The following is a 112,380-nucleotide window of genomic DNA, read 5'->3' as shown; positions in this document are numbered from 1 at the left end:
GCGCAGGGCCCAAGAAGAAGTGGTCCCGCTGTACGAGAGCACCCGACTGTTCCGTGTCTACTGCTCGAATGTCGTACCAGGGATGCTTCAGACCAAGGCTTATGCGGCGGCGCTGCTCTCCACCATTGCCGCATTCCAAGGGACGCCTGACGACGCGACTGATGCCGCAGCCGCCCGCGTCGAGCGGTCGAGTCTGCTGCACCGGGGCAACGGGCGGTATGCCCTGCTGATGGAAGAAACGGTACTCCGATATCGCATCGGCGACGAGGAGACCATGGCGGGACAGCTCGGCTATCTTCTCGCGGCCATGGCACTTCCCCAAGTGAGTCTTGGCATCATTCCTTTCGCAGCCCGCCGGCGTGTTTGGCCGTTGGAGGCGTTCTATCTGTTCGACGACGACAGAGTCGCCGTCGAACTTCTCACGGCCGCGGTGAACGTGTCGGCACCGAGCGATCTCGCCACATACGCGAGGGCCTTCGCGGAACTTTCCAAGATCGCAGTTCATGGTGCAGACGCCCGAGCGCTCATCACCGAAGCCATCGCGCAGCTCGATTAGTTCGCCTGCAAGTTCGTGCAACTTCATGGACTGCCGTATTGGCCACTTCCTACGCTCGGTCTCGTGCCTGGGAGCCATGAGGCCTCGCCGTCCGCCAAGGGCGGAGAGATGGGCCCGGGGCTGTCGCGAGTATCAGGAAGGGCATGGCGATGACCGACCTCTACATGCTCCCGATCGAGGGAGCCGAGTTCTCGAAGGCGTGCGGCGGCAACACCCATCCGGACGGCGAGGCATGCGTGACCCTCGCGCGGATCGACGCGGGCGTCTGGGCGCTGGGGGACAGCAAGCGGCCGGATGCCCCGCCGCTGCGGTTCACCACCGCCGAGCTGAAAGCCGCCGGCATCGATCCGGCGAGATTCGGGCTCTCCGCCCGTCCCTGAAACCGGCTGTCGGCGGTCCTGTCCTCACCCCGCGCGGACCGGACCGCCGTCCGCCCTCGGAACGGAGCAGTGCGGTGCACCATCACGGATACGCGTGGCTGGGTGAGAAGCAGGTCTTCGACCGCGAGAGCATCCGGCGGCCACCCGGGCAGGTCCCGACCGCGACCAGCCCGCCCGATGTCCAGGACCGCCACCGGCAGGCGATGTCCGAGTTCCCGGCGTCGGATGTCCCGCCGATTCAGACGGCGCACTGGCTGGGGAAACCGGCGTCGATGGTCCGGGGCACCTGGCGCGAGCCCAAGGAGGCGGGGGAGTGGCTCCGGGCTCAGCTGGAGGAGTTCGCTCCCCGGTTCGCCTCGGAGGAGGACCGGGAGCCCATCCGGCTGGTGCTGCTGGTGAACGCGGCGGTGGAGCGGCTGGCCTGGGGCGGTGATGTGTCGCTCGGACACTATCTGAAGGGCACGGTCTTCCACTCGGTGGCCGTGGTGACCTGTTCTCCGAACCGGGCGGCCCCCGATCTGCCGTGCCCGTCGGGCTCTCCGCCCGCCCCGGGGCCGGCCGGCGCGGCACCGGGCTGATCCGTCAGCGCAGGTCGAGCCGCATCAGAACGCGGGGGTGACCGGCCAGGACCGAGGTGGTGTCGGCCGCGTGGACGAACCCGGCGCGCTCGAAGTTCCGCCGGATCCCGGCGTACGCCATCGTCGGATCGACCTTGGCCTCACCATTGTCGAGCGGATACGCCTCGACGGCCGGGGCGCCGTGGGCGCGGGCGAATTCGACCGCACCGGCGATCAGGGTGTGCGAGATCCCCTTCTTGCGGTGACCGGGGCGTACGCGGATGCACCACAGCGACCAGACCGGCAGGTCGTCGATGCGCGGAATGGTCCGGCTGCGTGCGAAGGACGTGTCCGAACGGGGCGCCACGGCGGCCCAGCCGACCGGCTCGTCGCCGTCGTACGCGAGCACTCCCGGCGGGGGTTCGGCACGGCACAGCTCGGCGACGTACTCGCCTCGGGCCGGACCGCGAAGCTCATTGTTGCGCTTGGACGGGATCCGGTAGCTCAGGCACCAGCAGACATTGGCCCCGGGCGACTTCGGGCCGACCAGGGTACGGACATCCTCGAAGACCGAGGCCGGGCGGACTGCGATGGTCATGGCGTCACGATGTCACGGGGTGTCCGGTGACGCAGGGCTACTCGGGCAGGGGCACGACGGATGGTGTGGCCATGCCGTTCTCCACGAACGAGCGCGGGGTCAGCTCGATACTGCGGACTTCACCTTGAGGCCGGCGGACTCCGCCCGCTTCAGCCCGCCGCCTGGGATTGAGCCGTCTTCGCCGGGCACCGTCTGTCGAGATGGCAGGCTACTGCGTCGTACTCGACCGGGAGTAGATTCTGTAGGGCTCCGGGTGCTCAACGGCGGGCGAAAGGACTATGTCGTCGGATTCTCCGTAGTAGTAGTGGAGACCGAAGCGACCTCCATTCGCCAATCCGCACTGCCCCTTGTCGAAGTTGATGGAAATCCACTTTCCGTTTCCTAGGGGCATGGTATCCACGCCCCAGGAAAACGGGCATATTTCCTTGGTCTCGCTCTTCTCCCACAGGGTGCTCAGCTGAAGTTGCGCTCCTGGGGAGAGGAGCCCCGTGCCTCCTTCTTCGAAGGTGATGGCATCCCCTCCCGGGTTGCTCCAGGAACCAACTATCCGGTGCTCTTCGGGAGCGGGGAATTCATCGCCGCTTCCGCATCCTGACGCGGTGGCCACGAGGACTGGGACAAGGGCGGCCACATGGAGGCCCCATCGGATTCTCTGAGTGCGGCGCATGTATGTCCTCATCCGAACGATCTTTCCTGAGCTTCCTTCCCGTGGTGAAAGCGCAAGGGCGCGCCGAGTCGACTGGGCCCTACGGGTCGGCTTCGGCGTTCACATGGGTGACTCGCGCCCCCGCGATCCCCAGGGCCCCGACCATTCGCCCGGCCGAGTCCGCGGAGAAGAGAGCTCTGGTCGCGCTGAGGCCGAATCCAGGCGCGGGAGGATTCTCCACCTCCTGTTGCAGGAAGAACGCCTCCCCTTCTGATGGCGAGAAGGCGAAGCAGTACCACTCCGCGAGGCAGTCGCGGACGATCTCCGGTGCTTCCCAGCGCTCTTCCAGCGCCGCACGGTCGACATCGACCGTGGCGAGGTACCTGATGGTGCGCAGGTCGACACCTTTTTCGGGGATCCTCTTCAGCCCCGCTGGGTCCATGGCTGTCGCACTCATGCCTGCCGCTTTCCTGTGGCGATGAGGTCTTCCCCTTCACACCGCATTCCCGGGAAGCGTATCCGGGGCGCATCCGGGAGGAACCGCCGGTGCGGCCACCCGGCCACAGGGCCCTGGCCCTTGGGCGGAGTCAGCCGTCCACGGCCCTCTTCACCAGGGCCGTGATCGCTTCCTCCGCCTCGTCACTCAGCTCCGTCACCGCGAAGGACGTGGGCCACAGGCCGCCGGCCTCGTCCAGTCCCGCCTCGGGGGTGAAGCCGAAGGTGGAGTAGCGCTCCTTGTCGGTGTGGCCGCTGCGGAAGAAGCACACGACTTTTCCCTTCCTCGCGTAGGCGGGCTGTCCGTACCAGAGCTTCGGCGAGAGCACCGGGGCCGTGGCGGTGACGATGGCGTGGATGCGCTCGGCCACCGCGCGGTCCGCCGGGTCCATCCCCGCGATCTTCGTCAGCACATCGCGTGCCTCGGCGGCGGCCTTGGCGCCGGGGGCGCGGGTCGTCTCCTTCTTCAGTTCGGCGGTGCGCTCCTTCAGCGCGGCGCGTTCCTGATCGGAGAGGCCGGGTGTGCTCTTCTTGCCGGTGTTCGGGCTCATCGGGGTCGTTCTCCTGGTCCTGGTCGGCGGGATCCGTCTCGACGCTAACCGTGGGGGAGAGCCCGCGCTTCTCGAATCCTGACCGATGCGCGCGACCGCGATCCGTGTTCCGCCGAGCGGGTGACCGGGCCGGACCGGTCACCCGGTGAGCGCGCTCACTCTCCGAACGCCGCCGCCGTGGCATCGCGCGCCAGCTCCGCGCGATGGGACTCATAGGTGCCGATGCCGGAGACCCTGACCAGCAGACAGAAGCGCTCGATGGACGAGAGCTCCCTGGACACCCGCGCGTACTCGCGCCGCAGAAAGCGGGTCGCCGCCAGATTGCCCACCGAGGTCTGGCCGGAGACCAGGAACACCGGGCAGGAGGACTCCTCCGGCGTGAACTTCGCGACGAGGGCGTATTCCTCGTTGCCCCGGTCCAGGGGGAACTTCTCGCCGCCCACCTCTATGGCCATCGAGTCCGGCCGGCCGGCGTCATAGGGGTGGAGGACCACCCCGGGCAGATGGGCGGCCAGATGTCCGCCGGTGCGCATATTGGAGCCGCCGGTCGGGCCGCCCACACAGAATTCGGTGCGATCACCATTGCCGCCTCGGAAGTCACCGGTCTCCACCAGCACTTCGCAGCCCAGCTCGCCCGCTATCAGGGCGAGCTCCGTGATGGCCCGTACATCCCGGTAGTGCGCCGTACCGGGAGAGCTGTACTTGTTGCCCAGCACGATCAGGCAGGTCTGCCCCGGCCGTACGCCGAAGAACGCCGCTCTTCTGTTGACCGCGCGGGCGCGCTTGGCCCGCTCCCACAGATAGACGAACCCACCGCCGAGCAGACTGGTCACCAGCCCGATGACGATGTTCCCGAGTACTGACTGAATCTCGTCCCCCTCTCCCCGGAGCACATCGTTTCACGGCACGGGGAACGCCCACCAGATGTATCGAGCACGCTCTCGGAACGGGCCGAGTGGCGGCGGCGGGGAAATGAATTGCGGTGCGATGGCCCGGTTCATACCCTTCGCCTCGTGATTGATTACGGATATACGGACAGAGCGGGGCGCCGGGTCGTCCTGCGGGAGATCGGCGACGAGAATTGGCGCGCCGTCGCGGATGTCGTGCCCCTGGACGACCAGCGCGCCCATGTGCCGCCCTCGGCCGCTCGCTATCTGCTGCTGTCGTCGCGCGAGGATGTGTGGAACTCCCTCGCCGTCGAGGCCGGCGGCACGGTCGTGGGGCACGTCATGTGGGCGCGCGAGGAGGAGAGCGGCTCGTACTGGATCGGGGGCATGCTGATCGACGGCGCCGAACAGGGCGCCGGGGCCGGGCGGGCGGCGGTGCGGAGTCTGGTGCGGTGGCTGGCCGGGCGGGCGGACTGCGAGACGATCCGGCTCTCGTACGCGCCGGAGAACACCGCCGCCGGGCGGCTGTACACATCGCTGGGGTTCCGGGACTCGGGGGTGGTCGAGGACGGCGAGGTCGTCGCCCTGCTCGCCGCGCGGGAGGTTGCCGCGGACGGCTCCCCGGCGAGTGCCTGAGATGCGCCCGCCAGGCCCTCAGCGCGGTGCGAGGAGCTGTCCGAAGTCTCGTGTCTCCGTTCCGTGGCGCGAGTTCGAGCCCTCCACGACGGCCGCCTTCAGCACATCGAGCCTCACCTCCGCGATCTCGCGCGGAGAGGTGACTCCGGGGGCGCTCTCGTAGTTCGCGACGATGACATCCAGATGGACCGGTGCCCTGAGCCGCCACCCCCGGAGCAGAAACGTCTGCGAGATGGCCGGATAGGGGGTGTGGACCGGATTCGCGAGCCAGGAGCGCAGAGCGCCCGTCGGTACGCTGAAGTCCACTCCGGCTCTGCCCAGCGCCTGGATGATGGCCGGGGCGAGCGGCGCGGCATTCCGGTCCGGATTGCTTCTGATGGCCTCGCCGTAGTGCCGCAGGGCACTGCCGATGGCCGCCTTCGCGTCATGCCTCCGTCCCGCCCGGTCGAGCTCATGCGCGGTGGCGAAAAGCTCCTGGACACGTTCGACGGACACCGGTTTCGCGGCAGGTCTCGCGGCCGATCTCGCGGCCGGATTCGAGGGTGAACCGTTCTCCTCGCCCCCCTGGAAGAGATACGCCGCACCGATCGCCGCCGGGAGGACGACCGCCGCGACCAGGGCGCCCAGCAGGGTGCGCCGGGTGTACGGTCCCGGCGCGAACGGTAATCGCGGCCACCGGGGCTCCTCGGCGGAGGACGCGGCGGAGGCGGGCCGGCCGGTCGCGGTGGGCTCCGGAGCCGGCGGGGTGACCGGGGCCGGCGCAATGGCCGGGATCGGCGGGGTGACCGGAGCAGGCGGGGCGGCGGGAGCCGGCGGCCGGGGCGGAAGTTCGCCCTGGAGGACGGACCGGTGCAGGGCGCGCAGCTCGGGGCCGGGGTCCGTGCCCAGTCTGTCGGCCAGCCGCTGCCGGACGGCGGTGTAGCGGTCGAGGGCCTCCGCACCCCGCCCGGTCTCGTGCAGCGCCCGCATGAGGAGCGCTTCGAAGGGCTCGACCAGCGGGTACTCGGTGGTGAGATCGGGCAGTACGGCGATCACCGAGGCGGGTCGGCCGAGTCTCAGCTCGATCCTCGCCCACTGCACCACCGCGTCCAGCCGCCGCTGGTGCCAGCTCTCGCGTACCTGCGCGGCCCACTCCCCGGGCAGGCCGGCCAGGGGCGAGCCCCGCCATAATCGCAGCGCCTCGGCGAGTGCGGCGGCCCGGGCCTCGTCGGCGCGCCGCCGGTCGCACCCCTCGTCCGACAGGCGCCGGAAACGGTGCAGATCCACCAGATTCGGATCGGCGTCCAGCAGATAGCCGGCGTGCCGGCGTTCGATCCGTACCGTCGTCCCGTCGGCGAGCGGGCCCGCCTGGGCCAGCATCCGCCGGATCCGGCTCAGATGTGAGTACAGCACGGCCCGGGGATCGGCGGGCGGGGTCCGGTCCCAGACCCGGTTGATCAGTGTCTCGATGGCGACCGGCCGCCGCGCGTCGACCACCAGGGCGGCCAGCACCGTCTGCTGCCGGGGCGTGCCCACCTCGAACGACCGGCCCGCCGACCGTACTTCCATCCCGCCGAACATCCGGAACTCCATGTGTCCCCCAGCGTGATCGGCCCTCTGCGAGAAGCGGCCCGATTCCCGATGCTGGCCGATCCGCAAGGTCGCCGCAAGGTTCGCGAGCAGGGTGCGACGTCATGGTGGGGCCGCCGGCCCGACCGGCCCGGCGGGAATCACCCGAGGGAGAATGCGATGCGCATGCGCACCATCGCGGCGGTCGCCATGGCCGCCGCCGTGGCCATGGGAACAGCGTTCGCCACCACACCGGCGCAGGCGGCGCCCTCCGCCTCGCACGGCCCCTACCAGTTCAAGAATGACTACAGCCATCTCTGTATGGATGTGGCCAGTGGCGCGACGCACGACGGCGCACGGATTCAGCAGTGGGACTGCTACGGCGGGGCGCCGACGAAGTGGCGGCTGGAGTTCACCGCTCACCTCAACGGCTGGAGTTACTACAAGTTCGTCAATGTGCACAGCGGCAGGTGCCTCGATGTCCCCAACGGCAGCATGGATGCGGGTGTCGAATTGCAGCAGTGGGGCTGCTGGGGCGGTGACATGCAGCAGTGGGCGCTGGTCGAGGCCGGCACCGGTGGCTCCGTGACCGTCCGGAACCGCAGGAGCGGTCTCTGCCTGGACGTCAGGAACTGGGGTGGCGCGGGTGCGTCGCTCCAGCAGTGGCGCTGCAATCAGCTCGCGGTGCAGACCTGGCGGTTCAGCTGATCCCGGCCCTGGAGGGCTGACGGGCGGGCGCGCCGGCGGGTGGTGGGCCGGCGGCCCCGCGCGATGGAACCATTCGGGTGCCGCGCCGGTCCAAGCGGCACAACGGAGTGGTCCCGATGGCCGCCCGGCCAGGGGAGGACCACCGCCATGCCCAGTACACCCATCCGTCCGGCGGCACCCCGTGACGGTCGGCGGCGGCGAGGTCCGGTGCGGATCCTCGTTCCCCTGCTCGCCCTCGCCCTGGCCGGGTGCACGGCCCTCGGCGACGAGAGGGCCTGCACGCTGATGGGAGGGGAGTCCGGCGTCACCTTCGTCTGGTACCCCTCCGAATACCAGGGGGAGCGGAAGGGGACGATCCGGGCCTGTGTCGCCGACGAGTGTGCGGAGGCGCGCGCCGACGACCCCGAGATGGGGGTGATCACGGTCCCGCTTCCCGAGGACATCGGGCCCGCGAAGGTCACGGCACGGCTCACCGTGACCCCGGACGACGGGCGGCGGACGATTGTCGAGGACAGCGAGGACGTCCGCCTGAAGAAGGACCAGATCAATGGGCCCGGATGCGAACCCACACTCTGGGTGGCTTCCTTCCGGGCCCATCCGGTCCAGGGCCTCATCTCCGCCGAGGGATTCCGCTTCGGACCCCCGACGCCGTCACCCTCGGCCGAGCGGCCGACTCCGGCGGGCACCCCGGCGGGCACCCCGGCAGGCACCTCGGGGGACTCCGCTCCGGACTCCACGACCCGGGTCCCTGCCCCCTCCCCGACCATCCGGGGATGACGTCCCGCCGCGCGGCTCACCGGCGGCGCATGCGCACGCCCGGCCGGACCCGGCCCGTCCGAAGTGGCAGATCTGGACACGGCGGCCGGCGATCGAAGATGGGCAATTACCCCATAGAGGTCCCGGCCATGGAGGCCCGTTAGGTGTATTTCCCGCCCGCGCGCGTGCCCCGCGGCCCCGCGGCCCGTCTCACTCCGTGGCAGGGATCTACGACGGGCACCCAAGAGGCGATCACATGTGACCCGGGCCACACGGCTTAGCGGAATGGCCATTCCTGGTCTTTCCGTAAACGCTTCCGGTTTGCATGCGCCGGGCGGCGGAAGGCGCGCGGAGGCCGGTTCGGCTGTCCTGAACTGCCCAGGTTGTAAATGATGTTCATATTTGCGGTGATCGCGAAGGTTGCGCAGCGGCTTCGGCGGTGCCTCCGGCGACCGCTCGACGGAACTGGGCAAGCGCTTGCCCAGTGAAACTGAAGAGCCGTCAAATCGGCTGTCCATGCCGCCATGGGCCCCGCGACGGCGCAGGGGCGGATTCCTGCCAACGGCGCTCCGGCGCACGGGAACACGCATGGAGCGACCGAAAGCGGAACTTGTTGTGGGGGCGGCCCGAGCACAGGATCCCAATCACGCGTTTTGACAGGCCCATGACTTACGCATAGTCGGATGGGACTGCCGGACGCGTGACCCAGGGTCCGGACACCGAACGGACCCAGAGATCCCCATCGGAGGATTTGTGAAGGTCAAGAAGTTCTTGTCCCCGGGTTCCGTCGTCCGGGGCGCGCGCACCGTCGCGGTCGTCGCCGGCCTGGCCGCCGTCTCCGCGCTCGTGGCTCCCGCCGCCACGGCCGCGGAGGCACCCGTCGGGACGAAGGCCACCGCCGCCCAGCTCGCCAAGGCCGGTGACGCGGTGCTCGCCGCCGACATCGGCGGCACCGCCTGGTACACCGACAAGGCCGCGGGCAAGGTCGTCGTCACCGCCGACACCACGGTCTCGGCGGCGGAGATAGCCAAGATCAAGAAGGCCGCCGGCGCGGAGGCCGGAACGCTGGAGATCAAGCGCACGCCCGGCAAGCTCACCCGCCTGATCGCGGGAGGCGAGGCCATCACCTCGGCCGGCGTCAGGTGTTCGCTCGGCTTCAATGTCACCAACTCGGCCCGCCAGCTCTTCGCTCTCACCGCGGGTCACTGCACCTCGGGCCGGCCCAGCTGGAGCATCGGCACGGCTGTCCCGGGCCAGACCGTCTTCCCGGTCTACGACCACGGAGTCATCAGGCACTCCAACCCGGCCGCCGCGGACGGCCGCGTCTATCTCTACAACGGCTCGTACCGGGACATCATCAACTCCGGTTCACCCAGTGTCGGCACGCGCATCGAGCGCTCCGGAAGCACCACGGGCTACCGCACCGGCCAGGTCACCGCACTCAACGCGACGGTGAACTACGGCGGCGGACAGCTGGTCTACAACACGATCCAGACCAACGCCTGCGCCCAGCCCGGTGACAGCGGCGGCCCGCTCTTCACCGGCAACACCGCCCTCGGCCTGCTCTCCGGCGGCAGCGGGAACTGCAGCGTCGGCGGCACCACGTACTACGAGCCGGTCACCCGGCCGCTGAGCCTCTACGGCCTCAGCGTCTTCTAGGCCACGAAGCCGTGGCCGGTGGTTCCCGCCTCGGGCGGCGGGAACCACCGGTCCGGTCCCCGTGACCGCCCCCGAGCAGGACCTCGCGCCGGATGGTCCACGCCGACGGGCGGCGCCGGGCGCGCCGGTGCAGGGATGAAGAAACCCACGCCCCCCTTCCCCGCACCGGCCGTCTGCCGAGGAGACCCGTGACCATTCCCGTGGACCAGCTCGCCGACCCCGCCGTCCGCGCCTTCGTGACCGCGCTGAACACGGGTGACCGCGATGTCTTCCGTACGGTCCTGACGCCCGGCGCGACCATGTCCGACGACGGCACCGAACGGGACCTCGCCGAGTGGACCGAACGCGAGATCTTCGCCGCGCACGGACGGATGACCGTCGAATCCCAGTCCGACGACGGCCGGGCCCTGGTGGCCCGCTTCCGCAATGACACCTGGGGCGAGATGCGGACGAAGTGGGATTTCACGGTCGCGGACGGCCGTGTCGCGCACTTCGCCACGGGGCAGGCGTGAGCGCGGTGCCCGCCTGACGGATTCCCGGTGATCCCCGCGTGATGGGCCCGCGGGGAGGAGAGGGAGCCGGGGCGAGTGCCGGTGCGCGATCCGCCGACATCCGCTTTGTAAGAGCGGCGCTCACCGGTGGAGCCACGCACGACCGCCGCGGGCCGGGACGGCCGCACCCGCCCCCGCCCGCCGGAGCCGGGGCCGCGGTCAGTTCGCCGCGGCCGGCGCGAGGGCGCGCAGCAGTACCTCCTCCTCGGCGCGGCGGGTGCTGTTCTCGTCGGGCCGGGCGTGCGTACGGTCGACCCTGTCCCAGATCGGGTCCAGGCGGAGAGGGTCCGGGCCGGCCGGAGCCGGGCGGGCGGGGGCGTGGGGGATCGGGTCGAGGGTGGTGAGAGTCATGTGTGCCAGCGTCCCACGGGTGAACCCGCCGCGGCAGACCTCAACCGCGCCCGATGTAGGGCATTGTCGTGGCCATCACCGTCACGAACTGCACATTCGCCTCCAGGGGCAGTTCCGCCATGTGCAGTACCGTGCGTGCCACGTCGCGCACGTCCATCACCGGCTCCACCGCCATCTCCCCGCCCGCCTGCGGCACCCCGGCCGTCATCGGTCGGGTCATGTCGGTCGCCGCGTTGCCGATGTCGATCTGGCCGCAGGCGATCCCGTACGCCCGGCCGTCCAGGGAGAGGGACTTCGTCAGTCCGGTGACGGCGTGTTTGGTCGCGGTGTAGGGGGCCGAGTGGGGGCGCGGGACATGGGCCGAGACGGAGCCGTTGTTGATGATCCGGCCGCCCCGCGGGGACTGATTCCGCATCACCCGGAAGGCCGCCTGCGCACAGAGAAACGCCCCGGTCAGATTGGTGTCCACGGCCGCGTGCCACTGGTCGAGGGCGATGTCCTCGAAGCGGACGCCGCCGGGACCGGAGACACCCGCGTTGTTGAAGAGCAGGTCGACACGATCAAAATGCTCACAGACTGTGGCAAAAAGCGTGTTCACATCGACAGGTGACGTCACATCAGTGGGGACGCCGAGGACCCGGCCGCCGGACGCGAGCGACACGGTTTCCTCCAGTGCCCCGGCTCTGCGGCCCGCCACCGCCACCGACCAGCCCGCCCGCTCCAGGGTCAGCGCGACGGCGCGGCCGATGCCCGAACCCCCGCCCGTCACGACGGCGACCCCGCCCCGGCCCCGCGTACCGCTACCGCTCACAGCGCTCATGGACGGGCAGCGTAGACCCGTCGCGCCTCTCCCCGTACGCGTACGGGGCACTCGTCCGGCCGGCATGCCGATGTCGTGCTCTCGATCACTCCCGGCGGCCGGGGCGGGCTCCTCTGGGGCGTGACACCCGCTGTCGGGGGAGGGAATCCCGCCCATGAGCCAGCCCGTGAGCCACTCCGTGAGCCAGCCCGTGACCCGGTCCGTGACCCGGTCCGCGCCCCCGTCCGCGAGCCCGTCCCCGCGACAGCGCGAGACACCGGAGCGGACGCCCGAACTCCGCGCCGCCGCCCGCCGGCTGAGCGAGCGCCTCACCGCCGACGCCCCGCCCCGCGCCATCCGGCGCCGGCTGGTCATCGCCGCCGCCGGCGCGCTCGCCTTCACCGCCGATCTGCCCGGAACCGCGCACGCCGCCGGGCGGATCGGCGGCCGGGCCATCGCGACCGACCCCTTCACCCTCGGCGTCGCGTCCGGCGACCCGAAGCCCGGTTCCGTACTGCTGTGGACCCGGCTCGCCCCGCAGCCGTACGAACCCGGCGGCGGCATGCCCGCCGGCAAGGTGTCCGTGGAGTGGGAGATCGCGCACGACGCCCGGTTCAGCCGGGTCGCCCTGCGCGGCACCGCGACCGCGTATCCCGAGTTCGACCACACCGTCCATGTGGAGGCGGAAGGGCTCGACAACGACCGGCCGTACCACTACCGCTTCCGGACCGGCGGCTGGATCAGCCCGCCCGGACGGACCCGTACCGCACCCGCCGGGACCGCGAGGCTCTCCCGGCTGCGGTTCGCCGCCGTGTCGTGCCAGGCGTACCAGGACGGGTACTTCACCGCGCTCCGCCATCTCGCGAACGAGGACCTCGATCTCGTCCTCCACCTCGGCGACTACATCTACGAGCATGCCGTCGACGCGTACGGCGGGGCCCGCGCCCTGGCCGGCGGGCCGCTGCCCGGTCACTTCAACCGCGAGACCGTCACCCTGGAGGAGTACCGCCTCCGTTACGCCCTCTACCGCGGCGACCCCGATCTGCGGGCCGCGCATGCCGCGCACCCCTTCGTGCTCACCTGGGACGACCACGAGACCGACAACAACTACGCGGGCGATGTCCCCGGCGACGACGATGTCGCACCGGAGGAATTCCTGCTCCGCAGGGCCGCCGCCTACCGCGCGTACTGGGAGAACCAGCCGCTCCGCCTCCCCCAGAAGCCGAAAGGCGCGGCGATGCGGCTGTACCGCAGACTGCGGTACGGCCAACTGGCGCAGTTCGATGTGCTCGACACCCGGCAGTACCGCTCCGACCAGCTCTACGGGGACGGCTGGCAGCGCCCCGGCCCGGAGCTGGAGGCGCCCGCCCGCACCATGACGGGGGCCGCGCAGGAGCGCTGGCTGCTGGACGGCTGGAAGAACTCGGCGGCCCGCTGGAAGGTCGTTCCCCAGCAGGCGGCCTTCTCCCGCCGCCGGGACCGGCTCGGCACCGACCACCGGGTGAGCATGGACGCCTGGGACGGATACCCGGCCGCGCGGCGCCGGATCCTGGCCGGAGCGGAGGCCGCCGGGGTGGCGAATCCGCTGATCCTGACCGGCGACGTCCATGTGGCGTACGGCTTCGACCTGAAGCAGGACTGGGACGATCCGTCCTCCCGCACCCTCGGTACGGAGATCGTCACCACCTCGGTCAGCAGCGGGCGGGACGGGGTCGCGCGGCCCGCGAACTGGACCGGTCTCACCCGGGCCAATCCGCATCTGAGGTTCTACGACGGGCGCCGGGGCTATGTGGTCCTGACCCTCGACCAGGAACAGGCGCGCGCGGACTTCCGGACGGTCTCCGCCGTCACGGTGCCGGGCGCGCCCGTCGCCACGGCCGCCTCCTATGTCACGGTGGCGGATGATCCGGGGCTGAAGCCGGTGTGAGGCCGGGGCGCCCGGCTCAGGGGTGCGCGGGCTCGCCGGGGTAGCGGACGCCGATCCGCTCGCGCACCGCGTCGAGCGTCCGCATCACCGCGAGCGAGCCGTCCAGCGGGACCAGCGGGGACTCGGTCTCACCGGCTCGCAGACACCGCATGACCTCCTCGGCCTCATGGCGGTACGAGGCCCGCTCGCCGCCGGTCCGGAACTCCTCCGGTTCCCGGCCGGCCCGGTGCAGGACGAAGCGCTCCGGGTGGAAGAAGCCCCGGTCGAACTCGATCCGGCCGGCCGTGCCGGTCACCGCCGCCGTCTGCGGGGTGTCCGCCTCGATCGAGCAGGCGAGCAGGGCGGACGCGCCCGACTCCCAGCCCAGCAGGATCCCCGTGTGCAGATCGACACCCTCGGGCGAGAGCCGCGCGTGTGCCTGTACGAGGCCGGGCTCGCCCAGCAGCAGCTGCGCGAAGGACACCGGGTACACCCCGAGATCGAGCAGCGCCCCGCCGCCCAGCGCGGGATCCCGCAGCCGGTGGCCGGGGTCGAAGGGGCCCTGGAGCCCGAAATCGGCCTGTACGGTGCGGATCTCGCCGACCGCGCCGTCCCCGACCAGCTCGGTGAGCTTCCGGATGAGGGGGTGGCAGTACGTCCACATCGCCTCCATCAGGAAGACCCGGCGCTCACGGGCGAGGGCGACGAGCTCCTCGGCCTCGGCGGAGTTGAGGGTGAACGCCTTCTCGCACAGGACCGCCTTGCCGGCCTCCAGACAGAGCCCGGCGGCGGCCCGGTGCGCCGAGTGCGGAGATGCGATGTACACCACATCCACTTCGGGATCGGCGGCGAGAGCGGCCCAGTCGCCATGGGCCCGCGGGATGCCGAAACGCTCGGCGAACGCCTTCGCGGAGGCTTCCGTGCGCGAGGCCACCGCCACGACCTGCGCATTCTCCATGGACTGGAGTTCGGCCGTCACAGCGGCGGCTATTCCGCCGGTCGCCAGTACTCCCCAGCGTGTGGTCTCACCCATCGTGCGCCCGCTCTCACCGTGACCAAAAAGATCTCGACCATCCCGTATGAACTGAGAGCATAGGAAAGGATTCAACGATACGGAGATGTAATGTCGCAGCCCGAATGTGGCCGGGTCGGTGGAGAACGGGATATATCGGCGCAGGATCCGACGGTGAACCCGAACCAGAACCCGACCCCCGCGGCTGCGGTGGCGGCAGCGGCTCCGGACGCGGCGGTGACCGCGACGGCCGGCCCGGTGGCTCCGGCCCCGTCCCCCCGTACGGCCCCGTCCTCCTCCGGCACGGCTCCTTCCCCCGTCACGGCTCCTTCCCCCGTCACTGCTCCGGTACGGGCCGCGCGGCGGGCCGGACTGCTGGTCACGCTGGTCCTCGGCGGCCTCACCGCGCTTCCGCCGCTCTCCATGGACATGTATCTCCCGGCGCTGCCGGCCATCGCCGACGCGCTCTCCGCCCCGGCCGCGACCCTCCAGCTCACCCTGACCGCCTGCATCGGCGGCATGGCCCTCGGGCAGCTGATCGTCGGCCCGATGAGCGACAAGTGGGGGCGCCGCCGTCCCCTCCTCATCGGCATGGTCGTCTATATCCTCGCCACCGCGATCTGCGCCTTCGCGACCACCGCCGAACTCCTCATCGCCTTCCGGCTGCTCCAGGGTCTGGCGGGCGCGGCGGGCATCGTCATCGCCCGCGCGGTGGTCCGCGACCTCTACGACGGCGAGGAGATGGCCCGCTTCTTCTCCACGCTGATGCTGATCTCCGGGGTCGCGCCGGTCATCGCCCCGGTCATCGGCGGACAGGTGCTCCGGCTCACCGACTGGCGCGGCATCTTCGTCGTCCTGACCGCCGTCGGCGTACTCCTCACCGTGGTGGTCGTGAAGTGGCTGCCGGAGACGCTGGCCCCGGAGCGGCGGCACAGCGGCGGTGTGGGCGAAGCCCTCCGCACCATGCGCGGGCTCCTCGCCGACCGGGTCTTCACCGGCTACATGCTCACCGGCGCCCTCGCCTTCGCCGCCCTCTTCGCCTACATCGCGGCCTCGCCCTTCGTGGTGCAGGAGATCCACGGCGCCTCGCCGCAGACCTTCAGCCTGCTCTTCGGCCTCAATTCGATCGGGCTCATCGCCGTCGGACAGATCAACGGCCGGCTGCTCGTCGGCCGTGTCAGCCTGGACCGGGCGCTCGGCCTCGGCCTGGCGGTCATCGCGCTGGCGGCGGTGGCGCTGCTGCTGATGGCGGCGGGGGTCTTCGGCGAGGTCGGGCTCGTCGGCATCTCGGCCGGGCTCTTCGTCCTGATGTCCGCCATGGGCCTGGTCATGCCCAACGCCAACACCCAGGCCCTCACCCGCACCCCGCACGCGGCGGGTTCCGCCTCCGCGCTGCTCGGCACATCGGCCTTCCTGGTCGGGGCCATCGCCTCCCCGCTGGTCGGCCTCGCGGGCGAGGGCACCGCCGTGCCCATGGCCGTGGTCCAGCTCGTCGCCGCCCTGGCCGCCATCGGATGCTTCCTGCTGCTGTGCCGCCCCCGGCGCGGCGCGCGGGCCGTGGCGGGCGGCGTCTGACCCCCTCGGGCCGGGCCGGGGCGGGTGCGCCCGCCCCGCCCCGGCCCGGCCGGCGGGATGAAAGACCCTAGAATCGCCCGGTGTCTTCCTCCCTCCCCACCGCGGACGCCCTTCGCGGCGCCCTGGCCGGACTGCTCGACGGGCTGCCGCCCACCCAGGCCGCGCAGGCCGTCGAGCGGCTGATCGTCAGCTATCGCGGGACCACCCCGACCGACGCCCCGGTACTCCGGGGCCGCTCCGATGTGGTCGCCTACGCCGCCTACCGGATGCCCGCGACCTTCGAGGCCGTCCGGGCGGCGCTGGGGGCACTGCGGGAGGCCGCGCCCCAGTGGGTGCCCGGCACCCACACCGACATCGGCGGCGGCACCGGCGCCGCGAGCTGGGCGGTCGCCGAGGCATGGGAGGACGAGACGGCGACGCCGCGCACCACGGTGCTCGACTGGGCCGAGCCCGCGCTCGCCCTCGGACGGGAGCTGGCGGAGGTCTCCGGGGTGCCCGCGCTGCGCGCGGTGAGCTGGCGGCGCTCCCGTATCAGCGAGGCGATCCGCATCGAGAGCACTGATCTCGTCACGGTGTCCTATGTCCTCAAGGAGCTGACCGAGGGCGACCGGGACGCCGTCGTCGCCGAGGCGGCGCGCGCGGCACAGGCCGTCGTCATCGTGGAACCCGGCACCCCCGACGGCTACGAGCGGATCATCCGGGCCCGCGACGGGCTCGTCGCGGCCGGATTCACCGTCGCCGCGCCCTGCCCGCACAGCCTCCGCTGCCCGATCGTGCCCGGCACCGACTGGTGCCACTTCGCCGCGCGGGTCAGCCGCTCCTCGCTGCACCGGCAGGTCAAGGGCGGGTCACTGGCGTACGAGGACGAGAAGTTCGGCTACGTCGCCGCCACCCGTTTCCCGGTCCGGCCGGTGTCCGCCCGGATCGTGCGGAAGCCGCAGATCCGGAAGGGGCTCGTCCTGCTGGACCTCTGCGAGACGCGCACGGAGGCGGAAGCGGAGGCGGCGACGGAAGCGGAGGCGGTGACGGAAGCGGAGGCGGCGACGGAAACGGTTGCCGGTGAGGGAGGGGTGACGGCTCCCGGGCCGCCGCCGGCCGGTGCCCGTGGCGTGCTGAGCCGCCAGACGGTGACCAAGCGGCGCGGGCCGCTCTACAAGGCCGCCCGGGACGCGGAGTGGGGCGACCCCTGGCCGCCGGAGGACGCGGAGGACGCCGGGAGCTGACGGCCGAGAACGCCTGCGCGCCGCCCGGGGCGGGCCCCGCCCCGGCGGCGCGCCGCGCGTTTCAGCCCGTTCAGCCTGTTCGGTTCGTTCAGCCTGTTCAGTTCGTTCAGCCGGATCAGCTTGTTCGGTTCGTTCAGCTCGTCCAGCCGGCCGTACTCATCAGGGGCGCAGCTCCTGCGTACAGCACTTCACGCTCCCGCCCCCCTTCAGCAGCTCGCCCAGATCCATCCCGATCGGCTCCCAGCCGCGATCCCGCAGCGGTTCGAAGAGGCCCACCGCCGCCTGGGGGAGCAGCACATGGCGGCCGTCGCTCACCGCGTTCAGGCCGAAGGCCACCGCGTCCCGCTCCGAGGCGATCAGGGCGTTCGGGAAGAGGCGTCTCAGCACCGCCCGGCTGCCCGGCGAGAAGGCGCCGGGGTAGTACATGACCTCGTCGGCGGCGTCGTCGAGCACGGACAGTGCCGTGTCCAGGTGGTAGAAGCGCGGATCGATCAGATCGAGGCCGATCACCGGCCGCCCGAAGAACTCCTGCGCCTCGTCGTGGGAGAGGGTGCTGGACCGGAATCCGCGCCCGGCCAGGAGGTACGAGGAGGTGACGGCGAAATCCCCCTCCCCCTCGTTGATGTGGACCGGCTCGCCTATCTCGGTGAAACCGGCCGAGCGGAACCAGTCGTGATGGGCCACGGCCTCGGGCTCGCGCTCCCGGTGGGCGAAGCGGGCCAGGAACACCCGGCCGTCGATCACGGTCGCGCCATTGGCGGCGAAGACCATGTCGGGCAGTCCGGGCAGGGGGTCGAGCAGCTCGACGGTGTGGCCGAGCGAGCGGAAACGGTCCCGCAGGTCCTCCCACTGGGTCATGGCCAGCGGCAGGTCCACGGGCTTCGCCGGATCCATCCATGGGTTGATGGAGTACGTCACCATGAAGTGCGCGGGTGGGCACATCAGATAGCGGCGCGGCGATGCGTCATGGAGCGATGAGCTCAATGAGGGCTCCTCACATACGACTGCGACAGGCGCACGCGGTCCGCGTGCGTGTTGCCATGGTGAGGCCGATCGGCCGATTCCGCTGTGAACCGGTCGGGAGCCTGTCCTTCTTGACACCCGGCGCTTTCCCCGCAGGGCCCGCGGAGGGCCCGCGTCCGGGCGCCAGGACTGTCGAGACGAGACGTATCGGCTCTTCATTGCTAGATTGGCCGCATGACCGACAACAGAAAGCCCGACGCCGGCCGCCGCAGTGACCGCTCCCGCCGCGCCATCTACGCCGCCGCCCTCGCCCTCGTCGCCGAGACGGGGTTCTCCCGCACCACCATCGAGGGCATCGCCGCCCGTGCCGGGGTGGGCAAGCAGACCATCTACCGCTGGTGGCCGTCGAAATCCGCCGTACTGCTGGAGGCGTATCTCGACCTCGCCGGGCAGGCCGCGGGCGATGTCCCGGAGTTTCCCGACACCGGGGACCTCGCGGCCGATCTCCGGCTGGTGCTGCGGGCCACCGTGGACGAGATGAACGACCCGGCCCACGACGGACCGACCCGGGCCCTGGCCGCCGAGGGCGTGGTCGATCCGGTGCTCGGCGCCCAGTTCGTCGAGAAACTCCTCGAACCCTCCCTCCGGCTCTACACCGAGCGGCTGCGCACCGCCGAGGCGGCCGGCCAGGTGCGGACCGGTCTCGACGCCAGGATCGCCGTCGAACTCTTTGTCGGACCGCTGACGCACCGCTGGCTGCTGCGCACCCTCCCGCTCACCCACGACTACGCGGACACGCTGGTCGAGTACGCCCTGAACGGCCTCGCGCCCCGCGGCTGAGCCCCGAACGCGCCCCCTCCGCCCCCGTCCGCCCACCCCCGGTTGGGAAGTGTGGCCACTCGCACCGCAGGATGGTGGGACGATGGTAGAGACCACCTGGGGCGAACGTGAGGTGTGAGGGGATAGATGGCCGACAGCAGGAGTCGCCACAGCGGCACGGAGAACAGGCCTTCCTGGGAGGCGCGGCTGCCCCACTGGCTGCGCCGCCGCCCCAAGGACACCGGGGCCGAGGACTCCCGCCGCGAGGAGCTGCTGCTCGCCGTCGCGGATGCGGGTATGCCACTGGCACCTGCCGCGTACCCCGTCGCGTACCGGTGTTCCTGTGAGCGGATCGGCTGCCCGATTCCCGGCCGCCACCCGGTCTCCTTCGCCTGGCAGACGCAGTCCACCACCGACCGGGCCCAGATCCAGCGCTGGGCGCAGGGCGAGCCCGACGCCAATTTCATCACCGCCACCGGCATGATCCACGATGTGCTGGACGTCCCGCTCGAAGCGGGCCGCAGCGCCCTCGCGCGGCTGCTGGAGCTCGGTGTCGAGGTCGGCCCGGTCGCCGAGTCCGGCGGCACCGGCGACGAGGGGCGCGCGCTCTTCTTCACCGCCACCCGGGGCACCCCGGAGGACGAGGACGAATGGTGGCCGTGCGAGCTGGACTGCCGGCCCGAGACGATGGACGAGCACCCGGGGCTCCGCTGGCACTGCCGGGGCAGCTATGTCCTCGTACCGCCCGCACGGCTGCCCGGTGACCACCGGGTCGAGTGGGTACGCGGCCCCGAACACCCGCTCCCGGACCCGCTGACGCTCCTGGAGACCCTGACCGACGCCTGCGCCCGGTATGCCGACGAGGCCGACGCCGCGGCGGCGGCCGACGACTTCGAGGACGGGTACGCGGGGTACAACAAGGCCGCGGTGAGCCAGGACCACGAACCGGCCGGGCGGGCCGCCGGCCGCCGCTGAGCCACGCCCCCGGCCGTCGGCCCCGGTCCTCGCGGGCCGGTGCGGCGGCGGCGCCCTCAGCCGGGATCCCATGAGCCCACCGGGGCTCAGCCACCGCGCCGGGTACAGCCGCCGGGCGCGCGCTGCCCCCGCCGCCCGCCCGGCCCCGCCCGGCGCCCCGCCCGCCGGGGCGCACGCGAACAGACCGCACCCGCCCCGGGGCCACCACCGTGCGCGGCAAGGGGAAGGCCCGCCCCCGCCGGGCTGGGGCAGGGGCGCGGAGCGGTCCGCCGGCCCGCCCGGCGGACCGGCCGGCGTGCGCGAACCGGCCCGGCCGGTACGGGACGCGGGGTGCCGTCGAGGCGCACGGGCACCGAATCGACCCGGCCCGAGCCGTGCTCCCCGGCACCGCCGGACGATTCCGCCGGCACCGGCACGGTTCCCGGCAGGCTCCCCGGGACGGTCCCCGCCACGAGTGCGGCCGTCGCGGCCGGGCCGCCCCCGGCGTACTCCCCGGCCGTGACCGGGGCCGGAGTGCCGGAACCGGTGAAGAGTGCCGCTCCCACGGCGACGGTGATCGCGGACCTGACGAGAGTGCGCATGGTGATTGCCCTCCGGCCGCCCCGGTCGGTTACTGAAGCGGACACCAACGACGCTACCGACCGCCCGTGCCCCCGGGTCGGCCTCGCGTGCAAGGGTTCATGGCTTTCCGTGCACGCCGGGCCCGCCCGGGGCACGGAACTGTCCGTGCGGATCGGGCGGGCGGATGGCGGAGGCCGTGTTGTGGTGGCGGTGGTCGCTGGGGCTGAGGCCGTAGACGGCGCGGAAGGCCCGGCTGAAGGCGGTCGGCCGGTGGAAGCCCCAGTGCGCGCAGATGTCCGCGATGGAGTGGGAGGCGAGAGCGGGGTCGGCGAGATCCCGGTGGCAGCGTTCGAGACGGCGGTGGCGGATGGTGGCCGTCACCGTCCGCTCGCCCTGCCGGAACAGATAGTGCAGCGTGCGCAGCGATATGTGGTGGTGATCGGCTATCGCCCGCGGGGTCAGGGCCGGGTCGGCGAGATTGAGGTCGATGAAGGTGTCGATCTCCGCCAGCAGGGCCTGGCGGCGGGTCTCCCGGGGGAGCTGCCCCATGGCGTCCAGATGATGGGCGAGGAAGGCCGTGGCCAGATCCCGGGTGACGGCGCCCAGATGGACCGCGTCCTGCGGGGTGTACGCGTCGGCGTGCGCCGCGACCGTGTTGACATGGCCGGTCAGGACGGCGCCGAGCCCGCTGTCGCTGTGCAGCCGCCGGGCCAGCAGCCCATCGGTCCGGTCGGCCGGGAGCCGCAGGGAGTACCGGGGCAGCTGGATGATCACATGGCTGACATTCGCGTCGCCGACCACAAAGGATTCGAGCGGGTGGGAGGTGTCGAAGAGCACCCAGTCCCCGGCCTCGACCGTGGTCTCGTTGCGCCGCTGTGTCAGCCGCATCGAGCCGGCGGTGATCAGCGCCAGATGGTAGAACTCCGGATCGCTGCGCCTGATGAGGGAGGGGGGCCGCCAGGAGTGGATCGGGGTGTACGCGAAGCTCGACAGCCGGGTCTGCCCCAGCGCCACCGACTCCGAACGCGCCCGGAAACCCTCGGGATTCCTGGCGGCCAGCTTCATGGGCGCCACGTCATGGGTGACCACATCACAGAACCAGGCGAAACGGTCCCCGCTGTCCAGCCCGTCCGTGGACAGCAGTGACTGCATCCTCCGCCCCCTGGTTCCCTCGCTGGAGACGCACACGGCGGACACCCCGCGTCACTCCATGATCGAAACAACTCTACCGACGCACCGGGACCGTTCGGCAAGACGAAAACCGGGCACGCTCGAAAGCCTGTACGGAGCCTCGCGGTCGTCCGGATGCCGTCGGCCGAGGGCGCCCGAGGCGGTCACGACCCGCCCCGACCTGCGGACGCGCGCGGGGCGAACACCCGCCGGCCCGGTCAACGGACCGTCAACACAGCCGTCCGAACCGTTGAAGAAACGTTGACGGATGCTGTGCACACTCGATTCGCATGACCTTACGACACACCGCCTCACGTCTGAGAACCACCGCCGCCGCCGTGCTGGCCACCGCCTTCATCGGCTCGCTCGCCGCCACCGGTACGGCGCGGGCCGAAACCGCCCCCGCCGCCGTCGAACCGGCCCCCCGTACCGCCGCCTCGCTCGCCGCCGCACAGCAGTTCCAGCCCGCACCCGTCGTGCCGGCCTCCTGCTCCGGGAACGGCACCTCCGGCCCCCGGGTCCAGCTCCTCTATGTGCGCGGACAGAACCAGCCCGACCGGCTGGACGCCCTGCGCTCCGACTTCCGCACTCGCGCCGGCAAGATCAACGGCCGGATAGTCCAGAGCAGCGAGGCCATGGGCGAGCGCCGTGAGGTGCGCTACGTCCACGACGCCTCCTGCGACCCGACGGTGACCCGGGTGGTCCTGCCCTATCCCGATGTGGACAACGTCCCCGGCGGAATGGCCGCCGCGCTCTCCGCCCAGGGCTTCGGCGCGACGGACCGCAAGTACGTGATCTGGGCCGAGAACGCCGCCTGCGGCCTGGCCTGGACCCCGGGTCAGGACGGCCGGCCGGGCGCGGCCAACGGGTACAACCACCAGGGCGGCCATGCGATGGTCGGCCTCAAGGGCATCGGCTGCATCGACAACAACGACATCGAACTGCACGAGATGCTGCACCTCCTCGGCGCGGTACAGGTCCAGGCACCCCTGGGCACCGCCGGCAGCCACTGCACCTTCGACAAAGACGTCATGTGCTACAACGACGGAACCATCCCCGGCTGGACCCCCACGACACCGCTGAACCCCTGTCCCACGCCGAATGTCCCCGCCGACATCAGCTGGGTCGACTGCAGCCGTGACACCTACTTCAACCCGAAGCCCCAGCCCGGCAGCCACCTCGCCCGTTCCTGGAACGTCGCGGACAGCGCCTTCCTGATCCGGCCCGACCACCTGGTGCCCGCCATCTCGACCCTGCGCAGCGCCACCGGCCACGCCGCCGACCTCGACAACGCGTGGACCTCGGACGGCACGAGGATCAAGGCCGAGGGCGACTGGGGCCCCGCCGCCCAGCGGTGGCACATGACCAAGCTCCCCGACAACCGCTACCGCATCAGCCCGGTGCTCGCTCACACCAAGGCGATGGTCATCAACACCAACCCCGCGCAGATCGTGGACGGCACCAACCGGTTCACCCACCTCCAGCCGTGGACCGGCGCCGAGTACCAGAAGTGGAGCCTGCGCTCCGTCGGCAACCGGCAGTACGAGGTGGTCGCCAACGACAACGGCTGCCTGACCGCCGAGTCCTTCGGCCAGGCCCTGCGGACCGCCGCGTGTGACGGCTCCGCCAAGCAGCGCTGGGAATTCCGCTTCTGACGGGCTGACGGGCTGACGGGCTGACGGGCTGACGGGCTGACGCGTTGACCCGCTTGACCGGCCGGCCGCTTGACGCGTCGGCGGGCCGGCGGGCCGGCGGGCCGACCGGATGCCCGACCCGACCGGCTCCGGCACGGCGCGGCACGGCGGCCCACACCCCGCCGTGCCGGAGCCACCCGTGGTGCCGTCCGGGCACCCCGCCCCGGGCGGCACCACTCCGCTTCCACCCCGCCCGCGCACCGCCCTGTGACAATCGTTCCCGGGCGGACACCGGGACCAGCGAGGAGAGGCACCGTGAACAGCGCCGGCACTGAAACCGACAGCGACAGCGCCACCGATGCCGTCATCGTGGGATCGGGGATCAACGGACTGGTGGCGGCGGCCGAACTCGCCGAGGCGGGCTGGTCCGTCACCCTGGTGGAACGCCACCGCGAGATCGGCGGCTTCATCTCCTCCGGAGAGCGCACCCTCCCCGGCTATGTCCACGACACCTACTCCTCCTGGCACCCCCTCTTCGTCTCCGGACCCGCCCATGCCCGGCTCGGCGGCCGGCTGCGCGAGCACGGCCTGGAGTACCGCAACACCGATGAGTGGGTCACCGCCTCCGTGGCCGGCGACGGCCGGATCACCCTCGCCCACCGCGACCCCGGGATCACCGCCGGGGGCTTCGCCCACCCGGCCGACCGTGACACCTATCTCGCCGAACTCCGCCGGCTGGAGGCGGACATGCCGGTCATCGGCGGACTGCTCGGCGGCGATCTCCGCTCCCCGGACGCCGTGCGCCGGCTCGCCTCCCTCCTCGGCTCCGGCGGCCTCGAACACTGGGCGCGCGCACTCGCCGCGAGCGGCCGGGGACACGCCCGCTCCGCCTACCGGGGCACCGAGGCGGACCACCTCTGGGCCCCCTGGCTGCTGCATGCCGGCCTCGCCCCCGACCAGGCGCCGGGCGGATTCATGATGCCGCTGCTCGCCGCCACCCTGCACGGCGCCGGGCTGCCCGTCGTCGCCGGCGGCGCGGGCCGCTTCACCGCCGCCTTCCGCTCCCTCCTGCACTCCCTCGGCGTCAGGATCCTCACGGGTACGGAGGTGGAGCGCATCCGGGTGGAGTCCGGCCGGGCCACCGGTGTCGTCGCGGGCGGACGCACCATCCGCGCCCGGCGCGCGGTGCTCGCCTCCGTCACCCCCGGCGCGCTCTACGGCCGGCTGCTGCCCCGGTCCGCCGTCGCTCCCGGACCGCGCGAGGAGGCGGCGCGCTTCCGGCACGGTCGCGCCGCGATGCAGATCCATGTCGCCCTCTCGGCCCCCGTGCCCTGGCGGGACGAACGGCTGGCCGCGGTGCCGCTGATCCATCTCTCCGACGGCTCGGGGAGCACGGGCATCGCCTGCGCGGAGGCGGAGGCCGGACTGCTGCCGAGGCGGCCCACCGTCGCCGTCGGCCGGCAGGACATCCTCGACCCCGGCCGGGTGCCCGAGGGCGCCGCGGCCCTCTGGCTCCAGCTCCAGGAACTCCCCGCGCGCCCGCTCGGGGACGCCGCCGGGGAGCTCGACACCACCGGCGGATGGACCCCCGAACTGGCCCGCGGATACGCCGGCCGGGTGCTCGACCGGATCGCCCGGCACGCCCCCGGGCTGCGGGAGCTCGTACGCGCCATGGATGTGATCACTCCCGATCAGCTGACCGCCCGCAACCCCAACGCGGTCGGCGGCGATCCCTACGGCGGCGCCACCGACCTGGACCAGAGTTGGCTGTGGCGCCCGCTGCCGGGTGCCGGACGGCATGCGACACCGGTGCGCGGACTCTGGCACATCGGTGCCTCCACCCATCCCGGCCCCGGGCTCGGCGGCGGATCCGGCCATATCGTCGCCACCGCGCTCACCGGCGGCGCGTGACCTAGGAGCCCTTGGCCGAGGTCAGACCCGTCAGCCGGGCCAGTACCGCGGTCCTGCCGCCCGCGGGCGGCACCAGCGCCACCTGGCCGGAGACCCGCTCCTTGGTGAGCGAGGACATGACCTCGCCCTTCAGCAGCGCCCGGGTGTCCGGATTGATCTGGATGCGGACACCGTCCGCCGCCGTCTCGCGTTCGAAGGAGCGCGAGGAGAAGAAGACCAGCGCCCCGCCGTCCTCGGTCCGCAGCCCCAGCGGCGCGAAGTCCCCGCTGTTCAGGGGCTTGTCCAGATACTGCTTGGTCCGCCCCGGACGTACCGCCTCCGCCGCGCGGACGGCACGCCACTCGGAGGTGTGCGGCCCGGCCGCGAAGTCCGCCGGCTTCCCGGTCTCCAGATAGGAGGTGTACGCGGCACTCAGCCCGGCCGGCTTCCGCGCCAGACCGGCGGCGTCGGCGGCCACCGGCTCCGCGTGGCCGTCCGCACCCGTCCGCACCGGCGGTATCAGGGAAGGGGAGAGGATCGTCAGATAGGCGACCCGCCAGAGCTGGTCCGGACCGCTCCTCGTGAAGAGCATCAGCCAGCGGGTGTCGGCGTCGCCCTGGTCGCGGTCGAGATTGGAATCGGCGTCGACGACGAAGAACCGCGGCCAGCCGGCCTTCTCGGGAATGAGGAACTTCTCGTCCGAGAGCTTCAGCGGGATGTGCTCCGCATTGCCCCGGGGGAAGTTGACACTGCGCGAGGTGAGACCGGCCTGGTTGATCGCCCCGAGCGCGCCCGTCACCCTGGCACTGCTCAGCGCCGGGTCGTACGCCTTGTCGGCGGCGTTGTACGCGGTGGTGAACTGCTCAAGCGCCTTCGCCGCCTCGGCCCTTGTCGCCGTCGGGATGATCTCCCGCTCGCCGTGCACCGTGACACAGCCGCTCGCCGTCAGCATCAGCACCGACGCCGTCACCAGGCCCGCCCGGCCCCGGCGGCCCGGAAGGCGCCGTGTGTTCACCCGCATCGGCCCTGTCATCGGTCGCTCTCTTCTCGCCCGCCGCTGAACGGCCGAAGCCTACCGGGATGAGGAGCAGGGCGAGCGGGGGGATCAGCGCGAGCGGCCACACCGCCGCCTGGAGGGTGGTCGGGGCCGGTTCGAAGCCGGTCGCACCGGTGAGCAGCGCTCCGTACCAGGTGTCCGGAGGGAATGCGGCGGTCAGATCGAAGGCGAGCTCCGCCGATCCGTCCAGCACCCGTGCCGACTGGAGCGCCCCGAGGCCGTCGGCGAGGAATCCGGCGGCCGTGACGATGAGCAGAGAGCCGGCGAGGGTGGGGAAGACCGCCCGGTCATGGCGGCCCGTCAGCGAGCGGAGCAGCAGCAGCGCCGCGCCGGCCGCCGTCGCGAGACCGAGCAGCAGCAGGAGCGGGGGGAGCGCGGAACCGTGCTCGTCGACCGCCGACCGGATCGCCGACCAGGAGAACCGGCCCGCCTCCGTGCCGTTGCGCCCGGCGGCCAGGAATCCGGTGACCACCAGGAATCCGGTGGGAACCGGCGCCGGAATCCCCGGCTCCCGCCGCCCGCCGGCGGCGTCCCGGCGCAGCCACACCACCAGGCCGCCCAGCGCGGCGGCGGCGGGCAGCGCGAGCGCGGCGGTCAGGAGTCCCTGTGCCCGGAAGGTCAGCCCGGGCGGCGCGAATTCGAGTACGCAGGTGAGTCCCGCGAACACGGCGACCCCCGCCCCCGCGCCCAGCAGCACGGCGGGCACCGCGGCGGGCCGGCCGGTCCGCCGCAGCAGGGCGATGACGAGACCGAGGGCGACGGCGGCCCCGAGTCCCTCGCGCAGACCGAACAGATAGGTGCCGAACATGTGGTTCCCGTCCCCCCGTGGTTCCTCGTCCGGGAAGAAGGACAGCACCAGCCGGGCCGGGGTTGCGCCGCGGCGCCGGTGAACTGAGTAGCGGTACTCATGACGGACCGCGGCACCAGTGGTCATATGGACATATGGCAATGCACAGGACGAACATCATGGCGGGCGCGGGACTGGTACTGGCCGCACCGGTCGCTCTGTGGGGTCTCATGGGCCGGCAGGACGCCGAGGGCTTCAAGCCTTCCGAACTCGACTACTACATGGAGCCCTGGCGGGCCACGGAGGGCTGGGACACCGCGCTCGGCGTGGCCGCCCTCCTGGTGACGGCCGGCTGTGCCTTTCTGCTGAGCCGGGCCGGGCGGCGCGGGGCCATGGATCCGCGCCACTGGCAGGTGCTGCTGCCGCTGGTCGCCGCCGGCCTGATCGCCGCCATGGGGCTGCGGGTGCTGACCGCCGGGGTCATCGGCGCCAATATCGGGGCCGGTCTCTTCCTCATGACGGGCCCTCCGCTGATCGCCGGGCTGCTGCTCTGGGCACTGGTCCAGACGGTCCGCCACCGGCTCGCCCGCCGTACGAACCCGGCGGGTCCGGCCGCCTGCTGAGCCCGTCCGGTCCGCGTCCGGGGCTCCGGTGCGGGGTGACGTTCGCCGGAGGGGTACGGGGGCTGCCGGGCATCACGCGGGTGTCCGAGGCGTCGCCTGCGGACCCGGTGCATCGCACGCGGACGCGGACCCGGGGTCGAGCACAGTCCCGGATCCGGGGCCGGACTCGGATCCCCCGGCCGGAGCCGGAGCTTCCGTGGCCGTCCGGGACGCCCTCCCGCCCCGCGGGTCCCGTCCGGCCGGAGGGCGAGCGGCCCGCCGCGTACGACAGGCGCACCCACCGTCCGGTCCGTTCAGCCGGCGCGCCTCGGCAGCACCACGGGTGAGCCCGAGCGCGGATGCGGAAAGACCTCCACCGGCTGGCGGTAGACCCGGCTCAGCAGCTCATCGGTGAAGATGTCCGCCGGTTTCCCGTCCGCCGCGATCCGGCCCTCGTGGAGGATCGCGACCCGGTCCGCGTAGGCCGCCGCGAGACCCAGGTCGTGCAGGACGACCACGACTCCGTCGCCGGCCGCCGCGCGCTCGCGGCAGACCCGGAGGACCAGTTCCTGGTGGCGCAGATCGAGTGCCGCGGTCGGTTCGTCGAGCAGCAGCAGCGGGGTGCGCTGAGCCAGTACGCGGGCGAGGGCGACCCTCGCCCGTTCGCCGCCGGAGAGCGCGGAGAAGGGCCGGTCGGCGAATTCGGCGGTCTCCGTCGTGGCCATGGCCTCGGCGACCGCGATGTCGTCGTCGTCCTCCAGCTCCGTGCCCGACCAGGGCGCGCGCCCCATCCGTACCACTTCCTCCACCCGGAAGGGGAAGGAGAGCGCGGCGGCCTGCGGCAGCACGGAGCGGCGCAGCGCCAGTTCGGCCGGGGTCCAGTCGCCGGCCGGGCGGCCCGCGATGGTCACCGAGCCCGTACCGGCGGGCAGATCGGCGGCGAGCGCGCCGAACAGGGTCGACTTGCCGGCGCCGTTCGGACCGACCAGGGCCAGTACCTCACCGGCGCGGGCGGTGAGATCGATCCCGGTCAGCACATCCCGGCTGCCGAGCCTGACCCGTACCCCCCGGGCCTCGGCGAGCACCGTGCCCGGCGCGGGGCGCTCGGGCAGCGACCGCCGCCGGCCGCCGAAGAGAGTCCTCATGCCCAACCACCTTGCTTGCGACGGGTCCTGCGCAGCAGCCAGAAGAAGAACGGGCTGCCGAAGAGCGCGGTGAGCACCCCGAGCGGGAGCTCGGCCGGTTCGGCGACGGTGCGCGCCGCGAGATCGCCGAGGGCCAGCACCAGCGCGCCGCCGAGCGCGGACCCGGGGACGAGGAAGCGATGGCCGGGGCCGTTCGCCATCCGCAGCAGATGCGGTACGAGCAGACCGACGAAGGCGATGACACCGGCCACGGCCACGGCCGCCGCCGTGAAGAGCGCCACCACCAGGATCAGGGTGATCCGCAGCTTCTCCACATCGATGCCCAGATGGCGGGCGGGCCGCTCGCCGAGGGCGAGCAGATCGAGCTTGCGGGCGTAGAACGGCACGATCAGCAGGCCGAGGGCGGCGCACGGCAGTACGGCGAGCACCTTCGGCCAGGTCGCCTGGGAGAGCGAACCGAGCTGCCAGAAGGTGATCTGGGTGATCTGCGCGTTGTCGGCGAAGAAGATGAAGAGACCGATCAGGGCGCCCGCGAAGGCGTTCACGGCGATACCGGTGAGGATGAGGGTGACCACCTCGGTCCGGCCGCCCGAGCGGGAGAGCGCGTAGACGAGGAAGACGGTCGCCAGTCCGGCGATGAACGCGCAGACGGTGATCGTCCAGTTGCCGAAGAAGCTCAGCCCGAGCGCGATGGAGGCGACGGCGCCGACGGCCGCACCCGACGAGATGCCGATGATGCCGGGCTCCGCGAGCGGATTGCCGAAGACGCCCTGCATCAGGGCGCCGGCACAGCCGAGGGACGCGCCGACGAGCAGTGCGAGGACCACGCGCGGCAGCCGCACATTCCACAGCACGCTCTCCCCGACCCGGTCCAGCGGCCGGCCGCCGAGGCCCATGCGGTGCTGGGCGGAGGCGATGACATCGCCGAGCGGGATGTCGTACGCGCCGTATCCGGCCGAGACCAGGGAGACGGCGACGAGCGCGACGATCAGGCCGGCGGTGAGGAGATACGCGGTGGAGCGCCGCCGGGGCGTCTCGCCGGCGCCGGTCCTGTGCCCGGCGGTTCCGGGCCCGGCCGTCTCGGCCGCGCCGGTCCTGTGCCCGGCCGCCGGAGAGGGGCCGGACGGGCGGTCCGCGCCGGGCGGGCCGGCAACGCCCTCCGCACCCTCCGCGCCGGGCGGGCCGGCAACGCCCTCCGCACCCTCCCCGCCCGCCTTCCGCAGGGTCGGCGCGGCGGGGCCCGTCTCGCCCGCCGGCTCCGGCGCGCGGGATTCCGCTTCGGTCGCCATGGTCACTTACCGCCCGCGTACAACTGCTCGACCAGGGAGGTCAGCACCTCGTCGGTGCGCGGGCCGTAGTTCAGCAGCACACCGTCCGGCACCGACACCACCCGGCGGTCCATGCCCGCCGGAGTCTGCGCGACCCCCGGGATCTTCACCAGACCGTCGATGCCGCCCACCGAGTCCAGCCCCTTCGACATCACCAGAATCGCGTCCGGCGCGGCCTTCGCCAGCGCCTCGCTGGTGATGGCGGTGAAGTCCTTCGTCAGCCCGGACTCCTTGCCCGCGTCCACCGCGCCCGCCGCCTCCAGCAGCGAGGCCGCGCCCGACTCGGCGCCGCCGAGGAGATAGACGGAGGCGGTGCCCCGGAGATAGAGGAAGGCCACCCGGGGCTTCTTGCCGTCGGCGGGCTCCGGGATGTCCTTCCGGACGGCCGCCAGACGTGACTCGGTACGGGTCTTCAGCGCATCGCCCGCCGCCGGTACGCCCAGCGTCGCCGCGACCGCGTCGATCCGGGTGCCGACGTCGTCGAGGCTCTTCGCGGTCTTCACCACCACGAGCGGAATACCGGCATCGCGGATCTGCTGAAGGGATTCAGCGGGCCCGGAGACCGTCTCGGCCAGGACCAGGGTCGGCTTCAGGGACAGCACGCTCTCGGCGGAGACATCATGGCCGCGCGTCACCACCGGCAGCTTCTCGGCCTGTTCGAAGGTGGCGGTCACATCGCGGGCGACCACCTTGTCGCCGAGTCCGAGTGTGAAGACGATCTCACTCAGCGAGCCGGTCAGCGGCACGATCCGGTCGGCCGAGCCGACGGTGACCTTCTTCCCGTCCGCCGAGTCGACCGTGACCGGGAGCCGCTGCGCGGGCTGGCCGGCGAGGGGCTCGACCCGGTCCGCCCCGGCTGGGGAGCCCTTCTTGTCCGCCGCCTGTCCCGCCGGGGAAGCGGAATCCCCGCCGCACCCGGTCGCCACCACGGCGACGGTGAGCGCGGTCAGCGCCGCGCCCACCAGCCGAAACCCGCGCCCCGCCCGTCCCGCACGCGAATCGCGCACCGGACGCACCGGGCGCCCGGCCTGCGCCGAGCCCGCCGAGCCCTGGAGAAACACCGAGAACACCATCCCTGTCGTTCCGTGACGTGCCCGGTGGGGCGCGCCGTTCGGGGGCCGTTCCCCCGGGTCGGTTCCGGTGTGGCGCGAAGGCGTCGAACCGGAATCGAAGGCCAAAACCGGAACGCATGGGGCTACCGGCACAGGCTGGACATAGCTTAGGTTAGCCTTACCTCGCTCTGCTATACCGCTGTACCCCCCGGAGGGATCCCATGCTGGCGTATCGACCGGCTCGCGCATTCGCCGTGATGCTCCTCGCGGCCCTGCTCGGAGCTCTGCTCCCGGCCGGCACGGCCCAGGCCGCGGACCGCACGGTCCAGGGCGGCAGGCTGGACTGGGGGTTCAAATCGTCCTTCCAGAAGTACGTCACCGGCCCCATAGCCAACGGCAGTTACCGGCTCACCGCCGGCGCCGCCACGGTCGGCGACAGCCTCTTCCGCTTCCACTCGGCGACCGGAACCTACGACCCGGACAGCGGCGCCTTCGCGGCCCGGTTCTCCGGCGGGGTCCACTTCACCGGCCACAAGAAGCCGGACGGCAGCCATGAGATGGATCTGAGGCTCAGCAACCCCACCGTGCGGATCTCCGGCGGCAAGGGCACCCTCCACCTGGACATGGTGAGCAAGGCCAAGGGCAGCGGCAAGGTCACCACCAGCGGCCAGGTCCCCTTCGCCGCGCTCGATCTCTCCGGCGTCAACATGAAGGGCGGCGCCAGTCCCGTGGCCCTTCAGGGCATCCCCGCCACCCTGACCACCCAGGGCGCCACGGCCTTCGCCGGCTTCTACGAGGCGGGCACCCCGCTCGACCCGATCGCCCTCAGCGTGGACGTCGCCGCCGCCGGCCGGGCGCCCGGGAAGCCCGCGAAGCCGAAGACCCCGGCGAAGCAGCCGGGCGCCGAGGCCGGCCCGCTCCGGGACGCGGCCGTCGACTGGGGTGTGCGCCGCACCTTCCGGGAGTACGTCACCGGCTCCATCTCCCAGGGCAAGTGGACCCTGTCCCAGGGCGCCCAGGACGGCGGTGCTCTCTTCCGCTTCCCGCAGGGCAAGGGCGTCTACGACGCGAAGAGGCAGAGCCTGAAGGCGTCCTTCGCCGGCTCCGTCCGCTTCACCGGCGAGCACATCGACCTCACCCTCGCCAAGGTCACCACCACGGTGACGGCCGGCAAGGGTGTGCTCAGCGCCGATGTGACCAGCGAGGGCACCACCACCCCGGCCGTCCCCCTGGTCACCTTCGCCGCCCCGGACTTCGCGCCCGAGGACGGGCTCGTGCGGCTCACCGAGGCCCCGGCCACCCTCACCGAGGGCGGCGCCAGGGCATTCGGCTCGATGTACAAGGCGGGTACCGCCATGGACCCGGTCTCGCTCGCGGTGAGCGTCGACAAGGCCGCGCTGCTGCCCGCCCTGCCCGACCTGGGCAGCGGGGTCAACACCGCGCCGACGCCGTCCGCCACGCCCGCCGAGTCCGGCGGGAAGGCCGCGGCGAGGACGGCGCCCGCCGCCGCGCCCGAGGACTCCTTCCCCGTCGCGGTCACCGCGGCCGTGGGCGCCGGAGTGCTCGCCGCCGCTGCCGCCGCCTTCTGGGTCCTGCGCCGCCGCCGCGCCGCCCAGAGCTGATTCCGAACCTCCGATCCCCCAGGAGAAACCCTCATGCCGGCCTCCCGCCGCCCCGTGACCATCGCCGCAGCGATCGCCACCGCCACCGCCCTCGGAGCCACCGCTCTCGCCCTCCCCGCCGTCGCCGCCGACGCGAAGCCCCCGGCGTCCCTGTCGGCCGAGCAGGTTCCGCAGGCCGCGAACCCGGCCGTGTACAAGCTGGAACAGGGCACTCTCGAGTGGGGGTTCAAGGAGTCCTTCCGCACCTATGTGGGCGCCGAGGGCATCAAGGCGGCCGACGGCGCGGAGCAGGCGGCGGGGAACGGCGCCTTCACCTTCACCGAGGGCACCGGCGGCTACGACCCGGCCACCCATGAGCTCAGCACCTCCTTCCGGGGCACGGTCGAGTTCACCGCCAAGCGCTTCACCCTCAAGGTGTCCGATGTGCGGCTGGTCGGCGACCGCGCGAGCGGCACCATCCGGGCCGATGTCACCGTCGACGGCGAGACCCGGGAGGACATCCCGGTCGCCGCGCTCGATCTGGCGAAGAGCGCCTTCGGCGAGGGCGACGGCGGTGCGATGGTCTTCAAGGACATCCCGGCGACCCTGACCGCCGACGGTGCCGCCGCCTTCCGCTACCCGGAGGGCGAGATCCTGGACACCGCGACGCTCTCCGTGAAGCCGGTGAAGCCGGGAAGGCCGGGGAGCGGTGGTGAGCCCACCGGCCCCGGCAGGCCCGGACAGCCGGAGAAGCCCGAGAAGCCCGGCACCGGCACCGACAAGCCGGCGGCCGGCAACACCACGGGCGGCAGCACCGCGGACGGCGACTCCGGCCGCAACACCGCCGCCGGTGGCGCGCTGGTGGACGGCAACCTCCACTGGGGTGTGGTTGAGCGCTTCCGCGACTACATCGCGAAGCCCTTCGTCAAGGGCAAGGTGGAACTCACCGGCGGTGCGGTCAAGTCCGGCGAGATCTACCGCTTCACCAAGGCCAAGGGCAGCTTCGACGCCGCGAAGAAGACGCTCAACGCGTCCTTCGACGGCAAGCTGCGCTTCCTCGGCCACCCCGACAAGGACACCGGCGTACCCGCCCTCGACCTCAGCTTCAGCGGCTTCGAGGTCAAGGTGAACGGCACCAAGGGCACGCTCATCGCCGATGTCGTCACCAACAAGCGGGACAACGGCAAGCGCGTCGAGTACCCGAACGCCGAACTCGTCGCCTTCACCGTCCCGGCCGGCGGACTCAAGGCCGAGAACAATGTGGTGAAGCTGACCAACGCGCCCGCGAAGCTCACCGCCGCCGGTGCCAAGGCGATCGAGGGCTACGAGGTGAACCAGCAGATGGACCCGGTCACGGTCGCCGTCGCGCTGACCAAGGACGCCCCGCTGCCCACCACCTCCGGCGGCTCCTCCACGGGGGGTACGACCGGAGGCACCACCGGCACCACGACGGGCGGCACCACGGGCGGTACGACCGGGGGGACCACCGGCGGCACCGTCGGCGGCACCACGGGCGGTACGGTCGGCGGCCCGACGGGCGGCACCACCGGAGGCACGGTCGGTGGCGGCGGCTCGCTCGCCTCCACCGGTTCCGGCCTCCCGGCCGGTGCCCTGCTCGCCGCCGCGGGCGGCGTCGCCGCGGCCGGGGCGGCCGTGGTCTTCGCCGTCCGTCGCCGGGAGAACGCCTCCGGGTGACCCCGCTTCCGTGAGCGGCGGCCGTCCCTGCGGCGGGCCGGCTCCGGGTGACGCCCTCACCGGCGTGCATCCGGAGCCGGGCTCGCGGCCTGCCCCGCTTCCCGTACTCCCTGTGGTGTCCGGTATCCGGTGTCCGGTGTCAGGGCCGGCGGGTGTGGGGCGGGCAGAAGACGCGGGTGTAGAGGGTGACCCGGCCTCCCCTCAGCTCCGTCCGCCGGCAGGCGGTGAAGTCGCGCTCCAGGATGTCGCGCTTGACCGTTTCCCCGGGGCCGGTGTCCAGCGGCTGGCCTGCGGGATCGCTGAGCACGACGACTCGCTCGGCCCGCGCCAGCCGCCGCCCGATGTCCGGGGCGGACCACTCGGTGCCCTGAAGGGTTCCCGACGCACGGGGTGTGTCCTTGAGCGCGATATCGGCCAGACCGCTGAACTCGCCGGGGTAGGAGAGCATCCACTCGCGGCGCCGGGACGGCGTGAACAGGACCGTGTCGCCGTGCTCGGCCTGCCGGGCGACCTCCCGGGCGATGGCGGTGACATTGTCCTTCCGGCCGGCGGGAGTTCTCATCTGGAGGGCGGCCGGCAGCGTGGCGGCGGCGGACGCCAGCACCGCCAGGCCGGCCACCAGGGTCCGGGCGGTGCGCCCGCCCGGCGCCGCGGCCCGCCGGGCCCGGTCCGCCAGCCGGACGGCGGTGGTTCCGGTGAGAAGTGCGACGCCGACACTGGTGTAGAGGACATAGCGGTCGACATAGATGTCCTCGTGCACCGCGCCCATGAGGAGCAGGGCCCCGGTGGGCAGCAGCGCGAGGGGCAGCGCGAGCCGGCTGACGTCCGCCGCCCGGCCCGGCCCGTACAGATACCCGGCACAGGCCGAGGCCAGCACGGCGACACCGGCGATCTCGAACCACTCACCCGCCTTGGGGCTGCCGATCCAGGACACCTGCCCGGACTGGCCCATGCTGAGGACGACGAGCGGCAGCAGGGCGGCGCCCACACCGGCCGCGCAGGCCGTGAAGCGCATCCGGCTCCCGGCGGGCGCCGAGGGGGAGCGGTACAGGGTGATTCCGTGCGCGAGGAGCGCGAACACCGCGAACTCGTGCAGCAGGGACGCCACCAGCACGGTGAATCCGTAGCACCACCAGCGCCGTGGCGAGGGGTCCCGTGTCAGGGTGACCAGCAGCCAGGTGGCCAGCGCCACGAGCGCGCACACCAGCGCGTAGGAGCGGCCCTCCTGCGCGTACATCTGGACCTGGGGTGTGACCGCGAAGGCGAGCCCGCTCATGAGCCCCGCCGCCGGCCGGGCGGTCAGCCGCAGCGCGATGATCCCGACCACTCCGGCCGTGACGGCGGTGGCGAGCACCGAGGGCAGCCGCAGGGTGATCAGACCACCCTCCCAGACGCCGAAAAGCGCGTGCATGAGGAGGTAGTAGAGGCCGTGCACGGCATCGGCGTGCCGCAGCAGGTCCACGATCTCGGCCGAACTCCGGTGCGCGACCTGGTAAGTGACGGATTCATCGCGCCACATGGTGCCCATGCGGGTGATGCCCCAGAGCCCCAGTGAGAGCGAGCAGAGGGCGGGAACGAGGAAAACTCCCCGCCCGTGCCGAGTGGTCCGCTCTCCGGCCGCGGACGAATCCGGCGGGGCCGGCGGCGGAAGGACGGAGCGTTCCCGCGCTTGCGCTTCGATGATTCCTCCATGGGCGAGCGCGCGGTGCACGCCTTTTAGCATGGTCGAATCACAGTATGTGACCGGTAGTTGACGGAATGGCCCGAATCGCGGTTCCGGGCCGGTTTCCGACACGAACGAGGGAGCGCGCGATGCTGACGACCGAGAGCTGTCCCGATTTACCGCCGGCCCGCCGGACACGGTCGCGGCCGGAAGCCCCGGGCTCCGGCGCTCTGCTCTTATCCGTTCCGCTGCTGTGGAGCTGCGCGCTGGGGGCGTGGGGGCTGAGCCGGGGCGGCAGCCTGTGGCAGGACGAGGCGATCTCCCATGACATGGCGCGGCGCGACCTCGGCGAGATCTGGGCGACCGTGCAGGACGTGGACGCGGTCCACGGCCTCTACTACGCCCTTTTACATGTCGTCTTCGAGGTGTTCGGGCCCGGACTCGGGGCCCTGCGGTGGCCCTCGGTCATCGCGATGGGCGCCGCCGCCGGCGCGGTGGCGCTGCTGGGCAGGGAGCTGGCGGGGGCACGAGCCGGGTGGGCGGCCGGCCTGGTCTTCCCGCTGCTGCCCGCGGTGCAGCAGTACGCCCAGGAGGGCCGGTCCTACGCGCTGGTGACCTGCCTGGTGACCTGGTCGACCTGGGCTCTCGTACGCGCCGCGCGGAAGCCGCCCGGCCGGGCCTGGATTCCGTACGCCGCTCTGCTGGCGGCGGCTTGCTGGATGCATGAATTCGCCCTGCTCGTCCTGCCCGCGCATGCTCTGGCGCTCGCCGCTCTGCGCGCGGACCGGCGGGTGCTGCGGTCCTGGGCGCTGGCGGCGGCCTGCGCGGTCGCGGCCGGGCTCCCCGTCATCGTGGTGAGCATGCGGCAGGCGGCCCAGGTGTCCTGGATCGCGGGCACGTCATGGGGGGACGTCACCCCATGGGCCCTCGCGGCGGCCATCGGCGCTCTCGGCCGGCTCGTCCTGCGCCGCACCGAGGCGGCGGGCGCGTGGGAGGCGGCTCTCGCGCTGTTCCTGGGTCCCGCCGTGACGCTGCTCGTGCTCTCGCTCTTCCGCGATCTCTATGTGGATCGGTATGTGCTCTACGCACAGGCCGGCCTGGCTCTCCTCGTGGGTGTCGCCGTCGAGCGCTGTGCCGGGGCAGGGCTCTGGCGCTGGGTGGCCGGCGCGGGGGCCGCCGCCTTCACCGCGTACGCCCTCGCCGTGGCGGCTCCCGCGCTGCGCTCGCCCGACAGCCGGAGCGATGACGTACGGGCCATGGTGTCGGCGATCGGCGAGATGGACAGGAGCGCGGACGGATTCGTCTTCCTCCCGTCGAACCGCCGGGCCTGGGTTCTCCATGACAACCCCGAGGTCCCTCCGCACTTCACCGATCTGCTGCTGCGGCAGTCCCCGCGCGCGTCCGACACGCTTTACGGGACAGATGTGACGTCTTCGGCGGTGGCCGACCGCATGACGTCCGTGTGCCGGATTCTGGCCGTCCGTGATCCTGGTCTGGAGAAGATCGAGACCTCGCCGCAGGACGACGAGAAGAGGCGCGTTCTTGATCAGGAGTTCACGGCTCGGGAGTCATTCCGTGTGAGCAAGGCGCAGATAACGCTTTTCGTACGAAATGCATGTGCCGAGTAGCGGCGAAACGATCGGCGGCCGGCAGTGGGCGGCCCGACGCCACCCGGCGGCAGGCTGTTTGCCGCATGCCCGTGGCCGATGCGTAGGCGTCGGCCACGGGCCGGGGAAACCCATGTGCTCCGTTAGCATGTTTGAGCTTGCACGATCATGCTTACATATGACACATCGGGTGAAAAATTGATATCCAGGGTAAATCGAGGGTCCTCGAGAACGGACGGCAACCCCCCGACAGCTCCTCGGCGTCGACTTGGCGTCATCCTGTGGAGCGTGGTCGGTGTTGTCGGCCTTGGATTCCTCATTGCGCTGGAGATCGCCGCGCGCAACTACGGCAAGCCCGGACCGATCACCGACCAGGCGCGCGAGGTGATATTCGCCCCCAAATCAGGGACCGTGCTGTACATCAGCATGGGTCTGATGATGGTGGTGCTCACCTGGCGGCAGCGGTTCATCGCACTCGGCGCCGCGATCGGCATCGACATCGTCTTCTGGCTGGTGCGGTCGGCGGTCGGCGCCGAGATGATGTTCGGCAATGGCGCACTGTGGGTGACCCTCGCCTGTGGTGTCATCGCCGTCACCCGACGCACCGGCCATGAGCGCATCCTGCTGCTGAAGGGCGTCGGGCTGGCGCTGCTGCTGGTGGCCGGCCGCAAGACCGGCAACACCTGGCTGCTGATCACCTCCCAGACTCGCCCGATGGTGCTCGATCAGTACGTGCTCACCGCCGATCAGGCACTGGGCAATCCGTCCTGGCTGGTGGGCCGGATGGTCGAGGCCACCGGCTCGGTCGGCGCCTACGTCCTGGAGTACGTCTACATCCAGATAGCGGCGGCCGCGGTCATCATCGCGCTGTACCAGCTGCGCAATGTGGCGGCCGAGCGCCGCTTCCCGGCCCACCATCTGGTCCGCACCTTCCTGGTCATCGGCCTGATCGGGCCCGCCTTCTACATGCTGTTCCCGGTGGTCGGACCGATCTTCGCCTACGGCGCCGACGGCGGTGAGTGGGCGATCGTCAACGCCTGGCCGGGCACGCCGCCGCCGATCGGCACTCCGGCCCCGATGCCCTTCGACGAGATCACCCCGCGCAACTGCATGCCCAGCCTGCACACGGCATGGGCCACCGCGATCTTCATCCACTCCCTCAGGGGGCCGTGGATCATGCGCATCGGCGGCGCGCTCTGGCTGATCGCCACCACCGGCGCGACGCTGGGCTTCGGCTACCACTACGGCGCGGACATCATCGCCGGTGTCGTCTTCACGCTCACCATCGAGGCGGGCCTGCGCGCGCACAGCCGCGGCTGGGACCGGCGGGGCATCCAGCTCGTCGCCCTCGGAATCGCGGTCTTCACCGCCTTCCTGCTCTCGTACCGCTATCTCTCGATGGAACTGGCCGCGCACCCGTGGGTGTTCGGACCGCTGCTGATCCTGGCGACGGTCGCGGTGATCTACGGCTACGCGAGGACCGCCGCGCGCTGGGACCGGGAGGACGCGGCGTCGGTCCGGCTGCCGCGGCCCCGAAGCGAAGCACAGTCCGAAGCACAGCCGGAGATCCAGCGCGAACCCGCCTGAGGCGTGTGGCGTGCGGCTGCGGACAGCGCACCGCGCGTGACCGCGGAGAGCCGTCTTGACGGAACCGCTGCGCGCTCGCGCGGGTGAACCGCCCCCGTCCGGTGTTTCAATGCCGGGGTGAATGAACGCGATGTGCGCCATGTGCTCGATGTGCTCAACGTCTTCTGCGCCCCCGACGGGAGCCACGGCAACCCCCTCGGGGTCGTCCGCGACCCCCGCGCGTACCGCGACCCGGCCTCCCGGCAGGCCGTCGCCGATGAGCTGGGCTACAGCGAGACCCTCTTCGTGGACGACCCCGAGCGGGGTGTCGTCGACATCTACACCCCGGGGGCACGCCTGCCGTTCGCCGGTCACCCCCTTGTCGGTGCCGCCTGGCTGCTCGATCTGGAGGAGCTGAATCCGCCGGCGGGCACCGTCTGGGCCCGGGGGGACGGGGAATTCACCTGGATCACCGCCCGCGCCGAATGGGTCGCGCCCCGGCTGCTCCGGCAGTTCGCCGGCCCGGCCGAGATCGACGCGCTGCCCGCGCCGCCGCCGGGGGAGGGCTGGCTCTATGCCTGGGCCTGGGAGGACGAGGCGGCGGGCCGGGTGCGCGCCCGGGGATTTCCCCGGCGGCCCGGCGGTGTGGTGGAGGACGAGGCGACCGGCGGTGCCGCGCTGCTCCTCACCGATCTGCTCGGGCGGGCCCTGAACATCACCCAGGGCCGGGGCTCGCAGATCCTCACCGCGCCCGGCCCCGACGGCACGGTGGAGATCGGTGGCCGGGTCCGGCTGGTGACGCCCGCCAGTGCTCCCGTGCGGATCGCGGGCCCGGCCCCGGTGCCGGCCCGCAGGCTGAGCGTCGCCCAGGCCCTGGAACGGATGACCTGAGGCGGATGGCCCGACGCGGAGGTGACCCGCGGCCGTCGCCGCGGGCGAGGCTCGGACACCACGGCGCGGGCGGGGGCCCGGACACGACAGAGGGGGCGGCCGGAGATACGGCCGCCCCCTCGTCCATGACGTCTCAGGCGCTGAGCGGGAACTCGCCGTCCAGCTCGCGGAAGACCGCGCCATTGAAATCGAAGGCGCGCTTGCACTCCTCGATGATCCGCTGCTTCTCCAGGTCGTCCGCGTTCACCGCGTCCAGCAGCTCGCGGTACTCCCGCTTGAAGGCGGCCGGGTTGCCGATCTCCTCGAAGACGTAGAACCGCACCCCGTCGCCCTTGCGCTCGAAGCCCCAGGTCTTCTCCGCCCGGTCGCGGATGATCTGACCACCCGAGAGGTCGCCCAGGTAACGGGTGTAGTGGTGGGCGACATACCCGGCGGGCCAGGTCCGCGCGCACTCGGCGACCCGGGCGGCGTACGCCTCGGTCGCGGGCAGCGCCCGTGCCCGCGACTGCCAGCCGGCACCGAGCAGATGCGCCAGATCGCGCTCCAGCTCGGCGGTGCGGAAGAGGCCGGGCTGGATGAACGGTCCGGCGACCGGGTCGTCCTCGAGCGACTGCGCCGCCTCCTCCAGCGCCCGGTACACGAACCACAGCTGCTCGGTGTAGCGGGCGTACGCCTCGACACCGAGCCGTCCGCCGAGCAGGTGGCCCATGAACGGGGAGGTCTCCGCCTCGGTGTGCTGCTCGTGCGACGCGACACGGATGAGGGTGGAGAACGGTGTGCCGGTGGGCGTGGCGGTGGCGGTAGCGGTGGCGTCCAAGGCGGGGACCTCCAGGGACCAAGGGGGATGAATGGTGCGGATGGCACGCAGCCATGACTGTTGCCGCCACCGATCATCCTACTTAGGCTTGCCTAAGTCAATGGGTTCCCGACACCTTGTCGGGAAAAAGGTCCCCGCCCGTCGCGGTCAGGGCAGGGTCAGAATCTCCGCCCCGCTCTCCGTCACCACCAGCGTGTGCTCGAACTGGGCAGTCCGCTTGCGGTCCTTGGTCACCACGGTCCAGCCGTCCTCCCACAGGTCGTACTCGTACGTCCCGAGGGTCAGCATCGGCTCGATGGTGAAGGTCATGCCCGGCTGGATCACGGTGGTGGCGTGGGGGGAGTCGTAGTGCGGCACGATCAGCCCGGAGTGGAACGACGAATTGATCCCGTGCCCGGTGAAGTCGCGCACCACCCCGTAGCCGAAGCGCGCGGCGTACGACTCGATGACCCGCCCGATGATGTTGATCTGGCGGCCGGGCTTCACGGCCTTGATGGCCCGGTTCAGCGATTCCCGGGTGCGTTCCACCAGCAGCCGGGACTCCTCGTCGACCTCGCCGCAGAGATAGGTGGCGTTGTTGTCGCCGTGCACACCGTTGATGTACGCGGTGACGTCCAGGTTCACGATGTCGCCGTCGCGCAGCACGGTGGAGTCGGGGATGCCGTGACAGATGACCTCGTTGACCGAGGTGCAGAGCGACTTGGGAAAGCCCCGGTAGCCGAGGGTGGACGGATAGGCGCCGTGGTCGCACATGAAGGCATGCGCGACCCGGTCCAGTTCGTCCGTGGTCACCCCGGGGGCGATGTGCTTGGCGGCTTCCTCCATCGCCTGCGCGGCGATACGGCCCGCGATCCGCATCCGCTCAATGGTGTCGGAATCCTGGACCTCCGTACCGGTGTACGGGGCCGGAGCGGGTTTCCCGACATATTCGGGGCGCCGGATCGAGGCGGGGACGGAGCGGGTGGGGGAGAGGTGCCCGGGTACGAGCAGCGACTGGCCAGACATGTCAGCGAGTTTAACCAGGGGGTGTGGGGCAGCATGGCGAGAGAGGAAGGGAGCGGCCGATGGCCCTGTTCAAGAAGCGCACCGCCGGGAAACCGGGGGAGTGGTACTACTGCCTGGAGCACAAGAAGGTCGAGGAGGGCCCGGAGTGTCCGGCGAAGGACCGTTTCGGCCCGTATCCGAGCCGCGCGGAGGCGGAGCAGGCGATGCAGACCGCGCGGGAACGGAATCTGGAGTGGGAGAACGACCCGAAGTGGCATGACCCCGGCCCCGGCGAGGGCCGCGGCACGGGCCCCGGCGCGGGCTGATCCCGCGCGGGCCGGCGGGCCGCGGTGCCGGGAGTCCCCGCACGCGGGTCCGCCCGGCACCGCCCGGCCCTCTCCGCCCCGCCCGTACGGAGAACTCCGTGCGGGCGCCTACGCCGGAGGGGTCATCGACTCCTTCTGGGCGCGGCGGCGCAGCGCGTCCTCGTCCGTCGCGGAGTCGTACTTGAGCAGCCTCGGCAGCGCGGTCGCCAGCAGGGCCACACCCGCCACACAGACCACTCCGCCGCTCCAGATCGCCGTCCGGGTGCCGGTCCATCCCGCCATCGCGCCCGAGCGGACCTGACCCAGCTGCGGTCCCACGCTGTAGGACAGCACCTCGATACCCGCCAGCCGGCCGCGCAGCTCGTCCGGGATCGTCTGGTTCCAGATGGTCATCCTGCCGAGACCGCTCAGGGTGTCCCCGGCGCCCGCCACCGCCAGACAGAGCAGCACCAGCCACACATTGCCGACCCAGCCGGCCGCCGCGATGGCCAGGCCCCAGACGGCGGCCCCGTAGACCACGAAGAGACCGTGCCGCCGGACCCGGGTGGTCCAGCCGCTCATCACGCTCAGCACCATCGAGCCGAAGGCGATGGCCGCGTACATCAGGCCCATCGACCACTCGGCGTCGAGCTCGTCCGCCAGGAACGGGAAGATCGCCACCGGGAAGGCGAAGATCATCGCCACCAGGTCGATGGCGTACGTCCCCAGCAGCACCGGACGCGACCAGGCGTACCGCGCGCCCTCCGCGATACCGCGCAGGGACGGCTTCTCCGCGCCGTCGGCGGCGGGCGAGGGCGCGAGGCGCGCGCACATCAGGGCGGAGGCCGCGAATCCGGCGATGGTGATCCCGTACGCCGTCGCATGGCCCGCGTACGCGACCACCAGTCCCGCCGCCGCCGGACCGGCGATCCCGCCGAACTGCCAGCGCAGATTGTTCAGCGCCGCCGCCGCGGTGAGCTGGTCGTGCGGGACGATCCGGGCCATCAGCGAGTCCAGCGCCGGGCGCTGGAGCCCCACCATCGCGGAGACCCCGGCCGCGACCAGATAGAGCGGCCACAGCATCGGCTCCGGCAGCAGGGCGTTGACCAGCAGAACGGCCGCGAGGACGCCGAGGCCCACTTCGGTGCGCAGGATGAGCAGCCGTTTGTCCGCGGAGTCGGCCAGCGCTCCGCCGTACAGACCGAAGACGATCAGCGGTATCAGCTCCACCGCGCCCATCGCGCCGACCGCGAGCGGGGACCCGGTCAGATCCTTGATCTGGAGCGGCAGCGCGATCAGGGCCATGAAGCTGCCGAAGTAGGCGACAAGGCCCTGGATCCAGAGCCGCCGGAAATCGGCGGACGAGCGCCAGGGGGAGAGATCGGGGAGCACCGCGGAGAGCTTGGACGTCACAACGTGCCATCGTGCGTCGTCACGACAGGCGGGTGCAACGGGATTTCCGCTGGTGAGGGGTGTGTCAATGATCACCGGCGGCCGGGCGCCCCGGCGCCGGCCGGGCTCGCTACCAGCGCTCCGGCGGCGGTGAGATCAGCTGGTCCATCAACCGGGAGAGCCGGTCGCGGAAGCGGTGGCGCCCGCGCGCCCCCGGCAGGCAGTTCTCCCCGGCGGCCGAGCTCACCAGATGCTGGAGCGTGTCCAGATCCACCGCGCCCGGCGGACCGGAGGACTCCGCGGCGGCCGTCAGCGCCTCGTGCGCCAGTCCGTGCACCTCCGGATCGCCGCCGTCCAGCGCCAGAATCGTCGCCCCGGCCCGGCGGGCGTCCCACACCCGCTCCAGCAGCTCCGCCTCCGGCCGCTCCGGCGCCACCACCAGCAGCGTCTCACCGCGCCCGACCGCCGCCAGCCGGCCGAGCCCGATCGCCAGATGCGCCGGATCGCCCGGCCGCGCCCCGTGGCGCACCAGGGTCGGCGCCAGCTCCGGCAGTCCCGACCAGGCCGCCTCGTCCACCAGATGCGCGGCCAGGTGCCACGGCTCGTACTCCCGGGTCCCCACCAGCAGCAGTCCGCCGCCCCGCGGGACCACCGATGAACGGAGCGCCCCCGCGAACCGGCGGGCCGCGTCCGGCCACGCGGTGTCCGCCAGGGCTTCGCGCAGCAGCGCGACACGTACGGCATCCATGCCCCCGCATCCTGCAACGGATACCGGCCGGACGGGGCGCCGGTGGCGGGGGCTCACCCGTGCGAGGGTTCACTCCCCGGGGGCCGTACCTGCCAGTAAGGTCGGCCTCATGACTTCCACTGACAATGCCGCGAACGCGACTCCCGGGGCCGGCGCCAAGCCCGCCGCCAAGGACCCCTGGGACCTGCCGGATGTGTCCGGGCTCGTCGTCGGTGTCCTCGGCGGCACCGGCGAACAGGGACGCGGCCTCGCCTACCGGCTGGCCCGCGCCGGACAGAAAGTGATCATCGGCTCCCGGGCCGCCGACCGGGCGGTCGCCGCCGCCGCCGAACTCGGCCTCGGCGTCGAGGGCGCGGACAACGCGGAGTGCGCCCGGCGCAGCGATGTCGTCATCGTGGCCGTGCCGTGGGACGGCCACGCCAGGACGCTGGAGTCCCTGCGCGAGGAGCTGGCCGGCAAGCTCGTGATCGACTGCGTCAATCCGCTCGGCTTCGACAAGAAGGGCGCCTACGCCCTCAAGCCCGCCGAGGGCAGCGCGGCCGAGCAGGCCGCCGTCCTGCTGCCGGACTCCCGGGTCACCGCCGCCTTCCACCATCTCTCGGCGGTACTGCTCCAGGACGAGTCCCGCGACGCGATCGACACCGATGTGCTGGTCCTCGGCGAGGCGCGGGCCGACACGGACATCGTCCAGGCGCTGGCCGGCCTGATTCCCGGGATGCGGGGCGTGTTCGCGGGACGGCTGCGCAACGCGCACCAGGTGGAGGGGCTGGTGGCGAATCTGATCTCGGTGAACCGCCGCTACCAGTCGCACGCGGGGCTGCGGGCGACCGACGTCCAGTAGGGGTCTGTCGCGCCGCGTGGCGGGACACCGAGGAGGGCCGGCGGGTCGCATGGGGGACACTGGAGGGGACGTACACCCCCCGACAGGAGCCTCACCCCATGCCCCGCCTCGCTCTCTACGCACTCGCCGTCTGTGTGCTCGCCGTCGCCGCCGCCGTGATCTCCTTCACCCAGGGCATGTGGATCGGCGTCGTCTGGGTGCTCCTGGCCGGGCTCTCCTCCAACATGGCCTGGTACTACCTCCGCAAGGCCAAGCTCGACCGCGAGTCCGCGGCCGGCTGATCCGCCGGCCCGGCCCGCCCTCGGCCGCCGGCCGGCCGGGCCGTGTCTTCGGAGTCCCGTCGGTCCGGCGGGGTCCGGCCCGCACTTCCCTGGGCCCGGCGGCCCGGGGCACCCCACCCGGGCGGACGGCGGCACTGTGACGACACTCCCTAGCGGTCGATGTAGAGGGCGCAGAATTCGTTCTCGCCCTCCCAGAAGCGGTAGTAGTCCCGGCCGCAGGCGACCTCCGGATCGCTGACCCCGAGCCCGCTCAGCACCGAGTCGACCAGCCCGAAGAAGGCGTCGTTCAGCGCGGGGACGAAGAGCAGCGCGAAGACGAGGATCAGCCCGAACGGCGCCAGCGGCTCCACCTGGCGGCGGATCCCGCGCGGTAGCCAGGGCTCGATCACCCCATAGCCGTCGAGCCCCGGCACCGGCAGGAAGTTGAGGATCGCGGCCGACACCTGGAGCAGTGCCAGGAAGGCCAGGGCGAAGCGGAAGCCCATCGGCACGCCGTCCAGCGCGTCCAGCCAGAACGGCGCGGTGCAGACGACGGCGAAGAGCACATTGGTCAGCGGGCCCGCGGCCGAGATCAGGCTGTGCCGCCAGCGGCCCCGGATGCGGTTGTGCTCGATGAAGACCGCACCGCCGGGCAGACCGATACCGCCCATGATCACGAACACCACCGGCAGCACGATGCTGAGCAGCGCATGGGTGTAGGCGAGGGGGTTGAGGGTCAGATACCCCTTCGCGCCGATGGAGATGTCACCGCTGTGCAGCGCCGTGCGGGCATGCGCGTACTCGTGCAGACAGAGTGAGACCACCCAGGCGGAGGTGACGAAGAGAAAGACGGCGAGCCCGAGCGACGCGGCGTAATCCGTCCACACCGCCCAGCCGGTGACGCCCATCACGGCGGCGATGCCGATGAAGACCGGACTGATCCGCCGGTCGCCGCGGCGGAAGGTGGCGGTGGACATGGGGTGTCTCCTGGGGCTGCGGGGGCGGGCGGACGGACGGTGTGCCGACTGTGGACCGTACCTGCGACGGAGAGTGAACGTGCCGCGTCCCCCGCCGGTTCCGCCCGGCCGCCGTCCCGGTGCCGCCCGGCCCGGCGCGCGGCAGCGCGTCCGGAGGCGCGGCCGGGACCGCGCGCGGTCCCGGAGGCCGCGCCGCCGCTCGGCCCGGGCGATGTGCCGCCGGTGGTGGCGACCGTCCCGCCCGGCCGCCGTCCCGCCCGGCCGCCGGCCCGGTGCGTGGGGCGCCCGTCCATGGTGGCGCGCGGGAGCTGTGGCCCCGGCGCGGGGGTTCCGGGCCGGTCCGGGGGGCCGGTCCCGCCCGCGTGGCCGGTGCCGGCTTCCGGTGGCCGGGACGGGCGGGGGTGCCGGGGGCGCGGGGTACGGAGGCGGCGTGCTTCCGCCGGTCGCGGGGGTGTTTGCCCCGGGGCGGGTTCGGGCCGTCCCCGGCGGACGCGGCACGCGGCGGTTCAGGGCCGGCCTGCTGCGAGGGTGCCGCCTCGCCGCCTCGCCGCCTCGCCGCCGGCGCCGGCGCCGGCGCACGGGGTCGGCGAGGCGCGCATGTCGGCCGTACGGCGGCGGGCAGGGCGCTCCCGGCGCCGGCTCCCGGTCCGCCCCGGCCTGCCCGGGGTGTGTCCTGCCGGGGCGGGGACAATGGACGGGTGCGTTTCTTCCTGCTCGGCACCACCCGTGCCACCCACCCCGACGGCACGGCCGTCGCGCTCGGCGGCGCCCGGCTGCGGGCCCTGCTGGCCGTGCTGGCGCTGCGGCCCGGGCGCACCGTCCCCCTCGGGGTCCTCATCGACGGCATCTGGGACGGTGACCCCCCGGCGGACGCGCCCGCCGCCGTGCAGGCGCTCGTCGGACGGCTGCGCAAGGCGCTCGGGCGGTCCGCGGTGGCCTCCGCCGAGGGCGGCGGCTACCGGCTCCGCGCCGCCGCCGACGACGTGGACCTGCACCGGTTCGACCGGCTCACCGGCGAGGGCGTACGGGAGCTGGAGCGCGACGACCCCGCCAAGGCGGCCGAACTCCTGGACGAGGCCCTGGGCCTGTGGCGCGGCCCGGTGCTCGCCGACCTTCCGGGGCGCGAGGCCCACGCACCCCGCTGGGAGTCCCGCCGGCTGGACGCCCGCCGCACCCGCCTCGCCGCCGGACTCGCCCTCGGCCGCCCGGACGAGGTCCTCTCCGAACTGGCCTCGCTCTGCGAGCGCCACCCCATGGACGAACCGCTCCAAGCGCTCCGGCTGAGGGCGCTGCGCGCGACCGGACGGCCCGCCGAGGCGCTGGCGGCGTACGAGACCTTCCGCCGCCGGCTCGCCGAACTCCTGGGCACCGGACCCGGACCGGAGCTGCGCGCCCTGCATGCCGCACTCCTCGCGGCGGACGCCGCCCCCGCCCCGCGCCCCTCCCGGGAGAGCGGCGCCCCCGCCCCGGGCAACCTCCGTGCCCGGCTGACCTCCTTCGTCGGCCGGGAGGCCGATATCGAGACCGTGCTGGCCGAGCTCGGCAGGGCCCGGCTGGTCACCCTGCTCGGCCCCGGCGGCGCGGGGAAGACCCGGCTGTCGCAGGAGGCGGCCGAGCGGGCCGCGCCGGACGCGCCGGACGGGGTGTGGGTCGCCGAACTGGCCTCCGTGACGGACCCGGACGATGTCGCCGAGGCCGTGCTCGCCGCCATCGGCGCCCGCCAGACGGTGCTGCGCGGTGCCGGCGCCGAGGAGCTGAGAGCCGCCGAGGGCCATGCCGACGACGCCCTCACCCGGCTCACCGAACACTGCGCCCGCCGCCGGATGCTGCTCCTGCTCGACAACTGCGAACATGTCGTCGGCACGGCCGCCGTGCTCGCCCAGCGGCTGCTGGAGAGCTGCCCGGGGGTGACCGTCCTGGCCACCAGCCGGGAGCCGCTGGGGATCCCCGGCGAAGTGGTGCGGCCGGTCGAGCCGCTGCCCGATCCGGTGGCGCTGCGGCTGCTGGGGGAGCGGGGCGCGGCCGTGCGGCCGGGTTTCGCGGTGGCGGACGACCCCGCGGCGTGCGCGGAGATCTGCCGCCGGCTGGACGGACTGCCGCTGGCGATCGAGCTGGCCGCCGCCCGGCTGCGGATGCTGACCCCGCGCCAGATCGCGGACCGGCTGGACGACCGATTCCGGCTGCTCACCGGCGGCAGCCGTACCGCGCTGGCCCGCCAGCAGACCCTGCGCGCCGTGGTCGACTGGTCCTGGGAGCTGCTGGGCGAGGCCGAACGCGCCGTGCTGCGGCGGCTCTCGGTCTTCTCCGGCGGCTGCGATCTCGCGGCGGCCGAGGCCGTCTGCGCGACCTCCCCCGAGGACTCCGGGGAGGTCTCCGACAGCCTCGGCACCCTGATAGACAAATCCCTGGTCGTCGCCGTGCCCGACGGACCGCGCGGGATGCGCTACCGCCTGCTCGAAACCGTCGCCGAGTACGCCGCCGCCCGGCTGGACGAGGCGGCCGAGCGGCCCGGCGCGGAGCGCCGCCACCTCGTCCACTACCGGGAACTCGCCCGCCGCACCGACCCCCTGCTGCGCGGTTCCCGGCAGCTCGGCGCCATCGCGCTCTTCCGCAGCGAGCAGGAGAATCTGCGCACCGCGCTCCGCCGCGCCGTCGCGCTCCGGGACGAGCAGGAGGCGCTGCATCTGGTCCTCTGCCTCTTCTGGTACTGGCAGCTCATCGATCTGCGCACCGAGATACGCCACTGGGCGGGCGCCGCGAGCGCGCTGGGGCCCGACCCCTTCCGGGCCCCGGCGGCGCCCGCCCCGCCGGTGCTGGAACGCTTCACCGACGCGCCGCCCCCGATGGGCCCCGAACTCCTCGCGGAGGCCCGGCGCGGTGTCACGCTGATCCGCATGGTCTACACCAGCCATGACATCGGTACGTGGTTCACCGAGCCCAACATGAACCGGCTGCGTGTGGTGAACGACGTCTACCGGCCGGGACTTCCCCAGACCTGCCGCTCCCCGGGCACCCTGTGGTTCTTCGCGATGCTCACCGCCGGGGACCGCGACACGCTCCGGGCGATGCTCGACGAGTCGGTCCGCGCCTGCCGCGAGTACGGCTACGAATGGGAGCTCGCCTCCGCGCTCCAGGTGCGGGCCAGTGTCCTGGCCAATCACGGCTCCTGGACCGGGCAGGCGACCCGGGACGCCAACGAGGCCCTGGAGATGTTCCGCCGGATCGGGGACTCCTGGGGCACCGCGGAGGCGTACTCGGCGCGCGGCGAGGCCCGCGAGCGGCGCGGTGAGTACGCGCCGGCCGCCGAGGACTTCGGTGCCGCGATCGAGTACGCCGAACTCCTCGGGGCCAAGGTGCAGGTCGCGGTCCTCCGGGCCCGGCTCGGCGGCCTGCTGCTGCACCTGGGGGAGTACGAGCGCGGCGAGGCGCTGCTCCGGGAGGTGCTGGCGGAGGACGGGATGGGCCCGGCCCATGAGGCCACGGCCATCGCCCGGGTCGCCCTCTCCCTCTGGATGGGCCGGGTCGGCCGCCGCGACGAGGCACGCGTTCATGTCGGGCTGCTGCTGGAGCAGTTCCGGTCGTCCACCCTGGCGATCTTCCGGGGAATGATGGTCGGCACCCTCGCCTGGCTCGATCTGGGGGACGGGGACTTCCCGAGGGCGCTGGAGCGGGCGAAGGAGGCTCTGGTCCAGGCCGGTGATCCGCTCTGTCTGATGCTGGCCCCGCAGTTGGTGTCCGCGCATCTGGTGACGATCGCGGGGGCGCTGGCCGGGCTCCGCCCGGAGCGGGCGGCGGACGCTGCCCGCGTCCTGGCGGTGGCCGACGCCCAGGAACCGCCGGACTACTTCCCGCCCCCGCACGAGCGGGAGAACCGGTCGGCGGCGGAGGCGGCGGCCCGGTCCCTGCTCGGGGACGCGGCCTTCGGGGCCGCGTACGCGGCGGGCGCCGGCCTCACCGTGGAGGAGGCCGTCGCCCTGACCGCCGTCCCGTCCTGACCGGCCCCCGGCCCCCTTGCCCCGGCCCTCAGTCCTTCCTGGCGAACCGGGCGACCGCGATCGGCGCGGTGGCCAGGGTGATGAGCGCCGTCCAGCCGAGGGTCATCCAGACGGACGATGCCAGTTCACCGCCGTTGATCAGGGCCCGTGCGGCGTCCGCCAGATTGGAGAGCGGGTTGTACTGGGTGAACTCCTCCAGCCACTCGGGCATGGTCCACGGCGGGACGAAGATCGACGAACCGAACTGAAGAGGCATCAGCACGAGGAATCCCAGTCCCTGAACCGCCTGCGGAGTCTTGAGCGCCAGTCCGAGCAGGATGAATATCCACATCAGCGAGGCGCCGAAGAGCAGCGAGAGCGCCATGGCGGCCACCACATGGAGGAAGGAGGTCTTCACCTCCATACCGAGGGCGAAGCCCATGCCCAGGAGGATGGTCATACCGATGCCCATCCGGCCGAGCTCCACCACGATCTTCGCTATGAGGACCGAGGAGCGGGCGATGGGCATGGACCGGAAGCGGTCCATCACCCCTTTGCGGGCGTCGTCGTTGACACCGGCGCCGACCGCCATCGCGATGGAGAGTCCCATCATGGCCATCAGTCCGGGCACGACATAGTCGACATACTCGTCCTGGTTGCCCTTGCCGGAGATCGCGCCGCCGAAGACGTACACGAAGAGCAGGACGAAGACGATGGGCATCAGCACCGCGTCGAACATCGACTCGGGGTCCTGCTTGATCTGAAGGGCGTTGCGGCGCACCAGGGCGCCGATGTGGCGCAGATGGGCCCGGAGCCCGATTCTGCCGTCCCCGGCGCGCGCGCCCCTGTCCGCCGGCCGTGCCGCGGCCCCCGCGGCCGTCTCCGTCATCGTGTCCGTCCCCCTGATACCGGTCCGCGTGGTCATGCGGCGGCCCCCTCGGGAAGCGCGGCGGACGCGGCGGACTCGCCCCGCGTGCCGGTGATGGCCAGGAACACCTCGTCCAGGCTGGGCAGCCGGGTGCTGATGTCGCTGATGCCGAAGCCGCGCGCGGCCAGCACCCCGACGACCGCCGTCAGCTGTGTGTCGGTGAGGATGGGGACGAGCAGCTCCCCGTCGGGCACGGCCGTCACCCCGGCGATGCCGTCCAGACCGGCATCGCGCAGCGCCCGCGCCATCTCGGACAGCCGGGCGGGGTCGGCCGGACGGATCCGGAGCGTACGGCCGCCCACTCTGGCCTTCAGCTCCTCCACCGCGCCGCCCGCGATGACCTTGCCCCGGTCGATGACGGTGAGCGCGTCCGCCAACTGCTCGGCCTCCTCCATGTACTGAGTGGTCAGCAGCACGGTCACACCCTCCGAGACCATCGCCCGGACCTCGTCCCACACCTCATTGCGGGTACGCGGATCGAGCCCCGTCGTCGGTTCGTCGAGAAAGAGCACCGACGGCCGGCCGATCATGGAGGCGGCGAGGTCGAGCCGGCGGCGCATACCGCCCGAGTACTGCATCGCCGGCCGTTTCGCGGCCTCGGTGAGGGAGAAGCGCTCCAGCATCTCCCCGGCCCGGCGGCGGGCCTCGGCGCGCGGGAGATCGAGCAGCCGCCCGATCATGTAGAGGTTCTCCCAGCCGGAGAGCTTCTCGTCGACCGAGGCGTACTGGCCGGTCAGGCCGATGGTGCGGCGCAGCCGGCGCGGCTCGCGGACCACGTCGTACCCGGCGACGACGGCGGTTCCCGCGTCGGGGACGATCAGGGTGGAGAGGCAGCGCACGAGGGTGGTCTTGCCCGCACCATTGGGGCCGAGGACACCGAGGACGGTGCCCTCGCGGACATCCACGTCCACTCCGTCCAGAGCCCTGGTCCCGCCGTAGTGCTTGACCAGCCCCCGCACCTCGACGGCGGAGGTCCGGCCGCCGCCCGGGTTCTTGTCGGTTCGCTTCATGCCGCCCACTCTGCGCGGCCCCGCCGACAGAGCCCCGACAAGCCGCCGACAGCCCGCCGACGGGAGCCGGCGGGCTGTCGTTCGTGCGGGGAAACGATCTAGTGGAAGGTGTGCTCCTCCTGCGGGAAGGCACCGCCCGCCACATCGTCCGCGAACGCCTTCGCCGCGTCGCCCAGGGTGCGGCGCAGATCGGCGTACTGCTTGGTGAAGCGCGGCACCTTGCCGCCGGTCAGCCCGGCCATGTCGGTCCAGACCAGCACCTGCGCGTCCGTCTCCGGTCCGGCGCCGATACCGATGGTCGGGATGTGCAGCGACCGGGTCACCTCGGCGGCGAGCCCGGCCGGCACCAGCTCCAGGACGACCGCGAAGGCGCCCGCGTCCTGAGCCGCCTTGGCGTCGCGGAGGAGCCGGTGCGCGGCCTCGTCACTGCGGCCCTGCACCCGGTAGCCCATGGTGTTCACCGACTGCGGGGTCAGCCCGAGGTGCGACATGACCGGGATTCCGGCCTGCACGATCAGCTCGGTCTGGGCCAGCGAGCGCTCGCCGCCCTCCAGCTTGACCGCGCCCACGCCCGCTTCCTTCACCAGCCGGGTCGCATTGCGCAGCGCCTGGACCGGACCTTCCTGGTACGAGCCGAAGGGCAGGTCGCCGACGACCAGGGCGCGGCGGGTGCCCCGTACGACGGCGGCGGAGAGCAGGGTCATCTCGTCCATCGTCACGGGCACGGTGGTCTCGTAGCCGAGATGGGTGTTGCCCATGGAGTCGCCCACGAGCATCACCGGAATCCCGGCCTCGTCGAAGACGGACGCGGTCATCGCGTCGTAGGCGGTGAGCATCGGCCACTTCTCGCCGCGCTCCTTGGCGGCGGCGATGTCGTGGACGGTGATCCGCCGGGTGCCCTTTCCGCCGTACAGCGCTTTGCTGCTGTCGGCAGGGTTCCGGGCAGCCTTGATCGTCATGGTGAGCCCCTTACGTCATCTCGAAGCGCCCTCACGGCGTCTCCGGATCACCTCCATGGTGGCACTTCGCGCCGCTCAGGGGGAAGGGGCCCTCCGTCCCCCCTCCGGCGGGCGCGCGCCGGGGTGCGCGGAGAGCGCGTCACCCGGATCGGCCTTCACGAAACGCGTGGGGACGGCTACTGTGAGTCGCCGGATGTGTGGGGGCCGTGCGGCGCCGGCGGATCGCGGGCCCGGTGTCCCGCCGGGCGGATGCCCGGCGCGGGGACGGTCCCGTGGCGGCGGCGGAGGGAGTTCCGCGCCGGTCACGGGGGGTGCCCGGGCCGGCCGGGCGGATTCCGACACGCCGCGCCGATGGACCGCCGGTCGCCGTGACCTGGCTGTGACCCTGCCCTCACCTGGTCCGATATCAGGAACCACGGGTGCTTTCGGGTCGTCATCGGCACAGAACGGCCGCCCCGGGGCGGCGTGGCAAGTACCGTCATCGCCTAGTGTCGACGCCGAGGCTGGTGTGACGGCGGCAATGCAGTGAGGACAGCTCCATGGTGCAGGCGTATGAGACGGCGACCGGGAACGGCGACCCGGAGGCCCCCGTCACCGAATCCCGCTCGCGGCGACTGTTCGGCCGGTGGCGCGATGACCGCCGGATCTGGCGCAGAGGCATCGTCCTGGCGCTCTGCGCCGTCGTGCTCTCCCTGTTGATGGGGCTGCATGCCCAAGTCCCCAACCGCGTCGGCAGCCTGGGCAGCCTGAGCGAGACCTTTCTCCCCTGGATGGGGGTGATCGGCATCCCGCTGCTGCTGGCCGCGGCCCTGTGGCGGCGGTCGGCCACCGCGCTGATCGCCCTGCTGCTGCCGCTGATTGTCTGGTTCAACCTCTTCGGCGGTCTGCTCACCGACAAGTCCACCGGCGGCGGCGATCTGATGGTCGCCACCCACAATGTGAACGCGGGCAACCCCGATCCGACGGGCACCGCCGAGGAAGTCGCCGCGTCGGGCGCGGATGTGCTGGCCCTTCAGGAACTGCCCCAGGGGAAGGTGTCCGTCTACGCGCGGGCGCTCGCCTCGACCTACAAGTACCACGCGGTGCAGGGCACGGTCGGCCTCTGGAGCAAGTACCCGCTGACCGACACCAAGCCGGTCGACATCCGCATGGGCTGGACCCGGGCGATGCGCGCCACCGTGGAGACCCCCAAGGGTGATATCGCGGTCTATGTCGCCCATATGCCGTCGGTACGGGTGAAGATGCGGGCCGGTTTCACCGCCGGACAGCGCGACGACAGCGCGGACGCCCTCGGCGCGGCCATCTCCCGGGAGCGCGTCGGCCGGGTCGTCCTCCTCGGCGATCTGAACGGCACGATGAACGACCGCGCCCTGACCGCCGTCACCTCCCAGATGCGCTCCACCCAGGGCGCGGCCGGCGACGGCTTCGGCTTCAGCTGGCCGGCGTCCTTCCCGATGGCGCGCATCGACCAGATCATGGTCCGCGGCATCGAGCCCGTCTCTTCCTGGTCCCTGCCCCGCACGGACAGCGACCATCTGCCGATCGCCGCCCGCGTGGCCTTCTGAGAAGCGGGCGGGGCGGTGAGGGATCCCCGCCCTCACCGCCCCGTCGTCCCGTCCGCGCGGGCGTCAGCCCGTCGACTCCCGCCACCGGTTGGTGATCGGCAGCCGCCGGTCCTTCCCGAAGCCCTTCGCCGAGATCTTCGTCCCCGGCGGGTACTGCCGCCGCTTGTACTCCGCCGTGTCCACCAGCCGCAGCGTCCGCGCCACCAGCTCCTCCTCGAAGCCGGCCGCCACGATCGCGTCCTTGCCCCGGTCGCGGTCGACATACAGCGCGAGGATCCCGTCCAGTACGCCGTAGTCCGGCAGCGAGTCGGTGTCGACCTGCCCCGGCCGCAGCTCCGCGCTCGGCGGCTTGCTGATCGACGCCTCCGGGATCGGCGGCACCTGGCCGCGCTCCTCGGCCGCGCGGTTGCGCCACCTCGCCAGCCGGAAGACCGCCGTCTTGTAGACGTCCTTGATCGGACCGTACGCGCCGACGGAGTCCCCGTAGAGCGTGGAGTACCCCACCGCCAGCTCGGACTTGTTGCCCGGCGCCAGCACGATGTGCCCCTCCTGGTTGGAGATGGCCATCAGTGTCGTGCCGCGCAGCCGCGACTGGAGGTTCTCCTCGGCGAGTCCGGTCAGCCCCAGCGACGCCATGTACGCGTCGAACATCGGCTCGATCGGCACGGTGCGGTAGTTGAGCCCGGTGCGCCGGGCCAGCTCCGCCGCGTCGCCCTTCGAGTGGTCGGAGGAGTACTTCGACGGCATCGAGACGCCGTACACATTCGCCGCGCCCACCGCGTCACAGGCGATGGCGGCGACGAGTGCCGAATCGATCCCGCCGGAGAGCCCGATGAGCACCGAGCGGAAGCCGTTCTTCGCCGCGTACGCGCGCAGGCCCACGACCAGCGCCGAGTACACCTCCTCGTCGTCGTCCAGCCGCTCCGCGTAACCCCCGGCCAGCTCGGCCTCGTACGCCGGAACCGGCTCGGCGGAGAGGACGGCATGCTCGATCCGCAGCCCGTCGTCCACCATGCCCTCGGGGACCGGGCCGGCGGCCGGGAGGTCCAGATCGAGGACGACACAGCCCTCGGAGAACTGCGGGGCGCGGGCGATGACCTCGCCCGCCGCGTCCACCACGATCGAGTCGCCGTCGAAGACCAGCTCGTCCTGCCCGCCGATCATCGCCAGATACGCGGTGGTGCACCCGGCCTCCTGGGCGCGTTTGCGCACCAGCTCCAGCCGGGAGTCGTCCTTGTCCTGCTCATAGGGGGAGGCGTTGATCGAGATCAGCAGGCCGGCCCCGGCCGACCGGGTGGCGGGCACCCGGCCGCCGTCCTGCCAGAGGTCCTCGCAGATCGCCAGTGCCACATCGACACCGCGCACCCGGATCACCGGCATGGTGTCGCCGGGCATGAAGTACCGGAATTCGTCGAAGACGCCGTAGTTCGGCAGATGGTGCTTGGCGAACTTCAGCGCGATCCCGCCCCGGTGGAGCACGGCGGCGGCATTGCGCGGCGCCCCGGCGGGCTGGCCGTACTTGGCGGCACCGGTCTCCGCGCGGTCCAGATAGCCGACGATGACCGGCAGCTCGCCGAAGCCCTCGTCGGCCAGGCGGACGGCGAGGGCCGCGAGCGCGGCGCGGGACGCCTCCACGAAGGAGGAGCGCAGCGCCAGATCCTCCACGGGGTAGCCGGTCAGCACCATCTCCGGGAAGGCGACGAGATGCGCCCCCTGCTCGGCGGAGTGCCGGGTCCAGTGCACGATCGACTCCGCGTTTCCGGCGAGATCGCCGACGGTCGAGTCGATCTGATTCAGGGCGAGGCGTAGTTGAGGCACGCCGCCCAGTGTAATCGTCTTTCTGACGCGATGGGGGTGTGGGAGGTGTGTGCCGCCCCACGGGGCGCGCGTCCGCGCGGGGCGTGCGCGCGGGGCGCATGGGGTGGGGGCGCGGGTTCGGCGGGGCGGGGTGCTGTCCGCGGGGCGGGCGACACGGGGCGAGGTGCTGTCCGCGGGGCGGGCGACACGGGGCCGGGCGCCGCACCCTGGCCCCGTACGCCCTTCTCCCGCTAGCCCTTCCGGTAGCCGAGCGCCGTCATCATCCCGGCCTCGGCGTGGTAGATGTTGTGGCAGTGGATCATCCACAGCCCCGGGTTGTCCGCGTCGAAGTCGGCCGTCAGGGTGCCGTTCGGCAGCACGATCGCGGTGTCCTTGCGCGGCCCGCCCGCCCGGTTGGCCACCGTGAAGGTGTGCCCGTGCAGATGGACCGGATGCCACATCGCGGTGGGGTTGGCGAAGACCAGCCGCACGCGCTCACCCGCCCGCACCTCATGGCGCACGCCCCCGTCGTACGGCTTCCCGTCGAAGGCCCAGTCGTACTTCGCCATCCCGCCGGTCAGCTCGATCCGGATCGTCCGGTCCGGCTCCCGTGCCGGGAGGGCGACGGACGCGTCGGCGCGCAGCCGGCCGGCGGTCAGCACCCGCCGGGAGAGCTCGCGCGGACGTACGGAGGCGGCGGGCGCGGCGCCCTTGCCGGTGCGCAGCAGGGCCAGCCCGGCGGCGTTCTTGCCCTCGGCCGCGGCGGTCAGGGGGAAGACCCCGTCGCCCGCCGTCACCAGCACGTCGTACCGCTCGCCCATGCCGAGCAGCAGGGCGTCGGTGCGGGCGTGGCGCACCGGGAAGCCGTCGGAGTGGGTGACGGTCAGCTCGTGCCCGCCGAGTGCGACCCGGAAGGCGGTGTCACCCCCGGCGTTGATGATCCGCAGCCGGATGCGATCGCCGGGCCGGGCGGTGAGGACGGACGGATCGTCCGGGACGCGCCCGTTGACGAGATAGTGCGGGTAGGCCACGTCACCGGCGTCGCCGCCGAGCAGCTCGCTCCGGGCCCCCATCATCATCCGGGACGGGCCGCCGCCTTCGTCCTCCTCCGAGGCGCCGCCCGTCGTTCCGTGCCCCTCGTGCCCGCCGCCGCCGGACATTCCCCGGCGGAGCTCGGCGAGCACGGCGTCCGGGGTGGAGCCGCCGACCCCGTCGACCCAGTCGTCCAGGACGATGACCCACTCCCTGTCGTACGCCAGCGGCTCCTTCGGGTCCTCCACGATCAGCGGCGCGTACAGGCCCCGGTCCTGCTGGACACCGGAGTGCGGATGGAACCAGTACGTCCCCGGGTGGGCCAGCGCGAACCGGTAGGTGAAGTCGGCGCCGGCCTTCACCGGCCGCTGGGTGAGTCCGGGCACCCCGTCCATGTCATTGCGGAGGGCGAGTCCGTGCCAGTGGACGGAGGTCGTGGCGGGCAGATGGTTGGCGAGGGTGAGCGCCAGGGTCTCGCCCGCGGTGGCCCGGATCTCCGGCCCGGGCAGCCGGTCGCCGTAGGCCCAGGTCCGGACGGTCCGCCCGGCGCCGAGCCCGACGCCGCCCGCGGCGGCGGTGAGCCGCACCTTCCGCTCGGGCCCCCCGCCGCGCTTCGCCTCGGCGGCGGCCACTTCCGCGCCGTCCGGCGCGACGAACTTCCCCGGTGCGCCGGAACTCCCGGGGGCGGCGCTCCGGTTCCCGCCGTGCCCGGCGTGTTCACCGCCGGACCCCGGGCCGGAACCGGATCCGGAGCAGGCGGCGAGGACCCCGGCCCCGGCGGCGGCGAGCGAGGCTCCGAGCACGGAGCGGCGGTTGATGTGTGGTGTACGCGGTGTACGCATGGCTGAGCGCACCTCTCGGTGTGATGTCTGTCGGGCATGGTGCAGGGCAGGGCATACGGATCGGCGGCCACTGCGGAGCATTGGTGATTGACGACAACGCGGCGTGGGGGCACCACCCGGGCCGCCAGGCCCAGGGGGAGCGCGGTGCCAGGGCACGCGAGCCCAGCAAGATCCGTAAGAGACGGCCTAGATCCGGAGCACCGACAGACGGGTGAGAAGGGTGCGGGGCGGTGGCGCCCCCGGCCACGGCGCGCGCCGGCCGGTCCCGGCACCGGCCGGCGCGCGCCCGCCGTCCCGGCGCCGTGTCCGGAGGCCGATGACGAGCAGGAGGAGCGCCCCCGAGGCGCCGAGCACGGCGAGGCAGAGAAGCGCGGAGTTCATCCCGGGTCCGTGTCCGCCGGACCGCTCCTCCCCGGCGCGGTACGCGGCCGTGTGCGCCCCGGCGGCCTCCGGTGCGATCACGGCCCGATGCGTGCCGTGCCCGGCCGTGACCGTGCGAGCGAGCGGCACGCCCCCGGCCCGCTGTGCCGCTTCCCCGGCTCCGGGGGCACCGGGCACCGGCGCGGTGGCGCGGCGGTCCATGGTGTTCCGCGGCATCGCCGCCATGTTCCCGGCCGGGTGGGTGCGGGAGTTCGTGTGGCTTGTTCCGGTGGCGCCGACCGCGGCGGGTGAGCCCTGGCCGGGTGCCGGATCGGGGGCCGGTGCCGGCCGGTGGTGCCCCGCCATGGGCGGGACGGCCCCGGTGGCCCCGGTCCGGCCCGCGCCGGCCTCGTCGGGCAGAGGCCGGCTTGTCACCGGCCCGCCGTACCCGGCGGCGACCGCCCGGGCCGCGCCGCCAACCGCCGGTCCGGCACCGGACGCCACCGACGCCTGCGCCCCCGCCCCCGCCGACGTCGCGCCGCCGGGCGTCGCATGCGCCGGCTCCGGGTGCCCCACCGTGTGCATCGTGGCGATGCCGAACAGCAGCGCGACGAGCAGCATCAGCCGCCCCGCGCGCCCCGCCCGACCCGTCACCATGGTCGCATCATACCCCTACCGGGTATGTGGAAGGCGCCCGTCCCGGGCGGGAGATCCGATTTCCCGGGCGGTCGGAGATCATGGAGAGATGATCGCCGCCCTTCTGGCTCTCGGCGCAGTCGCCTATACGGCCTGGGTCCTCGAAGCCGTGCTCACCACCGGACTCGACCCCGCCCAGTCCTATGTCAGTGAACTCGCCGCCGAGGACCAGCCCTTCGGCGGGTTCTTCCGCGCCACCGACCTCACCGCGGGGCTGCTGGTCCTCGCCGCAGGGCTGTGGGCCCTCGTCCGCACGGTCCGGGCGGGCCGGGCGGGCCGGGCGGCCGGCCCGGACGGCGCCCGCCGGCCCTGGGCCGTCATCGGATGGGCCGGTGTCGCCTTCTTCGGCGCCGCCACCGCCGTCGACTCCCGGCTGCCGCTGAGCTGCGCCCCCACCGACGACCCCGCCTGTGCAGCCCGGGAGGCCGCCGGGCTCGTACCGGCCACCCACACCGCGCATGCGGTCAGTTCGTCCCTCGCCATGACCGGCGCGATCGCCGGCCTCGTCGCGCTCACCGTCGCCGCCCGCCGCTACCGGTGGTGGCCGCCGGTCGCCCGCTGGGGACCGGCGGTCGTCGCGCTCGAACTCGCCGCCACCGTCTGGACGCTGGCCTCCGTCGCCGCCTTCCAGTCCGGCGCGGGCACCTGGGGGCTCGGCGCCGGTCAGCGCCTTCAAGTCCTGCTCGTGGCAGTCTGGCTGGGACTACTCGCACTGTCCCTGATGCGGGAGCGCCGAAACCCAGAGGCGGCACCCTGATGTTCGTACGGATCGCGGGCGTACCCCACCATGTGGTCGCCGAGGGCAGCGGGCCCGTCTGCGTGCTGACCACCGGCCTGGCCCTGAGCTGGTTCGACTGGGACCCGGTCGTACCGCTGCTCGCCCCGCACCGCACCGTCGTCCGCTTCGACCGCCCGGGACACGGGCTCAGCGGCCCGGCCGCCGGACCGCCCTCCGCCGCCGGTGAGGCGCACCGCATCGCCGCCGTGCTCGACGCGCTCGGGCTCGGCGGACCCGCCACCGTGGTCGGCCACTCCATCGCCGGGTTCCACGCCGAGGCGTACGCCCGGCTCCACCCCGGCCGCACCGCCGCGCTCGTGCTCGCCGACTCCAGCATCGAGGAGACCGCCCGCACCCCGGCCGCGCCCGCCCTGCGCACCGCCGCCGCGCGGGCAGTCGGCGGCGCCCTGAGCGCGCTCGGGATACCCGCCGCGCTCGGGCCGCTCGCCCGCCGCGCGGCGGTCCGCCTCTCGCGCACCGGCGGCGGCGATCCCGCCCCCGCCGAGCTCGTGCGCCGCTGTTACACCACCTCGCGCGTCTGGCGCGGCGCCCTTCGGGAGAACGCCCACTACCGCGCCGTCGCCGCCGAACTCCTCGCCCTGCGGGAGACCGCGCCGCTGCCGGACATCCCGGTGACGGTGCTGGCCGGCACCGACGGCGGACGGCGCTGGACGGCCCGCCAGCGCGGCCTGGCCATGGAGCTGGGCGCCCGTTTCCGGGAGATCACCCCCGCCGGGCATCTGCTGATGCTGGACCGCCCGGACGCGGTGGCCCGGGCGGTACTCGACGGCGACGGAGGCGCGACCCGGCCGGGCCGCCCCCGGCCGTGCGCACAGCCCGGCCCGGCGCCGGACGCTCAGCCCCGCGCGTAGACCTTCTCCATCCACCCCGCGAGCTGTTCGTCGGAGAGATGCCGCGCCAGATCCGCCTCGCTGATCATCCCGACGAGCCGCTTGCCCTCGATCACCGGGAGCCGCCGGATCTGGTGCACCTCCATCTCCTGGAGGACGTCGGAGACATCCGAACCCGCCTCGATCCAGCGCGGGGTGCCCCTGGCCATTTCACCAGCGGTGATCTTCGCCGGGTCGTGGCCCATGGCCACACAGCCGACCACGATGTCGCGGTCGGTGAGAATGCCGCAGAGCCGTTCGTCGGCGTCGGCTATGGGCAGCGCGCCCACATTGAGCTCGCGCATCAGCTGCGCGGCCCGGTCGAGGGTTTCGTGCATGGGGATCCACTGCGCCCCGGCGTGCATGATGTCCTTGGCGGTGGTCATGATCGTCGTGCCTCCTCGCGCCCGTGAGCCCGCGGGCCCGCGGGCCGGTGACGGTGTCCGGGCCACCCCATCGTCATTGGGCCGTTCGGGGTACGCGACCGCTGTAGGCCAAACGGGTGACGGCGGTGGGGTCGCCACCGCGCGGAGAAGGGGAGAGGGCATGGCACGGCTGACACTGCGGATCACGGGGCGGGAGCTGCCCGGCGCCGACTGCGGCGAGTACCACCGCGTTCATGTGGGCACCCAGCGCGGCCGCGAGCCCGATCAGCTGGTCTCCGCCGGCGCGGCCGAGGCGGTCTTCGAGATCCCGGTGGAGACCTTCACCGCCGCCGACGGCACCCCCGATTTCCGGGGGCCGTACGTACAGGGGCGCCGGGGCGCCCGATTCGTCTATCTCACCTGGGGCGAGCTGCCGCCGGGCGGGGGACCGGCCGCACCGGACGGCTTCCGGATGTTCCGCCGGGCGAAGTTCCTCCTCGGCGATCTGCCCCCGGAGGCGGCGGCCGGCGGGGTGGCCGAGACCTCGCTCGGTCTCACCGACCCGCAGGGCCTGCCCCTGTGCGCGGCGCTCCGTCCGCCCCGGATCACCTGGCGGCTCTCCGGGGCGGACGCGGACGGGCAGGGGGGCGGAGGCGGCGCCGCGGCCCGGGCCGGCCGCTGACGCCTCACCCGCCCGCCGGGCGCCTCAGGTGCGGACCTGCGCCCCGCGCTTCGCCAGCATCCCGACCATCAGCTCGACCTCGGAGCGCTGGCCGGTCACCATGCCCCGGGCGAGATCGCGCTCGGTCTCCACGGTGCACAGCTCGACACAGCCCCGGGCCATCGCCACACCGCCGTTGTGGTGCACGATCATCAGCTGGAGGTACTCGATCTCCGCGGCCCTGCCGCTGAGCTTCCCCAGCCGTTCCAGCTGCGCCTTGGTCGCCATGCCCGGCATCAGCGCGCCCTCCCCGGCCTCCGCCGCGGAGTGGCCCGCATGGCCGTCGCCGGCCGCCCCGGCCATCCAGGCCATCGGCTCGGCGTCCGCCTCGACCTTGGGCAGGCCCCACAGATCCAGCCAGCCCTGCATCATGCCGCGCTGATTGGCCTGGGTGTTGGCGATGTCGTACGCCAGACTCCGGACCGCCTCGTCCTTCGTGCGGTCGCGGACGATGAAGGACATCTCCACCGCCTGCTGATGGTGGACGGACATGTCACGGGCGAATCCGGCCTCCGCCGAGGTGGTCGAGGGGGTCGCCGGCCCGGACCGCTCACCGTCACCCGCCGAAGCCACCGTCGCGGCACCCGCGAAGAGCAGCGCCAGCACGACCGCGGTGACGGACGCCCAGTGCGTACGCGTCATGCCCGTCACTCGCCCGTCAGCCCATTGGTGCATGCCGCACCCGGCTCGGGGGTCTGGTCGCCCTGCACGTACTTGGTGAAGAACTGCGCGACGCGCTTGTCGTCCGCCTTCTCCACCGTCAGCTGCTTGCCCCAGGCGCTCAGCATGATCGCCCCGGCCTGCTTCTCGACCGGGCTCATCAGCGAGTACGGAGTCTTCTTGACCCGCTTCTCCAGCGTCGACAGATCGTCCTTGGCGGCCTTGCTGTTGTACGTCACCCAGACCGCGCCGTGCTCCAGCGAGTGCACCGCGTACTCGTTGGGGATCTCCTTCTTGTAGACGTCCCCGTTGCAGTTCATCCATCGCGAGTTGTGGTCACCGCCGACCGGCGGGGTCATGGGGTAGCTCACGGCCTTGTCGACATGGGTCTGGCTGAGCTTCTTCCAGGTCTTCTCGCCGGGCACCGGCGACTTGCGGGCGGCGGTCTCCGTCTCCTCCTTCTTGTTCTGCTTGTCCAGGACGTAGACGCCGAAGCCGACGAGACCGGCGACCACCAGCCCGCTGATGCCGATGGTGATGATGCGGTTGCGACGCTCACGGGCCAGTTCCGTACGCCGCATGGCCTCTATACGGGCACGGCGGTCGTCGCTGTTCTTGCGGGAAGCCATGATGGTGTTGTCCTTCGTCGATTGAGATGATCAAGAGAAGATGATCGGTGGATCGGATCACCGGGGCCGGGCGGATGACAGAGCGGCGCCTCATCCAGACGAAAGACCCTAGATTCGCAGCACCTGAAGGACATGGAGATCGGGCGCCCGCGCCCGCTCCCGGCCGTGTTCCGGCGCCCGCGGGACGACCGCGCGGCCGGCGCGGACCGGTCCGTCCGCCGTGTCGACGGCGGCCTCCGGCGGCGGCCCGGTGAGCACCGCGGGGGCGACGACCGGCAGCAGCCCGCATGCACCGTTCTCGTACGGGCAGGAGACCGCGGGTATCACCGGCGCGGCGGGGGAGAGTGTCATCCCCGGCCGGTGGTGGCGCTCGGAGGGCGGGTTCAGACAGATCAGGAGCGCGCCGAGCAGCGTCGCCACGGCACTCAGCAGTGCCATGGGACGCGTGATCCGCGGTATCCGTCCGAGCGGCGAACCCCCCATGCCGCAGATCGTAGCGAGCGTGCCCGCCGAGCACCTCATACGGTGCGATCACCGCACCCTCGTACCGTGCGATCACCGGCCGTCGTACGGCGCGATCGCCGCCCCGCCGTACGGCGCGATCACCACATCCCGGACAGGCCGATCACCACACCTCATAACGTGCGACCGTCACACCGGACCCGTCCGGAAACCACATCTCACAAGGGGCGCGGGCACGGCCGGATCACTCGTGTCCGACCGGCACCGGACTCGTCTCCCGGTGACCCCTGACTCACAATGGGGATCGGCCCGGGTTCGCAATACGCCTGAAACCCATGGATGGGATGCTCAGGGGTACAGGCGGCTTGACCAGCAAGGATTGGGTGGAAATGGATAAGCAGCAGGAATTCGTGCTCCGTACGCTCGAGGAGCGCGACATCCGCTTCGTGCGCCTGTGGTTCACCGATGTGCTCGGCTTCCTCAAGTCGGTCGCGGTGGCCCCCGCCGAGCTTGAGCAGGCATTCGACGAGGGTATCGGCTTCGACGGCTCGGCGATCGAGGGATTCGCCAGGGTTTACGAATCCGACATGATCGCCAAACCGGACCCCGGCACCTTCCAGATCCTTCCCTGGCGCGCGGAGGCTCCCGGTACGGCGCGCATGTTCTGCGACATCCTGATGCCGGACGGTTCGCCGTCCTTCGCGGACCCCCGATATGTGCTGAAGCGGATCCTTGCCAAGACCTCGGACCTGGGCTTCACCTTCTACACCCACCCCGAGATCGAGTTCTTCCTGCTGAAGGACAAGCCGCTGGACGGTTCCCGCCCCGTCCCGGCCGACAATTCCGGATACTTCGATCACACACCGCAGAATGTCGGCATGGACTTCCGCCGCCAGGCGATCACCATGCTCGAATCGATGGGAATCTCGGTCGAGTTCAGCCACCACGAGGGCGCGCCCGGCCAGCAGGAGATCGATCTGCGGTACGCCGACGCCCTCTCCACCGCCGACAACATCATGACCTTCCGTCTGGTCATGAAGCAGGTGGCGCTGGAGCAGGGGGTTCAGGCCACATTCATGCCGAAGCCGTTCAGCGAGTACCCCGGCTCGGGCATGCACACCCATCTCTCCCTCTTCGAGGGCGACCGCAACGCCTTCTACGAATCGGGCGCCGAGTACCAGCTCTCCAAGGTCGGCCGCTCCTTCATCGCCGGCCTGCTCCGGCACGCGGCCGAGATCTCCGCCGTCACCAACCAGTGGGTCAATTCCTACAAGCGCATCTGGGGCGGCTCGGCCCGCAGCGCGGGCGCCGGCGGCGAGGCCCCCTCGTACATCTGCTGGGGCCACAACAACCGCTCCGCCCTGATCCGGGTCCCGATGTACAAGCCCGGCAAGACCGGCTCCTCCCGGGTCGAGGTCCGTTCCATCGACTCGGGCGCCAACCCCTATCTGAGCTACGCGGTGCTGCTGGCGGCGGGCCTCAAGGGCATCGAGGAGGGGTACGAACTCCCGGCGGGCGCGGACGACGACGTCTGGGCGCTCTCCGACGCGGAACGCCGCGCGATGGGCATCGAGCCCCTCCCGCAGAATCTGGGCGAGGCGATCTCCCTGATGGAGCGGAGCGAGCTGGTCGCGGAGACCCTCGGTGAGCATGTCTTCGACTTCTTCCTGCGCAACAAGAAGCAGGAGTGGGAGGAGTACCGCAGCGAGGTCACCGCCTTCGAGCTGCGGAAGAACCTGCCGGTGCTCTGAGCCGCCGCCGCTCCCCGCACCGGGGCCGCGCGGGGCCGCCGGGATGCGGACCCGGGGGTGTGCGGAGACCCTGGAAGGGCGGGGGAAAGCGGTGAAGGGATGACCTCATGTCCGTGCTGGACAAGCTGAAGAACATGCTGAAGGGCCATGAGTCCCAGGTCGACAAGGGTGTCGACAAGGCGGGCGACGCGGTCGACGCGAAGACTCAGGGCAAGTACAGCCGTCAGGTCGACACCGGCCAGGACAGGCTCAAGGATCAGTTCGGCACGGGCGGCCGGGACAAGCCGCCGCCGCCCGCCGCCTGACCGTCCCGCACACCGGAGCACCGGCCGCGCCCTGCCCCCCCGACCGGCGGGCGGGGCGGCGGTACGGGCCCCCGGCCCGCCGCCCCCGGCATTCGGCGCACGGATGCCGGGGGCTCCGTGCGCCGCATGCGCCCGGGGCTCGCGACAGCCGGGGCTCAGCGCTCCGAGAGCGGTGCCGGGGCCTCCTGGATCGTCCAGCCGTTTCCGTCCGGGTCGTCGAAGAAGACGAAGGAGTTCCAGGTGCCGCCGGGCCCGTCCGCCCAGCCCCGCTCGCCCACATGCCGGATGGGGCTCACCTCCACCGACCGCTCCACCAGCGCCGCGCGCGCCGCCGCGAGGTCGGTGACACAGAGCTGGAGCCCGCGCAGGGTGCCGGGGGCCGCGGCGGGCCTTCCCGGCTGGTCGGGGAAGCCGCTGACCAGCGAGATCGAGCAGCGGGAGCCCGGCGGAGTCAGCTGGATCACCCGGATGCCCGGGGCCACCTGCTGGTCCAGATCGACATGGAAGCCGCAGCCCTCCGCGTAGAACGCCTTCGAACGGTCGAGATCGGTGGCCGGCACGGTCACCACTTCCAGGGTCATGTCCATCGTGCGACTCCTCGTTTCTCGCTTCTCGCCGGCGGCCCGTCGCGGCCCGGGGGGCGCGCGCTTCCCGTGTTCGTGCGCGGGGCACGCGCGCCCGCCCGCGCGGCGATCACGTGCGGGTGAACCGCCAGCGGGTCTGTCCGTACGGCTGCTTGGTGAAGCCGAAGGCCGTGCGCGGCTCCACCCGGAAGACCAGCGCCCGCTGGCCGTCGCCGAAGAAGGCCCCGTCGCGGACCTCGTACTTCCAGTCCTCCCCGTACTTGGCGACATACGCGGCGGACAGGGCACCCAGCCGGTCCTCGTCCGTCAGCGGCACCGCCTCGCCCTCGACCACCAGGTCCCACCCCTCGCGCAGGGTGTTGGAACCGGTGGTCAGGACCACCTCGCGGTTCCCCCGGAGATTGAGCTCCTTGCGCTCGCCGGGCCCGGTACAGAAGTGCAGCCCGTCCTCATGCCAGACCGCCACCACCGGGGTGACGTGCGGGCGTCCGTCCGGGCGCACCGACGACAGCCAGAAGAGCTCGGCGGCCGACAGCCGCTCCACCGCCTGCTCCCAGGAGGTCGCGGCGGCCTCCTCCTCGCTGTAGCGCTTGTCCAGCTCGGTCCTCGGGGTACTGCCTGCCATCTTCTGGTCCTCTCGGGGCTCGGTACTCCGGGGCGTCGGCCCCGGAGCCGCGGCTCGGACATCCCGCCGCGCGGCCGGGCCGGCCGGCCCGCCCGTACGGTGTCCGAGGCGCGCTACACCGGTACCACACGCGTGTACTCCTTCTCCCGGTAATGACGATTCCGGAGGCCGGTACTCATCGGTCGCGCACCCCTGGCATGGGTGCGCTTCGAGCCCCTGCGGCTAGTCTCGATCTCCTAGGGCTTGATCGCAGGTCGGGCGTGTTCGACGGGACGAGGGGACGGCGGAATGACGGCGGTGCCGGGACGCAGAAGCAGCACCTTCACCAGGCTGCTGCGGCACGGCTTCACCGACCCCGGTGTCGCCGAGCGGCTGCTGGACCTGCCCGTGATGGCATCGGTGCGCGACGACTCCGTCCTGCTCGAAGCCCTCGGCGGCGGTGCCGACCCCGATCTCGCGCTCCAGAGCCTGGTCCGGCTGGCGGAGGCCCAAGAGGAGTCCGAGCGCCGGGTGCTGCTGGACACCCTGATCACCGCCAAGCCCCTGCGCGACCGGCTGCTCGGGGTGCTCGGCGCGTCCGCCGCCCTCGGCGACCATCTCGCCCGGCACCCCTCCGACTGGCAGGCACTCGTCACCTACGAGGCTGCGGACCTCCATCCCGGTGTGGCCGAATTCGAGCAGTGCCTCGCGGACGCCGACGACCCGATCTCCCTCCGGGTGGCCTACCGGCGGTGTCTGCTCTCCATCGCGGCCCGCGACGTCTGCGGCACGACCGATGTCGCCCAGACCGCCGCCGAACTCGCCGACCTGGCCACCGCGACCCTGCGCGCCGCACTCGCCATCGCCCGGACGGCCGCCCCCGAGGACGCCGCCCGCTGCCGCCTCGCCGTCATCGCCCTCGGCAAGTGCGGCGGCCACGAACTCAACTACGTCTCCGACGTCGATGTCGTCTTCGTCGCCGAACCGGCCGGCGGCCCCGGCGGGGGCGCCGCCCCGGGAGAGCCGGGCGCGGTGGACGAGAACGCCGCGATCCAGGCCGCCACCCGGCTCGCCTCCCACCTCATGCGCATCTGCTCCGAGACCACCGTCGAGGGCTCCATCTGGCCGGTGGACGCCAACCTCCGCCCCGAGGGCCGCAACGGCCCCCTCGTCCGCACCCTCTCCAGCCATCTGGCGTACTACCAGCGCTGGGCGAAGACATGGGAGTTCCAGGCGCTGCTCAAGGCGCGCGCGGTGGCCGGTGACCTGTCGCTGGGCGCCGACTACATCGACGCCGTCTCGCCCATGGTCTGGCAGGCCGCCGAGCGCGACAACTTCGTCGCCGACGTCCAGAAGATGCGCCGCCGGGTCATCGACAACATCCCGGCCGCCGAGGTCGAACGCGAACTGAAACTCGGCCCCGGCGGGCTGCGCGACGTCGAATTCGCCGTCCAGCTCCTCCAGCTCGTGCACGGCCGCACCGACCCCGCCCTGCGCAGCGGCTCCACCCTGGAGGCCCTTCAGGCGCTCGCCGCCGGGGGATACGTCGGCCGGGTCGACGCGGCCCAGCTCGACGACGCGTACCGGTTCCTGCGCGCCATGGAACACCGCATCCAGCTCCACCGCCTCCGCCGCACCCATCTCGTCCCCGAGGACGACGCCGATCTGCGCCGCCTCGGCCGCTCGCTCGGGCTGCGCACCGACCCGATCGGCGAACTCCACCGCGAGTGGCGGCGCCACGCCTCCGTGGTCCGGCGGCTGCACGAGAAGCTCTTCTACCGGCCGCTGCTGGACGCCGTCGCCCAGCTCGCCCCCGGCGAGGAACGCCTCAGCACCCTCGCCGCCGGGCAGCGCCTCGAAGCCCTCGGTTACGCCGACCCGATCGCCGCCCTGCGCCACCTCGAAGCGCTCGCCTCCGGGGTCTCGCGCAAGGCCGCCATCCAGCGCACCCTGCTGCCGGTGCTGCTCGGCTGGTTCGCCGACTCGGCCGACCCCGACGCCGGTCTGCTCGGCTTCCGCAAGGTCTCCGACGCGCTCGGCAAGACGCCCTGGTATCTGCGGCTGCTCCGCGACGAGGGCGCGGCTGCGGAGAATCTGGCCCGGGTGCTCTCGGCCGGCCGGCTCGCCCCCGACCTGCTGATGCGCGCCCCCGAGGCGGTCGCCATCCTCGGCGACCCGGGCGGTCTCGAACCGCGTCTGCGCCGTCATCTGGAGCCGGAGGTACTGGCGGCGGTCGGCCGCGCGGAGAGCGCCGAGGCCGGAGTCGCCGCGGCCAGGGGCGTACGCCGCCGGGAGCTGTTCCGCACCGCCGCCGCCGACATCATCGGCTCCTACGGCACCGAGGAAAGCCCCGCCGAGGCCGACCCGGGCGCCCTGGTCGACCGGGTCGGCAACGCCGTCACCGATCTCAACGCGGCCACCATCGCGGGCGCGCTGCGGGCCGCCGTGCGCGGCCAGTGGGGCGATGAACTCCCCACCCGTTTCGCCGTCATCGGGATGGGCCGCTTCGGCGGACACGAGCTCGGTTACGGCTCCGACGCCGATGTCCTCTTCGTCCACGAGCCGCGCGAGGGCGAGGACGACCAGGAGGCGACGAAGGCCGCGATCACCGTCGTCGCCGAGATGCGCCGGCTCCTCCAGCTCCCCACCGCCGATCCGCCGCTCCTCATCGACGCCGACCTCCGCCCGGAGGGCAAGAGCGGCCCGCTGATCCGCACCCTCGCCTCCTACCGGGCGTACTACCGCCGCTGGTCGCTGGTGTGGGAGTCACAGGCGCTGCTGCGCGCCGAGCCGATGGCGGGGGATCCCGAGCTCGGCGCCCGTTTCATCGAGCTGATCGACCCGCTGCGCTACCCCGCCGAGGGTCTCGGCGAGGACGCCGTGCGCGAGATCCGCAGGCTGAAGGCGCGGATGGAGTCGGAGCGGATGCCGCGCGGCGCGGACCCCACGCTCCACACCAAGCTGGGCCGGGGCGGGCTGAGCGATGTCGAATGGACGGTCCAGCTCCTCCAGATGCGCCACGCCTGGTCCGAACCCGGCCTGCGCACCACCCGCACCCGCACCGCCCTCGCCGCCGCCCACGGCGCCGGCCTGATCTCCACGGAGGACGCCCAGATCCTCGACGAGGCATGGGTCCTGGCGACCCGGGTCCGCAACGGAGTGATGCTGGTACGCGGCCGGGCGGGCGACACCTTCCCGTCCGACGGCCGCGAACTGGCGGCGGTGGGCCGCTACCTGGGGTACGAGGCGGGTCATGTCGGGGTCATGCTGGACGACTACCGCCGGATCACCCGCCGGGCGCGCGCGGTGGTGGAGACGCTCTTCTACGGGGCGTGAGGGGAGGGTCCGGTCACAGCGGGCGGCAGGGGCGCCGGCCCGGCCGGCGGTGGTGCTCGGCCATCGCCGACTCCCGGGAATCCGCCTCGAAGGCCGCCACCAGCCGCGCGTCCCCGGGGAGCGGCTCGCGGGCCGAGTGTCCCCGGGGGCCCTCGGCGCGGAGGGTGAGATCGCCGTCCCCGTCCCGCCGGAGCTCGTGGCGCCCCGCCCCCGTCCGCCCCGTCATGCCGCCGTTCCGCCGTCCCCCGCCATCGTCCGGAACCGGGTCAGACAGGCGTCCAGCGCCAGCTCGAACGCCGCGTCCCCCCGCCCCTCCGGCTCCACCGCCAGGGCCTGCGCCAGCAGCGGAGTGCTGGTGTGGTCGGCCGGCTCCCACATGGTGTCCGGCGCGGCCAGATCGAGCGCCGAGCCCATGACCAGGTTGTCCATCGCGATGATCACCTTCATCACGTCGTTCATCGCGAACCCGGACTCCAGCAGGGAGCGGACGGCCTGCTCGTACTGGGCCAGCACCAGGGGGGAGCGCACCGGGGAGATCATCACCAGCGGAATCACCCGGGGATGCGCGGCGAACGCGGCCCGGTAGGAACGCGCCCACGCCGCCATCGCCTCGTCCCAGGGCAGCTCGGCGAACATCTCCGTCCGAATCGCGGACGCCAGCCGGGCCCGCACCAGCTCGATGACCCCGTCCCGGCCCTGCACATGGTGGTAGAGCGAGCCGGTCTGGACCCCCAGCCTGCGGGCGACGCGCACCATGCCGAAATCGCCCGTCTCGTCGATGAGCTCCAGGGCGGCGGTGGTGATCCGCTCCCGGTCGATGAGGGGTGTGCGTGGCCGTCCCATGTCCGCGATCTCCCGATGACTCTTCCCCGATGCCTTGGCCGGAGGCTACATTGCCCGAACCGAAACACTTTAGGTTTACGCGGCCGGCCCCGGCCGCGCCCAGCAGAAGAACCGGAGCGAACCGTGTCCGAAGCCGACCTCATCCTGACCGGCGCCCGGGTCCGCACCCTGGACCCCGCCCGGCCGCTCGCCGGCGCCGTCGCCATCCGCGACGGCCTGATCGCCGCCGTCGGCGACCCGGCGGACGCACGCGAGTGGCGCGGCCCCGCCACCGAGACCGTCGACCTCGCCGGAGCCACGCTCACCCCCGGCTGGACCGACGCCCACAGCCACCCCGTCTGGGGCCTGGAACTGGCCACCGGAACCGACCTCTCCCACGTCACCACGCTCGAGGAGCTGCGCGCCGCACTCCGCGCCGCCGAGCGGACCGGCGGCTGGATCCTGGGCCACGGCCTCGACCACAACGCCTTCGGGGGCCGGCCGCTCCACCACCGCCTCATCGCGGACGCCGCCGCCGGCGCCCCCGTGTGTCTCCGCCTCTACGACGGCCACTCGGCCCTGGTGAGCGAGACCGCGCTGAAGCTCGCGGGCATCACCGGACCGCGCGAGTTCGCCCAGCGCGCCTCCGTGGTCTGCGACGCGGAGGGCCGCCCCACCGGGCATCTGATCGAGCACGCCGCCATGGACCTCCTCACCCCGGTCCTCCCCGCCCTCCCGCGGGCCGAACGCGGCGCCCGCCTCGCCGGACTCCTCACCGCGATGGCCGCCACCGGCCTGACCGGCGCCCATGTGATGGACCTCGCCGGCGACGCACCGGCCCTCCTCGCCGCCTTCGAGCGGGAACGCGACCTCCCGCTCCGCCTCCGGCTCGCCCCCTGGTGCATGCCCGGCGCGAGCCCGGCCGACCTGGACGAACTGATCGCCCTCCAGGGCGTCTCGGGCCGGGACTGGCGGATCGGCGGGGTCAAGTTCTTCATGGACGGCACGGTCGAGGGCGGCACCGCCTGGCTGGACCGCCCCGACTGCCACGGCCAGGGCCGGGAGGCGTTCTGGCCCGACCCGGACGCCTACGGCGCGGCCGTGCGCCGGCTCCACACCGCCGGCGTCCCGACCGCCACCCACGCCATCGGCGACGCCGCCGTACGCCATGTCCTGGACACCGCCGCCGCCCTCGGCCCGGCCGGCCCCCGCCACCGCGTCGAGCACATCGAGACCGTCCCCGACGACCAGCTCGGCCGCTTCGCCGCGCTCGGGGTCGCCGCCTCGATGCAGCCCCCGCACGCCGAGTACACCCGCGAGGACCACACCGACGAGTGGTCACGGCGGCTGGGCGGCGAGCGCGCCTCCAGGGCCTGGCGCTGCCGCGACCTCCGCGACGCCGGAGCGGTCCTGGCCCTCGGCTCCGACTGGCCCATCGCCCACTTCGACGCCCGCCGGATCCTCGCCACGGCCCGCACCCCGCGCGGCGCCGCGTCGGGCACCGGCCTGACGGGCCTGATGGCCCTGGAGGGCCTGACCAGCCACGCGGCCCTGGCGGCGGGCGAGGAGCCGATCGCCGGCCGCATCGCCCCCGGCTTCCGCGCCGACCTGACGGCGGTGGACCTGGACCCGGTCACCACCCCCGCGGACGAGATCGCCGAGACCCCGGTCCGGCTGACGGTGGTGGCGGGGCGGGTGGTTTTCCGGGCCTGATCGCGGGGCCGGCCCGGTCACGGCGGCGAGCCCGCCGCGCGGGCGCGGGTTTCCGCGAGCCGCCGCGTCCGGACCCCGGGTGATGCTCCGCGAGCATCCGCGGCCTTCGGACTTCCGCCGTCCCGTTCCCCGGCATGGAGGCCCGTTCCGGGGCTCCCGCGCCCTCGGGGAGTCCAAGGGGCCGCTACGGCGCCCTGCCGCCGCAGACCGTCTCGTAAGCCTCCCGCCCGTAACGGCTCCTCGGCTCATGTCCGCATTCCAGCGACCCCTTCACCTTCTTGTGCCAGGTGACGACCGAGCCGTACACCGGTGCCGCCGCACCCGCGCCCGTACCCGCGCAGTGGTACGAGAAGCTCGCCTCCACCACCGTCACACCGGTGAAGGCGACACGCTCCGCGGGGGCGGCTCCATGACCTCCGTCACAGCCGCCCCCGCCCGATCGCGGGCCGGCCGCCGGGGGCCGGGGCGGCAACGGCCCGTCCCCGCCGACCCGGTTCACCGGGCCGGGCCCGTGCCCCTGGCCCGTACCCGGGCCGGCCGCGACTCGGGTGAGCCTTCCTCGTCACACCGGGGCTCTGGTACAGCTGGAGAGATTCCGCCCCCCACCGGAGCCCTCCCCATGAACCAGAGCAGTGAGCAGAACGACCTCATACCCTTCGACGTCGACCTCACCACCCACGAGGTCCGGCGACGGGCCGAGGTGGTCGCCGCGCTCGGGGACGGATGGGATCCCGCCGCCGTGCTCCGGGGCGAGGACGAGGCGCACGCGCTCCTGTACTCCGGCCTCGACGCCGGGCAGCGGCGCACCCACGACATGCTGGTCGCCGCGGGGGTGCTGCCGGGACGCTCCGGAGAGGAGCCGGGCCGTGCGGCTGCCCATTGACCCCCAGGCGGACATCGCCCGCCGCGCCTGGGTCGCCTGCCCGGCCTGTGACGACGCCCGCTCCTGCGAGGTCTGCGCCGGCCGGCGCACCTGCCGCGAGCACTGGCGCTATCTGATCTCCAACGACGGGCCCGTGGTGCATCTCCAGTGCCCCGGCTGCACCCACACCTGGTCGCTCGACACCCGCCCCGGGGTCACCCGCCGGGACGTCGGCGAGCGCTTCGCCTGATTCGTACGGGACCGGCCTCAGGCCCGCGCCGTCCGCCCGCGCCACCGGGACGGCTTCTCCTCGCGCACCGGGATCTTCGGGAGCCGGTGCGGCAGGGCCCGGTACCAGGCGTACGAGACGAGGAAGCCGAAGCCGAGGCAGATGATCCCGCCCACCGCGTCCAGCCAGAAGTGGTTGGCCGTCGCCACGATCACGACCAGTGTCGCCGTCGGGTAGAGCAGGCCCAGGATCCTCGCCCACGGTGCCTTCGCCACGGCGAAGATGATCAGGCCGCACCAGAGCGACCAGCCGATGTGCATCGACGGCATCGCCGCGTACTGGTTCGACATGTTCTTCAGATCGCCCGAGGCCATCGAGCCCCAGGTCTCGTGGATCTTCACCGTGTCGATGAAGTCGACGCCGTTCATCAGCCGGGGCGGTGCGAGCGGATACAGGTAGTAGCCGACCAGGGCCACGGCCGTGGTCGCGAAGAGCACGGTCCGCGCCGCCGCGTAACGGCCCGGATGCCGGCGGTACAGCCACACCAGGACACCGATGGTCACGATGAAGTGCAGTGTCGCGTAGTAGTAGTTCATCGAGACGATGAGCCAGGTCACCGAATTCACGGCGTGGTTCACCGAGTGTTCGAACGCCAGGCCCATGGACCGCTCGACGTCCCAGATCCAGTCCGCGTTCCGCAGGGCCTGGGTCTTCTGCTCCGGGACCGCGTTGCGGATCAGGGAGTAGATCCAGTAACTGACCGCGATCAGCAGAATCTCGAACCAGATGCGGGGACGGCGCGGTGAGCGCAGCTCCCGGAACCCGGCCAGTCGTGACCGCTGCCTCGGAACCTCGGGAGCCCGCGACGGGTCGGCGGTGCCCTCGTCCGTCATGGGTGAGGGGGTGGCCGTTTGGCTTTCCATGGTCTTCACGGTCGTTTCACCCATGGGACGAGAGTTTGCCAGATGCACGTCCACCCACTGATCATCCCCCGGTCTTGTTCGGCCCGCACCCGGTCCATCTTAGGGAGGACCCGGCCGGGCCCCGGACCGGGCGCCCGCGGCCTCACGAACGGGGCGCCGCACCGGGGCCGGAGGCCGTGGAGCCGCGCACGACCAGCTCGGGCATGAACACGAACTCGCCGTGCGTCGGAGTCGGACCCCCGGTGCCCGCGCCGGGACCCGCGGGGGACGGGCTGTTCTGGATCTCCTCCAGCAGGGTCCGGACCGCGGCCTGGCCCATCGCGGGGACCGGCTTCCGTACGGTGGTCAGCGGCGGATCGGTGAACGCGATCAGCGGCGAGTCGTCGAAACCGACGACCGAGACATCGTCCGGCACCTCCAGACCGCGCTGCCGCGCCGCCCGTATCGCGCCCAGGGCCATCATGTCGCTGGCGCAGACCACCGCGGTGCAGCCCCGGTCCAGCAGCGCGGAGGCCGCGGCCTGGCCGCCCTCCAGGGTGTACAGGGAGTGCTGGATCAGTTCCGTCGCGATCACCTCGTCCGGCAGGCCCAGCTGATCGCGGACCACCGCCGTGAAACCCTCGATCTTCCGCAGCACCGGCACGAAGCGCCGCGGGCCCAGTGCCAGCCCGATACGGGTGTGGCCGAGCGAGACCAGATGCGTCACGGCCAGCTTCATCGCCGCCCGGTCGTCGGGGGAGATGAAGGGCGCGCGGACCTTGGGGGAGTATCCGTCGACCAGGACGAACGGAACTCCCTGTGCCCGCAGCTGTTCATAGCGCTCCATGTCCGCCGTGGTGTCGGCGTGCAGCCCGGAGACGAAGATGATGCCCGAGACGCCCCGGTCGACCAGCATCTCGGTGAGCTCGTCCTCGGTCGAGCCGCCGGGGGACTGGGTGGCCAGGACGGGGGTGTAGCCCTGGCGGGTCAGGGCCTGGCCGATCACCTGGGCCAGGGCCGGGAAGATCGGGTTCTCCAGCTCCGGGGTGATCAGCCCGACCAGTCCGGCGCTGCGGCGGCGCAGCCGGACCGGGCGTTCGTAGCCGAGGACGTCCAGGGCGGCGAGGACGGCCTGGCGGGTTGTCGCGGCGACGCCGGGCTTTCCGTTGAGGACCCGGCTCACGGTCGCTTCGCTGACACCCGCCTGGGCCGCTATGTCTGCCAGTCGTGCGGGTGCGGTCACAGCGTTGGACTGTACCTGCCCCATCTCAGACTGCCCACCAGACGCATGTCTCACCCGGGACACGGACGGTGTCGCCGTCGAGCTCCAGGGGCGCGGAGGAGAGCAGCGGGCGCCCCGGGGCGGGCAGCGCGACCGGTGCCGTGAGGGTGTTGAGCGTGCAGACCAGGCCGGTGCGCCGGAAGGCGAGCACCCCCGCCGGGGCGTCGAACCACTCCATCGTGCCGTCGCCGAGCCCCGGCAGCTCGCGGCGGAGCGCGATCGCCGAACGGTAGAGCTCCAGCGTGGAGTCCTGAATTCCGCTCTGTGCCGCCACCGACAGCTCCCCCCAGCCGGCGGGCTGCGGGAGCCAGCTGCCGGCCGGGCCGGTGCCGGGGCCGAAGCCGTACGGCGCACTCGTGCCCGACCACGGGATCGGCACCCGGCAGCCGTCCCGCATGCCGTCCTGGCCGTCGCCCCGGAAGAACGCCGGGTCCCGGCGCGCCGCGTCGGGGAGTTCCGTCACCTCCGGGAGACCCAGCTCCTCCCCCTGGTAGACATAGGCCGAGCCGGGCAGGGCGAGGGTGAGCAGGGCCGCCGCGCGGGCCCGGCGCAGACCGGCCGGGCCGCCGCCGTAGCGGGTGGTGTGGCGGACCACGTCGTGGTTGGAGAGGACCCAGGTGGTGGGCGCGCCCACGGACGCGGTCGCCGACAGCGACTCGTCGATGACCGCGCGCATCGCCGCCGCGTCCCAGTCGCAGGTCAGGAACTGGAAGTTGAACGCCTGGTGCAGCTCGTCGGGCCGGACATAGAGCGCGAGGCGCTCGGCGGACGGGGCCCACGCCTCCGCGACGCCGATGCGGTCGCCCTCGTAGGAGTCCAGCAGCTCGCGCCAGGCGCGGTGGATCTCATGGACACCGTCCTGGTCGAAGAAGGGCAGCACCTGCGCGCCGATCAGCTTCGCCTGCTCGCTCAGCCCGATGTCCGGCAGCCCCGCCGCCTTGATCATGCCGTGGGCGACATCGATCCGGAAGCCGTCGACCCCGAGGTCGAGCCAGAACCGCAGGATCGACTCGAACTCCTCGCGGACCCGGGGGTGCTCCCAGTTGAGGTCGGGCTGCTCGGGGGCGAAGAGATGCAGATACCAGTCTCCGGCGCCGGTGCGGGTCCACGCGGGGCCGCCGAAGACGGACTCCCAGTCGTTGGGCGGCAGCTCGCCGTGCCGGCCCCGGCCCGGACAGAAGTGGTACAGCTCCCGCTCCGGCCCGCCGGCCAGCGCGGCCCGGAACCAGGCGTGCTGGTCGGAGGTGTGGTTGGGGACGATGTCCACGATCACCCGCAGGCCCAGGCGGTGGGCCTCGCGCAGCAGGTCGTCGGCGTCGGCGAGGTCGCCGAAGAGCGGGTCCACGGTCCGGTAGTCGGCGACGTCGTAGCCGCCGTCGGCCTGCGGGGAGGAGTAGAACGGGGTGAGCCAGACGGCGTCCACCCCCAGCTCCGCGAGATGGGGCAGCCGGCCCCGTACGCCGCGCAGATCGCCGACGCCGTCGCCGTCGCTGTCGGCGAAGGAGCGCACATACACCTGGTAGATGACGGCGTCCCGCCACCAGCCCGCCGTCCGGGCGGCGGACTGGTCACCGAGGGTGGGAGCGAGCTTCTGGGTCATGTGCGTTCCCTTGTAAGTCATCAAATACATGGTCATACGGGTATGCGGTTTTCCTATGGGTGGGTATGTATGGGGGTTATTCCCCTGGTATGCGCATGGTCAACGCGCGGCGGGCGGTCCCGGATACGGCGATCGGTCCCGGACCCGGCGGCCGGCGCGGCGGCCCGGGGCCGGTGGCGCCGGTGGGGCGGAGCGGGGCGGGCGGTGCGGATGTGCCGGTACGGGGCCATGGCGGGGGCTGGGTGGCGCGGCCCCGTACCGGAGCCGGGAGGGTGACCGGGGCCGGAGTCGGGAGAGTGACCCCGGGCCGTGCGTGCGGCGCGGGGTCACCGGTGTGCCGCACCGCCGTCACCCCTTGGTGCCGCCCGCCGTGAGCCCCGCCACCAGATGTCTCTGGGCGAAGAGGAAGAGCAGCCCGGCGGGGATCATGATCAGTACCGCGGAGGCGGTCAGCAGACCCCACTCGGCCCGGTGCGGTCCGACGAAGGTCTGAATGCCCACGGCGAGCGTGTACTTGCTCTCGCTGTTCATGAACTGGGTCGCGAACGCCACCTCGCCCCACGCGGTCAGGAAGGTGTAGAACCCGGTGACCGCGAGCCCCGGCCGGGCCAGCGGCAGGATCAGCCGCCAGAAGGTGCCGAACGGAGTGAGCCCGTCCACCCGCCCGGACTCGTCGATCTCGACCGGGATGGTGTCGAAGTACCCCTTGAGCATCCAGGCGCAGAACGGCACCGACACCGAGCAGTAGGTGATGATCAGGCCGCCGTGGCTGTCCAGCAGCCCCAGCGCGCCGAGGATGTTGTGGAGCGGCACGATCAGCACGGCCACCGGGAACATCTGGCAGAGCAGGAAGGTCCACATCAGGGACTTGTGGCCGGGGAACCGCATTCTGGAGACCGCGTAGCCGGCGCTGGCCGAGATCAGCACCCCCACCAGCATGGTGCCGGCGGCGATGACGACCGAGTTCAGGAACCAGGTCGCGAACTCGGTGTCGCCGAGCACATGGGTGTAGTTGGAGAGGGTGAAGCCCTCCATCTCCAGTGGGTGGGTCCAGCCGTCCTTGCCCCGCAGCGAGACCAGCACGATGAAGAGGATCGGGAAGAGCGCGATCACGCTCGCCGCGATCAGGGTGGTGTGCAGGGCGGCGGAGGCACCCCTGGAGCGGGTGCCCCGGGTCCGTACCGGTTTCGCGGCGGTCCTGCGGCCGGCCGGCGGCGTGGTGACGGCCCCGGTGGTCCGCTGCTGTGCTGTGCTGCTCACTTGGCGGCCTCCCGGCGCTTGAGCATCCCTCGGTGGAAGACGGAGAAGACCAGGAGCAGGGAGAGGATGACCATGCCGTACGCGGCCGAGCCGGCGTAGTCGCGGATGCCCTGGAAGGCGAGCCGGTAGGCATAGGTCACCAGGATCTCGCTCTCGGTTCCGCCCGCCTGGCCGATCACCAGATAGATGATCGGGAACATGTTGAAGGTCCAGATGACGCCGAGCAGGATGATGGTGGAGCTGACCGGCCGCAGCCCGGGCAGGGTGACATCGCGGAAGCGCTGCCAGGGCGTGGCGCCGTCGATCTCGGCGGCCTCGTGGAGTTCCCGGGGTATGGACTGAAGGCCGCCGAGTATCGCGACCATCATGAACGGCACACCGATCCAGGTGTTCACCGCGATGACGGAGAGTTTCTGGATGAAGGGGTCGCCGAGCCAGTCGACGGGCGCGACACCGATTTTCCCCAGCAGGGTGTTCAGTACACCGTTGTTGGAGTTGTACATGAGCTTCCAGGCGAACGCGGCGATGAACGCCGGCACGGCCCAGGGCAGGATGAGCAGCACCCGGTAGAGCGAGCGCCCGCGCATGGGGCGGTTGAGCAGCATCGCGAGGCCGAGGCCGAGGGTGTAGTGGAGTACGACGCAGCTCGCGGTCCAGGCGACGGTCCAGCCGAGCCGGGGATAGAAGGACCCCTCCTTGCCGGAGAGGATGTTCCAGTAATTGTCGAAAGCGATGAATTCATAGGTCGACGGGACCGTGAAATCGCCGATCGTGCGGCCGAGGTTGACCTCATTGGCGTCGGTGAAGGAGAGATAGACGCCCCGGCCCAGCGGATAGCCGACGAGCACACCGAGGACGATCACCACGGGCAGGACCATGGCCCACGCGTACCAGTGGGTGGCGAAGGACCTTCCGGTCCTGACTATGAGGGTGCTCATCTTTCTCCGGTTCGGCGCTGAAGGCGGTGTGAGCGGGCGGTGTGAGTGCGCGGTGTGAGTGCGCGGTGCCGGCGGGCGGTGCGAGCGGATGGCGTGCGCACGGGGAGTACGGGGCCGGCCGGCCGGGCGCGCCGAATCCGGTGGGACACGGGGTGGATTCCCTGGCCGGCCGGACCGGCGGCACGGGACCGCCCCGTCCGGGGAGGGGCGTCAGCCGATGCTGTAGTTCTTGAGCAGCTTGCTGTTCCACTCCTTCGCGAGGGCGTTCAGGCCCTCCTCGGGCGAGACGTCGCCGCGCAGGATCTTCACGTAGTGCTGGTCGAAGGCGACGAAGAGATCGCCGACGCCGGGAATGACCGGCCGGGCCCGCGAAATCGCCAGGGACTCCTGGAACGCCTTCTTCGCCGGGTCGGCGGTGACGGCCGCGGTGTACGCGGACTTCCGCGTCGGCAGGGTGTTGATCTCGGTGGCGGTCAGTTCCTGGCTCTTCGCGGAGGACATGAACTTCACGAAGAGATACGCCGCGTCCTTGTTCTTCGAGCCCCGGTAGACCGAGTAGTTGTGGCCGCCGATGGGGGCCGCGGCGGCGCCCGCCGAGCCGGCCGGCACATGGGCGATACCGAGATCGGCCTTGTCCTTGAACGCCTTGCCGCCGTAGGTGTCGGTCACCGACCACGGACCATTGATGATCATGGCGATCCGGCCGTCCTTGAACGCGGTCTGCGCGGCGACATAGCCATCGGTCGTGGCGGGCTTCAGGGCCACATCGGACTGCGCCAGCTTCAGCGCGGTCTCCATGCCCCTGACCGCGGCGGGCGAGTTGACGGTGATCTTCTCCCCGCCGACGTCGAGCATGTCGCCGCCCTCGCCGTAGAGGAACGGCAGCGAGAAGTAGCCCTCCGGGTTGAGCTGGGTGCCGGTGACCCCGGTCCGCTTCTTGATGGTCTTCGCGGTGGCGATGAACTCGTCCCAGGTGGCCGGGGGTTCGGTGATCCCGGCCTCGGCGAAGATCTTCTTGTTCCAGAGGAGTCCCAGGGTGTCGGTCACCTGCGGCACGCCGAAGGTGACGCCCTTCCACTTCGCGGTGGAGAGCGGGCCGGGGAGGAAGTCCCCGGGGTTCTCCAGTGCCGGGGTGCCGTCCAGCGGCTGGAGGAAGCCGAGGTGGGCGAAGCCGGCCGACCAGCCGACATCGGTGCGCATGACATCGGGGGCACCCCGGCCGCTCGCCGCCGCGGTCTTGAACTTCTGCTCGGCCTGGTCGAAGGAGACCGAGGTGCGGGTCACCTTGATCTTGGGGTACTCGGCCCGGAACGCCTTGACGAGCTTGTCGTAGGTCGGGCCCTCGGCCTCGTTCGACGTGTCCCACCAGGTGATGGAGCCGGAGACGCTCTGCGGGTCCTCGGCCGCCTTCCGGCCGCTGCTGTCGCCCGAGCCGCCGCCGTCATCGCCGCATGCGGTGGCGGTCAGCGCCAGAACGCCCGCTATCGCGGCAACGGTCATACCCCTGCGCATCATGAACTCCTCATTGAGGTCAGGCCCTGCCTGTCCTCCGGCCGGGCTGCTGCTGCGGCGTGAAGCTAACAGTCTTGCAATCGTTTGCGAAAGACCTTGCAGAAAGATTTCGACTGGATTTCCTGGTTGTGACCTCTTCGTGTCCTGTGTATGGCCGGGGGGTTGACCATCAGTCAGGGCGCGCCCTACGGTCTGCTGCCAGGCGGGCCCGGCAGTTGCTGCAAGAAACGGCAGATTGTTGCAAGGTCCGGCACGGCGCCCCGGGCAGTGTGTCCCGGCGGTGCCGCACAGGTTCCCGGCAAGTCCTTCACGAGCCTTTCGGGCACGGCGCGTTGTCTCCCGAGGCCGCGGGGGAGGGGCGCGGGCCCCTCCCTCCCGGCGACCCCCCGGCGCCGCCGGGAGTGGTGGCCTCCCCCACTCGTGCGCGGCGCTGTGCAGCAGGAGGAGATATGCCCGGCAGAGCACTGACCGCCGCGCTCGCCCTCGTGGCGCCGCCCCCGCCGGCCGTCGCGCCCCCGGCACCCCTCGCGGTCGCCGCCCCGCCCGGCGCCGAGGACGGCACCGCCGTTCTCTTCGCATGGCGCTTCGAGTCGGTCGCGGCGCATGGCGCTTCGGCTCGGTCGCGCGGGCCCGCGCCGGACAGCCCGGCACCGCCGCCGCACAGCACACAGGTGCCCGAGGCTGCCGGCCTCCGCACCCCGCGCGCCCCCACCACCCACACCGAGGAGTTGGACCGTGTTCCGTACGAGACGGCCGACAAGAACCGCCGCCGCCCTCATCGGGTCCCTGTGCGCCGCGCTCATACCCGGCGCTCCCGTCCTCGCGGCGGACACCCAGGCACCGCCGCCCCCGCCCTCCGACGCCCGGCTCGCCGCCGAGCCCGCCCGGCACGACCTCACCGGGGAGCAGTTCTACTTCGTCCTCCCGGACCGGTTCGCCAACGGCGACCCGGGCAATGACCGGGGCGGCCTCACCGGCTCCCGTTCCCGGACCGGTTTCGACCCCGCCGACAAGGGCTTCTACCAGGGCGGCGACCTCAAGGGCCTGACCGGGAGGCTCGACTACATCAAGGGCCTGGGCACCACCGCCATCTGGATGGCGCCGATCTTCAAAAACCGCCCCGTCCAGGGCACCGGCAAGGACGAGTCCGCCGGCTACCACGGCTACTGGATCACCGACTTCACCCGGGTCGACCCCCACTTCGGCACCGACGAGGATCTGGAGACCCTGATCGACAAGGCCCATGCCAAGGGCATGAAGGTCTTCTTCGACGTCATCACCAACCACACCGCCGACACCGTCGACTACGCCGAGAAGACCTACGGCTACAAGCCCAAGGGCGCCCACCCCTATCTCGACACCGCCGGCCGCCCCTTCGACGACAGCGAGCGGATGCGGAAGGTGGACACCGACTCCTTCCCGTACACCCCCGAACCCCGCGACCGGGACAAGGTGCCCGGCTGGCTCAACGACCCGGCCATGTACCACAACCGGGGCGATTCCACCTTCGCCGGGGAGAGCTCCGAGCAGGGCGACTTCTCCGGCCTCGACGATCTGTGGACCGAACGGCCCGAGGTGGTCCGGGGCATGGCCAGGATCTACGAGAAGTGGGTCCGCGACTTCGACATCGACGGCTTCCGCGTCGACACCGTCAAACACGTGGACATGAAGTTCTGGACCGAGTGGGCCACCGCGCTCGACGCGTACGCCGCGAAGCGGGGCCGGGACGACTTCTTCATGTTCGGCGAGGTCTACTCCGCCGACCCGGCGATCACCGCCCCCTATGTGACCAGGGGACGGCTCGACTCCACCCTCGACTTCCCCTTCCAGGACGCGGCCCGCGCCTTCGCCTCCCAGGGCGCTTCCGCCGAAGCCCTGGCCCGGGTCTTCGCCCAGGACCACCGGTACACCACCGACAAGGCCAACGCCTACGGGCAGGTGTCCTTCCTCGGCAACCACGACATGGGCCGCATCGGCACCTTCGCCGGACAGGACAACCCCGGCGCCTCCGACGGGGAGCTGCTGCGGCGCGTCCGGCTCGCCCATGAGCTGATGTTCCTCTCGCGCGGCAATCCGGTCGTCCACTCCGGTGACGAGCAGGGCTTCACCGGAGCCGGCGGCGACAAGGACGCCCGGCAGCCCCTCTTCGCATCGAGGACCGCCGACTATCTCGACGACGACCAGCTCGGCACCGACCGCACCCACGCCCGGGACGCCTACGACACCGCCCACCCGCTCTACCGCTCCATCGCCGCACTGTCGGAACTGACCCGCGCCCACCCCGCCCTCCGCGACGGCGCCCAGCGCCCGCTCCACGCCGAGGGGCGGGTGTACGCCCACTCCCGTACCGACGGCGCCCAGCGGTACGAGTATGTGGTGGCCGCCAACAACGGCACCGGGCCGGAATCGGTCGAGCTGGCCACCGCCACCCCGGACGCCGCCTTCCGCACCCTCCACGGCGCCGGCGGCACGGTCACCAGCGACCGGGCCGGGAAGCTGACCGTCACCGTGCCCGCCCTCTCCACCGTCGTGCTCCGCGCCGGGAAGCGGCTGCCGCCGCCCGCCGCCGCGCCCGCGATCAGCCTGCGCGCCCCGGCCGCCGGAGCCACCGGCACCGTGGAGATCAGCGCCGGCGCCACCGACGGGCGGGTCGTCTTCGCCGCGCAGGCCGGCAACGGCCGCTGGCGCGTCCTCGGCTCCGCCGACACCGCCCCGTACAAGGTCACCCACCATCTCGACCCGGAGCTGCGGGCCGGAACACCCCTGCGGTACAAGGCCGTCGTGGTGGACGCGCGCGGCCGGACCGCGAGCGCGCTCGCCGGCACCACCTCGGGGGCGGTCCCGCCGCCCGCCGGGCCGGTCGCCGTCGAACGCGACCGGGCGATCGTCCACTACCACCGCCCGGACGGCGACTACGACGGCTGGGAGCTGCGGTACGGGGACCAGCGGGCCCCCTTCACCGGCCGCGACGCCCATGGCGCCTTCGCCTGGGTGAAGCTCCCGGAGGGCGCGTCGAGCGTCCCGTACACCGTGGAGCGGAACGGCACCGCCGACGGCCCGCCGCGCACCATCCCGCTCGGCCGCACCGGCCAGGTCTGGATCACCCAGGGCCGGCCGGACCAGCTCGACCGGGCGCCCGACGGGGTGTATCCGCCGCAGGACAGGACCAGGGCGATCCTGCGCTACCACCGGCCGGACGGGAAGTACGACGGCTGGGGGCTCCACACCTGGACCGGCGCCGCCGACCCCACCGACTGGTCCCGGCCGCTCATGCCGGTCCGCGTCGACTCCTATGGCGCGGTCTTCGAGGTCCCGCTCGCCGAAGGGGCCCGCTCGCTCGGCTACATCGTGCACAAGGGCGACGAGAAGGACCTCCCCGCCGATCAGTCGCTCGACCTCGCCACGCACGGCCACGAGGTGTGGCTGCTCGCCGGGCAGCCGGAGTACCTGCTCCCGCAGGCCGGTGCGGTGCCCTCGCTCGACCTCGGAAAGACCGAGGCGCAGTGGATCGACCGGAACACGGTCGTGTGGAAGGTCAAGCCGGCCGGATCCGGCAGCCAGCAGCTGGTGTACGCGCCCCGGGGCGGGATCTCCGTCGTGGACGGCGCGCTCAGCGACGAGGGGCACTGGCTGCGGCTCACCCCCTCACAGCTGACCGGGGCGCAGAAGGAGAAGTACCCGCATCTGAGGGAGTACCCGGCCTTCGCGGTGGACCCGCGCGACCGCGACCGGGTGCGCGACGCCCTGCGCGGACAGCTGATCGCCACCCAGCGGGCCGCCAACGGCGCACTGCTCGCGGCCACCGGGGTGCAGATCCCGGGCGTACTCGACGATCTGTACGCGGCGAGGGCGACCGAGGCCGCCCTGGGGCCCGTCTTCGACCGGACCGGCCGTCCCGCCCTCTCCCTCTGGGCACCCGCCGCCGGAAGGTCCGGCTCGACATCGGCGGCGAGTCCGTGCCGATGCGGCGCGACGGCGCCCAGGAGCTGCGCATCCGCGACTTCTCCACCGCGGACCGCACCGCGAGCCGTCCCGGGCGGTACCCCGCCTTCACCGACCGCGCCTCGGCCGGAGTGAAGCGGCCGCGCGCCCTCGCCGCGAGCGGCACCTCCCATGTCCGTCTCCTCCCCGCCTTCGGCATCGGCACGATCCCCGAACGGAAGAGGGACCGGGCCCACCCGGCCTGCGAACTGAAGGTGTACGCCCCCGGCTCCGCCGAGCGGCGGGAGCGCGTCGCGAAGGCGGCGGCGAGGGACGCGTACAACCGGGGATACGACCCGCTGCACCACACCGTCCCGGAGGCCTCCTGCGCCTCCGGCCCGGAGGGCACCCGGCGCACCGTCGAATTCCGGGAAATGGTGCGGGGGCTCCACGACAGCGGGCTGCGCACCGTCATGGACGTGGTCCACAACGACACCGTGGCCGCCGGTCAGTCGGAGAAGTCGGTACTCGACCGGCTCGTCCCCGGCTACTAGCAGCGGCTCCTCGCCGGCACGGTCGGCTGCGCGGAGATCGAGGGCGCGTCACGGGCGTACCGGGATCTGCCGCGGATCCGCGCCGCCGAGCCGGTGCCCGGCCTCGCCACGGCCGGGCAAGTGCGGTCGGCCGTCTCCTTCCCGCTCCCCGGGACCGGGGAGACCCCGGGCGTGATCACCATGCGCGCGGGCGGCCCGGTCGTGGTCTTCAACGCCACCCCGGAGCGGCGGGAACAGCGGATCGGCGCGGTGGCCGGGGAGCCGTACGCGCTCCATCCGGTGCAGTCGGGCGGTGGGGACCGCACGGTCGCGGAGTCCTCGTACGAACGCGGCTCGGGGACCTTCTCGGTGCCGGCCCGGACGGTGGCCGTCTTCGGGCGGGGGTCCGGGAGCTGACCGGCCGGGCCCGGGGACGGTGCTTCCCCGGGCCCCGGCTCGCGGTCAGGCGGGCCGGGCCAGCCGGGCCACCAGTTCCCCGATCGGGCCCTCCAGCGGCTCGTGTTCCAGGATCCGCAGCACCACGGCGGCCATCTCCTCGTTGTGCGAGGCGCTCACCGCGCAGAGCGCCGCGAAGTCGTGCACCAGCTTGAGCTCCAGCTCGGCGCGGGGGATCTCCCTGCCGTCCAGCCAGAGCAGCGCCGTCGCCTCCGCCAGCGACACCCAGGAGCGGACCACCAGGGTGAGCCGCACCGGGGGGTCCGCGATGTCGAGATGGGACATGATCTGGTCGTAGGCGGCCTGCCGGACCTCGTCGATCATCGCGTTGGTGGTGGTCGAGCCGACCGCCGGACCGCCGCGCATCAGGGCCGAGAAGCCGGGCCCATGGCCCTCCACGAAGTCGAAGAAACGTTTCATGACGCGGAGCAGCCGGGCTCCCGGCGGACCTTCGCGCGGCTCCCGGAAACTGAGCGCCAGCTGATCGGCGGCCCGGCGCAGGGCCGCCTCGTACAGGCTCTGCTTCCCGGGGAAGTAGTGGTAGACCAGCGGGCGCGAGATGCCGGCCGCCGACGCTATCTCGTCGATCGACACATCGTCGGGGGAGCGGGCGCTGAAGAGCTCCAGCGCCACGCCGATCAGCTGCTGCCTGCGCTCCTCGACGCCCATCCTGCGGCGTACCCCGGTCGTCATGCGAACAGCCTACCGACTGCCGTCCGCGCACCCGCTTCGCGGTGACGGCCGGGCCGCCCGGGAGACGGCGCCGCCCGCCCGCCCGGCCGAACACGGCCCCGCGGGCGCGACGTCGGGCCGCTCCCCGGCTGATGTCCACGGGCTCATGGGCTCATCTGCCGGGCGCGGCGGCGGGGGTTCCGCGGGAACCCCGCCGCCCGCTCAGGCGGTGGTCACCCGCCACCCGCTGAAGCGCACCGTCCCGCGCGCCTCGCTGCCGCCGTTCATCGCCGTCATGAACATCCCCACGTCCTGCACCCCGGCCGCGCCCGGCACCGACACCGTGCCCACCCGCCGCCAGCTCGTCCCCGCGTCCAGCGAGTACTCACCGGTGAAGGAGACCCCCGCGGTGCGCGTCAGCCGCAGCAGGACCGGGGCCTTCACCCCGGTCACCCGGCTGTAGGTGTCCAGCGTGCCGTCGCCGTTCGAGTCGTACGACAGGGCCACGCCCTGCCCCGGTGTGACCGCCAGATTGAGGAACCCCCCGCCGCCCTGGACCGCCAGGTCATTGCGGGCGATGATGCCGCACCGCGCCCAGGAGGCCGTGTTCTCCTGCGCGTCGACGCGGAGCGTGACGGCGGTGCCCGGGGTCAGCAGCCCGCGCCGGTACGCCGTGCCGAAGTGCACCGTGCCCCGCCACAGGTCCGAGCCCGCGCCATTGATCGCGAACCGCTCGCCCACCTGCCCGAAGACGGCCGTGTTGGTGGTGAAGGTCTGCCACTCGGCGGCCAGGGGCGCCGCGATCTGCACCGCGCCCGGCTGGGTCACCGCCACCGGGTCCACGCCCTGGGGCGCGTACCGCACGGTGAGCCGGTACGGGAGCGGGGTCAGCGGCTCGGCCGGCGCGCCGCCCGGGGAGCCGGGGGCCGTGACCCGCCAGGAGACGGCGCCGGTGCCGCCGGCCGGCACGCTCTCGACACTGGTCGCCCCCTCCGGGACGGGCGCCGGCGTGGTCCCGGCGAGTTCGAAGGCGACCCTGCCGGTGGGACGCAGACCGCTGAGGTTGCGGAAGGTCGCCGTCACCGTGGCGCTGCCGCCGGGGGCCAGCGTCGCCGGCTCCATCGAGACCGAGGCGTACCCCTGGTACGGGGCGGTCGCGAGGGCCTCGTGCACCCGCAGCGCCACCTTGTGCGCGTCTCCCGTCGGGCGCACCGGATAGGTCCGCCGGTCCCGCGTCCACGCCTCCTCGTCGGGGTACCAGTCGAAGGACTTCGGCGAGCGGCCCTCCTCCACGGCCGCCACCAGCTCGGCCAGATACGCCTCCCACTGCGGGAGATGGACATCGCTGATCAGCCCGTGCCAGTCGCGGTTGGCGTAATTGCTGAGCTTGCCCGCCGCCTCCCGGTCGCCCCAGGTGGTCAGCATCACCCGGGCCGTCCGCTCCAGCTCCACCGCCTCCGCCGGGCTGGTCGCCAGCCGTTTGGCGTCCTCCAGCCACGGGCCGAGCAGGAAGGAGCGGTGGCAGCCCGCGATGGTGTCGCTCAGCCGCATCAGCTTCAGCCAGAGGGCCGCGATCCCGCGCAGCGCGGTCGCGTCCCTGCTCCGGTAGGCGGCCCGCAGCGCGAATTGCAGGGTGCGCGAGCGCAGCGCCAGCGCCTGGCGGGTGATGTCGGTGAGATCGTGCCGGTAGGTGTCGGAGTCGCGCAGCGCCGGCGCCACCTCCAGCAGCGCGGTGAACGCCTCGTCGAAACCGGCCGGGTCGAAGGCGGTGGCGATCGCCGAGCCCAGGCTCGGGCGGCGCAGGAAGTGCGAGTCGAACGGACGCCCGTCGGTGCTGGTCAGCTTGTACGCGGTGGCCGCGAGCGCGGCGAACGCCCGCTGTGCCGCCGCGTCCCGCCCGCCGTAGCGGACGGTCGCGTACTCCGCGAACCAGGCGTCCCGGTCGATCCGCTCCTCGCGCCACGCCAGCTCGCTGAAGAGCTCCAGGGCGACCGGGTCGCGCTCGGTGGCCTCCGGCATATAGGCGGTGCCCACCAGGGCGCTGCCCGGCTTGTCGCGCCAGGCGGTGAATTTCGCCGTCCACCGGTCGGTGTTGGCGCCGATGGTGGTGCGCCCGCCGAAGTTGGGGATGGTGCCGAAGGCGTACGGCGCCCCGCCCCACTCGGTGTCCCGGTCCACGGTGGTGTCGAGATCGGAGAGCCCGTCCACGATCAGCACCCGGCTGGTGTCGATGGCGTTCAGCAGCGCCGGGCGCGGATTGGACTGCCAGCCCAGGATCACCCAGGTCGCGTCCGGGCGGGCGGTGCGGAGCGCGGTCTCCACCGCCTTCGCGGCGGCGGCGACCGGTACGTCCCCGGCGGTGCCGCCCTCGTGCAGCAGATCCATCTTGAAGTGGTCCACCGCGCCGAAGAGTTCCCGCTGGTGGCGGTAGAAGGAGGCGGCGACCTCGGGGAAGACGGCCGTGCGCGGGTCGAGCCAGTCGGGGCGGGGGAGGGTGTTCCAGCTCCCCTGCGGGATCACCCGGGCGCCGGGGTTGCGGTCGGTGAACCCCTCCGGGACCGTGCCGAAGTACCCGGGCAGCACCGGTCTGATGCCGAGCTCCCGCAGCCGGTCCAGGATCCGCGCGCCGAGCTCGGTCCGCTTCGCCAGCAGGGCCGGGGAGACCGGGCCGCCGTACTCGCTCATGTTCTGGAGCAGCCACCACGGCTGGTGGGAGGGGGCGGGCAGCCAGGTGCGCGCCTCCTGGTCCGAGTAGCCGAAGTCCATCAGCAGCCGGTGGTAGACGGCCTCCTGGCCGGTGGTGACCAGCACCTCGTTGCAGCCGTGCAGGGCCAGGATGTCGATCAGCCGCTCCCAGCGGGCCCAGTCCGCGTACGGGGCGGTGTAGCCGTCGTGGGTGTCGTTGTGGACGAAGCGGTGGGCCACCGTCGCCGACCGCTCCAGCGGTCTCGCGGGCGCGGGCAGCTTCGCCGGGAGGCCGAGCCGACTGCCGGACCAGGAGATGTGCGCCCGGCAGGTGTACTTCAGATACCAGTGCACTCCGGTGAGGACGACGGCCGGGGAGGTCCCCGCGACGGTGATCCTCCCGGTGGTCCCGGAGACCCGGAACCGCTCCTTCCCGCCGGTGAGCGCGGTCAGCTCGAACTGCGCGGCGTGGCCGGGCAGCAGCCGGCCCAGCGCGGCCCGCGCGGGGGTGATGTCCAGCGCTCGCCCCGGCCCCGGCGCCGCGGTCGCGGCCCCGGCCTCCGGTGCGGTGCCGGTGAGGGCGGCGCCCACCCCGATCGCGCCCGCGGTGCCCAGGACCGCACGTCTCGACAGTTCGAACATCAACGCCTCCGTGTTACCCACGTCACAGCCCGGTGCGTGGCGCAGGTTACCGGGCGGTCGGCCCCGCGGGAGGGCGTCCGGAGCGCGCGGCGGGGCGGTGCGGAGGGGTACGGGGGCGGGGGCGGGGCGTACTGCCCGCGCCGGGCGGGCAGTTGTGGCGGCGGCGCGGGCGGCGGGCCGTTCCTCCGGCGGGACACCGGTCGGCGTGGCGCGGCCGGCCGCCGGACACCGCCGCCGCGCGCGATCGGCAACGCGACCCGGAATCAACCGGATCGGCCGGGCGGCGCCCCGGGGCACGCGAGGACGGCCGCTCACCCGCCGCCGGCCCGCTCACCCGGCCGCCCGCTCACCCGGCCGCCCGCGCACCCGGCCGGGAGGCGCTACCGGATCCCCGTGGCCCGGTTCTCCCACAGCTCGGGGAAGAAGCGCCGGTGCATCCCGGCCCGCAGATGGGCCATCCCGGTGCTCCCGCCGGTGCCGGGCATGCCCCCGATCTGCCGTTCCACCAGCAGTACGTGCCCGGCCCGCCACTCCGCCCACAACTCGTCCCACCGGAGCAGCGCCTCGGAGAGCTCCGCCAGCTCCAGGATGTCCGACGGCCCGTCGCCCAGCGGATCGGCGGCGAACCGCGCGAAGGCCACCGACCGGCTCTCCCGGGTCTCCGTGTCGAAGCCCGCCTTGCGGATCAGCGCCACAAAGGCGTCCCACACCGTCGGTTCGGTGCTCAGCCGCTCCATCCGGATCCGCTCCCCGGCGCTCAGCCCCTCGGGCAGCGGTGTCTCCCGCGTCCACGGCGCCCCGCAGACCACCTCGATCTCGCGGAACTGCGACGACTGCGCGCCGCTGGCGCTGCCGAGTCCGGCCCGGAAGGCGTGGAACTGCGCCGGCCGGAGATGCCGCAGCGGGCGCAACCCGGTGAGCAGCACCTCGCCGATGGAGAGCGCCCGGTCCATCCCGGCCCGCGCGGACCGGGTGTCGCCCTCGAAGAGATGGTCGCGGACACCGGTCAGCTCCGCCAGGAGCTGGGCGAACCACAGCTCCTGAGCCTGGTGGACGGTGACGAACAGCAGCTCGTCACGGCTTCCGGCGGGCGAGTGCGTGCGCAGGTCCAGCAGCTGCGGCAGCCGCAGATAGCCGCTGTAGGTCGGTCCCGCGGAGCGCGTCCCGGCCGGGGCGCCGGTCTCAGTGATCGTCATGGTCCTGCCCTGCTTCCTGAAGTCCGTGAGCGGCGAAGGCGTCCCGTACACCGGGGAGATCGAAGGCACCGGCCTGGGTGCACAGTCGTACGGTGGAGCGTGCGATGGTCCGGATGCGGTCGTCGCCCGCCGGGGTGCCGTAGCACTCCGCCAGCACCGCCCGGGCGGCCTCCTCGCCGAGCCCCGCCATCCGCAGCGAACCGTGCACCGGACCCAGGTCCCAGTCCAGCGCGGCACGGATCATGGCGGGCAGCGCCCGCCCCGCGGCGATCCGGCGGGACCGGTCCAGCCGGGTCCAGAGCTGGAGGAAGAAGGCCGAGAAGAAGCGGTGGTGGCGCCCCTCGTCCTTGGCGTGGTCGCGCATCAGCTCCCGCACCGTGCTGACCACGGTGGGATCCTGCGGCACCTCGTTGAGGACGGAGGTGATCAGCGTCTCGAAGACCACCGCCTGCAACTGTCCGGCCAGCAGCGGGTCGTCCGGCAGCAGCCGCCGCCCGGCGTCCTGGAGGGCGGTGACGAAACCGCCGTAGTCGAAATCGGGCACCGGCACCCCGGAGACGGCGGCGACCTGATCGGCGAGGTCGAGGCTGTACAGGGCGTGGTACCCCTCGTCGCAGTAGACCTTGAAGGCGTCCATGCGCAGGGCGGTGGGGAAGTCGTACCCGGCCCGGCCGTTGGCCACCGGTTCGGCCGCGCCGTTCACCACCCGGGTCTCCAGATGGGTGGTGGCGTGCAGGAACTGATAGAGGTGGCGCAGGGTCAGCTCGCGCACCCGCTCCGGGGCCAGCGCCTTCACCTCGGGGTGCGAGAGATGCGGCACCAGCGCCTCGGGGAAGAAGATCCGCCCCTGTTCCTCCTCCTCGTGGAAGATCCTGCGGACTCCGCCGCGCACACCCGCCTTCTCGTACCAGCGGTCCAGCGGGCCGGGGGGCTGACCGGTCATGTCCTCACTCCGCTCTCGGGGGTCACGCCCGTGCCGCGCAGCCGGGCGGCGATCCGCCGGACGGCCTCGGTCACCAGCGGGGCGTCCAGGGTGTGGCAGAGCCGGAACCACCCCGGCTCGGGGGAGCGGAAGGCACCGCCGGGCAGAATGCTCACCCGCGCGGTGTGGAAGATCTCCCGCCAGAGCTCCTCCTCCGCGGCGAAGCCCGCCCCCGGCAGCCACCGCCGCAGATCCAGCCAGAGCGAGAAGCCGCCGTCCGCCGCCGCGTACGGGATGTCGTACGAGTCCAGCGCCTTGGCGGCGTGTTCGTACGAGGCGGTCAGCCGGCGGCGACCCTCGGCCAGGAAGTCGGCCACCCAGCCGGGATCGGCGAGCAGCCCGGCCAGCCTGGCCTGGGTGGTGGTGGAGACCGGGGCGAAGTACGCCAGGGCGCGGACGGCCGCGTACACCTCCCGGTCACGGGTGCACAGCACCCCGGTCTTGAGGCCGGGCAGTCCGAAGTCCTTGGCGAAACCCCAGATCACATGGGTGCGATCGGTCCAGTCCTGGTTCACGGCCGGGTCGAGGGCGCTGGTGAAGGAGTGCCCGCCGACGATCGAGTGGGCGTAGACCTCGTCCGAGATCAGATCCACGTCATGGGCGCGGACCACCCGCACCAGCTCGGCCAGGACCTCCGGCGAGTGCACCTCGCCGATGGGATTGGACGGTGAGCTGATGGCCACGGCACGCACCGCCGTGCCCGCCTCCCGCGCCCCGGTCAGTACGCGGTCCACCACGGCGGGATCCAGCCGGAAGCCGTCCGCCGGGGAGAGCGGGGCGGGGATCAGCAGCGCGCCGGAACGGCCCGCGAGATCGGTGTCGAAGGCGCCGTAGTAGGGCGCGGGCACCACGATCGCCTCGCCGGGATCGCAGAGCGCGGTCGCGATGGCGTCCAGCGCCGCGCTGGCCCCGCTGATCACCACCACCTCGTCGGCGCCGACCGGTGCGCGGCAGCCGGCCGCGAGCAGCCGCGCGATCCGCTCGCGCAGCAGCGGGGTGCCGTGCAGGGGCGCGTACCGGGTGTCCTCCTCGGCGAGCCCGCCGAGCGCGGCCCACCGGTCCCGGAGCAGATCCCAGAGCAGCCGGTTCTCCGCCGTGCCCAGATTGATCCAGCCGCCGGGCCTCAGCAGTTCGTCGTACGGCTCCGCCTCGGCGAGGAAGTGGGCCTCGGCGATGGCCGGGGTGTCGCCGGCCAGCAGGGCGGCCTGACGGGAGATCACCGCACACCCCCGCCCGGCACGGCGAGCACGGGCACCCCGGCGCCGGACGGCGGCCCGGTCTCGGGGAACGCCCCGGCGCCGGCGCCCGGTCCGGCCTCGGGGAAGGCGCCCGCGAAGGCGCCGCCCCGGGTGTCATGGGTGCCGGTCAGCAGTCCGGGGTGGACACCGAGCCCCATGGAGGCGTCGATCACGGCGCCGTGCAGCGCCGCCGAGTGCTCCCCGGCCAGCCACCACACCTGCTCGGCGATCTCCTCCGGCCGGATCAGCCGTCCCTGGGGCAGCCGCGCGGTGAGCGCCGCCCGCTCCTCGTCCGACAGCTTGTCCAGCGTGCTGGCCTGGAACATCGAGGTCTCCACCGCACCCGGGCAGATCGCGAAGACCCCGACGGGGCTGTGCGCGAGGGCCGCCGCCAGATGCCGGGTGAGATAGGCGAGGGCGGCTTTGCTCATCCCGTCGGCGGTGTGGAATCCGGGGAACTGATTGATGCCCCCGCCGACACTCGCGATATTGACGATCTTTCCCTGGGCGCGCCGCACCATCGAGGGGAGCACCGACTCGACCAGCCAGAGCGGCCCCACCGCGTTGATCTGGAAGAACGCGGAGGCGAAGGTGTGCGGTGGGCCGCCGGCGTACTTCTTCACCGTCTCGGAGCCCACGGCGGCGTTGTTCACCAGCACGTCCACCGGCCCGGGCAGCTCGGCCATCAGGCGTTCGTGGTCGTCCCAGTTGCCCTGGTCGAGCGCGAAGGCACGCACCCGCGCGCCGTCCCGGCGCAGCCGCTCCACCAGCTCCTCCGCCCGGTCCTTGCCGTGCCGGTAGGTGAACCAGACCTGTGTGCCGTCGTCCCGGGCGAACCGCTCGACACAGGACCGGCCGATGCCGCCCGAGCCCCCGGTGACGAGCACATTCCGTGTCGGCACTGTTCCTCCCAATGTTGGACGGGCCTCGCGGAGGGGCCGAAGGAACTCCGGAGTGCGAACTCACCGTGTCGTGTCGGGCCCCGCACTCTTCCCTGGCAAGGAATTGAGAGAACAGTGCAAGCGGCCTCTCGACAGCGCCTCGCGGGCGGCTGGAAACGGAAGGGCCGGGTGGCCGGGGTCCGGGCGCGCACACGCCGGAACCCCGGGGACGTCTCCCCGGGGTTCCGCGCCCGCTCGGGCCGGAGCCGTTCTCAGGGGCCCGCGCCCGCTCGGGCCCGAACCGTCCTCACAGACCAGCGCCCGCTGGGGCCCGAACCGTCCTCACAGACCAGCGCCCGCCCTGGACGGAGCCCTCCTCACAGACCCAGTACGCGGGCCTCCACCTCGGGCGCGAGGCCGAGCGGGGAGGGGCGGCCCGGCCGCTTCGGGCGCTCCGGCGGCTCGCCCAGCGACTCCATCCAGGCCCAGGTGTCGGCGACGGTCTCCGCCACCGGCCGGCACCGCAGGCCCGCCGCCACCGCCCGGTCCACATCGAGTTGGTACACGGAGCGGTGCAGCTCGGCCGTCTCCACCGGCGGCACCCAGATCGGCAGTTCGGTCCACGGCTCGACTCCGGCGTCCAGCACCGTGCGCGCCGGTGTCCACCGCAGCTCCGCGTCCGAGCCCGTCACCGCGGCACAGGACGCCAGCAGCTCTCCCATGGTCGCCGCCCCCGCCTCGCCCACCAGGTTGTACGCCCCGCTCAGCCCCGCCCCGGCGGCGCCGAGTATCCACTCGGCCAGATCGCGGATGTCCAGATACTGGAGGGGATTGTCCTCGGGCCCGGGAGCGAGCACCGGGCCGCCGCGCGCGATCCGCCGCAGCCACCACGGCAGCCGCCCGACGTTCTCCCACGGCCCGAGCAGCAGCCCCGCCCGCGCCAGCAGCGTCCGCTCCGCGCCGAAGGCGGCCAGGGCCGCCAGCTCGCCGCCCCGCTTGGCCTCCGGATACGGCACATCCCCGGCCTCCGCCGAGCCGTCGACGAGCGGCGCGCTCTCATCGGCCGCGGCGCCCGGCGGCCACGCGTACACCGAACAGCTGGAGACATAGGCCAGCCGGTCCACCCGGTCCGCCAGCAGCCGTGTCGATTCGCCCACCACCCGGGGCGCGAGGGCCCAGGTGTCCACGGCCAGATCCCACTCGCCCTCCCGCAGCGCGCCGAGGCCGTCCGGCGCCGTCCGGTCGCCCACGAGCGCGGTCACCCCGGCGGGCACCGGGTGCCGCCCCCGGTTGAACACCGTCACATCCCAGCCGCGTGCGAGCCCGGCCTCCACCAGCGCCCGTCCGGCGAATTCCGTACCGCCCAGAATCAGAAGTCTCATGCGGCGACTCTGCCCCCGGATGGCCGGAAAGCAAGCCTTTTTCTGCTGAGGGAAGAGCGGCCGAACCCGGTCGGGAGCCGCGCCGGCCACCGCCGGCCGGGCTCCGGAAGCGGTCCGGTCCAGGGGCCCCGGGACCACTCCGCCAATTCGAACCCACCGCCCCCTCCCGCATCACCCACCCCAGATGGCAGCATGTGCGCACGATGACAGATGCCCGGTCGCCCCTGCGCACCCTCCGGGCCGCGCTATTCGCGGCGATCTGCATCTCCTTGGCCGCGATGGGGCATTCGTTCACATCTGGCCATGACCTTCCCCTCACCGCCCTGCTCCCCGCCCTCCCCGTCACGGCCGCCGCCGCGTGGATCGCCGCCCGCCGCCGCCGTGGCGCGTTCTCGATCGGGGCGGCGCTGCTCGCCGCCCAGGGCGCCCTGCACCTCTGGTTCGCCCGGGTCGGCACCGTGCACTCCGCACCGCCGTCCCCCGCCGGACACCCCGCACCCCCTCCGCACGGCGCGAGCGGAGCCGGCGCCGCGGCCGACACCATGATCATGGCCGACGGCACCCTTCTCGGGCCCTCCCCGGCCGCGATGATCGCCGTCCATCTCCTCTCCGCCGCCGGCTGCGCGATCTGGCTCGCCCGCGGCGAGACCGCCTTCCTCCGTCTCGCCCGCGCCGTCGGCGCCCTCGCCTTCACCCCGCTGCGCCCGCCGCCCACCGCCGTACCGCTGCCGGCCGGCCCGCGCCCGGTGCCCCACCGGCACCGCACCGCGCCGCCGCGCCGGGCCGTCCCGCTCACCCACACCCTGATCCGCCGCGGCCCGCCGGTGTCCGCCGCACCCCGCGCCACGGCCCCCGGAGCAGCTGTCTGACCTGGGGCCAGTTCCCCATGCCGACATCAACTCCCGGGACCCATCATGGCCATAGACACCCAAGACACCGCCGAGCAGGACAGACCCGATCAGGGCAGCACCGAGACCGAGCAGCAGGCGGCGGCCGAGACCGCCGGCCGCAACGCCTCCACCTGGAGCACCCTGCGTCCCCTGGCGCTGCGGATCCACTTCTACGCGGGGCTGCTCGTCGGACCGCTGCTGCTGATAGCCGCCGTCAGCGGTCTGCTCTACTCCCTCTCCTTCCAGGCCGAGAAGTTCGTCTACCGCCATGAGCTGACGGTGCCGGCCGGCGACCGGGCCCTGCCGCTCTCCGCACAGGTCGAGGCCGCCCGCCAGGCCCGCCCGGACGGAACGGTCACCGCGGTCTGGCCCGGCGCGGAGAAGGACGCGTCGACCCGGGTCCTGATGAGCTCGCCCAAGGTGGAGGAGGGCAAGTCGCTGGCGGTCTTCGTCGACCCGTACACCGCCGAGATCCGCGGCGAGCTGTCCTCCTACGGCGGCTCCGGCGCGCTGCCGCTGCGCACCTGGCTCGATGAGCTGCACCGCGATCTGCACCTCGGCGACACCGGCCGCTACTACAGCGAACTCGCCGCGAGCTGGCTCTGGGTGGTCGCGCTCGGCGGTCTGCTGCTCTGGGTCGGCCGCCGGCGCACCGCCAGGCGCGCGCTGATCCTGCCCGAGCGCGGTGCCAAGGGCCGGCGGAAGACCCTCTCCTGGCACGGCGCCGTCGGCCTCTGGGCGGCGGCCGGTCTGGTGCTGCTCTCGGCGACCGGACTGACCTGGTCGCGGTACGCGGGCGAGAACATCGGCGCCGTCCAGGACCAGCTCGGCGGCGCCACCCCCAGCGTCTCGGCCGGGATCGACGGATCGGCCGGCGGCGGCGGTGACCACGAGGGCCACGGCGGCGGTCACGGCGGCGCCCACCAGGGTGCCGACATCGGCATCGACAAGGCGCTGGAGACGGCCCGCGCGGCCGGGATCGACGGACAGCTCGCGATCAGCCTCCCCGCCGAGGGCACCGGCTATGTGATCAAGGAGACCGACGCCACCTTCCCCGTCCATCTGGACTCCGTCGCGGTCAATCCGGCGGACGGCACGGTCATCGACCAGCTCCGCTTCGAGGACTACCCGGTCCTCGCCAAGCTGACCCGCTTCGGCATCGACGCGCACATGGGCGTCTTCCTCGGCCTGCCCAATCAGCTGGCACTCGCGGCCCTGATGGTGGCGATGATCATGCTGATTCTCTGGGGCTACCGGATGTGGTGGCTGCGCAGGCCGACCAAGGCGCGCGGGCTGAGCGGCGGGCGCCCGGTGCCGCGCGGCGCCTGGCGCCGGATCTCCCCGGTGGCACTGCTGCCGCTCACGGCCGCCGTGGTGGTCGTCGGCTGGTTCGTCCCGCTGCTGGGGGTCACCCTGGCCGCGTTCCTCGTCGTCGACCTGGCGCTCGGGGCGGTCGCCAGGGTGCGCGCCCGCGCATGACACCGCGCGGGCCCCGGCCTCCCCGTGTCACCGGGGGAGCCGGGGCCCGCGCGTTGGTCACACCCGTCACGGGGTGTACTTGTACCCCACCCGTCGCACCGTCTGGATGGTGTGCCGGTGCTCGGCCCCCAGCTTCCGCCTCAGCCGCGCCACATGGACGTCCACGGTCCGGCCGTCGCCCACATGGCCGTACCCCCAGACGGTGGTCACCAGCTGATCGCGCGAGTGCACCCGGTGCGGGTTGGCCACCAGATGCGCCAGCAGCTCGAATTCGAGATAGGTCAGATCGAGCGCCCGGCCGTTGACCAGGGCCAGCCGCTCGACCTTGTCGATCCGCACCGGACCCTGCTCGGCCGGTTCGGCCACCGCGGGCTGCGGCTGCGGGACGAGCGCCGGGGGCTGCTGATCGGCGGGTACGAGGACGAGATAGCCGACCATCGGCGGCCGGCCCGGCAGGCTGGGCACGCTGTGCTGCGGCGCGGGCAGCCAGGTCGCCCCGGGCGGCAGGAACTCCGCCACATTGACGAAGCCGCTCAGCGGCACGACCTCGTCGCGGTCGACGGCGCGCAATCGATGGCGCCCGGGGGTCAGTGAACCGGGCTTTCCGCCGGCCGGGCGGGAGGCGACGGAGGAGGTCGCCGCGGACGGAACAGCGGAGAAGGAACGGGAGTTCACCATGAGAGGTCAGCTCTCTTTCGCGCGAAGGAGTCGTCGAGTCATCAGGACGGACGTACGTCGTTGCGCGCTGGGCCGAAGGCCGGACGGGCGGCTTTAGAGGGCCTGCGCGTTCATCGCGCGACGACACTCCCGGTCGAAGTCGTGGTGCTGCCGGGACGGCCAGAACGGCTCAAGGTCGAAGCGACCTGTCGCGGAATCCCCAAAGCTGGCCATGGCCTCATTGAATCAGATGAACACCGTGTGAGCGATGGTCTCGCCCACGTATCGAGACGCGGATCTCATCACACCGGCGGGGCCCCGCACGGCGGCCCCGCCGCCGAACTCCCCCCGGGACAGGGCCCATCAGGGGCTCGGGGCGCGGGGAGACGCGAGAGGGCGCCCGCCGTGACCGGCGAGCGCCCCTGTGACATGTCCGGGATCCGACCCGTTCGGGCCGGAGCCGGACGGGATCAGACCTGTCCGGCCTTCTCCAGCGCGGTGCAGCAGGTGTCCACCAGCAGCCGGGTCACCACATACGGGTCGACGTTGGCGTTCGGGCGGCGGTCCTCGATGTATCCCTTGCCGTCCTTCTCCACCTGCCACGGGATCCGCACCGACGCGCCCCGGTCGGAGACGCCGTAGCTGTACTCGTTCCACGGCGCGGTCTCGTGCAGACCGGTGAGCCGGTCGTCGATGCCCGCACCGTAGTTCTTGACGTGGTCGAGCGGCTTGGACCCCTCGCCCAGCGACTCGCAGGCGGTGATGATTGCGTCGTACCCCTCGCGCATCGCCCGGGTGGAGAAGTTGGTGTGCGCTCCCGCGCCGTTCCAGTCGCCCTTCACCGGCTTCGGGTCGAGGGTGGCCGCGATTTTGAAGTCCTCGGCGGTGCGGTAGAGCAGCCAGCGCGCGATCCACAGCTGGTCGGCGACGACCAGCGGCGGCAGCGGGCCGACCTGGAACTCCCACTGCCCGGGCATGACCTCGGCGTTGATCCCGGAGATCCCGAGACCGGCCCGGAGACAGTTCTCCAGGTGCGCCTCCACGACATCGCGGCCGTGGATCTCGTCGACGCCCACGCCGCAGTAGTAGCCGCCCTGCGGGGCGGGGAAGCCGCCGACCGGGAAGCCGAGCGGGCGGTCCCCCTCGAAGAAGGTGTACTCCTGCTCGATCCCGAAGACCGGCTCCTGGCCGGCGAACCGCTCGGCCACCTCCGCCAGCTCCGCGCGGGTGTTGGAGGAGTGCGGGGTCATGTCCGTGTTGAGGACCTCGCAGAGCACCAGCACATGGTCGCCGCCCCGGATCGGGTCGGGGCAGGTGTACACCGGGTTCAGCACCCGGTCGGAGGCATGCCCCTTGGCCTGGTTGGTGCTGGACCCGTCGAAGCCCCAGATCGGCAGCTCGGCGCCGTCGGCGAGAATCCTCGTCTTGGAGCGGAGCTTGGCGGTCGGCTCGGTGCCGTCGATCCAGATGTACTCAGCCTTGAAGGTCACGGGGCCTCATCCTCTGCGGGTGCTGCGGTCTGTCGCACACTCTCGCAATTCGGGATTTCCCGCCCGTTGCCCATGTGTGAACCACGTGTTACGAGGGATGGGTGGTGCTGGAGTCTTATTTGCCCCGTTTGGCGGTACGGGGTGGCCCGCTCACCCTCCGCCCGCTCACCCCCCGCCCGCTCACCCCCCGCCCGCGCGCTCCGCGCCCTGCTTCACCAGGGACCCGAACCCGGCGTCGCGGATCCGCCGCACCAGATCGGCACGGCTCGTCCCCAGCGCCCCGGCCGTGCGGTCGAGATGCCAGTCGTGGTCATGGAGCCGGTCCAGCAGATATCCGCGCCGGATCTGGGCGTCCGAAAGACGGAAACTCTTCAGATAGGCGACCCGCCCCTTGCGGTCGGTGATCGTCTCGCCGATGTGCTGCTCCGGCTCGCCGCGCCGGAAGGACGGCAGAAACCGCCAGAGCGTGAACGCCTCCATCGCGTACACCCGCTCGAACCGGTACGAGGCGTCCAGCAGCCGGGACGCCATCAGTGTGTCGTGCCCCCGGGTCCACTCCCGCCCGGCCTCCACCGCCGCCGCCCGCAAGTCCGCGAGCGACCGCAGACGGACCCCGTCCCCCAGCCGGGTCTCGAAGCCGGCCACCGGGCGGCCGAAGAAGGCGTACTGATACACCAGCTCCCCGTAGAGATCCTCCAGCAGCGAGCGGTGCAGCGCCCGGTAGTCCTCCGGATGCGGTACGGCGAAGGCGGCGGCGAGCGAGTCCGCCGCGTACACCAGGACACCGCACTGGCCCGGATGGATCTCGAACACCCGCAGCGCGTCGCCGAGGCCGGGTATCGCCCACCCCGCGTACGCCGCCTCGGCGCGCGGGGTGAGCCCCTGGCGCACCGCCTCCCGGGACCATTCGTCCCAGACCACGGAGGGGCCGCCGAAGTGCAGCGACAGATAGCCGTCCAGCGCCAGATGGAGCGGCAGGAACCGCAGCCGCCGCTCGGCCGTGCCCTTGTCGCGCCGGCGCTTGGCGAGCCGGTGGTGGACGCGCAGGGGAACACAGGGCGGCGGCTCCCCGCCCAGCCGGGTGCCGTACGCGGCGGCCTGCCCGCCCTCCCCGGATCCCGACCAGTCGGCCACGAAGCCGTGCGGAATGTAGGAGACATAGCGGGTGCGATCCCCGGTGTCGACCATGCCGTACCCCGGCCCGGATCCGCCTTCGCCGTCGTCCCCGTACAGCTCATGGCGGAGCCGCAGCCCCTCCACGGGCGTCTCGCGGATCAGCGGGACCAGCCGGATGCCGCCCCACACCTGGCCGGGCGCGGCCGTCAGTCCGGTGGTGTCGAGTCGGTTCACCGCTCGCTCTCCTTCTCCTGTGCCCTCTTCCGGCGGGCGCCGCCGCCGATCAGCCGGGCGACCCGGCGGTCCAGATACGACTGGAGCTCCGCCAGTCCCGTACGGCCCTCGGCGAACTGCGCGATCTCCACCAGCGCGGCCAGATCCTCCGCGTCCCGGATCCCGGCCGTCGGCACACTCGGCGCCAGCCGGCGCACATCGAGGCCCTCCGCGTCGTGGACCGGATTGAGATGGACCACACTCGTGCGGCGCTCCGGATCGAGCCGGGTCCGCCAGATCCGCAGCACCTCGCCGGCGAGGCCCGGCGGGGCGTTGTCCCAGCCGTCCGAGACGATCACCAGCCGCTCGGGGGAGTCCTCCAGCGCGTCCAGGATCCGGGTGCCCAGCGGGCTCGCCCCCCGGGGACGCACCAGCAGCGGATCGGCCGCCGCCCGCTCGCCCGAGACCCAGTGCCCCCGGTAGCCGCCGGCCAGCGCCTCCAGCAGATAGTGCGCGCCCAGCGCGACCGCCAGCGGACGGCGCCGCTTCACCCCCGAACCGGAGGACGAGTAACTGTCGTCCAGCACCGCGCTCACCCGGCCCCAGGTCCCGGCATGCGGCCCGGCGGCCCGGCGCGCGGCCCTCCGCAGCGCCCCGGTCAGCTCCGCCCGCCGCTCGGCGCGCTCCCCGAACGGCAGCGAGAGGACATACAGGGCGAGCCGGGTCAGCGGCATCACCCCGAGATCGGCGCCGGGCGCACCGCCCTCGCCCCGGGTGCGCAGCCGCTCCAGCCGGGTCATCCGGGGCGCGGCCCGCTCCAGCAGCTCCCGGCGGGACACCCCGTGCCCGGCGGCGAAGCCCTCGGCGACGGTGAACGGCAGCTCCTTCAGCGCCGCCCGCTCATGGCGCGCGCGGCGGTGGGCGTCGAGCAGCGGATGGCCGTAACGGGCCCGCCGTCCCGGCCTGAAGAGGAAATCCCCCAGCTCGGCGGAGTCGCCGGCGGTCAGGGGCAGATGGATGTGGCGGACCGCCGACTTCAGCCCGGCGCGGTACTTCACGGCGTCATGGCCGAGATCGGGCCGGGCGGCCAGCCACTCCCGCTGGATCGCCCGGCTCCGCCGGTTGTTGACCCCGGCCGCGCGCAGCGCCCGGAAGAGCCGGTAGACCCGGGGCGGCGGCAGCAGCGCGAGCCGGGCGGCGATCAGCTCGCCCTCCCGCCGCTTCTGCTCCGGGCCGGCCTCGTCCGCCGTGCACAGCAGCCGCTCGATGATCAGGGCGGCGTTGTGGTCGTTGATGTCCAGGGCGAGCACCGCCGCGTACAGGGGCCGGTAGTTGACCCGCGCGTACTCGTGCAGAAAGGCCAGCGAGAGCCGCTGCTCGGCCGCCCCGGAGCGGAACTCCCGCTGCCCGGTGGCGGTGATCGCCGCGTTCACGAAGAGGAGTATGTCCTCGGCCGCGATCAGCTCCGCGATCCCGGTACCCGCCGCGCCCGTCGTCACCCTGCCCCCTCAGCCGCCCCCGATATGCGTGAGCCGGCCGGGGAATGAGGGCGCGAACAGCGAAATCATTGTTTACCGACAAGTCCCGGAAGTCGCGCCGGAGTCCCGCGGCCGGCCCGCAGAACCTAACATCCGGGCCGCTTCCCCTTCTCCCGCTTTTCCCGCTCTTCCCGGCACCGGGTTCCTCCCGTGCGCGCGGCGGGGCAGACTGGGGCCCATGAGCGACAACCCGGGTGAGAAGCTGCGTTTCGGACTCTTCGGTGCCGGCCCCTGGGCCGAGCACACCCACGCGCCGGCCCTGGCCGCGCACGCCGGGGTGGACTTCGCCGGGGTGTGGGCCCGGCGTCCCGAGGCCGCCGCCGCGCTGGCCGCCGCGCACGGTACGGCGGCGTACTCGGGCGACGACGGCGCCCGCGAACTGCTCGCCGCCTGCGATGCCGCCGCCTTCGCGCTGCCGCCGGACATCCAGGCCCGGTTCGCGGTCCTCGCCGCCGAGGCGGGCTGTCATCTGCTGCTGGACAAGCCGGTCGCCACCTCGGTGGCGGAGGCCCGCGCGGCGGCCGACGCCGCCGCCCGCGCCTCGGTCTCCTCGGTGGTCCTGTGCACCCTGCGCTTCTCCGGCCTCACCGCGCCGTGGATCAGGGAGCAGGCGGCGCTGGGCGGCTGGTTCACCGCCCACGCCCAGTGGCTCGGCTCGCTCTACGCGCCGGACTCCCGGAGCCGGTACGCGGCGTCCCCCTGGCGGCGCGACAAGGGCGGTCTGTGGGATGTGGGGCCGCATGTGCTCTCCGTACTCCTGCCGATCCTCGGCGAGGTGACCGGGCTGACCGCCGCGCGCGGGCCGCGGGACACCGCGCATCTGGTGCTGCGCCATGACTCGGGGGCCTCCAGCACGGTGACGGTCGGCCTCGGCGCCCCCGCCAAGGGAGCGGGCGCGAGCATCCAGCTCGTCGGCGACCAGGGACGGGCGACGATTCCGGAGTGGTCGGATCCGGTCAGCTCGTACGGTGCCGCCATCGGCGAACTGCGCTCGGCCATCGCGACCGGCCGCCCGCACGAGTGCGATGTCCGCTTCGGTCTGCGGCTGACCGAACTCCTCGCGGAGGCGGAACGGCAGCTCGGCCGAGAGAGGGGCGACGCGCCCTTCGCGTAAGGTGCGCCCGTGCCTCTTCTGGAGATAACCGACCTGGTCATCGCCCATGACCCGGAGACCCGCGAACGGCTGCCGGTCCGCCGTGACGAGATCGTGGCGCGGCTGGCGGCGGCCGGCGACCGGAGCGGTGCCCGGATCGCGGCGCGGCTGCCGTGCGACGGCGACGGCGTCCTGGACCCCGGCGCGGTGGACCGCAGGCTGATCGCGGTCCACACCGAACTCCAGCGGCTGAGCGAGGAACTGCGCGTCGGCGAGCGCATCACGGAACTCCTCGGCCCGATCCTGACGGCGGTCCGCGCGGCCGACCCGGGGGCCCGGCTGCGGGTGGTCGACGTGGGCTGTGGGCTCGGCTATCTGATCCGCCGGCTGGCGGCGGGAGCGGGCCCCTGCGCCCGCCGCGCCGCTCGGCTGCCCGGCCCCGCCCCCGCCGTCGACTTCGCCGGGGTGGAGCTCATCGGCGTGGACCACAACGCCGCCCTGGTCGCCGAGGCCGACCGCCTCGCGCGGGCCGAGAACCTGCCCTGCCGATTCGTCCGCGGCGACGCCTTCGCCCTGGACGAGCCCGCCACGGTCCATGTCTCCACGGGTGTGCTCCACCACTTCCGCGGCCCCGAGCTGGACGCCTTCTTCACGGCCCAGTCGGCGGCCGCCACCGGTGCCGCCGCCTTCTGCCACTACGACATCGCCGCCACCGGCCTCGCCGCCGTCGGCGCCCGGGTCTTCCACCGGGCCAGGATGCGGGACCCACTGGGCCGGCACGACGGCGTCGTCTCCGCCCGCCGGGCCCACGACGACGCCACCCTGCTGCGCGCCGCCGCCCGGGCCGAGGGCATGGTGCCGCTCGTATACGAACCCAAGGGGCGGAGCAATCCCTTCTGCACCACGCTCCGCCCGGTGATCGGCATCCGGCCCGAACTCCTCCCCGGGCTGCGCGCGGCCCTGGGCAGCCGCTCGTCCGGCCGGCTGGTGGGCGAACTCCCCGCCCGCGCGCCCGCTCCCGGACCCGTACCGCCGGAGCGCCGGCGGTGAGCGCCGTACTCCTGCTCCTCCTCGCCCTCACCGACGCCGCGTTCGCCGGCTTCCGCGCCCATGCCGGGCGCAATGGCCGGATCCGCAAGGGCGGGGCCAATGCGCGGGCCGCCGGACGCGGTCTGGGCGTCGCCGCCCCGGCACTGGCACCGGCCGCCGCCATCGGCGCCGCGCTGCTGCTGACCGCCGCCGACCCGGCGGCCCGGTACGCGGAACTCGACGCGGGGGCGCGCCGCATGCTGGCGGTCCTCATCCCCTACACGGCGGTGGTCCTGCTGAGCCTGGCCGCCCACCTCTGGGCGCCCTTCCGGCTCAGCACCCTCGCGACGGTGATCGGCCTCGGCCCGCTGACCCTGGTGCGGCCCCTGGTGGTGACGGCCGGCGCGGTCGCGGCGGCCTGGGGCTCCCCGTGGTCGGCGGCGGTCGCGGTCGCGGCCGGGGCGGGCGTCCTGCTGGTCGAGCCGCTGACCCACCGCCGCTGGTACCGCGCCCCGCTCTGACGCCCGGGGGAGCGCCGTCAGCTCCGCCCGATGGCGTCCCGCACCGCCTCATCCGTACGCGCCACGACGGCCGTCCCGTCGTCCGCCGTGATGATCGGCCGCTGAATCAGCCGCGGATGGCGGACCAGGGCCCCGATCCACCGCTCCCGCGCCGGCTCGTCCCGCGCCCACTCCCGCAGCCCCAGCTCCCCGGCCACCGCCTCGCCCGTCCTGGTGATGTCCCAGGGTTCGAGGCCGAGCCGCCCGAGGATGTCCCGGATCTCCTCCTCGCCGGGCACCTCCTCCAGATACCGGCGGACGGTGTACGAGGCCCCCTCGGCATCGAGCAGGGTGAGTGCGCCGCGGCACTTGGAACAGGCGGGATTGATCCAGATCTCCATCCGCCCACGGTACCGCCGCGAGCCGCCCCCGGACCTCCTCAAACACCGTCTGGCCAGGGGCGATTGTCAGTGCCGGGCAGTAGAATGGAGAGTAGTTCGGGATGGTCCCGCCACCGTGCCTGGAGGTTGCCGATGGCCGTAACCAGACTCATGACGAAGCCGGCCGAGACAAGCGCCACGACCGTGTCCGAGCGCGGACAGGAGCCCCTGTTCGCGTACACACCCCTGAGGAAGCAGCCGCTCCCGGCCGGCCGGCCGCGCGAGTGGTATGTCACCCACAACCGCCGGCTGAAGGCGATGCGGCTGGCGATCGCCCTGCTCGATTCGGGTGTTCACCACCCGGCGACGGCCGACAACACCCGGATCCGCACCACCGCCGACCGGGTCGGCATCCACCCGCCGTCGGACACCACCTGCCGGATGGTCAGGGCGCTGATCCGCTACGGCCGCTGAGCCGCGCCGCCGCCGTCCCCCGGCCGGACCGGGGGACGGCGGCTCCCGGTCCGGCCCGGGGGCTCTCAGCCCGGCTGTCCCACCCGGTCGCCGGCCCAGCGGATCCCGGCGGTGTCCCCGACCGACACCGTCCCGCCGCGCACCACGGCGGCCTTCATCCCGAAGCTCACCTTGTTGTCGTACTCGGGCTCGCGCCGGTACCCCGCGAGCGTACGGATCGGCTCCGGCCCGGCACGCAGCCCGGTGGCCTGGTCCACCATCGGGACCGCGCAGCGCGTCGCCCGCACCGCGTAGGCGAACACCGCCGACCCGATCTCCAGCCGCCGCATCTCGTCCTCCGCATGCGGCTCCGCGCAGCCGTCCAGCACGATGTTCGGCCGGAACCGGTCCATGGGCACCGGCCGGCCGCCCCGCGCGGTGATCCGCGCGTTCAGCCCGTCGAGCGAGGCGGTGGAGGCGATCAGCAGGGCGTGGGCGTCGGCGAACGCGACCTTGCCCGGGGTCTCGCCCCAGCCGTCCCGGTCGAAGTCCTTGGCCACCCGCACCAGCCGGGAGGCCGCCCCGAGCACCTCGGAGAACCAGGCGGCGGCCTCCTCGCCCTGGTCGACGGCCTCACCCAACGGCTTCCCGAACATGCTCACCGCCCGCCGCTCGCCCTCGGGCGCGACCTGCACCAGCAGGCTCTCCACCCCGCCCGCCGAGAGCCGCAGCCCGGCCCCGCCGCCGGTGACCTCCGGCCGGACGGCGGCCATCGCGGGCAGCGTCCGCTGACTGCGGAAGGAACCGTCGGCGGCGTCGACGACCATGAACAGCCGGTCGTGTTCGAGCCCCGTCTCCGCGGCCGGGGCCGAGGCGACATCCGTACCGGCGCACCCCTTCACGGGGTAGCAGGTCAGCCGGCTGACGGTGATCGCGCCGCCCCGCGGTTCAGACTCGGCCATGGAGACGCTCCTTCACGGTGGGCCACTCATCGGCGAGGATCGAGAAATAGACGGTGTCGCGCCAGGTTCCGTCGTGCCGCGGTCGATGCCGGCGCAGAACACCCTCCCGCCGGGCGCCGAGCCGCTCGATGGCGGCCTGTGAGCGCTCATTGAGATGATCGGTCTTCAGCTGCACCCGTCCCATGCCCAGCTCCTCGAAGGCATGCGTGAGCAGCAGCAGCTTGGTCTCGCTGTTGACCGCGGTGCGCCAGTGACGGCGCCCGTACCAGGTCCACCCGATCTCCAGCCGCTCGTGGGCCGGCTCGATCTCCAGATAGGTGGTCCAGCCGATGGCCCGCCCGCTCTCCCGGTGCATCACCGCGAAGGGCAGCAACAGCCCCTGCTCGGCCTCGGCCAGCACGGACCGGAGCGTGGCGCCCAGCTCCTCCTCGGTCCGCGGGGCGGGCCCGCCCTGCCAGCGCCACACCTCCTCGTCCCCGCCGCCCGCGGCGAAGAGATCGGGCAGATGGGCCGGGGTGAGCGGTACGAGGGTGACATGTCGGCCCGTGAGGGTGACGGGCATCGGCGGCTTCGCAGGCATGCACCGGAAAATAACCTTTTTCTGCACTAGCCGCAAACATATTTCACACTAGTGCAAACTGTCCCCTCGCTGGTGGTACCGGTACCCGCCCCTCAGTGGGCGATCCCGTCGATCAGCTCCCGCGCCCCCTGCCGCAGCAGCGCCACGGCGACCGACGTCCCGAGCGTCGCGGGATCCAGCGGTCCGGCCCACTCATGAGCGTTCAGCACCCGCTTGCCGTCCGGGGTGAAGACCCTCGCCCGCAGCGACAGCTCCCCGCTCCGCTCGGACCGCGCGTACCCGGCGATCGGCGAATTGCAGTGCCCCTGAAGAACATGGAGGAACATCCGCTCCGCGGTCGCCTCCCGGTGCGCCGCCGGATCCCCCAGACCGCTCACCACATCGATGGTCGCGGCATCCTCCTGCCGGCACTGGAGCGCCAGGATCCCGGCCCCGATCGGCGGGCACATCGTCTCCACCGACAGCACCTCGGAGACGGCGTCCATCCGCCCGATCCGCGCCAGCCCGGAGACCGCCAGCAGCAGCGCGTCGCACTCACCGGCGGCCAGTTTCTCCAGCCGCCGATTGGCGTTCCCGCGCATCGGCACACACTCCAGCCGCGGATGGGACGCGGCGAGCTGCGCGATCCTGCGCACCGACGACGTCCCCACCCGGGTGCCCTCGGGCAGCTCGTCCAGCCCGAGCCCGCCGGGATGCACCAGCGCGTCCCTGACGTCGTCCCGCTCCAGAAACGCCGCGAAGACCGTCCCGGCGGGCAGCGGCCGGTCGGCGGGCACATCCTTCACACAGTGCACGGCCAGATCGGCCTCCCCGGCGAGCAGCGCCGCGTCCACCTCCTTGGTGAACGCCCCCTTGCCCCCCAGCAGCGCCAGATCCCCCATCCACCGGTCCCCCGAGGTCGTGACCGGCACCACCTCGGTCCGGATCCCCGGATGCGACCGCCCCAGCTCGGCACGCACCCGGTCGACTTGGGCGAGCGCCATGGGGGAGGAGCGGGACACGATGCGAATCAGCTCGGGCTCGGACATGCGGACACCATAGAGGCTCGGTGCCGGAGGTTATGCCCCCTTTGGGGCAGACGGGTGGGGTGCCGCTGGAAACGGCTGCTCAGCACGCCGGCGGCGGGTGAACACCGCGCCGCCCGTTGAACGCGGCGGGCCGCCATCCGCGATCGGATGACGGCACGCCCCCGGGATCCGCGGCGAACCGGCCGCGGCGCCCTTTCTAGATGTCGAAGTAGAGCTCGAACTCGTGCGGGTGCGGACGGAGCTGGATCGGGGCGATCTCGTTCGTCCGCTTGTAGTCGATCCAGGTCTCGATCAGGTCGGAGGTGAACACACCGCCGGCCTGGAGGTACTCGTTGTCCGCCTCCAGCGCGTCCAGCACCGCCGGGAGGGAGGTCGGGACCTGGGGGACGCCCGCGTGCTCCTCGGGGGCCAGCTCGTAGAGGTCCTTGTCGATCGGCTCGGCCGGCTCGATCTTGTTCTTGACGCCGTCGAGGCCCGCGAGCAGCAGGGCCGAGAAGGCCAGGTACGGGTTGGACGACGGGTCCGGCGCGCGGAACTCGACGCGCTTGGCCTTCGGGTTCGAGCCGGTGATCGGGATGCGCATGGCCGCGGAGCGGTTGCGCTGCGAGTAGACCAGGTTCACCGGGGCCTCGAAGCCGGGGACCAGACGGTGGTAGGAGTTCACCGTCGGGTTGGTGAAGGCCAGCAGCGACGGGGCGTGCTTCAGGATGCCGCCGATGTAGTAGCGGGCGGTGTCCGAGAGGCCCGCGTAACCCTGCTCGTCGTAGAAGAGCGGGACGCCGCCCTGCCAGAGCGACTGGTGGACGTGCATGCCCGAGCCGTTGTCGCCGAAGATCGGCTTCGGCATGAAGGTCGCGGTCTTGCCGTTCCGCCAGGCGACGTTCTTCACGATGTACTTGAAGAGCATCAGGTCGTCGGCCGCGGCGAGCAGCGTGTTGAACTTGTAGTTGATCTCGGCCTGGCCGGCCGTGCCCACCTCGTGGTGCTGGCGCTCGACCTGGAGGCCCTGGCGGTCCAGCTCCAGGGAGATCTCGGCGCGCAGGTCGGCGAAGTGATCCACCGGCGGGGCCGGGAAGTAGCCGCCCTTGTAGCGGACCTTGTAACCGCGGTTGTCCTCGACCGCACCGGTGTTCCAGGCGCCGGCCTCGGAGTCGATGTGGTAGAAGCCCTCGTTCGCGGAGGTGTTGAAGCGCACCGAGTCGAAGACGTAGAACTCCGCCTCCGGACCGAAGTACGCGGTGTCCGCGATACCGGTCGAGGCGAGGTACGCCTCCGCCTTCTTGGCGATGTTCCGCGGGTCACGGCTGTACTGCTCGCCCGTGATCGGGTCGTGGATGAAGAAGTTGATGTTGACCGTCTTGTCACGGCGGAAGGGATCCAGCCGGGCCGTCGACAGGTCGGCCCGGAGCGCCATGTCCGACTCGTGGATCGCCTGGAAGCCGCGGATCGAGGAGCCGTCGAAGGCCAGCTCCTCCGTCGGGTCGAACACCGCCGCCGGGATGGTGAAGTGCTGCATCACACCAGGCAGGTCGCAGAACCTGACGTCGATGAACTTGACGTCCTCGTCGGCGATGTACTTCTTCGCGTCGTCGGCGTTCTGGAACATCCAACTCCTCCTACTCCCGTCCCCGGGAGGGGCGGGGTTGCAACTCGGTCGCGACGGCCAGTGCGGTGGCGCGCGCAGGTCCCGACCTTAGGCAGACGGGATTTCTCCAGCATGACCCATTTGTTTCGCACAAGTTAACCGGGGCGGGGCGTGTCGATCTCCCCGGCCGGACGCGCGTGACGTGCGCCACGGCCGGGAATCCGCCCCGGGCACAAGGCGGTGAAACCGGGCGCAGTACCGTGGACGGGTGGACAACAGGCAAGTAATGGGATCGTGGCTCTCGGGCCCGCGCGCGACCGCCGAGGAGATGGGCGTCGACTTCGGGTACCGGGGCAAGGGACTCGGACTGCCGGAGCGGGGGCCGGGCTCCATCGCCCCCCTGGGGCGGCGTTTCGGCGCTCTCTTCGTCGACTGGGGGCTCTGCCTCCTCATCGCCTACGGGCTCTTCGCCGCCGGTGACCAGCAGGCCGCGGGCAACTGGGCGCTCGGCATCTTCCTCGTGCTCAGCCTGCTCACCGTCGGCACCGTCGGCTTCACTCCGGGCAAGCGGGCCTTCGGGCTGCGGGTCGTCTCGCAGGACGGCGGCCGGCTCGGTTTCGGCCGGGCCGCCGTGCGCGGTCTGCTGCTGGCCCTCGCCATCCCCGCGCTCATCTGGGACCGCGACGGGCGCGGACTGCACGACCGCC

The 112,380-nt window shown here is 72.6% G+C and carries 101 protein-coding genes and 1 pseudogene (2 of these 102 only partly in view); 43 read left to right on the top strand and 59 right to left on the bottom strand.

The genetic code is table 11. From position 1 onward, the window contains the following. The 3 genes from AAFN69_RS04705 to AAFN69_RS04695 form a co-directional block, all read left to right on the top strand. On the top strand, positions 1-556 hold the 3' portion of the coding sequence (locus tag AAFN69_RS04705) for a helix-turn-helix transcriptional regulator (protein WP_347726985.1). Its footprint begins 293 nt before the window's first position; 556 of the gene's 849 nt are visible here — the last part of the coding sequence; its start codon lies off the left edge, out of view; its stop codon occupies positions 554-556. A gap of 149 nt (positions 557-705) precedes the next feature. Next, positions 706-936, top strand: coding sequence for a DUF397 domain-containing protein (locus tag AAFN69_RS04700; protein WP_347727269.1), 231 nt, complete (start codon positions 706-708; stop codon positions 934-936). 74 nt (positions 937-1,010) lie between these two features. Continuing rightward, entirely contained in the window at positions 1,011-1,514 is a 504-nt protein-coding gene (locus AAFN69_RS04695) for a hypothetical protein (protein ID WP_347726984.1), read from the top strand. Positions 1,515-1,518: 4 nt separating this feature from the next. Here AAFN69_RS04695 and AAFN69_RS04690 read toward each other — a convergent pair whose 3' ends face one another. The 5 genes from AAFN69_RS04690 to AAFN69_RS04670 all read right to left on the bottom strand — a co-directional run bounded on the left by AAFN69_RS04690 (position 1,519) and on the right by AAFN69_RS04670 (position 4,676). Then, the gene (locus tag AAFN69_RS04690; RefSeq protein ID WP_347726983.1) at positions 1,519-2,091 is read right to left on the bottom strand and encodes a GNAT family N-acetyltransferase; all 573 of its coding nucleotides are present in this window, start codon (positions 2,089-2,091) and stop codon (positions 1,519-1,521) included. A gap of 208 nt (positions 2,092-2,299) precedes the next feature. Then, on the bottom strand, positions 2,300-2,722 hold the full coding sequence (locus AAFN69_RS04685; protein WP_347726982.1) for a hypothetical protein: 423 nt from the start codon (positions 2,720-2,722) through the stop codon (positions 2,300-2,302). A gap of 115 nt (positions 2,723-2,837) precedes the next feature. Beyond that, positions 2,838-3,194, bottom strand: coding sequence for a hypothetical protein (locus AAFN69_RS04680; protein ID WP_347726981.1), 357 nt, complete (start codon positions 3,192-3,194; stop codon positions 2,838-2,840). Positions 3,195-3,324: 130 nt separating this feature from the next. Next, positions 3,325-3,783 carry a DUF1801 domain-containing protein gene (locus AAFN69_RS04675; protein ID WP_347726980.1) on the bottom strand — a complete coding sequence of 153 codons (459 nt, stop codon included), beginning with the start codon at positions 3,781-3,783 and terminating at the stop codon, positions 3,325-3,327. A gap of 155 nt (positions 3,784-3,938) precedes the next feature. Then, positions 3,939-4,676 carry a hypothetical protein gene (locus AAFN69_RS04670; RefSeq protein ID WP_347726979.1) on the bottom strand — a complete coding sequence of 246 codons (738 nt, stop codon included), beginning with the start codon at positions 4,674-4,676 and terminating at the stop codon, positions 3,939-3,941. Between the two features lie 120 nt (positions 4,677-4,796). Between AAFN69_RS04670 and AAFN69_RS04665 the strand changes: the two genes are divergently transcribed. Next, positions 4,797-5,306 carry a GNAT family N-acetyltransferase gene (locus tag AAFN69_RS04665; protein WP_347726978.1) on the top strand — a complete coding sequence of 170 codons (510 nt, stop codon included), beginning with the start codon at positions 4,797-4,799 and terminating at the stop codon, positions 5,304-5,306. Positions 5,307-5,324: 18 nt separating this feature from the next. On the opposite strand, the gene AAFN69_RS04660 is transcribed toward AAFN69_RS04665, so the two are convergent. After that, positions 5,325-6,854 (bottom strand): BTAD domain-containing putative transcriptional regulator, encoded by a 1,530-nt coding sequence (locus AAFN69_RS04660; RefSeq protein ID WP_347726977.1) that lies wholly within the window; start codon positions 6,852-6,854, stop codon positions 5,325-5,327. A gap of 180 nt (positions 6,855-7,034) precedes the next feature. On the opposite strand from AAFN69_RS04660, the gene AAFN69_RS04655 reads away from it, so the two are divergent. The 4 genes from AAFN69_RS04655 (at position 7,035) to AAFN69_RS04640 (ending at position 10,489) form a co-directional block, all read left to right on the top strand. After that, a complete protein-coding gene (locus tag AAFN69_RS04655; protein WP_347726976.1) occupies positions 7,035-7,562 on the top strand; it encodes an RICIN domain-containing protein in 528 nt (175 codons plus the stop codon). A gap of 147 nt (positions 7,563-7,709) precedes the next feature. After that, positions 7,710-8,339, top strand: coding sequence for a hypothetical protein (locus AAFN69_RS04650; RefSeq protein ID WP_347726975.1), 630 nt, complete (start codon positions 7,710-7,712; stop codon positions 8,337-8,339). 750 nt (positions 8,340-9,089) lie between these two features. Further along, complete coding sequence (locus AAFN69_RS04645) at positions 9,090-9,977, top strand: S1 family peptidase (RefSeq protein WP_347726974.1); 888 nt, start codon at positions 9,090-9,092, stop codon at positions 9,975-9,977. 188 nt (positions 9,978-10,165) lie between these two features. After that, on the top strand, positions 10,166-10,489 hold the full coding sequence (locus tag AAFN69_RS04640) for a nuclear transport factor 2 family protein (protein ID WP_347726973.1): 324 nt from the start codon (positions 10,166-10,168) through the stop codon (positions 10,487-10,489). A 198-nt stretch (positions 10,490-10,687) separates the two neighbouring features. On the opposite strand, the gene AAFN69_RS04635 is transcribed toward AAFN69_RS04640, so the two are convergent. Both AAFN69_RS04635 and AAFN69_RS04630 read right to left on the bottom strand, forming a co-directional pair. Next, the gene (locus AAFN69_RS04635; protein WP_347726972.1) at positions 10,688-10,879 is read right to left on the bottom strand and encodes a hypothetical protein; all 192 of its coding nucleotides are present in this window, start codon (positions 10,877-10,879) and stop codon (positions 10,688-10,690) included. 40 nt (positions 10,880-10,919) lie between these two features. Further along, positions 10,920-11,699, bottom strand: a complete 780-nt coding sequence (locus AAFN69_RS04630) for an SDR family oxidoreductase (protein WP_347726971.1) — start codon at positions 11,697-11,699, stop codon at positions 10,920-10,922. A gap of 154 nt (positions 11,700-11,853) precedes the next feature. On the opposite strand from AAFN69_RS04630, the gene AAFN69_RS04625 reads away from it, so the two are divergent. Then, a complete protein-coding gene (locus AAFN69_RS04625; RefSeq protein ID WP_347726970.1) occupies positions 11,854-13,605 on the top strand; it encodes an alkaline phosphatase D family protein in 1,752 nt (583 codons plus the stop codon). Positions 13,606-13,621: 16 nt separating this feature from the next. On the opposite strand, the gene AAFN69_RS04620 is transcribed toward AAFN69_RS04625, so the two are convergent. Further along, positions 13,622-14,617 carry a Gfo/Idh/MocA family oxidoreductase gene (locus AAFN69_RS04620; protein ID WP_347726969.1) on the bottom strand — a complete coding sequence of 332 codons (996 nt, stop codon included), beginning with the start codon at positions 14,615-14,617 and terminating at the stop codon, positions 13,622-13,624. A 153-nt stretch (positions 14,618-14,770) separates the two neighbouring features. On the opposite strand from AAFN69_RS04620, the gene AAFN69_RS04615 reads away from it, so the two are divergent. Then, positions 14,771-16,171, top strand: coding sequence for a Bcr/CflA family multidrug efflux MFS transporter (locus AAFN69_RS04615; RefSeq protein WP_347726968.1), 1,401 nt, complete (start codon positions 14,771-14,773; stop codon positions 16,169-16,171). An 80-nt stretch (positions 16,172-16,251) separates the two neighbouring features. After that, on the top strand, positions 16,252-17,394 hold the full coding sequence (locus tag AAFN69_RS04610; RefSeq protein ID WP_347726967.1) for a small ribosomal subunit Rsm22 family protein: 1,143 nt from the start codon (positions 16,252-16,254) through the stop codon (positions 17,392-17,394). A gap of 159 nt (positions 17,395-17,553) precedes the next feature. Here AAFN69_RS04610 and ddaH read toward each other — a convergent pair whose 3' ends face one another. Further along, complete coding sequence (gene ddaH / locus AAFN69_RS04605; RefSeq protein ID WP_347726966.1) at positions 17,554-18,378, bottom strand: dimethylargininase; 825 nt, start codon at positions 18,376-18,378, stop codon at positions 17,554-17,556. A 213-nt stretch (positions 18,379-18,591) separates the two neighbouring features. On the opposite strand from ddaH, the gene AAFN69_RS04600 reads away from it, so the two are divergent. Continuing rightward, a complete protein-coding gene (locus AAFN69_RS04600; protein ID WP_347726965.1) occupies positions 18,592-19,197 on the top strand; it encodes a TetR/AcrR family transcriptional regulator in 606 nt (201 codons plus the stop codon). Positions 19,198-19,323: 126 nt separating this feature from the next. Next, positions 19,324-20,151, top strand: a complete 828-nt coding sequence (locus tag AAFN69_RS04595; protein WP_347726964.1) for a bifunctional DNA primase/polymerase — start codon at positions 19,324-19,326, stop codon at positions 20,149-20,151. Between the two features lie 678 nt (positions 20,152-20,829). Here the strand turns inward: AAFN69_RS04595 and AAFN69_RS04590 are convergent. Next, positions 20,830-21,864: a helix-turn-helix domain-containing protein gene (locus AAFN69_RS04590; RefSeq protein ID WP_347726963.1), complete on the bottom strand. Its 1,035-nt coding sequence runs from the start codon at positions 21,862-21,864 to the stop codon at positions 20,830-20,832. A 308-nt stretch (positions 21,865-22,172) separates the two neighbouring features. On the opposite strand from AAFN69_RS04590, the gene AAFN69_RS04585 reads away from it, so the two are divergent. Then, positions 22,173-23,537, top strand: coding sequence for a hypothetical protein (locus AAFN69_RS04585; protein WP_347726962.1), 1,365 nt, complete (start codon positions 22,173-22,175; stop codon positions 23,535-23,537). A gap of 294 nt (positions 23,538-23,831) precedes the next feature. Beyond that, positions 23,832-25,427, top strand: a complete 1,596-nt coding sequence (locus AAFN69_RS04580; protein ID WP_347726961.1) for an NAD(P)/FAD-dependent oxidoreductase — start codon at positions 23,832-23,834, stop codon at positions 25,425-25,427. A 1-nt stretch (position 25,428) separates the two neighbouring features. Here the strand turns inward: AAFN69_RS04580 and AAFN69_RS04575 are convergent, their stop codons facing one another. Both AAFN69_RS04575 and AAFN69_RS04570 read right to left on the bottom strand, forming a co-directional pair. Then, a complete protein-coding gene (locus AAFN69_RS04575; protein WP_347727268.1) occupies positions 25,429-26,358 on the bottom strand; it encodes a hypothetical protein in 930 nt (309 codons plus the stop codon). Next, a complete protein-coding gene (locus tag AAFN69_RS04570) occupies positions 26,270-27,397 on the bottom strand; it encodes an FTR1 family protein (protein ID WP_347726960.1) in 1,128 nt (375 codons plus the stop codon). Before AAFN69_RS04570 ends, AAFN69_RS04575 begins: the two co-directional genes overlap by 89 nt. 14 nt (positions 27,398-27,411) lie before the next feature. Here AAFN69_RS04570 and AAFN69_RS04565 point away from each other — a divergent pair, with 14 nt between their 5' ends. Then, the gene (locus AAFN69_RS04565) at positions 27,412-27,873 is read left to right on the top strand and encodes a hypothetical protein (protein ID WP_347726959.1); all 462 of its coding nucleotides are present in this window, start codon (positions 27,412-27,414) and stop codon (positions 27,871-27,873) included. A 293-nt stretch (positions 27,874-28,166) separates the two neighbouring features. Here AAFN69_RS04565 and AAFN69_RS04560 read toward each other — a convergent pair whose 3' ends face one another. From AAFN69_RS04560 to AAFN69_RS04550, 3 genes are read right to left on the bottom strand one after another with little or no spacing between them, the layout of a single operon-like run. Beyond that, positions 28,167-28,997 carry a heme ABC transporter ATP-binding protein gene (locus AAFN69_RS04560; protein WP_347726958.1) on the bottom strand — a complete coding sequence of 277 codons (831 nt, stop codon included), beginning with the start codon at positions 28,995-28,997 and terminating at the stop codon, positions 28,167-28,169. Next, on the bottom strand, positions 28,994-30,286 hold the full coding sequence (locus AAFN69_RS04555) for an iron chelate uptake ABC transporter family permease subunit (RefSeq protein WP_347726957.1): 1,293 nt from the start codon (positions 30,284-30,286) through the stop codon (positions 28,994-28,996). The genes AAFN69_RS04560 and AAFN69_RS04555 overlap by 4 nt, the downstream gene beginning before the upstream one ends. 2 nt (positions 30,287-30,288) lie before the next feature. Then, positions 30,289-31,398 (bottom strand): ABC transporter substrate-binding protein, encoded by a 1,110-nt coding sequence (locus tag AAFN69_RS04550; protein WP_347726956.1) that lies wholly within the window; start codon positions 31,396-31,398, stop codon positions 30,289-30,291. Positions 31,399-31,598: 200 nt separating this feature from the next. Here AAFN69_RS04550 and AAFN69_RS04545 point away from each other — a divergent pair, with 200 nt between their 5' ends. Then, on the top strand, positions 31,599-32,999 hold the full coding sequence (locus tag AAFN69_RS04545; RefSeq protein WP_347726955.1) for an HtaA domain-containing protein: 1,401 nt from the start codon (positions 31,599-31,601) through the stop codon (positions 32,997-32,999). 33 nt (positions 33,000-33,032) lie between these two features. After that, positions 33,033-34,673, top strand: a complete 1,641-nt coding sequence (locus AAFN69_RS04540; protein ID WP_347726954.1) for an HtaA domain-containing protein — start codon at positions 33,033-33,035, stop codon at positions 34,671-34,673. A gap of 139 nt (positions 34,674-34,812) precedes the next feature. Here the strand turns inward: AAFN69_RS04540 and AAFN69_RS04535 are convergent, their stop codons facing one another. Continuing rightward, on the bottom strand, positions 34,813-36,201 hold the full coding sequence (locus AAFN69_RS04535) for a glycosyltransferase family 39 protein (protein WP_347726953.1): 1,389 nt from the start codon (positions 36,199-36,201) through the stop codon (positions 34,813-34,815). 284 nt (positions 36,202-36,485) lie between these two features. Between AAFN69_RS04535 and AAFN69_RS04530 the strand changes: the two genes are divergently transcribed. The 3 genes from AAFN69_RS04530 to AAFN69_RS04520 all read left to right on the top strand — a co-directional run bounded on the left by AAFN69_RS04530 (position 36,486) and on the right by AAFN69_RS04520 (position 40,400). Then, positions 36,486-37,964 (top strand): glycosyltransferase family 39 protein, encoded by a 1,479-nt coding sequence (locus AAFN69_RS04530; RefSeq protein WP_347726952.1) that lies wholly within the window; start codon positions 36,486-36,488, stop codon positions 37,962-37,964. A gap of 255 nt (positions 37,965-38,219) precedes the next feature. Beyond that, the gene (locus tag AAFN69_RS04525) at positions 38,220-39,530 is read left to right on the top strand and encodes a phosphatase PAP2 family protein (protein WP_347727267.1); all 1,311 of its coding nucleotides are present in this window, start codon (positions 38,220-38,222) and stop codon (positions 39,528-39,530) included. A gap of 117 nt (positions 39,531-39,647) precedes the next feature. After that, positions 39,648-40,400, top strand: coding sequence for a PhzF family phenazine biosynthesis protein (locus AAFN69_RS04520; RefSeq protein ID WP_347726951.1), 753 nt, complete (start codon positions 39,648-39,650; stop codon positions 40,398-40,400). Between the two features lie 133 nt (positions 40,401-40,533). Here the strand turns inward: AAFN69_RS04520 and AAFN69_RS04515 are convergent, their stop codons facing one another. Continuing rightward, positions 40,534-41,217, bottom strand: coding sequence for a biliverdin-producing heme oxygenase (locus tag AAFN69_RS04515; protein ID WP_347726950.1), 684 nt, complete (start codon positions 41,215-41,217; stop codon positions 40,534-40,536). Positions 41,218-41,364: 147 nt separating this feature from the next. Then, complete coding sequence (gene map / locus AAFN69_RS04510; protein ID WP_347726949.1) at positions 41,365-42,222, bottom strand: type I methionyl aminopeptidase; 858 nt, start codon at positions 42,220-42,222, stop codon at positions 41,365-41,367. A 59-nt stretch (positions 42,223-42,281) separates the two neighbouring features. Here map and AAFN69_RS04505 point away from each other — a divergent pair, with 59 nt between their 5' ends. After that, a complete protein-coding gene (locus AAFN69_RS04505; protein WP_347726948.1) occupies positions 42,282-42,527 on the top strand; it encodes a hypothetical protein in 246 nt (81 codons plus the stop codon). 108 nt (positions 42,528-42,635) lie between these two features. Here AAFN69_RS04505 and AAFN69_RS04500 read toward each other — a convergent pair whose 3' ends face one another. Next, a complete protein-coding gene (locus AAFN69_RS04500) occupies positions 42,636-43,919 on the bottom strand; it encodes an MFS transporter (RefSeq protein WP_347726947.1) in 1,284 nt (427 codons plus the stop codon). A gap of 109 nt (positions 43,920-44,028) precedes the next feature. After that, positions 44,029-44,646 carry a hypothetical protein gene (locus tag AAFN69_RS04495; protein WP_347726946.1) on the bottom strand — a complete coding sequence of 206 codons (618 nt, stop codon included), beginning with the start codon at positions 44,644-44,646 and terminating at the stop codon, positions 44,029-44,031. A gap of 109 nt (positions 44,647-44,755) precedes the next feature. On the opposite strand from AAFN69_RS04495, the gene npdG reads away from it, so the two are divergent. Then, positions 44,756-45,487 carry an NADPH-dependent F420 reductase gene (gene npdG, locus AAFN69_RS04490; RefSeq protein ID WP_347726945.1) on the top strand — a complete coding sequence of 244 codons (732 nt, stop codon included), beginning with the start codon at positions 44,756-44,758 and terminating at the stop codon, positions 45,485-45,487. A gap of 98 nt (positions 45,488-45,585) precedes the next feature. Beyond that, a complete protein-coding gene (locus AAFN69_RS04485; RefSeq protein ID WP_347726944.1) occupies positions 45,586-45,768 on the top strand; it encodes a hypothetical protein in 183 nt (60 codons plus the stop codon). Between the two features lie 149 nt (positions 45,769-45,917). Here AAFN69_RS04485 and AAFN69_RS04480 read toward each other — a convergent pair whose 3' ends face one another. After that, a complete protein-coding gene (locus AAFN69_RS04480; RefSeq protein WP_347726943.1) occupies positions 45,918-46,724 on the bottom strand; it encodes a site-2 protease family protein in 807 nt (268 codons plus the stop codon). Positions 46,725-47,422: 698 nt separating this feature from the next. Between AAFN69_RS04480 and AAFN69_RS04475 the strand changes: the two genes are divergently transcribed. Further along, positions 47,423-50,719, top strand: coding sequence for a BTAD domain-containing putative transcriptional regulator (locus tag AAFN69_RS04475; RefSeq protein ID WP_347726942.1), 3,297 nt, complete (start codon positions 47,423-47,425; stop codon positions 50,717-50,719). 28 nt (positions 50,720-50,747) lie between these two features. Here the strand turns inward: AAFN69_RS04475 and AAFN69_RS04470 are convergent, their stop codons facing one another. From AAFN69_RS04470 to panB, 3 genes are all read right to left on the bottom strand, one after another. Then, entirely contained in the window at positions 50,748-51,587 is an 840-nt protein-coding gene (locus AAFN69_RS04470; protein ID WP_347727266.1) for an ABC transporter permease, read from the bottom strand. A 32-nt stretch (positions 51,588-51,619) separates the two neighbouring features. Then, positions 51,620-52,636 (bottom strand): ATP-binding cassette domain-containing protein, encoded by a 1,017-nt coding sequence (locus AAFN69_RS04465; protein ID WP_347726941.1) that lies wholly within the window; start codon positions 52,634-52,636, stop codon positions 51,620-51,622. Between the two features lie 98 nt (positions 52,637-52,734). Continuing rightward, the gene (gene panB, locus AAFN69_RS04460) at positions 52,735-53,595 is read right to left on the bottom strand and encodes a 3-methyl-2-oxobutanoate hydroxymethyltransferase (protein ID WP_347726940.1); all 861 of its coding nucleotides are present in this window, start codon (positions 53,593-53,595) and stop codon (positions 52,735-52,737) included. Between the two features lie 539 nt (positions 53,596-54,134). Here panB and AAFN69_RS04455 point away from each other — a divergent pair. Beyond that, on the top strand, positions 54,135-55,160 hold the full coding sequence (locus tag AAFN69_RS04455; RefSeq protein ID WP_347726939.1) for an endonuclease/exonuclease/phosphatase family protein: 1,026 nt from the start codon (positions 54,135-54,137) through the stop codon (positions 55,158-55,160). Positions 55,161-55,223: 63 nt separating this feature from the next. Here the strand turns inward: AAFN69_RS04455 and AAFN69_RS04450 are convergent, their stop codons facing one another. From AAFN69_RS04450 to AAFN69_RS04440, 3 genes are all read right to left on the bottom strand, one after another. Further along, positions 55,224-56,978, bottom strand: a complete 1,755-nt coding sequence (locus tag AAFN69_RS04450; protein WP_347726938.1) for an NAD+ synthase — start codon at positions 56,976-56,978, stop codon at positions 55,224-55,226. A 230-nt stretch (positions 56,979-57,208) separates the two neighbouring features. After that, a complete protein-coding gene (locus tag AAFN69_RS04445; RefSeq protein WP_347726937.1) occupies positions 57,209-58,831 on the bottom strand; it encodes a multicopper oxidase family protein in 1,623 nt (540 codons plus the stop codon). 186 nt (positions 58,832-59,017) lie between these two features. Further along, on the bottom strand, positions 59,018-59,848 hold the full coding sequence (locus tag AAFN69_RS04440) for a hypothetical protein (RefSeq protein ID WP_347726936.1): 831 nt from the start codon (positions 59,846-59,848) through the stop codon (positions 59,018-59,020). Between the two features lie 88 nt (positions 59,849-59,936). Between AAFN69_RS04440 and AAFN69_RS04435 the strand changes: the two genes are divergently transcribed. Further along, positions 59,937-60,644, top strand: coding sequence for a DUF998 domain-containing protein (locus AAFN69_RS04435; RefSeq protein WP_347726935.1), 708 nt, complete (start codon positions 59,937-59,939; stop codon positions 60,642-60,644). Then, positions 60,644-61,537, top strand: a complete 894-nt coding sequence (locus AAFN69_RS04430) for an alpha/beta hydrolase (protein ID WP_347726934.1) — start codon at positions 60,644-60,646, stop codon at positions 61,535-61,537. The genes AAFN69_RS04435 and AAFN69_RS04430 overlap by 1 nt, the downstream gene beginning before the upstream one ends. Here AAFN69_RS04430 and AAFN69_RS04425 read toward each other — a convergent pair. After that, positions 61,522-61,941 carry a CBS domain-containing protein gene (locus AAFN69_RS04425; RefSeq protein ID WP_347726933.1) on the bottom strand — a complete coding sequence of 140 codons (420 nt, stop codon included), beginning with the start codon at positions 61,939-61,941 and terminating at the stop codon, positions 61,522-61,524. The two genes, AAFN69_RS04430 and AAFN69_RS04425, sit on opposite strands and share 16 nt — an antisense overlap. A gap of 160 nt (positions 61,942-62,101) precedes the next feature. Between AAFN69_RS04425 and AAFN69_RS04420 the strand changes: the two genes are divergently transcribed. Then, on the top strand, positions 62,102-62,602 hold the full coding sequence (locus tag AAFN69_RS04420) for a DUF5990 family protein (RefSeq protein WP_347726932.1): 501 nt from the start codon (positions 62,102-62,104) through the stop codon (positions 62,600-62,602). Positions 62,603-62,626: 24 nt separating this feature from the next. Here the strand turns inward: AAFN69_RS04420 and AAFN69_RS04415 are convergent, their stop codons facing one another. From AAFN69_RS04415 to AAFN69_RS04405, 3 genes are all read right to left on the bottom strand, one after another. Further along, a complete protein-coding gene (locus tag AAFN69_RS04415; RefSeq protein WP_347726931.1) occupies positions 62,627-63,283 on the bottom strand; it encodes a DUF305 domain-containing protein in 657 nt (218 codons plus the stop codon). 5 nt (positions 63,284-63,288) lie between these two features. Further along, positions 63,289-63,930 carry a DUF3105 domain-containing protein gene (locus AAFN69_RS04410; RefSeq protein WP_347726930.1) on the bottom strand — a complete coding sequence of 214 codons (642 nt, stop codon included), beginning with the start codon at positions 63,928-63,930 and terminating at the stop codon, positions 63,289-63,291. A gap of 108 nt (positions 63,931-64,038) precedes the next feature. Beyond that, on the bottom strand, positions 64,039-64,368 hold the full coding sequence (locus tag AAFN69_RS04405; RefSeq protein ID WP_347726929.1) for a hypothetical protein: 330 nt from the start codon (positions 64,366-64,368) through the stop codon (positions 64,039-64,041). Positions 64,369-64,781: 413 nt separating this feature from the next. On the opposite strand from AAFN69_RS04405, the gene AAFN69_RS04400 reads away from it, so the two are divergent. After that, on the top strand, positions 64,782-66,143 hold the full coding sequence (locus AAFN69_RS04400) for a glutamine synthetase family protein (RefSeq protein ID WP_347726928.1): 1,362 nt from the start codon (positions 64,782-64,784) through the stop codon (positions 66,141-66,143). Positions 66,144-66,250: 107 nt separating this feature from the next. After that, the gene (locus AAFN69_RS04395; RefSeq protein WP_347726927.1) at positions 66,251-66,448 is read left to right on the top strand and encodes an antitoxin; all 198 of its coding nucleotides are present in this window, start codon (positions 66,251-66,253) and stop codon (positions 66,446-66,448) included. Between the two features lie 155 nt (positions 66,449-66,603). Here AAFN69_RS04395 and AAFN69_RS04390 read toward each other — a convergent pair whose 3' ends face one another. Further along, the gene (locus AAFN69_RS04390) at positions 66,604-67,035 is read right to left on the bottom strand and encodes a VOC family protein (RefSeq protein WP_347726926.1); all 432 of its coding nucleotides are present in this window, start codon (positions 67,033-67,035) and stop codon (positions 66,604-66,606) included. Between the two features lie 106 nt (positions 67,036-67,141). Further along, complete coding sequence (locus tag AAFN69_RS04385) at positions 67,142-67,657, bottom strand: pyridoxamine 5'-phosphate oxidase family protein (RefSeq protein ID WP_347726925.1); 516 nt, start codon at positions 67,655-67,657, stop codon at positions 67,142-67,144. 288 nt (positions 67,658-67,945) lie between these two features. Between AAFN69_RS04385 and AAFN69_RS04380 the strand changes: the two genes are divergently transcribed. Next, entirely contained in the window at positions 67,946-70,972 is a 3,027-nt protein-coding gene (locus AAFN69_RS04380) for a bifunctional [glutamine synthetase] adenylyltransferase/[glutamine synthetase]-adenylyl-L-tyrosine phosphorylase (protein WP_347726924.1), read from the top strand. A 13-nt stretch (positions 70,973-70,985) separates the two neighbouring features. On the opposite strand, the gene AAFN69_RS04375 is transcribed toward AAFN69_RS04380, so the two are convergent. Together AAFN69_RS04375 and AAFN69_RS04370 are read right to left on the bottom strand one after the other, a co-directional pair. Further along, positions 70,986-71,198, bottom strand: coding sequence for a hypothetical protein (locus tag AAFN69_RS04375; RefSeq protein WP_347726923.1), 213 nt, complete (start codon positions 71,196-71,198; stop codon positions 70,986-70,988). Next, positions 71,195-71,815 (bottom strand): TetR/AcrR family transcriptional regulator C-terminal domain-containing protein, encoded by a 621-nt coding sequence (locus tag AAFN69_RS04370; RefSeq protein ID WP_347726922.1) that lies wholly within the window; start codon positions 71,813-71,815, stop codon positions 71,195-71,197. Before AAFN69_RS04370 ends, AAFN69_RS04375 begins: the two co-directional genes overlap by 4 nt. Before the next feature lie 123 nt (positions 71,816-71,938). Between AAFN69_RS04370 and AAFN69_RS04365 the strand changes: the two genes are divergently transcribed. Next, the gene (locus AAFN69_RS04365) at positions 71,939-73,507 is read left to right on the top strand and encodes an amidohydrolase (protein WP_347726921.1); all 1,569 of its coding nucleotides are present in this window, start codon (positions 71,939-71,941) and stop codon (positions 73,505-73,507) included. 184 nt (positions 73,508-73,691) lie between these two features. Here AAFN69_RS04365 and AAFN69_RS04360 read toward each other — a convergent pair whose 3' ends face one another. Then, the gene (locus tag AAFN69_RS04360) at positions 73,692-73,880 is read right to left on the bottom strand and encodes a hypothetical protein (protein ID WP_347726920.1); all 189 of its coding nucleotides are present in this window, start codon (positions 73,878-73,880) and stop codon (positions 73,692-73,694) included. 246 nt (positions 73,881-74,126) lie between these two features. On the opposite strand from AAFN69_RS04360, the gene AAFN69_RS04355 reads away from it, so the two are divergent. Further along, on the top strand, positions 74,127-74,390 hold the full coding sequence (locus AAFN69_RS04355; RefSeq protein ID WP_347726919.1) for a DUF6400 family protein: 264 nt from the start codon (positions 74,127-74,129) through the stop codon (positions 74,388-74,390). Continuing rightward, a complete protein-coding gene (locus AAFN69_RS04350; RefSeq protein WP_347726918.1) occupies positions 74,374-74,619 on the top strand; it encodes a hypothetical protein in 246 nt (81 codons plus the stop codon). The genes AAFN69_RS04355 and AAFN69_RS04350 overlap by 17 nt, the downstream gene beginning before the upstream one ends. 17 nt (positions 74,620-74,636) lie before the next feature. Here the strand turns inward: AAFN69_RS04350 and AAFN69_RS04345 are convergent, their stop codons facing one another. From AAFN69_RS04345 to AAFN69_RS04320, 6 genes are all read right to left on the bottom strand, one after another. Next, positions 74,637-75,545: a phosphatase PAP2 family protein gene (locus AAFN69_RS04345; RefSeq protein ID WP_347726917.1), complete on the bottom strand. Its 909-nt coding sequence runs from the start codon at positions 75,543-75,545 to the stop codon at positions 74,637-74,639. A 118-nt stretch (positions 75,546-75,663) separates the two neighbouring features. Further along, on the bottom strand, positions 75,664-76,767 hold the full coding sequence (locus tag AAFN69_RS04340; protein ID WP_347726916.1) for a LacI family DNA-binding transcriptional regulator: 1,104 nt from the start codon (positions 76,765-76,767) through the stop codon (positions 75,664-75,666). A 1-nt stretch (position 76,768) separates the two neighbouring features. Then, on the bottom strand, positions 76,769-78,382 hold the full coding sequence (locus AAFN69_RS04335) for a glycoside hydrolase family 13 protein (protein ID WP_347726915.1): 1,614 nt from the start codon (positions 78,380-78,382) through the stop codon (positions 76,769-76,771). Between the two features lie 348 nt (positions 78,383-78,730). Then, entirely contained in the window at positions 78,731-79,642 is a 912-nt protein-coding gene (locus AAFN69_RS04330; RefSeq protein ID WP_347726914.1) for a carbohydrate ABC transporter permease, read from the bottom strand. Next, positions 79,639-80,580: a sugar ABC transporter permease gene (locus AAFN69_RS04325; protein ID WP_347726913.1), complete on the bottom strand. Its 942-nt coding sequence runs from the start codon at positions 80,578-80,580 to the stop codon at positions 79,639-79,641. Before AAFN69_RS04325 ends, AAFN69_RS04330 begins: the two co-directional genes overlap by 4 nt. Before the next feature lie 210 nt (positions 80,581-80,790). After that, positions 80,791-82,092, bottom strand: a complete 1,302-nt coding sequence (locus AAFN69_RS04320) for an extracellular solute-binding protein (protein WP_347727265.1) — start codon at positions 82,090-82,092, stop codon at positions 80,791-80,793. A gap of 777 nt (positions 82,093-82,869) precedes the next feature. Here AAFN69_RS04320 and AAFN69_RS04315 point away from each other — a divergent pair. Beyond that, positions 82,870-86,963, top strand: a pseudogene (locus AAFN69_RS04315) (alpha-1,6-glucosidase domain-containing protein). 45 nt (positions 86,964-87,008) lie between these two features. Here AAFN69_RS04315 and AAFN69_RS04310 read toward each other — a convergent pair. From AAFN69_RS04310 to AAFN69_RS04280, 7 genes are all read right to left on the bottom strand, one after another. Continuing rightward, a complete protein-coding gene (locus AAFN69_RS04310) occupies positions 87,009-87,695 on the bottom strand; it encodes a TetR/AcrR family transcriptional regulator (RefSeq protein ID WP_347726912.1) in 687 nt (228 codons plus the stop codon). Between the two features lie 201 nt (positions 87,696-87,896). Further along, positions 87,897-91,001, bottom strand: coding sequence for an alpha-N-acetylglucosaminidase TIM-barrel domain-containing protein (locus AAFN69_RS04305; RefSeq protein ID WP_347726911.1), 3,105 nt, complete (start codon positions 90,999-91,001; stop codon positions 87,897-87,899). Between the two features lie 380 nt (positions 91,002-91,381). Then, a complete protein-coding gene (locus AAFN69_RS04300; RefSeq protein ID WP_347726910.1) occupies positions 91,382-92,197 on the bottom strand; it encodes a tryptophan 2,3-dioxygenase family protein in 816 nt (271 codons plus the stop codon). Further along, positions 92,184-93,140 carry a diiron oxygenase gene (locus AAFN69_RS04295; RefSeq protein WP_347726909.1) on the bottom strand — a complete coding sequence of 319 codons (957 nt, stop codon included), beginning with the start codon at positions 93,138-93,140 and terminating at the stop codon, positions 92,184-92,186. Before AAFN69_RS04295 ends, AAFN69_RS04300 begins: the two co-directional genes overlap by 14 nt. Further along, positions 93,137-94,399, bottom strand: coding sequence for an aminotransferase class I/II-fold pyridoxal phosphate-dependent enzyme (locus AAFN69_RS04290; protein WP_347726908.1), 1,263 nt, complete (start codon positions 94,397-94,399; stop codon positions 93,137-93,139). The genes AAFN69_RS04295 and AAFN69_RS04290 overlap by 4 nt, the downstream gene beginning before the upstream one ends. Next, entirely contained in the window at positions 94,396-95,319 is a 924-nt protein-coding gene (locus AAFN69_RS04285) for an SDR family oxidoreductase (RefSeq protein WP_347726907.1), read from the bottom strand. The genes AAFN69_RS04290 and AAFN69_RS04285 overlap by 4 nt, the downstream gene beginning before the upstream one ends. Positions 95,320-95,675: 356 nt before the next feature. Then, positions 95,676-96,680: an NAD-dependent epimerase/dehydratase family protein gene (locus AAFN69_RS04280; protein ID WP_347726906.1), complete on the bottom strand. Its 1,005-nt coding sequence runs from the start codon at positions 96,678-96,680 to the stop codon at positions 95,676-95,678. A gap of 203 nt (positions 96,681-96,883) precedes the next feature. Here AAFN69_RS04280 and AAFN69_RS04275 point away from each other — a divergent pair, with 203 nt between their 5' ends. Next, complete coding sequence (locus AAFN69_RS04275) at positions 96,884-97,549, top strand: hypothetical protein (protein ID WP_347726905.1); 666 nt, start codon at positions 96,884-96,886, stop codon at positions 97,547-97,549. A 45-nt stretch (positions 97,550-97,594) separates the two neighbouring features. Beyond that, a complete protein-coding gene (locus tag AAFN69_RS04270; protein ID WP_347726904.1) occupies positions 97,595-99,049 on the top strand; it encodes a PepSY domain-containing protein in 1,455 nt (484 codons plus the stop codon). Between the two features lie 66 nt (positions 99,050-99,115). Here AAFN69_RS04270 and AAFN69_RS04265 read toward each other — a convergent pair whose 3' ends face one another. From AAFN69_RS04265 to AAFN69_RS04250, 4 genes are all read right to left on the bottom strand, one after another. Continuing rightward, on the bottom strand, positions 99,116-99,727 hold the full coding sequence (locus tag AAFN69_RS04265; RefSeq protein WP_347726903.1) for a winged helix-turn-helix domain-containing protein: 612 nt from the start codon (positions 99,725-99,727) through the stop codon (positions 99,116-99,118). Positions 99,728-100,176: 449 nt separating this feature from the next. Beyond that, a complete protein-coding gene (gene glnII, locus AAFN69_RS04260) occupies positions 100,177-101,196 on the bottom strand; it encodes a glutamine synthetase (protein WP_347726902.1) in 1,020 nt (339 codons plus the stop codon). A 180-nt stretch (positions 101,197-101,376) separates the two neighbouring features. After that, positions 101,377-102,546, bottom strand: a complete 1,170-nt coding sequence (locus tag AAFN69_RS04255) for a hypothetical protein (protein WP_347726901.1) — start codon at positions 102,544-102,546, stop codon at positions 101,377-101,379. Continuing rightward, a complete protein-coding gene (locus AAFN69_RS04250) occupies positions 102,543-104,024 on the bottom strand; it encodes a hypothetical protein (RefSeq protein WP_347726900.1) in 1,482 nt (493 codons plus the stop codon). The genes AAFN69_RS04255 and AAFN69_RS04250 overlap by 4 nt, the downstream gene beginning before the upstream one ends. Before the next feature lie 217 nt (positions 104,025-104,241). On the opposite strand from AAFN69_RS04250, the gene AAFN69_RS04245 reads away from it, so the two are divergent. Genes AAFN69_RS04245 through AAFN69_RS04235 form a run of 3 tightly spaced genes read left to right on the top strand, consistent with a single transcriptional unit; the run spans position 104,242 to position 106,706 of the window. Beyond that, positions 104,242-105,177 carry a Gfo/Idh/MocA family oxidoreductase gene (locus AAFN69_RS04245; protein WP_347726899.1) on the top strand — a complete coding sequence of 312 codons (936 nt, stop codon included), beginning with the start codon at positions 104,242-104,244 and terminating at the stop codon, positions 105,175-105,177. A gap of 9 nt (positions 105,178-105,186) precedes the next feature. Next, on the top strand, positions 105,187-106,206 hold the full coding sequence (locus AAFN69_RS04240; RefSeq protein ID WP_347726898.1) for a class I SAM-dependent methyltransferase: 1,020 nt from the start codon (positions 105,187-105,189) through the stop codon (positions 106,204-106,206). Continuing rightward, positions 106,203-106,706 (top strand): hypothetical protein, encoded by a 504-nt coding sequence (locus tag AAFN69_RS04235; protein ID WP_347726897.1) that lies wholly within the window; start codon positions 106,203-106,205, stop codon positions 106,704-106,706. The genes AAFN69_RS04240 and AAFN69_RS04235 overlap by 4 nt, the downstream gene beginning before the upstream one ends. A 17-nt stretch (positions 106,707-106,723) precedes the next feature. Here the strand turns inward: AAFN69_RS04235 and AAFN69_RS04230 are convergent, their stop codons facing one another. Then, positions 106,724-107,086: an ArsC/Spx/MgsR family protein gene (locus tag AAFN69_RS04230; RefSeq protein WP_347726896.1), complete on the bottom strand. Its 363-nt coding sequence runs from the start codon at positions 107,084-107,086 to the stop codon at positions 106,724-106,726. Between the two features lie 132 nt (positions 107,087-107,218). On the opposite strand from AAFN69_RS04230, the gene AAFN69_RS04225 reads away from it, so the two are divergent. Further along, positions 107,219-107,539 carry a hypothetical protein gene (locus tag AAFN69_RS04225; protein ID WP_347726895.1) on the top strand — a complete coding sequence of 107 codons (321 nt, stop codon included), beginning with the start codon at positions 107,219-107,221 and terminating at the stop codon, positions 107,537-107,539. Positions 107,540-107,604: 65 nt separating this feature from the next. Here the strand turns inward: AAFN69_RS04225 and AAFN69_RS04220 are convergent, their stop codons facing one another. From AAFN69_RS04220 to glnA, 4 genes are all read right to left on the bottom strand, one after another. After that, positions 107,605-108,480, bottom strand: coding sequence for an MOSC N-terminal beta barrel domain-containing protein (locus AAFN69_RS04220; RefSeq protein ID WP_347726894.1), 876 nt, complete (start codon positions 108,478-108,480; stop codon positions 107,605-107,607). Next, a complete protein-coding gene (locus tag AAFN69_RS04215; RefSeq protein WP_347726893.1) occupies positions 108,467-109,060 on the bottom strand; it encodes a GNAT family protein in 594 nt (197 codons plus the stop codon). Before AAFN69_RS04215 ends, AAFN69_RS04220 begins: the two co-directional genes overlap by 14 nt. A gap of 92 nt (positions 109,061-109,152) precedes the next feature. Next, the gene (hemC, locus tag AAFN69_RS04210) at positions 109,153-110,088 is read right to left on the bottom strand and encodes a hydroxymethylbilane synthase (RefSeq protein WP_347726892.1); all 936 of its coding nucleotides are present in this window, start codon (positions 110,086-110,088) and stop codon (positions 109,153-109,155) included. Between the two features lie 196 nt (positions 110,089-110,284). Further along, the gene (gene glnA / locus AAFN69_RS04205; RefSeq protein ID WP_347726891.1) at positions 110,285-111,694 is read right to left on the bottom strand and encodes a type I glutamate--ammonia ligase; all 1,410 of its coding nucleotides are present in this window, start codon (positions 111,692-111,694) and stop codon (positions 110,285-110,287) included. Between the two features lie 247 nt (positions 111,695-111,941). Here glnA and AAFN69_RS04200 point away from each other — a divergent pair, with 247 nt between their 5' ends. Continuing rightward, positions 111,942-112,380 carry the 5' portion of an RDD family protein gene (locus AAFN69_RS04200; RefSeq protein WP_347726890.1) on the top strand. The gene runs 29 nt beyond the window's last position, so 439 of the gene's 468 nt are visible here — the first part of the coding sequence; the start codon lies at positions 111,942-111,944; its stop codon lies off the right edge, out of view.

The organism is Streptomyces sp. CAU 1734 (genome assembly GCF_039888735.1).
Lineage (GTDB): Bacteria > Actinomycetota > Actinomycetes > Streptomycetales > Streptomycetaceae > Streptomyces.
Note: the sequence above shows the minus strand (reverse complement) of the source record. Positions and strands in the feature narration are given on the sequence as shown.

What these genes read in the sequence shown, in the direction of transcription:
- AAFN69_RS04300 (WP_347726910.1), bottom strand. Translation starts at nt 92,197, where the DNA reads ATGACGATCACTGAGACCGGCGCCCCGGCCGGGACGCGCTCCGCGGGA.
- hemC (WP_347726892.1), bottom strand. Translation starts at nt 110,088, where the DNA reads ATGTCCGAGCCCGAGCTGATTCGCATCGTGTCCCGCTCCTCCCCCATG.
- AAFN69_RS04435 (WP_347726935.1), top strand. Translation starts at nt 59,937, where the DNA reads ATGATCGCCGCCCTTCTGGCTCTCGGCGCAGTCGCCTATACGGCCTGG.
- AAFN69_RS04505 (WP_347726948.1), top strand. Translation starts at nt 42,282, where the DNA reads ATGGCCCTGTTCAAGAAGCGCACCGCCGGGAAACCGGGGGAGTGGTAC.
- AAFN69_RS04305 (WP_347726911.1), bottom strand. Translation starts at nt 91,001, where the DNA reads ATGTTCGAACTGTCGAGACGTGCGGTCCTGGGCACCGCGGGCGCGATC.
- AAFN69_RS04355 (WP_347726919.1), top strand. Translation starts at nt 74,127, where the DNA reads ATGAACCAGAGCAGTGAGCAGAACGACCTCATACCCTTCGACGTCGAC.
- AAFN69_RS04385 (WP_347726925.1), bottom strand. Translation starts at nt 67,657, where the DNA reads ATGGCAGGCAGTACCCCGAGGACCGAGCTGGACAAGCGCTACAGCGAG.
- AAFN69_RS04595 (WP_347726964.1), top strand. Translation starts at nt 19,324, where the DNA reads ATGGCCGACAGCAGGAGTCGCCACAGCGGCACGGAGAACAGGCCTTCC.
- AAFN69_RS04245 (WP_347726899.1), top strand. Translation starts at nt 104,242, where the DNA reads ATGAGCGACAACCCGGGTGAGAAGCTGCGTTTCGGACTCTTCGGTGCC.
- map (WP_347726949.1), bottom strand. Translation starts at nt 42,222, where the DNA reads ATGTCTGGCCAGTCGCTGCTCGTACCCGGGCACCTCTCCCCCACCCGC.
- AAFN69_RS04325 (WP_347726913.1), bottom strand. Translation starts at nt 80,580, where the DNA reads ATGAGCACCCTCATAGTCAGGACCGGAAGGTCCTTCGCCACCCACTGG.
- AAFN69_RS04655 (WP_347726976.1), top strand. Translation starts at nt 7,035, where the DNA reads ATGCGCATGCGCACCATCGCGGCGGTCGCCATGGCCGCCGCCGTGGCC.
- AAFN69_RS04690 (WP_347726983.1), bottom strand. Translation starts at nt 2,091, where the DNA reads ATGACCATCGCAGTCCGCCCGGCCTCGGTCTTCGAGGATGTCCGTACC.
- AAFN69_RS04445 (WP_347726937.1), bottom strand. Translation starts at nt 58,831, where the DNA reads ATGCGTACACCGCGTACACCACACATCAACCGCCGCTCCGTGCTCGGA.
- AAFN69_RS04660 (WP_347726977.1), bottom strand. Translation starts at nt 6,854, where the DNA reads ATGGAAGTACGGTCGGCGGGCCGGTCGTTCGAGGTGGGCACGCCCCGG.
- AAFN69_RS04265 (WP_347726903.1), bottom strand. Translation starts at nt 99,727, where the DNA reads ATGGTGAACTCCCGTTCCTTCTCCGCTGTTCCGTCCGCGGCGACCTCC.
- AAFN69_RS04570 (WP_347726960.1), bottom strand. Translation starts at nt 27,397, where the DNA reads ATGACCACTGGTGCCGCGGTCCGTCATGAGTACCGCTACTCAGTTCAC.
- AAFN69_RS04415 (WP_347726931.1), bottom strand. Translation starts at nt 63,283, where the DNA reads ATGACGCGTACGCACTGGGCGTCCGTCACCGCGGTCGTGCTGGCGCTG.
- glnA (WP_347726891.1), bottom strand. Translation starts at nt 111,694, where the DNA reads ATGTTCCAGAACGCCGACGACGCGAAGAAGTACATCGCCGACGAGGAC.
- AAFN69_RS04485 (WP_347726944.1), top strand. Translation starts at nt 45,586, where the DNA reads ATGCCCCGCCTCGCTCTCTACGCACTCGCCGTCTGTGTGCTCGCCGTC.
- AAFN69_RS04600 (WP_347726965.1), top strand. Translation starts at nt 18,592, where the DNA reads ATGACCGACAACAGAAAGCCCGACGCCGGCCGCCGCAGTGACCGCTCC.
- AAFN69_RS04700 (WP_347727269.1), top strand. Translation starts at nt 706, where the DNA reads ATGACCGACCTCTACATGCTCCCGATCGAGGGAGCCGAGTTCTCGAAG.
- AAFN69_RS04480 (WP_347726943.1), bottom strand. Translation starts at nt 46,724, where the DNA reads ATGTCCACCGCCACCTTCCGCCGCGGCGACCGGCGGATCAGTCCGGTC.
- AAFN69_RS04410 (WP_347726930.1), bottom strand. Translation starts at nt 63,930, where the DNA reads ATGGCTTCCCGCAAGAACAGCGACGACCGCCGTGCCCGTATAGAGGCC.
- AAFN69_RS04310 (WP_347726912.1), bottom strand. Translation starts at nt 87,695, where the DNA reads ATGACGACCGGGGTACGCCGCAGGATGGGCGTCGAGGAGCGCAGGCAG.
- AAFN69_RS04590 (WP_347726963.1), bottom strand. Translation starts at nt 21,864, where the DNA reads ATGCAGTCACTGCTGTCCACGGACGGGCTGGACAGCGGGGACCGTTTC.
- AAFN69_RS04430 (WP_347726934.1), top strand. Translation starts at nt 60,644, where the DNA reads ATGTTCGTACGGATCGCGGGCGTACCCCACCATGTGGTCGCCGAGGGC.
- AAFN69_RS04370 (WP_347726922.1), bottom strand. Translation starts at nt 71,815, where the DNA reads ATGGGACGGCCACGCACACCCCTCATCGACCGGGAGCGGATCACCACC.
- AAFN69_RS04390 (WP_347726926.1), bottom strand. Translation starts at nt 67,035, where the DNA reads ATGGACATGACCCTGGAAGTGGTGACCGTGCCGGCCACCGATCTCGAC.
- AAFN69_RS04225 (WP_347726895.1), top strand. Translation starts at nt 107,219, where the DNA reads ATGGCCGTAACCAGACTCATGACGAAGCCGGCCGAGACAAGCGCCACG.
- AAFN69_RS04335 (WP_347726915.1), bottom strand. Translation starts at nt 78,382, where the DNA reads ATGACCCAGAAGCTCGCTCCCACCCTCGGTGACCAGTCCGCCGCCCGG.
- AAFN69_RS04345 (WP_347726917.1), bottom strand. Translation starts at nt 75,545, where the DNA reads ATGGGTGAAACGACCGTGAAGACCATGGAAAGCCAAACGGCCACCCCC.
- AAFN69_RS04395 (WP_347726927.1), top strand. Translation starts at nt 66,251, where the DNA reads ATGTCCGTGCTGGACAAGCTGAAGAACATGCTGAAGGGCCATGAGTCC.
- AAFN69_RS04455 (WP_347726939.1), top strand. Translation starts at nt 54,135, where the DNA reads ATGGTGCAGGCGTATGAGACGGCGACCGGGAACGGCGACCCGGAGGCC.
- AAFN69_RS04320 (WP_347727265.1), bottom strand. Translation starts at nt 82,092, where the DNA reads ATGCGCAGGGGTATGACCGTTGCCGCGATAGCGGGCGTTCTGGCGCTG.
- AAFN69_RS04555 (WP_347726957.1), bottom strand. Translation starts at nt 30,286, where the DNA reads ATGGCGACCGAAGCGGAATCCCGCGCGCCGGAGCCGGCGGGCGAGACG.
- npdG (WP_347726945.1), top strand. Translation starts at nt 44,756, where the DNA reads ATGACTTCCACTGACAATGCCGCGAACGCGACTCCCGGGGCCGGCGCC.
- AAFN69_RS04400 (WP_347726928.1), top strand. Translation starts at nt 64,782, where the DNA reads ATGGATAAGCAGCAGGAATTCGTGCTCCGTACGCTCGAGGAGCGCGAC.
- AAFN69_RS04340 (WP_347726916.1), bottom strand. Translation starts at nt 76,767, where the DNA reads ATGGGGCAGGTACAGTCCAACGCTGTGACCGCACCCGCACGACTGGCA.
- AAFN69_RS04220 (WP_347726894.1), bottom strand. Translation starts at nt 108,480, where the DNA reads ATGGCCGAGTCTGAACCGCGGGGCGGCGCGATCACCGTCAGCCGGCTG.
- AAFN69_RS04620 (WP_347726969.1), bottom strand. Translation starts at nt 14,617, where the DNA reads ATGGGTGAGACCACACGCTGGGGAGTACTGGCGACCGGCGGAATAGCC.
- AAFN69_RS04295 (WP_347726909.1), bottom strand. Translation starts at nt 93,140, where the DNA reads ATGACCGGTCAGCCCCCCGGCCCGCTGGACCGCTGGTACGAGAAGGCG.
- AAFN69_RS04675 (WP_347726980.1), bottom strand. Translation starts at nt 3,783, where the DNA reads ATGAGCCCGAACACCGGCAAGAAGAGCACACCCGGCCTCTCCGATCAG.
- AAFN69_RS04680 (WP_347726981.1), bottom strand. Translation starts at nt 3,194, where the DNA reads ATGAGTGCGACAGCCATGGACCCAGCGGGGCTGAAGAGGATCCCCGAA.
- AAFN69_RS04425 (WP_347726933.1), bottom strand. Translation starts at nt 61,941, where the DNA reads ATGACCACCGCCAAGGACATCATGCACGCCGGGGCGCAGTGGATCCCC.
- AAFN69_RS04280 (WP_347726906.1), bottom strand. Translation starts at nt 96,680, where the DNA reads ATGAGACTTCTGATTCTGGGCGGTACGGAATTCGCCGGACGGGCGCTG.
- AAFN69_RS04495 (WP_347726946.1), bottom strand. Translation starts at nt 44,646, where the DNA reads ATGGATGCCGTACGTGTCGCGCTGCTGCGCGAAGCCCTGGCGGACACC.
- AAFN69_RS04540 (WP_347726954.1), top strand. Translation starts at nt 33,033, where the DNA reads ATGCCGGCCTCCCGCCGCCCCGTGACCATCGCCGCAGCGATCGCCACC.
- AAFN69_RS04375 (WP_347726923.1), bottom strand. Translation starts at nt 71,198, where the DNA reads ATGACGGGGCGGACGGGGGCGGGGCGCCACGAGCTCCGGCGGGACGGG.
- AAFN69_RS04530 (WP_347726952.1), top strand. Translation starts at nt 36,486, where the DNA reads ATGCTGACGACCGAGAGCTGTCCCGATTTACCGCCGGCCCGCCGGACA.
- AAFN69_RS04470 (WP_347727266.1), bottom strand. Translation starts at nt 51,587, where the DNA reads ATGACGGAGACGGCCGCGGGGGCCGCGGCACGGCCGGCGGACAGGGGC.
- AAFN69_RS04560 (WP_347726958.1), bottom strand. Translation starts at nt 28,997, where the DNA reads ATGAGGACTCTCTTCGGCGGCCGGCGGCGGTCGCTGCCCGAGCGCCCC.
- AAFN69_RS04575 (WP_347727268.1), bottom strand. Translation starts at nt 26,358, where the DNA reads ATGCTGACGGCGAGCGGCTGTGTCACGGTGCACGGCGAGCGGGAGATC.
- AAFN69_RS04465 (WP_347726941.1), bottom strand. Translation starts at nt 52,636, where the DNA reads ATGAAGCGAACCGACAAGAACCCGGGCGGCGGCCGGACCTCCGCCGTC.
- AAFN69_RS04650 (WP_347726975.1), top strand. Translation starts at nt 7,710, where the DNA reads ATGCCCAGTACACCCATCCGTCCGGCGGCACCCCGTGACGGTCGGCGG.
- AAFN69_RS04440 (WP_347726936.1), bottom strand. Translation starts at nt 59,848, where the DNA reads ATGGTGACGGGTCGGGCGGGGCGCGCGGGGCGGCTGATGCTGCTCGTC.
- AAFN69_RS04420 (WP_347726932.1), top strand. Translation starts at nt 62,102, where the DNA reads ATGGCACGGCTGACACTGCGGATCACGGGGCGGGAGCTGCCCGGCGCC.
- AAFN69_RS04585 (WP_347726962.1), top strand. Translation starts at nt 22,173, where the DNA reads ATGACCTTACGACACACCGCCTCACGTCTGAGAACCACCGCCGCCGCC.
- panB (WP_347726940.1), bottom strand. Translation starts at nt 53,595, where the DNA reads ATGACGATCAAGGCTGCCCGGAACCCTGCCGACAGCAGCAAAGCGCTG.
- AAFN69_RS04545 (WP_347726955.1), top strand. Translation starts at nt 31,599, where the DNA reads ATGCTGGCGTATCGACCGGCTCGCGCATTCGCCGTGATGCTCCTCGCG.
- AAFN69_RS04270 (WP_347726904.1), top strand. Translation starts at nt 97,595, where the DNA reads ATGGCCATAGACACCCAAGACACCGCCGAGCAGGACAGACCCGATCAG.
- AAFN69_RS04635 (WP_347726972.1), bottom strand. Translation starts at nt 10,879, where the DNA reads ATGACTCTCACCACCCTCGACCCGATCCCCCACGCCCCCGCCCGCCCG.
- AAFN69_RS04630 (WP_347726971.1), bottom strand. Translation starts at nt 11,699, where the DNA reads ATGAGCGCTGTGAGCGGTAGCGGTACGCGGGGCCGGGGCGGGGTCGCC.
- AAFN69_RS04405 (WP_347726929.1), bottom strand. Translation starts at nt 64,368, where the DNA reads ATGGCACTGCTGAGTGCCGTGGCGACGCTGCTCGGCGCGCTCCTGATC.
- AAFN69_RS04230 (WP_347726896.1), bottom strand. Translation starts at nt 107,086, where the DNA reads ATGGAGATCTGGATCAATCCCGCCTGTTCCAAGTGCCGCGGCGCACTC.
- AAFN69_RS04275 (WP_347726905.1), top strand. Translation starts at nt 96,884, where the DNA reads ATGACAGATGCCCGGTCGCCCCTGCGCACCCTCCGGGCCGCGCTATTC.
- AAFN69_RS04565 (WP_347726959.1), top strand. Translation starts at nt 27,412, where the DNA reads ATGCACAGGACGAACATCATGGCGGGCGCGGGACTGGTACTGGCCGCA.
- AAFN69_RS04380 (WP_347726924.1), top strand. Translation starts at nt 67,946, where the DNA reads ATGACGGCGGTGCCGGGACGCAGAAGCAGCACCTTCACCAGGCTGCTG.
- AAFN69_RS04550 (WP_347726956.1), bottom strand. Translation starts at nt 31,398, where the DNA reads ATGGTGTTCTCGGTGTTTCTCCAGGGCTCGGCGGGCTCGGCGCAGGCC.
- AAFN69_RS04535 (WP_347726953.1), bottom strand. Translation starts at nt 36,201, where the DNA reads ATGGGCACCATGTGGCGCGATGAATCCGTCACTTACCAGGTCGCGCAC.
- AAFN69_RS04625 (WP_347726970.1), top strand. Translation starts at nt 11,854, where the DNA reads ATGAGCCAGCCCGTGAGCCACTCCGTGAGCCAGCCCGTGACCCGGTCC.
- AAFN69_RS04215 (WP_347726893.1), bottom strand. Translation starts at nt 109,060, where the DNA reads ATGCCTGCGAAGCCGCCGATGCCCGTCACCCTCACGGGCCGACATGTC.